The sequence below is a fragment of the Streptomyces sp. NPDC052114 genome (assembly GCF_040680155.1).
Taxonomy (GTDB): domain Bacteria; phylum Actinomycetota; class Actinomycetes; order Streptomycetales; family Streptomycetaceae; genus Streptomyces.
The window spans coordinates 1-114771 of the sequence record NZ_JBFAWC010000019.1 but is presented as its reverse complement, the minus strand read 5'-3'; the positions used below and the strand labels follow the sequence as shown (position 1 = coordinate 114771).

Sequence of the window (114771 nt, the reverse complement as noted above, 5' to 3'; positions counted from 1 at the left end):
ACGCGAGATCACCACAGAGACAAGAGGGCCCATGGGACAGCTCGAACCGGACGACGCGTTACTCACGGACACGGCCGGCGGCGACAGGAACTCGCGCGGCCGCGCGGCGACATCGGCCGTGCTCGCCCTCGCCTGCGCCGCGCAGTTCATGGTGGTGCTCGACGTCTCGGTCGTGAACGTCGCGCTGCCCTCGATCCAGCACGCCCTCGGCTTCGACCCGGCCGGACTGCAGTGGGTCGTCAACGCCTATGCGCTGGTCTTCGCCGGCTTCCTGCTCCTCGGCGGCCGACTGGCCGACCTCTACGGCCGCAAGCGGGTGTTCGTCCTCGGCCTCTTCCTGTTCACGGCGTCGAGCCTGGTGGGCGGCGTGGCCGACAGCCCGGCCCTGCTCGTCGCGGCCCGCGCGGTGCAGGGGCTCGGCGCGGCCGTCCTCGCCCCCGCCACACTGACCATCCTCACCACCACGTTCGCCGAGGGCGCCGCGCGCACGCGGGCGGTGGCGACCTGGACGGCGGTGAGCTCAGCGGGCGGCGCGGCGGGCAACCTCATCGGAGGCGTGCTCACCGAATCCCTGTCCTGGCGCTGGATCCTGCTGATCAACGTCCCCATCGGCGCCCTCGCCCTCGCCGCCGCGTTCCCCCTCCTGCCGGGCGACCGGGAGCGCGGACGGGGGCAGCGGCTCGACGTCCCGGGCGCCGTACTGGCGACCGTCGGGGTCGGCGCGCTGACCTACGGCATCTCGCAGATCGAGAGCCGCGGCTGGAGCGGCCCGGTGACCCCGACGGCGCTCGCGGCCGGACTCCTCGCACTGATCGCCTTCGTCGTGGTGGAGGCGCGCTACGCCCCCGCACCGCTCATCCCACCGCGCCTGTTCCGCGTGCGGGCCATCTCCGTCGGCAACACGGTGATGCTGCTGGCCGGGGCCTGCTTCATCCCCATGTGGTACTTCCTGTCGCTCTACATGCAGAACGTGCTGCACTACGGCGCGCTCAAGACCGGCCTCGGCTTCCTTCCCCACACGTTGGTGGGCATCGCGGGGGCCCGCTCGGCGCCGCGCGTCATGGAGTACGTCGGCGCGCGCAAGCTGATCGTGATCAGCGCGGCCCTCTCCGCGGCCGGTTTCCTCTGGCAGAGCCAGGCCACTCCCGACAGCGGGTATCTCGCCGGGCTGCTCGGCCCGGCCGTCGTCATGTCCGCGGGCATGGGCCTGCTGATCACCCCGGTCACGACCACGGTCACCTCCGGCATCGGCGACGCCGACGCGGGCGCCGCGTCCGGCCTGATGAACGCCACGCGCCAGATCGGCGGCTCCGTCGGGCTCGCCGCCCTGGTCGCCCTCGCCGCCGGTGGCGGACAGAGCGCGGCGGCGCTCTCCGACGCGTACGGCCACGCGTTCCTCGCCATGGCGGTGATGCTGGTCGCCGTCGCGGCGGGCGCACTGGCGCTGCCCAGGCCGACCGCCGGACCGTAACCGGACAGCAGCCGGAATTCACTCCTTCGAATATTCAATTCCCTTTGCCCGCAAGGGATTTATTGAGCCATGGCCGGTGATCGATCGGTTGTGGATCTTATGAACGTGCTGCTAGCGTCCCAGCGCAACTTCGGCAATGACCTGGCAGATTTCCTTTTCTCAAGGAGTGTCATCCATGTCCCCTGTCATCCAGGAACACGCTGAGGACCTTGCCCATGACGACGTCTTCGATCTCGACGTCGACATTCGGCTGAGCGAGTCCGGACCCGACTCGGCTTTCCCGACCACCAGTTGTACGTCGAGCTGTCAGACCGTCATCAATCCCCTCACCTGCGTCACCTGCTGAACCGCGTGCCGCCGGGGACTCCGACGCCGTCGGGAGCACTGCGGGACGGTCCGTTCCAGCCGGTCCACGCGGCCCTCCTGCGCGCGCCGCTGCGCGGCTCGGAGCCCCCGGCGTGGCTCGCCGCCCCGTCCCGCGCCGAACTGCTCCGCGCGGCGGCCGGGGACGCCGTGTTCATGGACGCGCTGCGCGTCGCCAGCCCTTCGCTCGCCGAGTCGGTCGTCCTCGCCGCCGACCCCGACCGGGCAAGGGCGGTGCCGGACGGCCGCCTGTCCAAGGCCGCCGTGTCGGTGGTGCGCTACGAGAGCCGCATCCGCACCAGATGCACGCCGTTCGGGCTGTTCGCGGGCGTCGCCCCCGTGCGGGCGGGCCGGTCGGCGAAGGTGCGGTGGCGCACGGCTCCCGCCAGCAGGACACAGGTCGACCTCGACTGGCTGGCCGGGCTCGTCCGGCAGTGGGAGGGCAACGGCGACCTGCTGGCGCATCTCGTGGTGCGCTCCCACGCGGGGCTCGTGACGCGCGGCCGACGGCTCGTGGCCGTCGCGCCGTCCGACACCGCCCAGGGCCGGGGCGAGCGGCGCAGGGACGAGGTCTCGATCCGTCACACGGCGGCGGTGCTCGCCGCGCTGGAGAAGGCGGCGGGCGGCGCGCTCGCGGGCGATGTGGTCCGTGAGCTGGAGGACCGTTTTCCCCGGGCTCCGGCGGGTGCGGCGCGACGGGTCGTCCAGGCCCTGGTCGGGCAGGAGTTCCTGCTCACGGAGCTGCGCCCGGCCCAGGACGGGTCCGACGCCCTGGACCAGGTCGTCGCCGTGCTCGACCGGGTGGCCGAGGACTGCCCCGCGGCCCGTGAGCCGCTGTCCGCGCTGCGGTCGATCGCGGATGCTCGTGCCCGCTACGACGCCACGCCGCTGGGGCGGCGTCGGGACGTACTGACGGAACTGACCACCCGTATGCGGGAGTTGCGCGCGACGGAACAGCCCCTGCACGTGGACCTCGCGCTCGGCGCGGACGTCCGCCTGCCCGTCGACGTCTTCGACGAGGCGGCGCGCGCGGCCGGTGTGCTGTGGCGCCTGTCGCCGCCCACACCCGGGGCACCCCAACTGCGCGCGTACCACGCGGCGTTCCTGGAACGCTACGGCGTCGACCGGACCGTGCCGCTGCCGGAGCTCCTCGACGACACGCGGGGGCTCGGCGCGCCCGCCGGATACACGTGGCCGCGGCACAGCGCGCGTTCCGCCGAGTCCGGGTCCGGGGCCCCGCCCGCCTCTTCGACGGACCGGGACCGTTTCCTGGCCGGGATCGCCGCACGGGCGCTGCGCGACGGCACGCGCGAGGTGGTCCTGGACGACGCGGACGTCGAGCGGCTCGTGCCGCGGCCGCTGGGCCCGGCGCAGGCGCCGGAGTCCTGCGAGTTCCACGTCCAGCTGGTCGCCGCGTCGCAGGAGGAGCTGTCGCGCGGGGCGTATCTGCTGGTGGCGGGCCCGTGGCCGGGGCCGCTCGAGGCGGGGGCGACCACGGGCCGGTTCGCGGGGCTCCTCGGCTCGCTCGTCGACGAGGTATCCGCCGCCGTGGCGCCGCCCGCGGAGGGCGGCGCGCTCCCGCCGGGGAGCCACGGATCCACCGCGGGCGACGGCCGCCCCGCCGGGGACGGCACCCACCGCATCGACCCCGTGCTGCCGCTCACCATCGCCTACCAGCCCCGCCTCGGCCGCGGCCGCAACGTCTCCAACTGCCCGCCCACCGCGGCCCACCGCCTCTCCCTCGGCGTCCCGCCGGGGCCCGCCGAGTTCGAGGTGGGCCTCGACGAGATCGGTGTCGGCGCCGGTCCCGAGCATCTGTACGCCGTGCATCTGCCCTCGGGCCGCAGGCTGCGGCCCCTCGCCCACCACGCGCTCGACGCCCAGGGGCAGGCGCCCAACGCGGCGCGGCTCCTGTTCGACATCGCACGGTTCGGGCAGCACCACCCGCGCCCGTGGAACTGGGGTCCGCTCGACGACCTGCCGTATCTGCCCCGTGTGCGCCACGGCAGGACGGTCCTCTCCCCCGCGCGCTGGCGCCTGGACGAGCTGCACGAACCGGCCGCGGCCGACCGTGACCGTCCCGACGGGACAGGCACCGCCGAGGGCGCTAGCGGTGCGTGGCGGGACGCGGTCGCGGCCTGGCGCCGCCGCTGGTCCGTGCCCCGGCACCTCGTGGTCGGCCGGTACGACCGCCGGCTCCGGCTCGACCTGGAGTGTCCCCACCATCTCGACGTCCTCCGCGACGCGGCCGCGAAACAGCCCGACCTGCTCGCCGAGGAGCTGCCCGGCGGGGAGCTGCCGAGCGGGGACGCACGGCCCGACGCGTGGCTGCGGGACGCGTCCGGCGCGCCTCATGTGACCGAGCTGGTCGTGCCGCTGCGCCGCTCGCCCGCCCTGGTCCCGCCCGCCCCGGTCACGTCGGCCGCGCGGGCCACCCCCGTTTCGCCCGTCGTTCAGGACACCCACCGGCGCCTGCGTCTGCCCGGCGAGGAGTGGCTGTACGCGAAGCTGTACCTGCCCGCGCGAACCGCCGACGCCTTCCTGTGCGAGCACCTCGCCCCGCTCCTCGACGGCCTGACACCCGACGAACGAGCGGCCGTGGACCGGTGGTTCTTCGTCCGCTACCGCGACGAGGCCGACCATCTGCGGCTCCGCTTCCACGGTCCGGCGGACGCCCTGTGGCACACCTTCTTCCCCCGGTTCCGGGACGCCGTGCGGCAGTGGACGGACGAGGGGGCCGTGGGCCGCTTCGTCCTCGACACGTACGACCCCGAGTGGGAGCGCTACGGCGGGCCGCCGGTCCAACGGGCCGTCGAGGACTACTTCTGCGCCGACAGCCGGGCGGCGCTCACCCTCCTGACGGTCGCGCGGCACGGCCTCCCGGGGCTCGACGGCACGGCACTCGCCGCCTGCGCCGTGGCCTCGCTGGCCCATGGACTGACGCGACCGCCGCCCGGCCGGGGTGCGTCGAGAAGGTACGACGACAGCACGACGAGGGGCGCGGCCTGGCTGTCCGGCCTCGCGAGCGCGCGGGACCTGCCGGAGGACTTCCGCGCCCGTCGCGCCGGGTGGCTACGCCTGATCGACCCGGCGGGCGGCTGGCCGGGCCTGCGGGAGAGCGCGGAGGGCCGCGCCGTCCTGACGGCGCTCGAAGCGTGCGCGACCGCACTGCGCACGTACGAAAGGGACCTGGCCGCCCACCGCGCGCAGGACCCCGCCGCCCCCTCGCTCGCCCGCGTCGTGCCGAGCCTCACGCACCTGGTCTGCAACCGCGTGCTCGGCCACGACCGGGAGCGTGAGCGCCGTGCCCACGCCCTGGCCCGTGCCTGCGTGCTGGCCCACGCCGACCGGCAGAGGCACGGACGATGACGGCCCGCCCCGCCGCTTCCCCCGGACCGGCGGCGCCCCGGCCCGCCCCGGAGGCGATCGAGGACGCCGTCGAGCGCGTGGCCGGGCAGCTCGCCGATCCGCGGCGAGTGACCCGGTACACCGGGCGTGCCGAGGAGTTCCCCGGCGCCACCCGCCCGGACTCCCTGGAGAACCACGCCGGAGTGGCACTGCTGCTGGCCGGGCTGGCCGGGCACGACCGCGCCTGGCTGCGCCCCGCCCACGCCCACATCACCACCGCGGCCGAGGCGCTCTCGCACGGCACGGTCTCCGGCGGACTGCACATGGGGCCCGCCGCCGTACTGGCGGCGGTCCAGGCGTGCGCCCCGTACGGCGGCCACTATCCGCGCCTGCGCCGCCGGCTGGTCGCCCATGTCGCGGACGAGCAGCGGCAACAGGTGGCGGTGGAACGGACGGCCGCGGTGCGCGAGGGCGGTGTGCGGTGGGCCATGTACGACGCCATCGCGGGCCTCTCCGGAACCGGCCGTCTGCTGCTGACCGCGCTCCTGGAGGGCGGCGACGAGGAGCGCGGGACGGCCGGGCCCGCCCTGCGGGAGACGCTCACCCTTCTCGTCGAGCTGTCGCGGCCGGTCACCGTGCGGGGGCGGGAGGTGCCCGGCTGGTGGGTGCCCTCGCGGCTGCTGGTGCTGGAGCGCGACCGCGAGCGGTGTCCGCTCGGCGAGTTCAACGTCGGTCTGGCGCACGGGATTTCGGGGCCGCTCGCGCTGCTCGCACTGTGTACGGAGCACGGCGTCACCGTCCCCGGCCAGGACGGGGCGCTGCACCGGATCGGCGACTGGCTCGTGCGGCGGGCCCGCACCGACGGCGCGGGCCCGTACTGGCCCGCCCGCATCGCCTTCGAGGAGGAGACGGCGGACACCCGCCCCGCCGAAGGGGCCGCGCCACCGCCCGAGGTCCCCCGGCCCAGTTGGTGTTACGGCGCCCCCGGCATCGCCTCCGCCCTGCACCGCGCGGGCCGGGTCACCGGCACTCCCGCGTGGCAGCACCTCGCCCTGGCCGCGCTCCACGCCCTCCCCCGCCGCGACCACGCCCCCGACCCCCTGCCGGACGCCCTCGTCTGCCACGGCCGGGCGGGACTTCTTCAGGTGGCATGGCGACTCGGCCGTACGACGGGGGACGTCCCCCTGCTCGACCAGGCGGGCGCGGCGGGTGCCAGGGTCCTCGAACTCGCCGACGCCGAGGCCCCGTTCGGCTTCCCGCCCGCGCAGCGCCCCGTCGCGGGAATCCTCCAGGGCGCCGCGGGAATCGCCGCCGCGCTGCTCTCGCTCGTGGCGGACGACCGGGACGACCGGCAGCCGTACTGGGACCGGGTCCTGCTGCTGTCCTGAGACCCCGGCCGCCCGCCCCCCTTACAACAGCCCCCTACAGCAGACGCCTACGACAGAGCCCTGCGCCTACGACAGGTCCTTCGCCTCGCCGTCCGGTTCGAGGTCGACGAGCTTGTCGTCGACGCCCTGGTCCTTGAACGCCTTCACCAGGGACGCCATGTCCTCGGAGTAGATGTTCCAGCTGTCGGTGTGCACCGCGACCACCTTGCGGGGGTCGAGGTCCTTCGCGACGCGGGCCGCGTTCTTGGACGTGAGCGTCAGGGGCGCGTTGTCGAGGATCGCGGGGGTGCGGGCCGCGCCCGCGAAGAGGACGGCCGTGTCGATGGGGCCGAACCTCTTCTTGATGCGGTCCCCGGCCTTCCTCGCCACCTCGACCGAGGCGTTGTCACCGGAGACGTACGTGGTGGGGACGCCCTTGCCGCTGATCAGGAAGCCGGTGACCTCGCCGTCCGCGCCGCGGTCCACCCCGTCGGGGCCGTGCAGCGCGGGCACCGCGGTGACCTTGACACTGCCGCGGGAGGTCTTCACGTTCTTGGACGACCAGCTCCTCATACCCGTGACGTGCTTGCCCAGCCGCTTGTGCGCGCCCGGCGTGGAGAGCACGACGGGGATGTCCTTGAGCAGCGCGCGGCCCTTGTCGTCGAGATTGTCGTCGTGCTGGTCGTGCGAGAGCAGCACGACGTCGATCCTGCCGAGCTTCTCGGGGCCGAAGGCCGGGCCCTGCTTCTTCTCCAAACCGCTCTTGTACTTCTTGGGCTCGTCGAAGGTCGGGTCGAGCAGGAGGCGCGCGCCGCCGATCTCCAGGACCGTGGTCGGCCCGCCGACGTGCGTGGCGGTGAAGGCGGTGGCCTCGGCACCCCGGTCGCCGGCCTTCGCCGCGTCCGCGGCCGGGGCCGCCTTGGCGGCGTCGTCGTCACCCCCGCCGCCGCAGGCCGCGAGGAGGGACATGCTCGCGGTGACGGCGACAGCGGCCGACGCGGCGCGGAGGAACGTCGAACGGTTCATCAGGAATACCTGCTCTCTCGGTACGGACGCCGGTACGGACCCGCGGACGGGCAGGTGTGCGCAAGGGCATCGGCACGAACGGAACGGTGGGACGCCTTGGGGCAGGCCCTGTTCGACCCCCCAGGCGTTTTGAACGCTAACATATTGCGTAAGCGTTGATAACAACGCTCCGCAAGTACCCCCTCCGCACACCCCGCTGCGCCGGATACCCCCAGGTCAGATCCGTTAGCGCTGCTATCGTGGGTCCATGTCGACGGCACGAGAGCGCATCCTGGACGCCACCGCGGAACTGCTCGCCACCAAGGACGCGCTGGCGATCTCGACCCGCGCCATCTGCGACCGGGCCAAGGTCGGCATGCCCGAGATCTACCGGCAGTTCGGCGACAAGCAGGGGCTGCTCACCGCGGTCGCCGACCTCGGCTTCGAGCGGTTCCTCGCCAACAAGCGGCGCAATCCGCTCACCGACGACCCGGTGGCGGACCTGCGCACGGCGTGGGACAGCCACGTCGCGTTCGCGCTCGGCAACCCCCACCTCTACCGGCTGATGTTCACGCCGACGGGAGACGCCAGACCGCAGGCCATCAAGGAGGCACAGGCCCTGCTCCTGTCGGCCGTCGAGCGCTGCGGCGCCGCCGGCCGGCTGCGTACGCCCGCCGGGCTGGCCGCTCAGTCGATACTCTCCGCCAATGTGGGCGTGTGCCTGATGGCGCTGTCCTTCCCCGAGCGGTTCGGGGGGCTCGACATCTCCCGGTCGGTGCGCGACGCCGTGATCGGGAAGGTCACCGGCGACGAGCGGGAGGACACCCGGATCGGCAGCGCGACCGTCCTCGCCCAGGCCCTGGTCGGCACCCTCACCGGGACGGCACCCGTGGACGACGCCGGCATCGACCGGCTCACGCGGGCGCTGCGGCCGACGGCGCAGCCGAAGGGGTCACCTCCACAGTGAGGTGCTTCATCAGCGGCTGGTCGCTCTGCGCGCTGAAGTCGCCCGCCGGGCACAGGACGTTGAGCTCCGGCATGTAGCCGACCGCGCAGCCCCGCGGCAGGTCGTGGGCGATCGCCCGGTAGCGCCGCACGGTACGGCGGGTGCCGTCCTTCGCGAGGGAGGTGATGTCCACCTCCGCCATGTCCGCGAGGCCGCGCTCACGCATGTCCCCGGCGTTCATGAACAGCAGCGTGCGCAGGTTCTTCACCCCGCGGTAGCGGTCGTCGTCGGAATAGATCGTGGTGTTCCACTGGTCGTGGGAGCGGACGGTGGCCAGGGTGAGCAGCCCGGCGGACGGCGTGGGGTCGTTGAGCGGAGCGAGCGAGAACTCCGCCTTGCCCGACGGCGTCAGGAAGATGATCAGAACCAGCCGTGGCCGGATCTCGCCGCCTGGCCGGGGTGCGCCGCCGAGGCGGCGCACCCCCTCATCGGCTAGCCGAAGAACACCGAGTGGGGAACCGTCGCTCCGCCGTACGCGCCGCCGCTGTTGGGCGGCAGCGTGTCCTGCGGGATGGTGCAGGCCTCGTCCCGGTAGAGCGTGGCCACGGTGTCCGTGAAGTTGTCGACGACGCCACCGCCGCCCGGCATCACCAGGCACTCGTCGTCCGGCGGGTTCTCCATGACCTGCCGGAAGCCCGTATCGGCACGGTTGTAGGCGAAGGTGCCCGACGCGGCCTGGGCGCCGGTCGCCAGTCCTGTCACCAACACGGCCGTCGAAGCGGCCACTACGGCCGTCCTGGCCAGTCGTTTCCACCTGTACATGGGAGACCTCCTGTGCTGAGAGCGGTCGGTGTCCGACATCAGCACAGCAGGACCGGGAGGAGGCCCGCCGCACTCCGGGCGGGACCGCACCCGAAGGTGGCAGCGGCGCCGCGTACACGCCGGGGGCACGCGACCCGCACACCCACCTGCGCGGTGGACTCAGGCCGGACGGGGCGCCGGCTGCGGGACGTCCTTGACGAACACGATCCCGTCGCTGTCCGCCAGGTGGGCCGGATCGAACGGGGCGTAGCCGAACCACGGGGACACGCGGAGCGCGGGCCGCTCGTCACCGAGGACGTCGGCCAGCCGCCGGGCGTCGATCACGCAGCGGTCCTCCGGGAGGGCGTAGAGGAGTCCTTCGACGGTGTCCGGCGGCGGAGTGTCCACCCCTTGGTGCCGGAGGGTGCCGAGGGCCGTGGCCACGAAGGCGTACTCCTCTTCGAGCCGTGCGCTCACCAGCGCCCCGGCGCTCCACCACTCCACCTGCCCCTGCCACATCCGCATCGAACTCTTCTGCCGCTGGAGGTGCCCGTTCTGCGCGTGAACGAGGACGGGCCCCCGTTCCGCGGCGGCGAGGAGGTTGTCCGCCATCATGAGGTCCCGCAGCGCGCACAGGCGCGTCATGCGGGCGGGCGAGGTGTCGGCCATCCAGTGGTGGTAGCGCAGCAGGCCGGTGGCGGTGCGCCCGTACAGGCACGCCCGGTCCCACTCCTCCTTCTCCTCCCGGGAGGCCGCATCGGGAAGGCGCGGTGCCCGGACCCCGCGCAGCTGCGGAGCCTGCGCGTCGAGAAGCGCCACCAGGTCGTCGGCGAGCAGCCTCAACCGACCGGCCTCGGGGGACTGTCCCGCCGACTGGGCCGGGTCCATCATCGCGGCGGGGTCGGTCCACCGGTCGTCGCTTCCGAGCAGGCGGTCCAGTACGTCGGCGGTGCAGGGCAGCAGGTCCGCGCCCACGCGGGCCGCGAGGTAGTCGTGGAGCGCGGTGAGCGCCTGCCGGGGGCTCTCGGCGCCGGTGATCTCCAACGGGCCGTCGAAACCGGCGAAGCGGAGCCACTCGGACGCGGGCCGGCCCTCGTTGTGGGCGCGCATCCAGCGCACGAGGTCGCGGTTGGCCGCGGACGCGCCCCATCCGTGGCTGAAGCCGTGCTCCATCACCTCGTCGAGGGTGCCTTTGCCCGAGGTGACGTAGTCGTCCACGACCAGGCCCCTCAGGCAGTCGCTCTCGATCGCGATCGTGCGGTACCCCTCCTGTTCGATCAGCTGCCGGAAGAGCTCGTTGCGCAGGTCGAGCAGGGTGTCCTCGCCGTGGGTGGGCTCACCCAGGGCGAGCATGCGTGGCCGGGCCGGAAGCAGCCTCATGACAGCGGCAGCCTCGACGGCATGGGCGGTGGTCCTGATGTCGGTCGCCATGCCTTCAACGCTATCGTTGAACATTCGGTGGAGACTTTTTCGCGCTACTGTCGCGCTGGTGGGACGAAACCTTCAAAGCGATGAGCGGCTCAGGCCGATCGATCTGGCGCGCGGGCACGGCCTGTCCACCCAGGCGGTCAGGAACTACGAGGAGGCCGGCATCCTTCCGGCCGCCGGTCGCACGCCGAGCGGCTACCGCACCTATACGCCGCTGCACGCGCGGGCGCTGCGCGCCTTCCTCGCCCTGCTGCCCGGCCACGGCCATCCGACGGCGACGGCGGTCATGCGGGCGGTGAACGAGGGCGCGGCCGACGAGGCGTTCCGTCTCATCGACGAGAGCCACGCCCAGCTCCTCGACGACCGCCGCACCCTCCGGGCGGTGGAGCACGCCCTGCGCGGCCTGCAGTCCGCGGCGCCGTCCCGTCCCGGCGCCGCCTCCGGGCCCGGGAGCGCGTTCATCGGCCCCCTGGCGAGGAAGCTCGGCATCCGCCCCGCGACGCTGCGCTCCTGGGAGCGGGCCGGACTGGTGAGCCCGCACCGCGACCCGCGGACCGGATACCGCGTCTACGACGAGGCAGCCGTACGCGACGCCCAGCTGACCCACCAACTCCGGCGCGGGGGCTACCTGTTGGAGCAGATCGCCCCGCTGATCGCCCAGGTGCGGACGGCAGGCGGCCTCGCGCCGCTGGGGACCGCCCTGGACGACTGGCGCGCCCGGCTGGCCGCCCGCGGGCGGGCGATGCTGACCGGCGCCGCCGAGTTGGAGGCGTACCTGCGCGCACGCGAAGCCGTGACTACGCGGACATCGCGGGCAGCTCCACAGTGACGCGGAGCCCGCCGGTGGGGCGCGGGGCGAGGGTGAGTGTTCCGACGTGCGCCTGGGTGATGGTCTTGACGATGGCCAGGCCGAGGCCGGCGCCGGCGTGATCGACGTGTACGCGTTCGGTGCCGCGCTGGAAGGGTTCGGCGAGCGTCGAGACCAGCTCCGGGACGAGGTCTTCGCCGGTGTTCTCGACAGTGAGCACCACGGTCTCGGGGCGCACGCCGGTGGTGACCCACACGGTGCCCTGTGCGGGCAGGTTGTGGATGATCGCGTTGTGCACGAGGTTCGTGGTCAGCTGCAGGAGGAGCGCCTGCGACCCGGCCGTGGGGGCGATGTCGCCGCTGGTCCGCACGGTGACGCCGTGCTTCTCGGCGAGGGGCAGGAGCGTCTCGGTGGCCTCCTCCGCCATGAGGGACAGGTCGACGCGTTCCGGGGTGAAGGACCGCTGCTCGGCGCGGCTGAGCAGGAGCAGGGCCTCCGTCAGGGCGATGGCCCGGGTGTTGACGGTGTGCAGGCGGTCGACGAGTTCGCCGGTGTCGTGGTGCGGATCGGTGCGGGCCACGTCGAGCAGCGCCTTCGAGATCGCCAGCGGGGTACGCAACTCGTGCGAGGCGTTGGCCGCGAATCTCCGTTGTTCGGCGACGTGCGCCTCGAGCCGGGCGAGCATCGTGTCGAAGGCGTCGGCGAGTTCGCGGAACTCGTCCTTGCGGCCCGGCAGCCGGATCCGGTGGGAGAGCGATCCGTTCGTGGCCATGCGGGTGGCGTCGGTGAGGTGGGTCAGGGGGGCGAGCATGCGGCCCGCGAGGAACCACCCGCCCACGAGACCGAACACCAGCAGGAACGCCAGGACCGCGGCCGCCCGCGGGACGAAGACCTCCAAAAGGGCGGACCGGATGGGGAAGACACCCCCACGGGGCCTGTCGTCGGGGTTGTAGAGCATCGCGCGGTTGGGGACGTATCTCAGGAGGAACACCCACACCGCCGCCATCAGCAGGGCGCCGGCCAGCATGAGGAACCCGGCGTAGCTGAGGGTGAGCTTGACGCGGACGCTCATACCGGGCCGCCTATCCACGGTCTCGCTCCCCACGTCCGGTGCCGGGTGCGGTGTCGATGCGATAGCCGACGCCCGGCACGGTGGCGATGATCCAGGGCTCGCCGAGGCGCTTGCGCAGAGCGGAGACGGTGATGCGCACGGCGTTGGTGAACGGATCGGCGTTCTCGTCCCACGCGCGTTCCAGGAGCTCCTCGGCGCTGACGACACCGCCTTCGGCCGCGACGAGGACGTCGAGCACGGCGAACTGCTTCCTGGTCAGCGCGACATAGCGGCCGTCGCGGTAGACCTCTCTGCGGAACGGGTCCACGCGCAGCCCCGCGATCTCCCGCACGGGCGGCCTGTTGTGGGCCCGTCTGCGGTCGAGCGCGCGCAGCCTGAGCGCGAGCTCCAGGAGCTCGAACGGCTTCGTGAGGTAGTCGTCGGCGCCGAGTTCGAACCCGGACGCCTTGTCGTCGAGGCGGTCGGCGGCGGTGAGCATGAGAACGGGCATGCCGCTGCCCGAGGCGACGATGCGCTGGGCGATCTCGTCGCCGGACGGCCCGGGGATGTCCCGGTCGAGGACGGCGATGTCGTAGCTGTTGACGCTCAGCAGCTCCAGAGCGGTGTCGCCGTCGCCGGCGATGTCGGCCGCGATCGCTTCCAGGCGCAGGCTGTCGCGAATGGCTTCGGCCAGAAAGAGTTCGTCCTCGACGATCAACACGCGCATGCTCTCGATGCTACGAGCCGACGCATATCGTCGGCGTATCAAGAACCGCATACGTGCCGACAACACCGCACTGCCTTGACTTGCGGCATGAATTGCACCCCGCCATCGGCACACACGACGACCCGCCGGATCCACCGACGCGTTGGTCTCGGTCTGACGGGCCTCGTGGTCCTGATGGCCGTCATCGCCGCGATCGCCGCGACTCTCGGCCATCTGGCCGGGAATCTGCCGTTCTCCTCGTCCTCCTCGACACACCTGTCTCCGCCGGGGGCGTCCAGCGCCGAAGGTGCCGTACCCGACGGCACGACGGTCTTCGACGCGGACGTGCCGGCCGTGGCCAAACTCAGTCCGGACTTACTCGCGGCCCTCCGCCGGGCCGCGAACGACGCCGCGAGCGACCAGGTCCCCTTCTACGTCAACAGCGGCTGGCGATCACCGGAATACCAGGGCCGGTTGCTGCGCGAGGCGGTCGCCGAGTACGGGTCCGCGGCCGAGGCCGCCCGGTGGGTGGCCACCGCGAAGACGTCCCCTCACGTATCGGGGGACGCGGTCGACGTCGGGCGCTCCAGCGCGACGGCGTGGCTGTCCGAGCACGGTGCCGCGTACGGGCTCTGCCAGATCTACCGGAACGAACCGTGGCACTACGAACTGCGCACCGGCGCGGTCGACCGCGGCTGCCCTCGGATGTACGCCGACCCCACGCAGGACCCGAGGATGCGGAAGTGAACGCGGTGCACACGGTGCACGGCGGCGAGGAACAGCGAACAGCGATGAACGAGGACGGACGATGACGCAGGTGGACACGGCGGCGACAGGTGCGCCCGCCACCGGTGCCGGTGCCCCGACGGCCGGGACCGACAGGACCGACGGGACCGGCGAGCCGGGTGGCCAGTGGCGCGCACGCCTTCGTCGGGCGGCCCTCGCCCTCTCCGGTCCGGGGCCGTGGAAGCGTGGCCCGCTGCTCGCGGCGCTGGCGCTCGTGCTCGGCCTGTTCCTGCTGCTGCACGCGCGGATCACCGACCGCGGCGGCCTCGGCAGTCTGGTGGAGACCTTCCTGCCGTGGTTCGGCCTGGGGGTCCCGGTGTTGCTCGCCGCCGCGCTGTGGCGCCGCTCCGCCTCCGCGGTGGTCGCGCTGCTGCTCCCGGCCGTGGTGTGGCTGAACCTCTTCGGAGGAACGCTCGGCGACAGGTCCCGGGCGGGCGGTGACCTCACCGTCGTCAGCCACAACGTCCGCGCCGAGAATGCCGACCCGGCCGGTACCGCCCGCGCCCTGGCCGCCTCCGGCGCGGACGTGCTGGCACTTGAGGAGATCAGTTCGCAGGCCAGGGGCACGTACGAGAAGGAGCTGGCGAAGGCGTACCCGAACCACACGGTGCTGGGCACGGTCGGGCTCTGGAGCAAGCTGCCGCTGTCCCGCACCCGGCCGGTCGACATCGAGCAGGACGTCGGGCCGCTGGGGGACACCAAGCCGGCCGAGGCCAAGCTGGCGGCGAACCGGGCGCTGCGCGCCACGGTGACCACCGATCAGGGACCCCTCGCCGTGTATGTCGCGCATCTGGGATCCGTACGGGTCGATCCCGGGTCGGGCTTCGGGACGGACACGCGGAACAGGAACGCCCGGGCCCTCGCGAAGGCCCTGGCCGCCGAGCGGAACGAGCGGGTCGTCCTGCTGGGCGACCTGAACGGCACCATGGACGACCGCTCGTTCGACGGCATCACGGCGCGGCTGCGTTCGGCCCAGGAGGCGGCCGGGGACGGGTTCGGCTTCAGCTGGCCCGCGGCGTTCCCGGTGGCGCGGATCGACCAGATCCTGGTCCGTGGCGTGACACCGAGGAGCTCGTGGCTGCTGCCGGAGACCGGCAGCGACCACCTACCGGTGGCCGTCTCGATCAGCTGGTGAGGACGTTTCCCCGCGCCTGCCCGTCAGCACCGCCCCCGCGCTCGCCGCGACCACCATCGCGATCGCGGCGCACTGCGGCAGGGAAAGGCCCTGGCCGAGCACCAGGTAGCCCGCCAGGGCCGCGACCGCGGGGGCCAGACTGGCCAGGACCGCGAACGTCGAAGCGGGGAGCCTGCGCAGGGCGAGCAGTTCCAGGGTGTAGGGCACGCCGGAGGACATCACGGCGATCGCGAGGCCCAGGGCGAGCACGCCCGGGTGGAGGAGGGCGGCGCCCGCCGACGCGATGCCCAGCGGCAGGCTGACCAGGGCCGCGACGGCCATCGCGATCGCCAGGCCGTCCAGGCGCGGGAACCGGGCACCGGCGCGGGCGCCCTGCACGATGTACGCCGCCCACATCGCCCCCGCCCCCAGCGCGAAGGCCACTCCGGCCGGATCGAGCGCGCCGAAGCCGCCGCGGCCCAGCAGACACACCCCGGCCAGCGCGAGGCCGGCCCACAGGAAGCTGGCGGCGCGGCGTGCGGTGACGACGGACAGGAGGAGCGGGCCGAGCACTTCGAGCGTGACCGCCGCCCCCAGCGGGATCCGGTCGATGGCCTGATAGAAGAGGATGTTCATGCCGCCGAGCGCCAGGCCGTAGCCGCCGGCCACGGCCCAGTCGGCGCGCGGGAGTCCGCGCAGCCGGGGCCGGGTGACGGCCAGGAGCAGCAGCGCGGCGAGCGTCACCCGCAGGGCGACCGTGCCGAGCGCCCCGGCCCGGGGGAACAGCAGCGCGGCGAACGCCGAGCCGAACTGCACGGACACCGCCCCGGCCAGCACCAGCCCGACGCCGGAGAGGCTGCCGCGCCCCGGGGCGTGCCGAAGGAGCACCGGCGCGGCCGTCGGCGCCGGTGTGTTCTGCGCTGTCGTTGTCATGCCTTCCACGCTAGGAACCCCGGCGGCGCGTGTGAAATGCCGATTTCCCTGCGGTTATGCTTCTGAAGCATGACGATCGAGCTGCGGCACCTGCGGGCGTTCCTCACCATCGCCGAGGAGGGCAACGTCAGCCGTGCCGCCGCCCGCCTCCATGTCGCCCAGCCCGCGCTCTCCCGCACCCTGCGCCAGCTGGAGGACCACCTGGGCGCCCGCCTCGCCGACCGCTCCACGCACCACTTCGAGCTGACCGCCGAGGGCCGCGCGTTCCGCGACAAGGCGGCCGCGGCCCTCGCCGCCGTCGAATCGGCCCTGGATCCCGGCGGGTTGAGCGGGCGGCCGCTGCGCCTGGGCCACACCTGGGCGGCGCTCGGCGTCCACACCGTGCCGCTGCTGCGCCGCTGGGACGAGACGCACCCCGGGACCCCGCTGGAACTCCTCCGCGTCGACGACCGCACGGCGGGCCTGACCCAGGGCAAGGTCGACGCGGCCCTGCTGCGCGGCGCCGTCACCACGCCCGGGCTGCGCACGGAACTGCTCGTGTCGGAGGAACGGGTGGTGGTCATGCCGACGGACAGCCCGCTCACGGAGCTCGCGCGCATCACGTTGGCCGACCTCGCCGCCCATACGATCGCCGTCAACACCGTCTCCGGCACGACGACGACGGAGCTGTGGCCGCCGACGGCCCGCCCGGTGGGGACCATCGAGGTGACGAACACCGACGAGTGGCTGATGGCGATCGCCGCGGGCCGTGCCGTCGGGATCTCCACGGCGGCCACTCCGAGCAATCACGCGCACCCTTCCCTGGTCTACCGTCCCCTCGCGGACGCGCCCACGGTCCCCGTCTTCCTGGCCTGGCGCGCCGCTTTCGTCCACCCGGCCGTCCCCGACCTGCTGACGCTGGCGCGGCAGCTCCTGGCGGGCTGAGCGCGGACCGCGTTCACCCCGCGCCTATCGGTCGCCGCTCACCACAGCCGGTCGCCGAAGCGCGTCACGATCAGCACCACGAGCACCCCGTACATCAGCACCGGGCCCACCCACGCGTACCGGCACAGCTCCTGCGTCAGGCGGCGCGGTGCGGGCAGCAGGCCGCGGCGCAGGGTGTGCAGGGTGACGTACCAGAACAGCGGCAGGACGACCGCCCACACGAGCACGCACCACGGGCACAGCGCCCCGATCACGTACAGGCACTGGACGATCAGCCAGACCACGAAGCCGAACGCCGCGGTGACCGCCCCCTGCACCGCCCACCACAGCCACACCGGGACCGTGGCGCCCGTCGCGAGGACGAGGCCGAGCATGGCCAGCGCGGCGAAGCCGACGGCGCCGAGCAGCACGCTGGGGAAGCCGAGCACGTCGCTCTGCCAGGTGTCCATGACGTCGCCGCAGCTGAGGACCGCGTTGATGTTGCAGCCGGGCGTGAACGCCGGGTCGGCGAGGGTCGCGATGCGGTCGTGGGTGAGCACGGCCGAGGCGAGGGTGCCGAGCAGCCCGGCGCTCAGCATCAGCAGGCTCAGGGCGCGGCCGACGAAGACGCGGCCCGTCGTGGAGGCATCGATCATGATCCACAAGGGTGCGCCCGCGCGACGAGGGCGTTCCAGGGACGTTGGTCCCTGGAGGGGAAGCACACCGTCCCGGCCGGGCGGGACGTACGTCCCGTCGGCGATCGGCCCGTCGGCCGTCATGGGCCGCCGACGAACCCCCTGCCCGCCGTGTCGCCCTGTGGGATGGTGTGCGGGTGACGAACCTGGAAGACCTCGTCCGGCTGCGCCGGGCACGCGATCTCATGGATCGCGCGTACGCCGAGCCGCTCGACGTACCCGCGCTGGCGAGCGCCGCCCTGATGTCGGCCGGGCACTTCTCCCGCAGCTTCCGCGCCGCGTTCGGGGAGACGCCGTACAGCTACCTGATGACGCGCCGGATCGAGCGGGCCAAGGCGTTGCTGCGGCGTGGGGACATGTCGGTCACGGACGTCTGCTTCGCCGTGGGCTGTACGTCGCTGGGGTCGTTCAGCTCGCGCTTCACCGAGCTGGTAGGCGAGACGCCGAGCGCCTACCGCGCACGCGGTCACGACGAGGGCGCGGCCGTCCCCGCCTGCATCGCCAAGATCCACACCCGACCGGTCAGGAACGGAGAAGCGAAAGCCGGCCCCCGCTCCTAGCGTGGAGGCCATGGACATCAAACTCTCTCAGTGCTTCATCGCCGTCGACGACCACGACAAGGCGCTCCCCTTCTACCGGGACGTCCTCGGTCTGGAGGTCCGCAACGACGTCGGGTTCGAGGGAATGCGCTGGGTGACCGTCGGGTCGCCCTCGCAGCCCGAGGTGAGCATCGTGCTCGAACCGCCGCTCGCCGACCCGAACGCCTCCCCCGCCGACCGGCAGGCCATGGCCGAACTGCTCGCCAAGGGCATGCTGCGCGCCGTCATCTTCGAGACCGAGGACTGCGACGCCGCCTTCGAACGCATCCGCGCCGCGGGCGGCGAGGTGCTCCAGGAGCCGGTCGACCAGCCGTACGGCGTCCGCGACTGTGCCTTCCGCGACCCCGCGGGCAACATGCTGCGCTTCACCCAGGCCCGCAAGTCGGCCTGAAACACCGGTAATCGGCTCGCGCGACCCGGTGGATCCGGCGGATGATGCGGGGAGGTCGGGGGCCGCAGCGGGCGGCCCTCACCACCGGTCCGAGGGGGCCGTCATGCCGCACACCGCCGCCGGTTCACCCGAGCCGCCCCACCCGCGCGAGCCCGCCGGTCCGTCCGGGCCCCCGCCCGAGGTCCTCATCGCCGCCGGGGTGGTGCGCGGCCGCCGCGAGGGCGGTACGGCCGTCTTCCGCGGCATCCCGTACGCCCTGCCCCCGGTCGGCGCCCTGCGGTTCGCCGCGCCCCGGCCGGTGCGCGGGTGGAACGGGGTGCGCGGCGCCGTCTCGTACGGCCCGCCGCCCCCGCAGGCCGGCGTCTTCGGCATGGCCGACCTGGCGCGGGGCACGCCCGGTGACGACTGGCTGACGGTCAACGTCTGGTCGCCCGCGCCCGATCCCGGCGCGGGCCTGCCGGTGATGGTGTGGATCCAGGGCGGGGCCTACGAGATCGGCATGTCCGGCCTGCCCGAGTACGACGGCGGCCGGCTCGCGCGCGACGGCGATGTCGTCGTGGTGACGTTCAACTACCGCGTGGGCATCGAGGGGTTCGCGCAGATCGAGGGGGCTCCCGCCAACCGGGGGCTGCTCGACCAGATCCTCGCCCTGCGGTGGGTGCGCGACAACATCGGGGCCTTCGGCGGCGACGCCGGCCGGGTCACGGTCTTCGGCCAGTCGGCGGGCGGGGGTTCGATCGCCGCCCTGCTGGCCGCGGAACGCGCGTCCGGGCTCTTTTCGCGTGCCGTCGTCCAGAGCGCCCCCTGCACCTTCTTCACGCCGGAGCTCGCCGCCGACATCGGCGCCGCCTGCGCCGCCGAGCTGGGGCTGCGGCCCACCGTGGCCGATCTGTCCGCCGTCGCGCCGCACGAACTGACGGCGGCCGGGGACGCGGTCGGCACCCGGTCGCGGGAGCGGGCGAGCCGCTGGGGCCTGCCGGCACACCGGCAGATCCTCTTCTCCCCCGTCGTCGACGGCGACCTCCTGCCCGTCACCCCGTGGCAGGCCCTGGCCGGCGGCGCCGCCCGCGACGTCGCCCTCCTCGTCGGGCACACCCGCGACGAACACCGCCTGTTCAGCGCCGTCGACGGTCTGCTGGGCGAGGTCACCGAGGAGCAGGCGGCCACCGCCCTCGACCGCTACGCCCCCGGCCCGGACGGTCCGCGCCGCTGTCGCGAGGCCCTCCCGAAGGCGAGCGAGGAGGAGCTCTACGAGCGGGTGCACGGCGACTGGCTGTTCCGCATGCCATCGCTCCACCTCGCCCTCGCGCAGATCGCGGCGGGCGGCCGTGCGTACGTCTACGAACTGACCTGGCCCGCACCGGGCATGGGCGGAGCGCTCGGCGCCTGCCACGGCCTGGACGTGCCGCTCGTCTTCGGCAACCTGGACCGCGGGCAGCCCGCCCTGCTGATCGGCGAGACGCCCTCGGCGGAGGCGGAGGCCGTGTCCGCCCGGATGCGCACCGCCTGGACGGCGTTCGCCGCGCACGGAGACCCCGGCTGGCCTCCGTACGACACCGACGGGCGCCTTGTGCGTCTCTTCGACGCGCGGCCGGACGTGGTCGCCGACCCGCAGGAGGCCTCCCGGGTGCTCTGGCAGCATCACGTCTTCCCCCCACTGCCGCTGCTCGACGGCTAGCGTCAGCCGGGCGCCACGGACGACGAGTGCGTCTCCTGGACCTCCTCGTTCCGGGTGACCGCGCCCTGTGTCGCCGCGCCGGTCAGGAGGACGGCGAGGAGTACGGCGGTGGCGGCGACGGCGCGGCGCAACCGGCGTGCGCGCAGGGGGTGTCGGGCATCTCGGGTCGCCTCGTCCCGCGCGTGCCGTCGCGGCTGCGGTGACTGCGTCCGCACCTCTTGTCGCAGGGCCCCGCAAGCGATCGCGTCGCGCGCGGCCACCCACGCCAGGACCTCCGCCTCCCCCGCTCCGCACGCCACGACGAAGGCGACGACGAGGTCCTTGCGGGGCAGCCGGTCCCGGCCCAGCAGGGACGCCGCGGTGGAGTACGGCATGACGTGCCCGGCCCGCCCGGCACGGCGTTCCAACTCGCGGTAGCTGAACCCCGACCACGCCTTGAGCCGGCGCAGCGCCGCCACGAAGGCGGCCGCGTCCGTGGCGGGCGGCGTCGGCGGCGCACAGGACGCGGGCGGCGCGGACGGCATGGGCGGCGGTGTGAGCGGTGTGGTGGTCATGGTGGTCTCCCCCCCGTTGAGCTGGACGTACACGGTCTCGCACAAGCTCGAACACCCTGACAGGTTGAGGAACGGCACCCGCGGCGGTCAACCTCGGCGCACGTTCCCGACGTTGGAGGTCCCATGGGGTGGTCCCGCCGCACTCAGCACCACCGGCACCGTCGCCGCACGGCCACGGCCCTCGCCACGCTCCTGACGCTGTCGCTGCTCGGCGGCTGCGCCGAGCAGCGCACCACCGAGTCCCCTCCCCCGGACAACGCGTCGGCCGGCGAGGCGGCGGCCGACGAAGCGGAAGACCAGGAGAAGAGCACGAGGAAGTCGATCGGCGCGTTCGTCCGGCGCACCCTTCCCGAGGGCGCGAGCGGCACCGTGATGGCGGCGCGCGGCGACCGCCTCGCGTACTGCGGCGGTTTCGGCGCCTCGGACCGCGCCGCCGGCACCCCCGCGAGCTGCCGCACCGTCTACGACGTCATGTCGGTCACGAAGCAGTTCACCGCGGCCGCCGTCCTGAAACTGGAGGTCATGGGACGGCTCAGGCTCAGCGACCGCATCGGCCGCTTCCTCGGTCCGGTGCCCGACGACAAGCGCGCCATCACCGTCAAGCAGCTGCTCACGCACACGTCGGGCCTGCCCGAGGGGCTCGGCGACGACTACGACCGCGTCTCGCGTGGGGAGCTGGTCCGCGACGCCCTCGCGGCGGAGCCGCGCTCGTCCCCGGGAACGGAGTTCCACTACTCCAACACCGGATACAGCCTGCTCGCCGCGATCATCGAGGAGGCATCGGGCGAGTCGTACGAACCCTTCCTCGCCCGGCACCTGTTCGCCCCGGCCGGAATGAAGGAGACCGGATACGTGCTGCCGCGGTGGCCGCGCCGCTCGATCGCGGTCGAGTACGACGACCGGGGACGCCCGCGGGGACGGCCCGTCGACCATTCCTGGGCCGCGGACGGACCGTACTGGAACCTGCGGGGCAACGGCGGAATGCTCTCCACCGCGCCCGACATGCTCCGTTGGCACCGCGCCCTGTCCGACGACACGGTCCTGCCCGCCCGCGCCCGCGATCAGCTGTTCGCGCCGCATGTGCGCGTCCCCGGGAGCGACGGCGAGTCGTATGGATACGGCTGGAGCGTCCGTGACACCGCCGAGGGGCGCCTGGCCTGGCACGACGGCGGCAACGGCTGGTCGCTCGCAGTCCTCGCCCGCCGGCTGTCCGACGGCGTGCTGGTGTTCTGGGTGAGCAACCACGCCTACCGGAAGGGGAAATGGAATCTGGAGGACCGGGCGCAGGACCTGACGCTGGGCATCGCCGAGCGGGCGGGCGCCGCGCGCCGCTGAACCGACAGGGGGCAGCCGGACCCGGCGCGCCTCACTCGTAGCAATCGTAGTTGCGCTGGGTGATGATCCTGCCGCCGCGGAACTCCAGGAAGGTCGCGATGTGGGCGTTCAGGACGTGCCCTGCGGGCAGGTCGCCCAGCGGCTGCGCCAAGGTGCCCGTCCAGGCCACTTCGAGGGCGACCTTCTCCCCCACCGCGACGGCGTTGAGCACTTCGAAGCTCTGGTGCCGCAGCGTGCGGCGCCCCTGCTCGGCCGCCGCGAGGATGGCGGGCAGATCACGGACCACCCCGTCCGGGAAGAACGCGTTGGGGTACTCGTAGTGCTTGGCGTGGTCGTGGAAGAAACGGGCGAGCTCCGCACCGACGGCGCCGGCGGCGACGGCCTCGTGATAGCGAACGGCCGTCTCGACATGGGGGTGCTGCTGCAGTTCCGCCATGCCCCTCAGCGTAGGGCGGTTCGGCGCCGCCGGTGAGTCCTCTCCGGTCACTCCTCGCCGGGCTCCCGGACAAGGTGGTCGAGGGGGCGGCACGATGGTCCTCGCGGGCCTGGTCGCGCATGTGGAGGCGTGCCCCTCCCGCGCCCGCCGCCGACGGCAGCCGTCACCCCCTCCCGGTCGGCCCTCGAAGCCCGCGAAAAATAATCTCCGCCCGGCGGTCACACTTCGGCGGGGCGCTCCGTCAGGACAGTGACGGGCCATCGAGGCCCGGCCGGGGCGGCCCCGCCCGCACCGGCGACCACTTGCCGAGGAGCTGCTCGATGTCCACCACCCACGTCGTCGTCACCGTCGTCGCCGCCGCCATGACCGGCTTCTCCGCCGCCTCCGTCTTCCTCCGCGCGAAGTGGGTCACCCAGCCCATGGCCGACTACGGCATCCCGGTCTCGTGGCTGCCCTGGCTCGGCACCGCCAAGGCGGCGGGCGCCGCGGGCCTGCTGGTCGGACTGCTCGTGCCCGCCATCGGCATCGCCGCGGGCGCCTGCCTGGTGCTCTACTTCGCCGGTGCCGTCGTCGCCGTCGTCCGCGCACGCTGGTACACGCACATCCCCTTCCCGCTCGTGTACGCCGCGCCGGTCGTCGGCGCCCTGGCCCTGGGCCTCGCCGCCTGAGCGGGTGGGACGGCGCCCCCTCGCACGGGCCCGGCGGAGCGGCGCTCCGCCGGGCCCGGCCGTCGCCGGGACCGTCAGCGGGACGCGTCGTCGATCAGCTTCAGGGCCAGCGCCTCCGTCCGCGCGTCCGCCTTCTCCGGGCTCCCCGTGTCGTACGGGGGGTCCGGGTCGTACTCGACCGCGAGCTGCATCGCCCGGGCCACCTCCACGTCGGACAGCCGGGCCGCCAGGTGAAGGCCCATGTCGATGCCCGCGGAGACCCCGGCGGCCGTGATGATCTTCCCGGTCTCGACGAACCGCCCCGGCGTGTAGGTCGCGCCGAACCTCGCGAGGTACGACCGCGACGCCCAGTACGTCGTGGCGGGCAGCCCCCGCAGCAGCCCGGCCGCCCCCAGGACCAGCGAGCCCGTGCACACCGACGTCGTCCACCGCGAGTGACGGTGGATGCGGCGGATCCATGCGTGGACCTCCGTGTCCTCGATCATCGCCGTCATCCCCCGCCCTCCGCCGCCGGGGACGAGCAGCACGTCGGCACGGCGCACGTCCCCCAGCGCCCGCTCCGCCACCAGGGACAGCTCCCCGGTGTCGGTGCGCACCGGTCCCGCCTCGTGGGCCACCGTCGTCACCCGCACCCCGGGCACCCGGCACAGCACTTCGTACGGTCCCACCGCGTCCAGCGCCGTGAACCCGTCGTAGAGCAGCACCGCCACCCGCAGCCGCGCGTCCCCGGACGCCGCCCGAGCGGTCCCGCCCCCCGCGCCGACCGCGGCCGCGACCCCCACTCCCAGAGCCCCCGACGCCGCGCCCCGCAGCACCCCGCGACGACTCGGCTCCGGCCGGTCACTCTTCGCCCTCATGGCCGCCAACACCTCTCGTTCGTACAGCAGTTGACGCTCCAGTAGTCGGGCGGGCGCGTACCCGGGTTCCCTCGGATGCAAGGAATCCGATCAAGAGCGATGATTTCTCGTGGGTCCGGCGGTCTGCCTTCCTGAGACCGCACTCACCGAGGAGACTTTGATGACCGAGACAGAGACCCGCACGCTGCCCGTGGCCGGCGCGACACTGAGCTACGACGTCCGCACCGGCACGGCCGACGGGGGCGCGGCACAGGACGACGTCCTGTTCCTGGTCGGCTCGCCCATGGACGCCGCCGGGTTCGTGACGCTGGCGTCGTACTTCACCGACCGGACCGTCGTCACGTACGACCCGCGGGGAGTGAGCCGGAGCCCGCGCACCGACGGCGCCGTGGACACGACGCCCGAGGAGCACGCCGACGATCTGCGGCAGGTGATCGAGGCGCTCGGCGCGGCGGGGCGCGTGGACGTGTTCGCCAGCAGCGGCGGCGCGGTCAACTCGCTGGCGCTGGTGGAGCGGCACGGCGATCTGGTGCGCACCCTCGTCGCCCACGAGCCGCCGACGGCGCAGGTCCTCCCGGACCGGGAGGCGGCGCTTGCGGCCTGCGCGGACGTCCACGCGACGTATCTGCGCGCGGGCATGGGGGCGGGGATGGCGAAGTTCATCGCGCTGACCACGCACAAGGGGCCGCTCACCGCCGACTGGACGGACCGGCCCGCCCCCTCCCCCGCCGACTTCGGGCTGCCCACGGAGGACGACGGCTCCCGGGACGACCCGCTGCTGGGGCAGAACATGCTCGGCTGCACCGGCTATCGCCCCGACTTCGACGCCCTGCGCGCCGCGTCCACCCATGTCGTGATCGCGGCGGGCCAGGAGTCGGAGCGCGAGTTCGCCGCCCGCGCCGCCGAGGCCGTCGCCGCGGGCCTCGGCACGGAGCCGACGATGTTCCCCAGCCACCACGCCGGGTTCCTCGGCGGGGAGTACGGCCAGCACGGCGCCCCGGAGCCGTTCGCGAAGCTCCTGCGGCACGTCCTGGACAGCCACCGCTGACGGACGTCTCCCGTCCGACGGCGCGGGCCCCGGGCCCGTTTCCGGTCGACGCCGGGCGACTCCCGCGCTAACGTACAACCACATGGTTGTACGTGAAGCGGACGACGAGGCCGTGGACCGCCTGTTCCACGCCCTGGCCGACACGACGCGACGCGACATCCTGCACCGGTGCGTCCGGGACGGGACGTCGGTGTCGCGGCTGGCCGAGGCGTACCCGATGAGCTTCGCGGCGGTGCAGAAGCACGTCGCGGTGCTGGAACGGGCCGGTCTCGTCACCAAGCGGCGCCGCGGCCGGGAGCAGCTCGTGCACACCGACCTCGACGCCCTGCGCCGGGCGCGCCAGGTACTCGACCGGCTCGAGGCCGTGTGGCGCGGGCGAGTGGACCGGATGTCCCGGCTCCTCGCCCAGGACCCCGCCGACGAGGACGACCCCGCGAGGAGGGCCGAATCATGAGTGTCACCAGCATCGACAAGGACTTCGACCAGCTCACGCTCACGCTGATCGCCGACTTCACCGCCCCGGTCGGGCAGGTGTGGCAGCTGTGGGCCGATCCGCGCCGCCTGGAGCGCTGGTGGGGACCGCCGACCTACCCCGCGACCTTCGAGGAGCACGATCTGACGCCGGGCGGCGACGTCACCTACTCCATGACGGGCCCGGAGGGCGAGAAGCACCGCGGCTGGTGGCGCGTCACCTCGGTCGACCCGCCCCACGGCCTGGAGTTCACCGACGGATTCGCCGATCCGGACGGCAGGCCGACGGCCGGGGCACCGGTCTCGACCGTACGGATGCGGCTCACGGAGCACGAGGGCGGGACGCGCATGGAACTGCGGTCGGCCTTCGACTCCCGCGAGCAGATGGAGCAGATGATCGAGATGGGCGTCGCCGAGGGCCTGGGCGCGGCCGTGGGGCAGATGGACGCGCTGCTCGACGGGTGACCGGCGCCCGCCCGGGCGGGGAGCGGTCCCCGCCCGGGTGCGCCCGGCCCGTCCGCCCGGCCCGGCGCATCCGGCACTCCCGCCCCGTCACCTAGACTCGGCCAATGGCCAAGTACTTCGACGTGCACCCCGACAACCCGCAGCGGCGCAGCATCAGCAGCGTGGTCGACGGCATCCGCACCGGCGCGCTCGTCGCGTATCCGACGGACTCCTGCTACGCGCTGGGCTGTCAGCTCGGCAGTCGCGACGGCATCAGCAGGATCAGGTCGATCCGGCAGCTCGACGACCGTCACCACTTCACCCTGATGTGCCAGAACTTCGCACAGATGGGCCAGTTCGTGCACCTCGACAACGACGTGTTCCGCGCCATCAAGGCCGCCACGCCCGGGAGTTACACCTTCATCCTCCCGGCCACCAAGGAGGTGCCGCGTCAGCTGCTGCACCCGAAGAAGAAGACCGTCGGCGTCCGGATCCCCGACCACACGGTCACCCAGGCCCTGCTCGCCGAGCTCGGCGAGCCGATGCTGTCCAGCACGCTGCTCCTGCCGGACCAGGACGAGCCGCTGACGCAGGGCTGGGACATCAAGGAGCGCCTCGACCACGTGGTGGACGCGGTCATCGACTCGGGCGACTGCGGCACCGAGCCCACCACGGTGATCGACTTCTCCGACGGCGAGGCCGAGATCGTGCGCCGGGGCGCGGGCGACACCTCACGCTTCGAATAGCTCCGGACGGCGGCCCCGGTCAGACCACCGGAGCGCAGCAGCCGTCGCGCCGCATCAGGTGACCGGCCGCCAGCCAGTGGTCCTCCTCCTTGCGCGACCCGGCACCGGAGCGGGGCAGCTTCTCGAACGCCGACGTCAGGTCCTTGGTCGTGTACGGGGTGCCGCCGCGCAGCACCGACACCGTCCGCACCATCGTGTCGAAGTCCGTGAACGGGTCCCCGTCGACCACGGTCACGTCGGCGACCTTGCCCGGCTCGACGGTGCCCAGCTCCCGGTCGAGCCCGAACACCCGGGCGGGCAGCACGGTCGCGGTGCGCAGCGCCGCCGCGGGTGAGAGTCCGCCCCGGTGCAGGGCCCGCAGCCCGAGGTGGAGCGAGAGGCCCACCGGGACGAGCGGCTGGTCGGTGCCGAGGGCCACCTGGCCGCCGGCCGCCAGGATGCGCCGGTAGATGTCGGTCTCCCGGCGGAGCACGGCCAGTTGGGCCTCGGTCGGGGGCACTCCCGCCGACTGTTTCACCGAGGCGGCGTCCCAGGGCGGCATCACGGCGGTGACCCGGGGGTCGTCGGCGAGCGCCGGGTCCGCGCCGAGCAGCGGCGAGGAGGTGAACGGCGTGGCGATGAGCGAGAAGGCCGCGCCGTGTGCGGTGTAGATCTCCACGACGTCGTCGTAGGCGCGGCCCGTCGCGGTGATCGCGTGTCCGAATTCGGCGCGCTGAGTGGCCTGGAGATGGGTCGTCAGGTCCTGGCCGAGCTGGATGCCGGGCGAGAGCAGATGGCTGCCGGAGCGCACGCCGAGCGTCTCGTGCGCGAACCGTGCCGCCTCCTCCATGACCCAGCCGGGCGCGCGCACGTAGGTCTTGACGAAGTCCCAGTCGAGATCGGCGCCGCGTTGCAGGGAGCGTCTGAGCGCCGCCCTGCTGCGGTGGGCGCGGCCCATGCTGTAGGCGACGCGGGCGCCGTCCATGAGTTCGCCCGTGGTGAGCAGGCGGGGTCCCGCCAGTTCACCGGAGAGCACCGCCTCGCGGATCCGGGCCTGTTCGTACGCGAATCCGCCCAGCGACACCGCCGTCGTGATGCCGTACGTCAGCTGCCCGACCGTCTGGCGCCCGCCGTAGGTCGTCTGCCAGGGGTGCGTGTGCGTGTCCCACAGGCCGGGGACGACGGTCTGCCGCGAGGCGTCGACGCGCCGGTCGGCGGGGGTGCGGTGGGCGGCGCGGTGGGGTCGGACGGCGGCGACGCGGCCCTTGCGGACGAGGATGTCGACGTCCTCGCGCACCGTCTCCCCTGTGCCGTCCCACAGCTGTCCGGCATGCACCACGAGCTCGGCGGGCTCGGGTCTGCGCTGGTCGAGCGGCACGCGTACCGTGCGCGGGCGGCCCCCGTCGACACCGATCAGGCGCAGCCTGGCGCCGGACAGATAGAGGAGGGACCGCGAGTCGCCCGACCAGGACGGGTGGTCGGCCGGTTCTTCGGAGAGCGTCCGCAGCTCGCCGCGCGGTGTCCCGTCGGCCTCCACCGGCAGCAGGCACAGCGCCGACTCGACGATCACGGCGAGCCGGCGCCCGTCGGGCGACCAGACGGGCCCGGAGTCGTAGCGGTCGGCGAGGGAGGCGTGCGGGGCGACGGCGTACAGACGGTCCGCGCCTGTGTCGGCGTCGACGATCCGGATGAGGTTGTAGCCCTCGCGGAAGCGGAAGTTGAGGCGGTTGCGGTCGCAGAGCGCGAGGTAGCGGCCGTCCGGCGACCAGCTCGGGCGGCCCGGCAGACCACCCCCGCCGAGCGGCGACACCAGCGCGCGTTCCTCGCCGGAGGCCAGGTCGCGGACCATGAGACGGCCGGTCATGTCGAGGGAGGCGAGCCGCTTCCCGTCGGGCGAGAGCGCCGGATGCACCCGGCCGCCGGTGACGAGGGCGGTCTCGGTGCCGGTGGCGAGGTCGTGCCGGTGGACGCCGAGCAGCCCGTCGCGGTCGTCGGCGTACACCAGGGACTTCCCGTCCCTGGCCCAGGTCGGGCCGAGCAGGTAGCCGGTGGCGGCGGCCCGGCGCAGCCGCCGCGGTGGCCGCCCGCCCGACGTGGGCGCGAGCCAGAGGGAGTTGAGGGCGGCGAAGGCGACCTGCCGGCCGTCGGGCGAGAGGGCGGGCAGGTGGATGCCACGGACCGGGCGGGCCCGCCCGAGGCCGAGGTCGTACTCCTTGACCCGGTAGCGCGGGCGCTCCACGGGCAGGGTCGCGTCGAACGGGATCGCCTCGGTGCGGCCGGGCGCGTCGGGGCGTACGAGGGTGAGACCGCCGTCGACGGTCAGCAGGAGCCGTCCGTCCGCCGTCCAGCGCGGCGGCACCGGCGCCAGGTCGCCCGTGAGCGCGACGGCCCTGCCGTCGACGACGAGGGTGCAGGAGGGGGCGGGGGCGGGAGTGGTGCGCAGATACGCGAGGCGCGTGCCGTCCGGGGCGAGGGCGGGGGTCATCACCTGTGCCGTCGCGGTCTCGGTGTGGACGACGGTGACGGGTCCTTCGCCGTCGGCGGCGACGGCCGCGACGGTCCGCGCGTCGAGCGAGGTGCCCTGCGGTGCGGTCACGGTCCTGCCGCGCACGAACAGGATCCGCTCTCCGTCGGGCGACCAGGTCGGGTCGAAGTCCTCCCAGAGGCCGTCCTGCAGCGGGCCGTCCTGGCCGGGCCGTCCGGTCACCCGCGTGATCTCGCCACTGGCGAGGTGCAGGACATGGACGCGGTACGAGCCGCCCTTGACCGGGTCGCCGCCGCGCTCGGAGGCGAAGGCGAGGCGTGTCCCGTCGGGCGACCAGGCAGGGCCGCGGTCGTCCCAGGGCCCCTCGGTGCGCTGCCGCAGCCGCGTCCCGTCGGCGCGCATCGTCCAGAGGTGGAAGCCGCCGCCCCGGTAGGCGCAGAAGGCGACCGACGTGCCGTCCGGGGCGTACACCGGACGGTTCGGTTCCAGGTCGGCCGGGGTCAGCGGCTCGGCCGCGCCGCCCTCGCGCGGCAGGGACCAGAGCGTGGACTGCGCCTCGACGACCAGGCGGTTCGCGGCGGGCGACAGGGTCGCCGCGCCGTTCGTGACGCGGGTGAAGGAGAGGGGCACGGTGGTGCGCGGCCGGGCCGGTGCCGGGGCGCTTCCCAGGGCGACGAGCGCCCCGGAGGCACCGGCGGCCACGAAGAGTTGACGACGAGACAGAGGCAACACGGTGTTGTTCCGGTCACATTCCATGACACAGCACACTCGCCCATCGGCGGGGGCGTGGACAACACCACACGGCGACAACGCGCCGGTGTCCTCCTACGTGGGGAACTCACCCGCCCAGGCGCGCTCCACCAGATGCCTGGGCAGGTACGGCGCCGACGTGTCGACGGGGAAGCCCGCGTCGTGCGCGATGCACGCGATGGCGAGCGGGCCGAGCGCCACGCGTCCCAGCGGCGGGAGGCCGCCCGTGCCGTCGGTCTTGTCGCTCCAGTAGCGCTCGTGGTGCGTCAGCGCTTCGGCGAGTGCCTGGGCGAAGGCGTCGCGGTCGCCGCGGATCAGCCGGTGGAAGACCTCGACGGGCTGGTAGTCGATGAGGTCGAGGAAGTCGCTCGGCGTGCGGGTCGCCACGTGCGGGTGTGAGGTCTCCATCGTGGCGATGAGGTGCTGGACGACGTCGTCCATGGGGCGCCTGAGCCAGTAGGCGCGCAGCGTCTCGATCCAGTGGAGGACGTAGTCGTCGACGGGCGCGGCGCCGCGCAGCTCGTCCAGGGGGACGTGGCACAGGCGCATCAGCCGCTCCTGTTCGCGGCAGACGACAGCGAGGTAGAAGGCGTCGAGCCAGGCGCGGGCGTGCGCGGCGGGTGCGGGCCCGGTGGCGGGCAGGGCCAGGACGCGGTCCGCGACGCGGCACTCGACGGTGCCCTGGCGGGCCGTCGCGGCGGCGAACAGCGCGGAGCCGGTCTGCATCGCCCACACCCACGCCTCCCAGGTCTCCAGGCGGGCGCCGTCGGGGTCGGCGGCGCAGCGCGCGTGGCTCTGCTCCTTCGTCACGTCGAAGGCGCGGCCGAGGCCGCCGGGGCCCTGCACCAGCCGGACGACGTCCTCGGCGGCGGGCGCGGGGTCCTCCCGGTCGGGCGCGCCGCCGGCGCGCAGCCGCTTCATCGTCTCCATCAGCTCGGGCGGCGGCACCACGGAGAAGGAGCGGGTGTCGTGGTCGATGACGGTGAGCGAGGTCAGCCTGCCCCGGTGCCACCAGTACAGGCGGGGCGAGAGCCCGCCCGGACCGTCCTCGTGGGCCCCCATCGCGTACGCGGCCAGGTCGTTGACCGCGTCCACGACCGTGCCGTCGACGATCGGGTGGAACGCCAGCAGGTTCCTCCGCGGCAGGGCGACGAGGGCGCCGGCCTCGGGCAGTTCGCGGCCGGTGGTCGCGCGGGCCAGTTCGGGCAGGACGAGCACCTTGCTCGCCACGAAGTGGGATTCCCCGTGCACGGACTGGAGCAGCGCGCCCTCCGGTCCCGTCACCTCCACGTGCTCGACCGGTTCACGCAGGAGGTTCTCCCGTGCCGCCGCCCACAGCTGTTCCTGGCCGGCGCGCGCCACGTCGTGGTCGTCGAGGATGCGGACGGACGTGGGCGTGTCCAGCGCGAGCACCAGGAGCAGGCCTTCGGCCACCGGGCGGGCGTAGCGGAAGCCGTTCGCCGTCTCGCCGGGGAAGGAGTCGTCGGCCACGAGGCGCAGGACGGTCCTGCCGAGGATTTCCGCCGCGCTCTCCCCGCCCTGTGACGCGCTCTCCAGCCGGGTGAAGTGCTGCTCGACGAGCTGGGGCCAGTACTCCTCGGCGGCGGCGCGGCACTGGTGCGCGAGGTTCAGGAGCGGGTGGCGGCGGCCGTCCCGCAGTACGGCGTCGCCCTCGACCCGCGGGCGTATCCCGTGCCGGGTGAGGAAGTGATCGGCCGTCAGGCTCCGCAGGCGCTCGGCCTGCGGGTACGTCAGCATCGGCAGGTGCGGGTCGGGTGCGTCGTGTTCGTTCACGCGGTGACTCTACGGAGCGGGCGCGGAACCGTGATCATCAGGCTCTCCTTCCCCGGCCGGAACAAGCCGGTGTGGCCGTAATCCGCCTCGTACCGTGAGCTGACGGTTTTCTACCTCTGCGGTCTGGTGGGCGTCAGACCGTGGAGCGACGCTTGGGCGTGTCCACGCACCTAGCGTGGTCCGACATGACCAGCACCCGAACCGCCGTGCGCCGACGCGCAGTTGTCACCGTTCTCGCCCTCGCCCTGACCCTGCCCGTCGCGGGCTCGGCGAGCGCCGCGACGGCGCCCCAGGACGCCACGTCCGCACGCGCCCACGCCTCCATCGACCTCCGACTCCCGCGCCCCACGGGGGCTTTCGCCGTGGGCCGCGACACCTTGCACCTCGTCGACAAGAGCCGCCGTGACCCCTGGGTGCCCTCGGCGGGTCACCGGGAGCTGATGGTGTCCGTGTACTACCCGGGGCGGCACGGCGGCGGACGCCCGACCGCCTACACGTCGCGGGAGGAGGCCCGGCTCCTGCTGGAGGCGGGGGAACTGGACGACCGGATCTCCGCCGCCGCGTACAGCGCGACGCGCACCTTCGCCCGCACGGGAGTGCGGCCCGCCACCGGTCGGTTCCCGCTCGTCGTGCTCTCCCCCGGTTTCACCGCGCCCCGCTCCACGCTGACGCACCTCGCCGAGGAGCTGGCGAGCCGCGGCTTCGTCGTGGCCACCGTCGACCACGCCTACGAGTCGTACGGCACGGCCTTCCCCGGCGGGCGTGTCCTCACCTGCGAGGCCTGCGAGCCCGCCTCGAAGCCCGGGATGGGCAAGGCCGTCACCGAGGGCCGCGCCAAGGACCTCTCCTATGTCCTCGACCACTTGACCGGCGAGCGGGCCACCTGGCGCCACACCCGCATGATCGACGCCGACCGGATCGGAGCGGGCGGGCACTCCATAGGCGGCGCCGCCGCGCTCGCGACGATGACCTCCGATCCGCGGGTCCGGGCGGGCATGAACATGGACGGCCACTTCCACACGGCGCCCACGGGACTGAAGGGCCGCCCCTTCCTGATGCTGGGCACCGAGGTCCAGCACACGCCGGGCGTCGAGGACGGCGTGAACTGGGACGAGACCTGGCGGGGGATGGACGGCTGGAAGCGCTGGCTGACGGTCAAGGGCTCGGGTCACTTCACCTTCACCGACCTGCCGGTCCTGACCGGGCAGGCCGGGGTCGTCGACCCGCAGGTCCCGCTGTCCGGCACGCGTTCCGAGCAGATCACGCGCGCGTACGTGGCGGCCTTCTTCGACCGGCACCTGCTCGGCAGGCCACAGCCGCTGCTCGACGGTCCGACGCCCCGGCATCCCGAGGTCACCTTCCAGCGGCGGTGAGGCCCACCGGCGCGGCCGGTCCCGCCGCACGGCAGACGCCCTAAGGACCCACGACCGCCTCCCGCAGCAGTTCCACCGGATGCCACGCCTCGCGCGCCGTGCCGTGGAAGATCTGCTGACGGCAGGAGACGCCCGTGGCGACCACGACGGTGTCGGCGGGTTCCTCCTTGATCGCGGGGAACAGGCGGTCCTCGCCGACCGTCATCGACGTCTCGTAGTGCTCGGACTCGAAGCCGAAGGAACCGGCCATCCCGCAGCAGCCGGCGTCGAGTTCGACGACGCTCGCCCCGGGGATGCGGTCCAGGAGCGCGACGGTCGCCGCCGTGCCCACCTCCGCCTTCTGGTGGCAGTGGCCGTGGTAGAGGAGCTTGCGCCCGGCGAGCCAGGAGTCCTCGCGCAGGCGCAGCCGTCCGGCGTCGACGGCCTCCACGAGGAGCTCCTCGACCTGGCGGACCCGCCCGGCGACGTCCCTGACGGCGGCGTCGTCGGGCAGCAGGGCCCGGTGCTCGTCGCGCAGGGTCATCAGGCAGGACGGCTCGCAGCCCACGATCGGTGAGCCGGGGTCGGTCGAGCCGTGCAAGGCGTGGGCGAGCGACCGCGCCTTGTCCTTGGCGTCGTCCACCAGGCCCTTGGACAGGCTGGAGCGCCCGCAGCAGCCGCCGCTCTCCAGCCGCACGCGCCAGCCCGCCCGTTCGAGGAGTTCGACGGCCGCGCGCCCGATGCCGGGCTCGGTGAACGTGGTGAAGGAGTCGGCGAGGAAGGTCACCGTCCCCTGGGTGGGCGGGTACGGCGAGGGCGCGCGGCGACGCGACCAGCGCAGCAGGTTCTGGCGGACGAAGACCGGCAGGGGGCGCCGCGCGGTGATGCCGAGCAGGCGTTCCATCAGGCGGCGCAGCGGGCCGATGCGGCCCGGCAGGTTGGACAGGGGCGCGGTCGCCGAGCCCAGCCGGTTGAGGGTGCGGATCGCGCCGAAGAGGCGGGTGCGCAGGGGTGTGCCGTGCAGGTCGTGGTGGTGGGAGAGGGCCTCGCTCTTGAGGGTGGCCATGTCGACGCCGAGGGGGCATTCGCTCTTGCAGGCCTTGCACATCAGGCACAGGTCGAGGATCTCGTGGAGGCGTTCGTCGCCGAGTGCCGCGCGCGGGTCGGGCTCGGAGAGCGCCTTGACGAGGGCGCCCGCGCGCCCGCGGGTGGAGTCCTCCTCTTTGCGGGTGGCCATGTACGAGGGGCACATGGCGCCGCTGCCGGTCTTGCGGCACAGGCCGATGTTCATGCACCGGTCGGCCGCCGCGCGCATCCCGCCGCCTCCCACCACCTCGAAGGACAGGCGGGTGCGCAGGGGTTCGGCGGGCGGCAGTGCGGCGTCGCGCAGGTTGTCCGTCATGGGCTGCGCGTCCACGATCTTGCCCGGGTTGAGCACGCCGTGCGGGTCGAAGAGCCGCTTGACCCGGCGCATCGCCTCGTACAGCTTCTCGCCGAAGATCTCCCGGTTGAACTCGCTGCGGGCCAGGCCGTCGCCGTGCTCGCTGGAGTTGACGCCGCCGTACTCGGCGACCAGGTCCTTGATCTCCTCGGCGACGGCGCGCATCCGGCCGATGTCGGCCGGGTCGGCGAGGTCGAGATAGGGGCGGATGTGCAGACAGCCGACCGAGCAGTGGCCGTAGAAGCCGGCGGTCATGCCGTGGCGGTCGAGGACGTCCTTGAACCGCCGTGTGTAGTCGGCGAGATGGACGGGGTCGACGGCGGTGTCCTCGACGAAGGCGAGTGGACGGCGGGTGCCCTCACTGGCGGCCATGAGCAGGCCGAGGCCCGCCTTGCGGACCTTCAGGAGCGAGGCCTGCTGGGCCGGGGTGACCGCCTGGAGGGTGTGGTAGCCGTGCCCGTGCCGCGACCAGAGGGCGGTCAACCGGCGCATGCGGTCGACGAGTTCGGCCTCTTCGTCGCCGGTGAAGGAGACGAAGAGGAGGGCTTCGGGACTGCCCGTCAGGAGGTCGCCGAGCGCCGCGTACTCGATCTTGCGACGGGACAGGTCGAGGATCGTGCGGTCCATCAGCTCGACGGCGGACGGGTCGCAGGCGAGGGCATCCTCGGTGGCCGCGATGGCGTGCGCCACGGACGTGAAGTGGCCGACGGCGATGACCGTGCGGCTCGGTTTGCGCACCAGGTCGACCAGCGCCGTGGTGGCCACGGCCAGGGTGCCCTCCGAGCCGACGACGAACTTGGCCAGGTCGAAGGCGGTGTCCTCGCGGGCGAGCCGGTCGAGGCGGTAGCCGCAGGCGCGCCGCCAGTGGGCGGGGAAGCCCTCGCCGATCGCCGCCGCGTTGGCGGTGACGATCTCGGGCAGTTCGCGGTAGAGGGCGCCCTCCAGGGTGGTCCGCCGTGCCCGGTGGGCCCGTTCGGTCTCGTCGACCGGGCCGAGGCGGGTGCGGGTGGCGTCGGAGAGGACCACGTCGAGTTCGCGGACGTGGTCGATGGTCATGCCGTAGCGCACCGAGCCGCTGCCGGCGGAGTTGTTGCCGATCATCCCGCCGATGGTCGCGCGGTTGCTGGTCGAGGTGTCGGGGCCGAACATCAGCCCCCAGGGGCCCGCCGCGCGGTTGAGCTGGTCCTGGACGACACCGGCCTCCACGAGGGCCGTGCCGCTGCTCGGGTCGAGTTCCACGACGCGGTTCATGTGGCGTGACAGGTCGAGGACCAGGCCGGGCCCGACGGTCTGGCCCGCGAGACTGGTGCCCGCGCCGCGCGGGACCACGGGCACCCGGTGGGCCGCGGCGGCCGCGACCGCGGCGGCGACGTCGTCGGCGTGCCGGGGGAAGACCACCCCCAGCGGGGTGATGGCGTACATGCTGGCGTCCCGGGCGAACAGGTGCCGGGTGTAGTCGTCGAACCGGACCTCGCCGTCGACGTCGTCGGTGAGTGCGCGCTCAAGCCCGCGGGAGATCTCTTCGCGGGCCTCGTCCCCCGTCGCCTCACCCATGGGGCTCTCGCAGGACGTCGAGCGCGGCGGTGAGGCCGCCCGGATCGATGCGCACGTCGGCCAGTTGGAGGCCCATCTGTACGCCGGCCAGGGTGCCCGCGAGCGCGAGGTCGTTGAAGTGGCCGAGGTGGCCGATGCGGAAGACCTTCCCCGCGAGCTTGCCGAGGCCCGCGCCCAGGGACATGTCGAAGCGCTCCAGGATGATCTCCCGGACCTTGCCGGCGTCGTGGCCGTCGGGCATGAGGACGGCGGTCAGGGACGAGGAGTGCTCGCGCTCGTCCGCGCAGAGCACGTCGAGTCCCCAGCCGCGTACGGCGGCCCGGGTCGCCTCGGCGTGCCGGTCGTGGCGGGCGAAGACCTCGGGGAGCCCTTCGTCCGCCAGCATCCGCAGCGCCTCGGCGAGGCCGTAGAGCAGGTTGGTGGCGGGCGTGTACGGGAAGAAGCCGCGCCGGTTGGCCTCGATGATGGGCCGCCAGTCCCAGTAGGACCTGCGCAGGCTCGGGGTGCGCGAGGCGGCGAGCGCCTTGTCGCTGACCGCGTTGAAGGAGAGCCCCGGCGGGAGCATCAGGCCCTTCTGCGATCCGGCGACCGTGACGTCGACGCCCCACTCGTCGTGGCGGTAGTCGATGGAGCCGAGCGAGGAGATGGTGTCGACGAGGAGCAGCGCGGGGTGCCCGGTCGCGTCGATCGCCCGCCGGATCTCGGCGATCCTGCTGGTGACGCCGGTGGACGTCTCGTTGTGCACCACGCAGACGGCCTTGATCGTACGGGCCGTGTCGGCGGCGAGCCGTTCGGCGATGGCCTCGGGCGAGGCACCGTGGCGCCAGTCGCCGGGGATGAAGTCGACGTACAGGCCGAGGTCGGCGGCCATGCGCTGCCAGAGCGTGGCGAAGTGGCCGGTCTCGACGCACAGCACCCGGTCGCCGGTGCCGAGCGTGTTGGCCAGAGCCGCCTCCCAGGCGCCCGTGCCGGAGCCGGGGAAGATCACGACGGGTCCCGTCGTGCCGAAGACGGGCCCCAGAGAGGCCAGCAGCTCATGGGTGAGCGCGGCGAATTCGGGGCCGCGGTGGTCGATGGTGGGCGCCGAGATGGCGCGGAGCACCTGGTCGGGAACGTTGGTGGGGCCGGGGATCTGTAAGAAGTGCCGCCCTGTGCGAGGGGTCACTGTGGCCAACTCCCTTGAGAAGCGTGCCGCATTGTGGCACGGTGTGCCATAAGGTGGCACGCGGAGCATAGGAGCCGAGCGCAGGGGGAGTCAACGGATGCAGAGCGTCCTCAACGCACTTCGTGTACTGGAAGAGGTCTCGGCGCGGCAGCCGATCGGCGTCGCGGACCTGGCCCGCACCCTGGATCTGCCGAAGAGTTCCGCCCAGCGCGCCCTGCGGACCCTGCACACGGCGGGCTGGATCCGGCCGGCCGGCGGCGAGGTCACCCGCTGGGTCCTGACCACCAAGGCATTGCAGGTCGGGCGGCGCGCGACGGGCGAGTTGGGGCTGCGCGACGTGGCCGTGCCACTGATGGAGGAGCTGCGGCGGCGCACCGACGAGACCGTCCACCTGACCGTCCCGAACGGCGACAAGGTGGTCCTCATCGAGCGCCTGGAGACGTCCAAACCGGTGCGGATCATCCTGGCCCTCGGCACACAGCTGCCCATCCACGCCTCCGCGAACGGCAAGGCCGTTCTGGCGTCCAGCCCGCCGGAGGTGATCGAGCGTCACCTGGCGGACGGTCTGGAGCAGTTCACGGACTCCACGATCACCGAGCGGGACCGGCTGCTCGCCGAGCTGGCCCTGATCCGGGAGCGGGGGTACGCGACGAACGGCGGCGAGTGGCGCACGGACGTGTCCGCGGTCGCGGCGCCCGTCCTCGACGGGGCGGGGCTGCCGATCGCCAGCATCAGCGTCAACATGCCGACGAGCCGGCTGACCCCGCAGGCGAGCGCCACGCACGGCGCGCTGGTGAGCGAGACGGCACGGCAGGTCAGCGCCGCGCTCGGGCATGCGCGACCGGGCGGGACGGGCGGCCCCGGCGGCCTCCCGGCCGGGCCCGTCGGCGACACGGACCGCTCCGACGGAATCCGTCGCACCTCTTGACGCCTTCGAAGAAGCGCTCCAATACTCCCCTTTGCGAAAGCCGCCTTCCGTCTTACGGAATAACTCCGTCACCCCTGGGCCCACCCGCCCCGGGGGCGGATGCCGTGCGCCGCCTCGCACCGCGCTCCCTCCGGTGCCGCGCGCACCCCCACGTCACGCGCCACGGCACACCGCGACATGGCCATCGGCCGACCGCAAGGGAGCCCTCGTGTCAGATCAAGTCATTTCCATCGCCGCTCTGTTACTGATCTTCACAGTCGCCACCTTCACCTCCGTCCACCTGGGCGCGCTGGCCATCGTCGCCGCCTTCGTCGTCGGCTCCACGGTCGCGGACGAATCCGCGGACGACATCTTCTCCGGCTTCCCCGGAGACCTGTTCGTCGTGCTGGTCGGCGTGACGATGCTGTTCGCCATGGCGAAGAACAACGGCACCGTCGACTGGCTCGTCGACGCGGCCGTCAAGGCCGTACGGGGCCGGATCGCCCTCATCCCCTGGGTGATGTTCCTCGTCACCGCGCTGCTCACCGCGGTCGGCGCGGTCACCCCCGCCGCGGTCGGGATCGTCGCCCCCATCGGCCTCGGGTTCGCCGTCGCGCACGGCATCAACCCCGTACTCATGGGCCTGTTCATCGCCAACGGCGCGAGCGCGGGCGGCTTCTCGCCGATCGGCGTGTTCGGGAGCATCACCAACGGCGTCGTGGAGCGCAACGACCTGCCGGGGAACCCGGCCCTGCTGTTCACCGCCTCGTTCCTCTTCAACGCCGCACTGTGCGCCCTCGCCTTCCTCGCCTTCGGCGGCCGACGGTTGCTCGGGCAACGCGCACCGACCCACGGCAGGGACGGCGGCGGCACGACCGGGCCTCGCGCCACGGAGGGTGCCGCGCCACCGGGCGGCCGGGGGGCGGACGGCACCGCGCCGACCCTCACCGCCACCGCACCCGCCCCCACCGCGCCGCCCGGCTCCCTCCGCCTCGACGGCCCCCGCGCCCTCACCCTGCTCGGCCTGGTCGGGCTGGTCGTCGGGGCGCTCTTCTTCGACCTCGACGTGGGCCTGATGGCGCTCACCGTCACCGTCGTGCTCTCGCTGGTCTCGCCGGCGTCGGCCAAGGGCGCGGTCGACCGGTGCGCGTGGTCGACCGTGCTGCTGGTCTGCGGCATCGTCACCTATGTGAGCCAGATGGAGCGGCTGGGCACCATCGACCACCTGGGCAAGCAGGTCGCGTCGCTCCAGGCACCGCTCCTCGGCGCGCTGCTGATCTGCCTCATCGGCGCCGTCGCGTCCGCCTTCGCCTCCACCACGGGCATGCTCGGCGCCCTGATCCCGCTGGCGGTGCCCTTCCTGCTCGACGGCCAGGTGGGCGCCGTGGGCATGATCACCGCGCTGGCCATCTCCTCGTCCGTGGTGGACGCCTCGCCGTTCTCCACCAGCGGTGCGCTGGTGACCGCGAACACCCCTGAGGAGAAACGGGACTACGTCTTCCGCCGCCTCATGGCGTGGGGCCTCGGGATCGCCGCGGCCGGGCCGCTCGTGACCTGGGCCCTGTTCGTCGTGCCCAGCTCACTCTGACCCGCCCCGCTCCCCCGGCTCCCCCGTCGGCCGCGTCAGTCGAACGCCACCACGAGCCGCACGCCGTCGTCGCCGAACCGGCCCGCCAGGGCCTTCATGACGGCGAACACGTGCGGCCAGTGGGTGCCGGGCCCCAGGATCGAACCGGCCGCCAGCGGCTCGTACCGGCACACCAAGTCCTCGACCTGCCACTCCAGATGATCGCGTGCGGTGTCGAGTCCGGGCGGCGGCGGGCCGACCGTCGCCACCACCTCGTCGGGCCACCGCGCGGGCAGCATCCGCCGGTGCCGCAGGTACGGGCTCGACACATGCTCCCAGGACAGTCGGCCCACATACCGGTCCGGTCCGGCGTCCGGGTCGAGCCCTGCGAGCTCCGCCCAGCTCACCCACGTGGCACCGTCCAGCTCCCCGTCCGCCACCCAGGACGCCAGTTCCTCGCGCAGTCGGCCGGACAGGTCGTCGGGCAGACCGCGGCCGGCCGCGAGGGGCCGGTAGCCCGCGTCGTTGCGTACGCCGAACAGGCAGCCGAAGGCCGCGTAGTCGACCTCGTCGTACAGCGGCCACAGGTCCATGGCCGTGACCCAGGGCTCGCCGTCGTAGAAGTCCGCGCCCGCCGAAGGATGACGGAACTCGATTCCGCCGTGAATGTCCGTGCCCACGGCGAGAACGCTACCGTCGTGCGCACGGGCGACCGAATCCCGCCTGGGGCCGGTCGCCCCGCGTCCGGCTCACACCGGGCTCAGCATCCCCGACGTGTCGACGACCTGGCGGATCGCCCGGCCCGAGGCCAGTTCCTCCATGGCCTCGTTGATCCCGGACAGGGCGACCGTGCCGGTGTGCATCTCCTCGACCGGCATGAGGCCCGCCCGCCACAGGCCGAGGAAGCGGGGGATGTCGCGGCGCGGCACCGCGTCGCCCATGTACGAGCCGATCAGGGACTTGCCCTCCCCCGCGAAGGCGAGCGCGGGCACGTCGAGGACCCGGCCGGGGCCGGGCAGGCCGACCGAGACGACCCGGCCGCCGCGCGCGACGGCCGCCAGACAGGCGGCCATGACCGCGGGACTGCCCACCGCCTCGACGGCCACCTCCGCGCCGCCGCCGGTGAGGTCGCGCACGGCGGTGAGCGCCTCGTCCGGCGCGTACGCGTGCGTGGCGCCCAGCCGCAGGGCCAGCGCGCGCTTGTCCGCCACCGGGTCGACGGCGACGATCGGATACGCGCCGGCGGCACGGGCCCCGAGCACGGCGGACAGGCCGACGCCGCCGAGCCCCTGCACGACCACGGACTGCCCCGGGCGCACCGCCGCGGTGTTGACGACCGCGCCCGCGCCGGTGAGCACCGCGCACCCGAACATCGAGGCGACCGTGAACGGCACGTCCTTCGGGATCGGCACCACCGACTCCTGGGCGACGACGGCGTGCGAGGAGAACGCAGAGACGCCCAGCTGGTGGTGGACCGTGTGCCCGGCGGAGTCCGTCAGGAGCGACGGGCCGTGCAGCAGCCCGCCGGAGCCGTTGGCCGCGGCGGCGCGGTCGCACAGGGCCGGGCGACCCTCGGCGCAGCGCGGGCAGAACCCGCAGCTGGGCACGAAGACCAGCGCGACGTGGTCGCCGGGCGCGACGCGGTGGACGCCGGGCCCGGTCTCCTCGACGACGCCGACGGCCTCGTGCCCGAGCGCCATGGGCAGCGGCCGGACCCGGTCGCCGTTGACGACGGAGAGGTCGGAGTGGCACAGGCTCGCGGCGGCGACGCGGACCAGGAGCTCGCCCTCGCGGGGCGCGCCGAGTTCGAGCTCCTCGACGGTCACGGGACGGCTGTCCCCGTAGGGGCGCTCCCCGACGACGTCGCGCAGGACGGCTGCGGTGGTCCTCATGCGCCCGCCTCCTCGCGGGGTGCGCAGCGCAGCACGTCCCGGCTCTCCAGAAGCGGGACGATCTTGCCGAGCACGATGTCCTGGAAGTGGGCGGAGGCGCAGTGCGCGGCGAAGTCCGCCTCGGTGTCGTACTCCTCGTAGAGCAGGACGGCGCGCGGGTCCTCGGTGCCCTGGTGGACGCGGTAGCGGCGGCAACCGGGCTCGGCGCGGGAGGCCTCGGCCATGGCGTCGAGCAGCGGGAGGACGGTCCTTTCCTGGTCGGGCAGGGTGCGGTAGCGGGCCACGACGACGTAACTCACGGTGGTTCTACTCCTGTTGGTCCGGGGCCTGTTCGGCCGGCGTCCCGGGGGTCGCCGGGCGCGGCAGCGCGTCGCGGCGCAGATGCCACAGGCGGTGGTCGGACGTGGCCGCCGCGACCGACCCGAGGGCCAGTGCGGCGGCCACGTCCGCGGGGGTCTCCACGAAGCCGGCGGCGACCGTCGGCGACATGGCGCGGCGCGCCTGGGGGGTCATGCGCGCCACGATGGGGGCGGGCATGACCTCGACCAGGTCGGGCATGCCGCGGGAGATGGCGTCCATGCTCCTGCGCAGATTGGAGCGGTCGGTGACGAAGACCTTCTGCGCGGTGAGCAGCCCGAGCGGCCGGCCCTTCTCGATGAGGGCGAGCCGGGTGCTCACCACTCCGCTCGCGCCCATGTCCTTGATGAAGTCGAGGGCGCCGCGGTCCTGCGCGAGGCCGGGGCTGGAGTCGACGTTCACGAACACGGTCTTGCCGGCCTTGCGCAGCGCCGGGACGACCTGGGGCAGCTGCCCGACGGCGAAGGACGCGAGGATGCACACCTTCGCGGGGGCGGTGAGGAACTGCCGCAGCGGCTGGGAGCCGACGATGGAGGCGACGACCGGCACCTCGGCGAAGGCCGTGGCGAGCCGGGCGTCGAGCGGCCGGGAGCGGAGGGAGGAGTTCATGGGCTGCCTAGGCTCGTGCGGTGGCCGCGCGGCTCAGCGGGGCGGTGCCGAAGCGGCTGGGGAGGCCCAGCTTGCCAGGGTTGAGGATGCCCGCCGGGTCCAGGGCGTTCTTCACCGCCACGAAGGTCGTGAAGCCCGCGCCGAGGGATTCCTCCAGGTAGGGGCCGCGGAGCAGGCCGCAGCCGTGGTGGTGGCTGAGCGCCGCGCGGTGCTTGATGAGGACGGCGTTGGCGGCGTCCCAGACCGCGCGGTACCAGTCGCGGCGCGCCTCGGGCGCGACGTCGCCGCGCAGGGAGAAGTAGACGCAGGCGCCGTCGGTGTAGGCGTGCGACTGGTGGGCGGAGGCGGCGAGGGTGCCGGGCACCGACTGGATGGCGGCGACCACCTCGTCGTAGATGACGGGCAGGTCGGCCCAGGCGGCGGCCATCTCCAGGGTGTCGGCGACGAAGCCGGGTCCCGGCGTGAAGCCGTCGGACGACTTGCCGACCAGCATTCGCTCGTCGAGCCAGCGCTCGAAGACGGCCTTGCCGTCGAGTCGGGTGCCGCGGGCGGCGCACACCTCGGCGGCGACCTTGATCGAGGCGTCGACGACGGCCGGGTCGCCCTCGTCGGCGATGAGCAGGAGGTGGGTGTCGGGGTGCCCGAAGTGGGTGCCCGACTCCAGGGCGTCGTACAGGCGCAGGACCGCCGGTGTGGCGCCGCGCTGCATGATCTCGCGGCAGACGTCGAGGCCCTCGGCGAAGGTCGCGAAGCCGTAGGCGACGGCGTCGGCGTGGGTGGGCAGCGGGTGGACGCGCAGCCGGGCGGAGACGATGACGCCGAGGGTGCCCTCGGAGCCGACGAAGAGCTGGCGCAGGTCGGGGCCGACGGCGGCGCGGGCGTAGTCGCCGTAGGTGGCGCGGGTGCCGTCGGCGTGGACGACGTCGATGCCGACGACCATGTCCTCGATCTTGCCGTAGCGGGTGGAGAGCTGTCCGGCGCCGCGGCAGGCGATCCAGCCGCCGACGGTGGAGACGGCGAAGGCGGAGGGCCAGTGGCCGGTGGTGACGCCGTACTCCTCCTGGAGCTGCTTCTCGAAGAGGTCGCCGAACATGCCGGCCTGCACGTCGACGATGTTCGACTCGGCGTCGAAGCCGGTGATCCGGTCGAGGCCGCAGACGTCGAGGACGACGCCGCCGAAGACGGGCAGGGCCGCGCCGGTGACATTGGAGCGTCCGGCGGAGGGTGTGACGGGTATGCCCGCGTCGTGGCAGATCCTCAGGACGGCGGCGACCTGGTCGGCGTCGGCCGCCTCGACGACGACGGCGTGCGGGGTGGCGGGGCGGCCCTCGGTCTCGCCGATCATCGAGCCGGCCCACCAGTCGCGGGTGCGGGTGACGACCTCGTCGCGCTCGACGTGCACGGCGCGGGCGGCGGCGCGCAGGGCGTCGACGACCTGCTCGGGGACGTCGACCGGGTCGGTCTGCAGGGCCGCCTCGCCGTCGCCGATGGGCGTGGTGCGGGCCCATTTCGCCTGGCTGGGGGCGCCGACGGTGTAGTTGCCGCGGTTGAAGGGGTGGGTGATGGTCTGACGGCTGATCATGCTGCGGCTCCTTCGAGGAGTACGGACTTTTCGTGGGCGACGGAGGTGAGGTAGTCGGCGACGGATCGGTCCGTCTCGGCCTGGGTGAGGTTCAGTTCGCGGGCGAGCAGCTCGCCGACGACGGGGGCGGCCTCGGCCGACGCGTCGCGGGCGAAGAGGCGGGCGCGGGTGCGGCGGGAGAGGACGTCGTCGACGGAGCGGGCCAGTTCGGCGCGGGCCGCGTAGACGACCTCGGCGCGGGTGTAGGGCAGCCCTTCGACGATCGGAGCGGCCAGGGAGGGGTCGTCGGCGATGAGGTCGCCGATGAACCGGGCCTCGGTGCCGAAGCGTTCGCCGAGGTGGGCGGCGAGTCCGCCGGACGCGGCGACCGCCTCGGAGTCGTACCCCGCGCCGCCGAGCAGCGGCAGCGCGGCGGTGCGGCTCCTGGCCTTGCGGCCGAGGACGGTCATGACCTTGTCGACGACGAGTTCGCCCATGTGGCGGCTGGTGGTGAGCTTGCCGCCGGTGACGGTGACCATGCCGCCCGCGCCGACGGTGATGTGGTGGTCGCGGCGCATGTCGAGGGTCGCGCCCTCCTTGCCGCCGACCAGGGGGCGCAGTCCGCCGATGGAGCCGACCACGTCGTCGGGGGTGAGCTTGCCCTCGAAGGCGGTGTTGGCGCCCTCCAGGAGGAAGTCCATCTCCTGCCGGGTGCAGTGCACGTCGTCGGCGGAGCCCTGGTAGTCCTCGTCGGTGGTGCCGAGGACGACGCTGTTGCCCCAGCGGGTGCAGGTGGCGCGGCGGGCCCGGCCGGGGATGGGCACGGTGACGGTGCAGTCGATGCGGACCTTGTCCCACGGCACGACGATGTGCACGCCCTTGGCGGGCCGCACCTGCGGCCGGTGTCCGTCGTCGGCCATGGCGTCGACCTGGTCGGTCCACACGCCGGTGGCGTTGACGACGGCGCGGGCGCGGATGTCGATGGTGTCGCCGTCGACCGTGGCGCGGGCGCCGCCGACCCGGCCGCCGTGGGTGAGCAGGCCCTCCACCTTCGCGCCGTTGAGGACGGTGGCGCCGAGGGCGGCGGCGGTGCGGACGATGGTGAGGACGAGCCGGGCGTCGTCGGTGCGGGCGTCGAAGTACATCAGGCCGCCCTTGAGGTGGTCGGCCCGCAGCGTCGGGGCGTGCGAGAGGACCTCGGGGACCGTCAGGCGCTGGTGCAGCTTGCCTATCCGCCAGCCGCCCACGAGGTCGTACGTCCACAGCAGTCCTTCGAACCCCTTGGCCAGGCGCGGGTCGAAGACGCCCTCCTTCTCCAGGATGGGGAAGAGGAACGGCAGCCGGTGCACGAGGTGGGGCGCGTTCTTGCGGAAGCGGTGGCGCTCCAGGAGCGAGTGGCGTACGAGGTTGACGTTGCCCTGCTCGATGTAGCGCAGGCCGCCGTGGACCATCTTCGAGGACTTGGACGAGGTGCCGGAGGCGAAGTCGTCCTTCTCGACGAGGGCGGCGCGCAGCCCGCGCGATGCGGCATCCAGGACGGCGTACGCCCCGGTGACGCCGCCGCCGATGACGAGCACGTCGTACGTGTCGTCGGCGAGGCGGCGCTTGATGCCCGTGCGGTCGAGCAGCAGGGGGGTGCGGCGGGTGGCCGCTGCGCTGCGTCCCGGTTTGCGGGCGGGCATGGTGATCACGATCAGCTCCTGGTGGTTCGGGGTGACGGCCCGGAGGCCGTCGGTGGGGGCTTCGGCGCGGCGGGCGCGTGCTCCGCGAGGTGGCCGCTCAGCAGGCGCCGCCAGCGGGCGCGCCGCGCGGCGCGTTCGTCGGGGTCGGTGGTGGGCGTGAAGATCCGGCCGCGGGGCTGGGCCTCGACGACCTCGTCGAGCGAGGACCACAGGCCCTGGGCGACGCCGGCGAGATAGGCGGTGCCGCGCAGGCTGGCGGTGGCGGAGTCGGTGACGCGTTCCAGGGGCAGGCCGGTGAGGTCGGCCTGGGTCTGCATGAGGGGGTCGCTGCCGGACACTCCCCCGCCGAGCCTGAGGCGGGCGAAGGGGGTGCCCATGGTGTCGGCGACCCCGTCGATCAGGTCGCAGACGGAGTGCGCGATGCCGTCGAGGACGGCGTGCGCCACGTCGGCGCGGGTGGTGGCGAGGGTGAGGCCGGTGAGCGCGGCGGTGGCCTCGGGGTGCCACACGGGGGTGCGTACGCCCGCGAGCGCGGGCACGAACCACGGGGTGCGGCCCGGCCGGTGGCCCACCTGCCCGGCCAGTTCGGTCAGTTCCTGCGGTGAGGCGAACAGGCCGAGGTCGTCGCAGAGCCAGCGCAGCGCGGAGCCCGCCGTGGAGGTGTAGGCCTCCAGGCTGTAGTGCGTGGTGCCGCCCTGCCGGAAGGCGGGCTGGGCGACGACTCCGGAGATGTCGGGGCGGGGCAGGGCGGCGCGCGGGCCGGTCGCGGCGTCCACGAAGGCGCCGGTCCCGTACATGCACATGCCCTGTCCCGCGTCGAGGCCGCCGAGCGCGAGGAGCGCCGCGTGCTGGTCGCCCATGGACGCGGCCAGCGGGACGGAGATGCCGAGGGCTGCGGGGTCGGTGCGGCCGAACCCGGCGTCGTCGGAGCGGAGTTCGGGCAGCAGCTCGACGGGGAAGCCGAGGCGGGCGATCCACTCCTCGTCCCAGGCGTGCGCGGTGAGGAGGTAACCGCCGGTGGACGCCGCGTTGGTGGGGGTGGTGGCGTGCACGGCGCCGCCGGTCAGGCGCCAGATCAGCCAGGTGTCGACGGTGCCGAAGAACAGCCTGCCCTCGCGGTGCGCGGCCGCCACGTCGGGGTGTTCGGCGATCTGCCGGGCCGCCCAGAGGAAGGGGGCGCGCGACCCGACCGGCCGGCCCTGGCGGGCGAGCAGCGGGGCGTCCCATTCCTCTTCGTACGCGATGAGGTCCTGCGCGTACCGGCGGTCCTGCCACACGACGGCGGGCAGCAGGGGGTGACCGGTGACGCGGTCCCAGAGCAGGGCGGTGGCCCGCTGGGTCGACAGGGCCACGGAGGTGATCTCGATGCCCTCCTCGCGGGCCCGTCCGACGGCGTGCCGGGCGACTTCGAGCGTGGCGGTCCAGATCTCCATCGGGTCCTGCTCGACGGAGAGTTCGTCGGGGTGGCTGACCTTGATCGGCCGGTAGAAGACCTGGTGGGCGGCGCCGGATTCGAGCACGACGCCGGCGCGGGTGCCGGTGGTTCCTTCGTCGACGGCGAGCACACCGCGCCGTCGTGCGGCGCCGGGGGACGTCTGCGTCATTGCAGGCCTTTCAGTGCGGGCTCGGGGAGGGAGCGGGACCATCGTGGGACGCTCGGGCGCGCCGGGCCGTCAGCGCGCGGCCGGAGTCCTCGCGGGTGTCGCGGCGGGGTCGGCCGGGCTCTCGTCGGGGGCGGCGGCCTGCGTCGGGTCCCACTTGATGACCAGGCAGGTGATCAGGCCGAACAGCGGTACGACGGACAGCGCGAGGAAGGTGTGGCCGAGGCCGAGCGCGTCCTTGATCTGCGGGAAGAGGTAGAGGCCCGCGACGCTGCCGAAGCTGCCGACCATGCCGGTGACGCCGGTGCCCAGGGCACGGACGTCGCTGCGGTACGAGAGCGCGGCGATGGACTTGCCGTTGGCGCCGGGCCCCGCCGAGTGGCAGAGGATGAACGCGGCGGGCAGCAGGAACGCCACCGCGAGGGGGATGCGGCCGAAGGTGAGGCCCATGGCGATCAGGGCGACGAAGACGCCCGCGAAACCGACGGCCGAGCTGAGCCGCAGGCCGAGCCTGCGGCCGAAGTAGGCGGAGGCGAGGCCGCCCGCGATGCCGAAGGCGTTGAACACCATCGAGCCGATGGTCGCCTTCTCGAAGCTCTCGCCGAAGATGGCGAGGCTGATGACGGGCAGGTACCAGCCGACGGCGAAGTACTGCATGGACTGGGCCAGGGAGATCACCGAGGACAGGACGGTGCGCGGCAGGTACTCGCCCTTGAAGAGCAGCCCGGCCTGGCGCATCCCGATGGCGGGCGCGGCGGCCGCGGCCCGGGTGTCCCCGTCGGGCTCGCCGACCCGCGCCACGATCCCGTAGATCCGCTCCAGGCCCCGCACCGCCTCGTCGAGGCGGCCCTTGCCGGCGAGCCAGGCGGGGCTCTCGACGAGGAAGCGCCACTGGAGGACGAGCAGGACACCGGCGACCACGGCGGCGGAGCCCACGGACCAGCGCCAGATGTCGTCGCCGACGTCGAAGTGGAAGAAGACCAGGGCGAGCACGAGGTTGCTGGTGGTGGCGGTGTACCAGACGGCCTGCCAGAGGTTGAGCCGGCCGCCGAACTTCGCGGGGGTGTACTCGGCGAGCAGCGCCATCGCCACGGCGAAGTCGATGCCGTACGCGACGCCCACCATGACCCGGCCGAGCCAGACCGTGGTGAAGTCACCGGCGAACGCGGCGAGGAGGGCGCCCGCCACGGCGAAGACCTTGGCGATGAGCAGCGGGGGCACCCGGCCGATGCGGGTGGCGAGCCAGCCGCCCACGGGGTTGAAGACGATGGCGAGCGCGGGCGCGGTGGCCGTGAGGATCGAGATCTGGGTGCTGCTGAGCGACATCTGCGTCGTCATGGGACCGAGGCCGGCGCTCAGCGCGGCGTTGGAGTAGGCGTCGAGGAAGAGCCCGCCGAACACCAGGAACCAGATCACGCGTGCCCGGCCGGTGATGCCGCCGAGTCCGTCGATGAGCGCAACGACGTCGGCGACGCCTCTGACGCTCGTGCGTTGTGCCATGAATCCGCCTTCGGGAAAGACCCGTCAGTGGCACGACGACAACAAAAAGCAGGCACGACGAAACCACCGACAGGTGGTCTATGTCTGTGCCTGCCCAAGCACCGCGATCAGGCCGCGGCAAGAAGTACACGGCGACAGTAAGAACCGGCCACGCGTGGCGTCAAGAGGTTGCCGGGAGATTTCCGTGGGGTGACGGAATGCGGGAGTCGTCGCCGGGGCGGCAGCGCTCCAAGGGGTTCACGAAGAACTGGACGGCGCCCGAGGCCACGACCTCTCCCATGGCGTGCCGCCACTGCGGGGAACACTCCTCCAGGGTCTCGGTCAGGCGGAAGTAGCACAGCCCGGCCTCATGCCGGTCCTCGACGGTTGCGCAGGGGTCCGTGGTGGGGGTCTGCGGGCCGGCGGCGGAGCCGCGCGGGCCGGGGGCGGCGGCAGCGGCGCCCGGGGCCAGGGCTGCGGCTGCCAGCAGGCCGGTCAGGGTGGCGGTGACGAGACGACGGGACATGTGCGGTGGCTCCTTGTTCCAGGGGGCGGGGGACGCCCGGGACCATCTTCTCGGTGCGGTGACCCGCCGCGTTCTTTCCCGAAGCCGGGCCGCGTGTCGCGGGCGGCGGACGGCTTCCGCCGGGGCGCCGTGATCCCTCTCACCTCCGGGAAGCACCGGCGCGACGGCACGGCATAGTGGACCGGCAACGCACGGCGGGAGGAGCTCTCGCGGAGGCGGCGGCAGACGGCCGCCCGGTTTCTGTTATCCGGGCCCGCGCCGCACGTCTCCTCATGTGTCGGAGGAGACAGCCCCCCCACAGAGGAAGTGGACACAGCGTGAGCAGCGAACGCCAAGTCGCGATGATCAGGGCAGCGCAGGACGGCAACCAGCAGGCGCAGGACGCGCTCGTGGCGGAGTACCTGCCGCTGGTCTACAACATCGTCGGGCGGGCCCTGAACGGCCATGCGGACGTCGACGACGTGGTGCAGGAGACCATGCTGCGCGTCCTGGGCGGCCTGGACGGGCTGCGCGACCCGGAGCACTTCCGCAGCTGGCTGGTGGCCATCACCATGAACCAGATACGCGGGCACTGGCGGGAGCGCGCCTCCGGTGCGATACCCGCCGGCGGCGGTCTGGCCGACGCGTACGACGTGGTGGACCCGGGCGCGGACTTCGTGGACCTGACCATCACCCGGCTCGGGCTCTCCGGGCAGCGCAGGGAGACCGCGGAGGCCACCCGGTGGCTGGACGAGGACGACCGGGCCCTGCTGTCGCTGTGGTGGCTGGAATCCGCCGGTGAGCTGACGCGGGCGGAGGTCGCCGACGCGATGGAGCTGTCCCCGCAGCACGCGGCGGTGCGGGTGCAGCGGATGAAGGCCCAGCTGGAGACGGCCCGCGTCGTCGTCCGCGCGCTGTCGGCCGCCCCGCCGTGCGCCGGGCTCCAGCAGATCACCGCGGGCTGGGACGGCGTGCCCTCGGCGCTGTGGCGCAAGCGCCTGGCCCGCCATGCCCGCGACTGCTCGGTCTGCGCGGGCCACTGGTCGAACCTCGTACCCGCCGAGGGGCTGCTCGTGGGGCTCGGGCTCGTCCCCGCGGGGGCCGCGCTGGCGGCCATGGTCACGAACGCGGCACCCGATCTCGTCAGCGTCGGTTCGGCCTCCGCCGCCGCTTCCTCCGCGCACGGTGGCGGGGCGCCGCTCTCCGCGCGGGCGCTGGCCCGCAAGGAGCGCGCCCACCGCAGGCGCCGCACGGCGGGGGCGGCCGCCGCGGTCGTCGCGCTGGTCGCCGGCGGCGCGGCGGTGCATCTGCTCACCGGGCCCGAGGAGGACGAGAGTTCACCGTCCACCGCCGCCGCCCCGGCCCCGCCCACCCGCTCCGAGGCGTCCGAGAGCGCCTCCCCCTCCCCTTCGAAGACCAAGGCGAAGCCGAAGCCGAAGCCCACGCCCAGCAAGACGAAGAAGAAGCCCAAGCCTTCCCCCACGCCTTCGAAGACCCAGAGCAAGCCGAAGCCGAAGCCCACGCCGCAGCGGCCCGACCCCACGCCCGAGAAGCCCAGCGGTGCCGCCGAACAGGTCGTCGCGCTGGTCAACGCCGAGCGCGCCAAGGCGGGTTGTGGCCCGGTCACCTCCAACAGCAAGCTGGCCACGGCGGCCACCAAGCACTCCGACGACATGGCCGCCCGGAACTACTTCGACCACACGAGCCCGGACGGCACGGACCCCGGCGACCGCATCACGGCCGCGGGCTACCCCTGGAGCACGTACGGCGAGAACATCGCCCGCGGACAGCAGACGCCGGCCGCGGTGATGGACTCGTGGATGAACAGCTCGGGCCACCGCGCCAACATCCTCAACTGCGACTTCAAGGAGCTGGGCGTGGGCATCCACAACGGCTCCGGCGGCCCGTGGTGGACCCAGGCCTTCGGGACCGCGCAGTGACCTGACGAGGGCGGCGCCGTCAGCCGACGTGCTGGGTGTGGAACTGCTCCAGGCGTCGCTGCGCCAGCAGCAGCGTGCCGCGCTGCCGGCCGGGCACCCGGCGGCGCAGCCCGATCAGGCCGGGGCCCAGCGCGCGGACGGCCTCGGGGTCGCGGACGCGGTCCCACAGGTGGTGGGCGCGGTCCACGGCGGCCTCCACGTCCGGGGAGTCGGGGGCCTGGCCCGCGGTGAGGCGGGCGGTGGCGACGGCGAGCCAGGTCTCGCAGCTGCGCGCCGCGTCACCGGCGAACTTCGCCAGGTCCGCCCGCACTTCCATCCAGTGGATGGCCTCCTTCGAGCCGGGACCGTGCGTGCGCAGCGCGTTCTGCTCCCAGGACGCCGCGAGGGCCGCGGCCTCGCCGTGCCGCCCCGCCTCGACGGCCGCCGTGATCGCCGCGTGCGGGTCCGTCTCCGGGACCGGCGGCTGCGGGTGGTACGGGGCGGGGATCGTGGGCGTCGCGCCGGAGCCCGGCGCGAACAGCAGGTCCTGCGCGTCGTCGCCCAACGCGTGGGCGGCGGCCTGCTGGTGGAGGTGGGACAGCGGGGGCCGGTGGCCGCTGCGCAGTATCGTCGCGAGCGCCTTCATGTACGCGGGTGCGGTCGGCGTGCGGCGCTTGGCGGGCGGGGCGACACGGCCGTACAGCTCGACGCCGGGTCCCGCGTCGAGGGGGTGCTCGGTGAGGTGCTGCCAGCTCTCGGCGTCGGTGTGCAGGTCGACGAGGACCGTGGTGGCACCCGCGGGGCGCAGCCGCAGCTCCTGGGTGATCCAGTGCCAGGGGAAGCCGGTGTAGCGCACCGTCGCCGTGGTGGTCCGGGCGAGGGCCACGTGCAACTGCCGCTGGCGGCGGTCGAGATGGACCTGTCCGATCAGGCAGACGGTCAGCGGTCCGGTCGCCATGGCGGCGGCCCGCAGGCGGGTCAGCACGGTCTGCGGATCCAGCGGGTCCGCGAGTTCCACGATGGTCGCGGTCGGTGTCCCGGCGAGCGTCTCCGGGGACACGGCCGCCAGGACGGGAAGCACGGAGGCCGCGTCCACCAGACGCCCCTTGCCCACCGGGGCCGCCGCGATGAGCAGCACGGTTCCAGCCATGGGCCCCTCCCTCTCGATCATCACGTCAGCACCGTATCCGCATCTCGCGCCGAGCGCGCCAAGTGGGCCGTACACACTGTCCCGGAACGGGTGATGTCGCCTGTCGACCACCGCTTTTCCGCCGGGCCGAGGCGTCGGGAAAGCGCGCGGCAGCGCACATCATTCCCTCCCGCGTCCGCCGGGGCACGACGTATCGCTCGTCCCGGGCGATCGCCACGTCCTGCCCCCTGCCGGTTTCCGCGGCGCCGTTCATACCTCCGCCGCTCCGCGGGGGGAGTCACGGCTCGGTGGCCGCGGAGCCGTAGTGGGCGGCGAGCGCGATGGCACGGCGGTGCAAGGAGGTGCGCAGCGACTGCGGGGCCAGGGCTTCCGCGTCCGTGCCGAGCTGCCACAGCGCCCACTCGGCGTGCCGGGAGTCCTGGAAGGTCACCTCCAGGCGCAGCAGCCCGTCCGCGTCGGTCTCCTCGGCCAGGACCATCAGCGCCGTGCCCACCAGTTCCTCCCGCCGTGCGGGGTTCATCCGTACGAGCACGGCGACTTGGTCGCCGCCGGTCCGAAACCGCGTGCCGCGTTCCTGCCAGGCCCGGTCGAGGTCGACGTGGTCCGGCCGCCGCGCGGGTTCGTCGAGTTCCTCGGCGGCCAGCACCCGGGCCAGCCGGTAGGTGCGGTCCTCGCCGGACCGCGCGGCCAGCAAGTAGCCCTGGCCGCGCACGGTCACCAGGCCGATCGGGTCCACGGTGCGCCACTTGGGGGTCTGGTCCACGGCCGCGTAGTGGAGGCGCAGCCTGTGCCCGGAGAGGACCGCGCGCCGGACCTCGGCCACCACCGCGTCGGGCACCTCCTCGACGGCCTGGCGGCGCGAGAGGAGGTCGGTCTCCGGTTCGACGAGCAGGCGCCGCGCCGCGCCGGCCGCGGTGTCCCGGTGGCCCTCGGGCAGCGCGTCCACCACCTTGAGCATGGCCGAGGCGAGGGCCGAGCCGAGGCCGAACACCTCTGCGCCGCGCCGTGCTCCGGCGACCAGCAGGGCGAGCGCCTCCTCGTGGTTCAGTCCGGTGAGCTCGGTCTGGAAACCGGGCAGCAGCGAGAACCCGCCGTGCCTGCCGCGTTCGGCGTAGACCGGGACGCCGGCCGCGGACAGCGCCTCGATGTCGCGCAGCACGGTGCGGGTGGACACCTCCAGCTCGCGGGCGAGCGTGTCCGCTGTCAGCCGACCCCGTTGGCGCAGCAGGAGCACCAGGGAGACCAGCCGGTCGGCGCGCATGCGCGAACCGTAACGGAATACGTGACCAAGGGTGTCATGAATGGTTGGGAGGCTCATTGCCGCGACGTCACCGCCGGCGACTGCCGGGCCCGTGGGCGTACGCACTCCCGATGGATCGAATGGAGCTGATGCGGCAGTGGAGCGAACGGCGGTCAACCCGGTCACCTGGTCAGTGGAGAAGGGATTCAACCAAGGGGAGCTCGTCTCCGGGCAGGCACGGACCCTGTACGTCTCGGGGCAGACGGCGATGGACGGTGACGGCAGGCGCCGGCACGACGGGGACATCGCGGCGCAGTTGGCGCTGAGCGTCGACAACGTGGAGGCGGTGCTCGGAGAGGCAGGCATGTCTCTCGCGAACCTCGTGCGGCTCAACGTCTACACGACCGACGTCGATCTGCTGTTCCGGCACTACGGCGTGCTGGCGTCACGGCTGGGCGCCGCCGGGGTGGCGCCGACCACGACGATGCTCGAAGTGACGCGGCTGGCGATCCCCGGCCAGCTGGTCGAACTCGAGGGCACCGCCGTCGCGTGACCCCGTCCCACCGTCTCCGCCGCTTCTACCGGGCCTCGAAGAGCTCGCCGAGCGGGTCGACCGCGATGAGCAGGAGGAGACACGCTCCCAGCAACGCGGCACGGCGTGCCCTGCCACGGGCGCCGGCGCCGAAGGCGCGTGGCTGGGGGCGGAAGGGGTGGGCGGGGTGGACGACGAGAGGGCGGCCGATGGACACGCACAGCACGGCTCCGCAGTAGAACAGCGTGGAGGTGAGCCGGGCGAGTCCGTCGGCGTGGGCGAGTTCGTCGAGGAGCAGGTGCATCAGCACGGTGACGGTCACCGTCAGGATCACGGCCTGCGTCCAGGTGCCGTTGGGCCCCGTCGGATGGGCCGGCCGCTTGAGGGCGCGAATCCGCCACCACCAGCCGGGGTGGGTGTGCCAGGGGCGGGTGCCGACGCGCAGCGGGCGGGCCTTCCGCGCCCAGGTGAAGAGGCTGAGCCACCCGTCATCGGGTTCGGTGTGCCAGTGCGCAGGTTCCCATCCGGGTCCCATGCGGCGGCCGGTCTGTTCCAAGGCCACCGCGCTCCACGCCTCCGGGTCGGCGCCCCAGTCGACCGCGTCCAGGTCGGCGCAGAGTTCGCGGTGCCTCAGGACGTCGGTGTAGGCCACGTACGCGATCACGACAAGAACGGCCACCACGCCCGCTTCCCACGGCGGCGACCACTGCCGTCCCAGCCAGGCCTGCCGGGCTCCGAAGAGCCCGCCCCAGGACAGCCAGGCGAGCAGCACCGTGTAGGGCAGGACCGTGGTGGCGAGGAAGCCCAGCCACAGGGACCGTACGAAGCTGACCAGTTCGACGTCGCGGCTGCGGAGGTGGGCCAGTTCGTGGAGCACCACCACCGCGAAGACCGCCCCGTCCCCGGGCTGTTGGAACCAGCGGCTGAAGTCGGCACGCATGTCGTGTCCGTCGTCGTGCGCCGGTTCGCGGTCGCCTCGGTCGCTGCTCCACCCGCCCTCTCGGTCATTGCTCCGACCGCTGTCCCGGTCATCGATCCAACCGCTGTCCCGGGCGCTGCTCCAGCCGCACAGGTCGAGGGCATCGTCGAACAGGGACTCCGGGCCGTCGGCGGGCTCGGGGGGCCGCAAGCGGTCGCCGAGGGTGAACCGCGGGCCTGGCACGCTCCTGTCGTTGAACAGGGCCACCAGGCCGTTGTCGAGGGCGATGCAGTAGCGGCCCGCTGAGCCGAAGGCGACGGCTCCTTTGCTGAGGCGGCGGGGATCGGCGGAGAAGGCCGGGATCCGGTCGACCCCGGCCCTGCGCGTCAGTTGCAGGAGCGCGTCGTGGAGCAGGACCTGGTCGGGCCCGATCCGGTCGAGACCGCGCCTGCGCAGGACGGGCCCGCACAGATGGAGCGCGGCGGTGGTCAGGAGCAGCAGCCCGGCCACGGTCACGGCGATCGGCTCGGCGTTGTCCAGGATCCCGGCCTCGTAGGTCCGGGCGAACTCCGGCTCGACCGCCCGGAGGACCGGCAGAGGCAGGAGCCCTCGGTCACGCTCGCCCAGGGTGTCCGGGGTGTCCAGCAGATCCGGGTCCTGTCCGGCGGCCACGAGGGTGCGGACCGCGCGCAGCGTCAGCGCGACGGCGAGCGTCACGACCAGGACCAGGAACAGCGCGCAGCGCCGGGTCGTGCCCTGCCCCAGCAGCCGCTGGTCCCGGCGGGGAGCGCCGCCGTCAGCCATCGCCGGGTGCGGTGGCGAGCCGGGCCACCACCGCGTCGGCCAGCGCTTCCGCCGCTCCCGTCTCCATGCCCGTCGCCCGCGCCCAATCGACGACCTTGCGGCGTACGTCCGCCAGCTGGCCGCTCGACAACGCCGGGACCTCCGTCGCCGGATCGGGGAGGCGCCGCACGCGGCGCAGCCAGGCGCTGCCCCAACGGCTCGCCCCGTCCACGGCCGTTGCCGCCGACCGTTGGGCCACTTCGTTGACCACCACCCACACCACGGGCGCGACCAGGGCGACCACCTCGGCGGCCCCGAACCCGAGGGGATCCCGCCGTGCGCGGGAGCGGCGGAGCACCCGGGTGATCTGCGCGTCGCTCAGCGACGCCATGCCGTCCAGCAGCCTCGCCTCCTGCGGAGCCCGCTCCACGAGGATGTCCCGCACCACTTCTCGTACGCACTGCCCAGGCACGTGCTGCCCTCCCCGTCGTCCGCCTGCCCTGCTGAACGAGACGACCCGGAGAAGGGGCACGGGGCGGTGGTCGGCCGCGTCGGCACCCGAAGGGCAGTCATGGATGCCCGAGTTGCCGCCCGGTCTGCCCAAACGGGCAGCAATCGGGGCACAGGTGACCGTTGACACAGCGAAGAGCCGTGGCCAATGATTGTGGATTACCGGGCCCTGACCCCCTGACCAGGCCTGATGACGGCCCGCGACCGACCCACGCCGCCCACCTTCGCGCAACAGAACCTGTCCCCCACGAGACACCCGTGACGCGTCGGCGTCCGGAGCCCCACCGAGTCGTCCACTCCGCCGCCCCGGCACGCTCCGCTCCGCCCGCCCCGCGGCGACCTCACCGCGACCGGACTCTCGTCGGCATCGATCGTTCACCTCCCGGCAGAAGGACCGCCCTTGACGGCGACACACACCCCCCGCAACGTCCCCTCCCCGGCGCCGGAATCCGGTGCGCCGCCGCTCTCCTCCTTCGGCCAGCAGCGCCTGTGGGCGCTGGAACAGGCGGAGGGTGTTCAAGCCGCGTACAACGAGCAGATGGCCTACCTCATCGAGGGAGACCTGGACCCGGCGCTGCTCGCGCGGGCCCTCGACGCCGTGGCCGCACGGCACGAGACGCTGCGCACCCGGTTCGTCGCGGTGGAGGGCGAGGCACGACAGGAGATCTCGCCGCCCGAGAGCGGCTTCGCGCTGCGCCAAGAGGATCTGTCGGGACGGCCGGACGCCGCCCAACTCCTCGTCGCCCGGCAGCGCGAGGAGTGCGAGACCCCGTTCGACCTCGGCGCCGGGCCCCTGGCCCGGGGACAGCTCCTCACCCTCGCGGCGGACCGCCACGCCCTGCTCCTGACGATGCATCACTCCGTCTTCGACGGCGGGTCGATGGAGATCATGCTGCCGGAGCTGAGCGCCGTCTACGCCGCCCTGCTGCGCGGTGAGCCGGACCCGCTGCCGCCGCTGCCCGCGCAGTTCGCCGACCACGCCGCGCGCCAGCACGCCTGGGTCGAGAGCGAAGAGGCCGACGCGCAATCGACTTACTGGCGAGAGCAGTTGACGGGCGCACCGGCACTGCTCGCCCTTCCTACCGACCGGCCTCGCCCGATGCGCCAGGACCACACGGGCGGCCGGGTGGCCGTGCGCCTCTCCCCCGCCGTCACCGACGCGCTGCGCGGCACCGCCCGCGCGGAGCGCGGCACGCTGTTCACCGCCGTCCTCACCGGCTGGCACATCCTCCTCGGCCTGCTCTCCGGGGAGACGGACACCGTCGTCGGGATTCCGGTCGCGGGCCGGCGCCGCCCGGAGGACGCCCGGCTGATCGGCTTCTTCGTCAACTCGCTCGCCCTGCGCGCCGATCTGTCCGGCGACCCGACAGGGGCCGAGGCCCTCGGCCGGGTCCGTACGGCGTTGCGCGGGGCGCTCGACCACCAGGACCTGCCCTTCGAGCGGGTGGTGAGCGCGGTGAACCCGCCCCGCGACCTCTCCCGCAGCCCGCTGTTCCAGACGATGCTCGCGTGGGGAACCACCCGCCGGGACCGGCTCCGGCTGCCCGGAGCCCGGGTCGAGCCCCTCGACATCCCTTATGCCCCCGCGAAGTTCGACCTCACGCTGTCGCTGCACGAGGAGGACGGCGGGGTCTCCGGGTACCTCGACTACGCCCGCGCACTGTTCGACCACGACACGGCCGAGCGGTTCGGCCGCTATCTCACGCGTGTCCTCGAACAGTTGGCCCTGCACCCCGAGCGCGAGATCACCGGGTACGCGCTGCTCGACGCGGACGAGCGCGCGGAGCTGCTGGCCGAGGGGCGGGGACCGGTCGCCCCTGGCCCGCTCACGGGCGCCGTCGAGCGCTTCGCCGAGCAGGTACGGCTGAGGCCCGACGAACCGGCCCTGGTCTGCGGCGGCACCCGGCTGAGCTACGCCGAACTGGACCGGCGGGCCAACCGCCTCGCGCACGCCCTGCGCGCCCGGGGCGTGCGGCCCGGCCAGGTCGTCGGCCTGCACTGCGGACGCACGGCGGAGCTGATGGTCGGCATCTGGGGCGTGCTGAAGTCCGGCGCAGCGTACCTGCCGCTCGACCCAGGGCAGCCGCACGGACGGCTCCGGGCCATCGTCGAGGAGGCCTCGCCCGCCCTGGTGCTCGGCGACGTGGCGGATCCGCCGGGGCCATGGACGAAGCTGACGGAGGTGGAGGCCGAGGGCGAGCGCGACGACGCGCCCGGGGAGCCGCCCGCGCCGTCACAACTCGCCTACGTCATCTACACCTCGGGCTCGACCGGACGCCCCAAGGGCGTGGCCGCGACCCACGGCAACCTCGCCAACCTGCTGGAGAACTGGCTCGCCGGCTACGGCGCGCTGCCCGGTGAGCCGTCCTCGGCCTGGGCCAGCATCGGCTTCGACGCGTCCGTGCACGAACTGTTCCTGCCGCTGACCACCGGTGGCGTGCTGCACCTCGTGCCCGACGAGCTGCGGGGTGACCCCGAGGCGCTGCTCGGCTGGATGCGGGAGCAGCGGATCGCGCACGCCTGGCTGCCCGCCTCGTACATCACCTGGATCGACGAGGACCCGGGCACCCGCCTGGCGGGCCTGTCACTGCGTCAACTGGCCACCGGCGCCGAGCCGTTGCCCGAACCGTCCCTGCGGCGGCTCCAGAAGGCCCTGCCGGGCCTGAGCGTCTGCTACGTCTACGGGCCGACCGAGACGACCGTCTACAGCATCACCTACAACGCGCCGCAGGACCTGGACCGACGCTGCCCGATCGGGCGGCCGGTCGCCAACACCCGTATCTATCTGCTCGACCGGCGGCGCGAGCCGGTGCCTCCCGGGGTCGTCGGCGAGGTGTACATCGGCGGGGCAGGCGTCACGCAGGGCTATCTCAACCGGCCCGACCTGACCCGGGAGCGCTTCCTTGCCGACCCGTTCGTGCCGGACGGGCGGGTCTACCGCACGGGCGACCTGGCACGCCGACTGCCGGACGGGAACTACGAGTTCGTCGGCCGCGCCGACGACCAGGTCAAGCTGCGCGGGTTCCGCATCGAGCCCGGCGAGGTGGCGGCGGCCCTGCGGGAGCTGCCCGGCGTCCAGGAGGCCGTGGTCCTCGCCGACCGGGACGAGGCCGGGGAGCTGCGCCTGGTCGCGGGCGTCGGCCGGGGCGAGACCCCGGAGTCCACACCCGAGCAGTGGCGGGCGGCCCTCGCCGAACGGCTGCCGGACTACATGATTCCGGCGCTCTTCGCCGAGTTCCCGCGGCTTCCGCTGAACCGCAACGGCAAGCTGGACCGCGCGGAGGTGCTGGAGCGCGCCCGCGCGTCGCGCTCCGACCGGGTCAACACCCTCGCGCCGCGCGACCGCGTCGAGATGGCGCTGTACCGGATCTGGCGGCAGGTGCTCGTCCACCCGGACATCGGCATCACCGACGACTTCTTCGCGGTCGGCGGCACCTCGCTGTCGGCCATCAAGGTGGCCCACCTGATCCAGGAGGAGTTCGGCCGGACGCTGCCGACCCGCGACGTCCTCCAGTACCCCACCGTGGAACTGCTCGCCGCCCGGCTGCGCGGGCAGACACCGGTGGCACCGGACAACGGTCTCGTCGAGTTCCGGGCGGGCCGAGCGGGACGGCGGGTGGTGTGCGTCCACCCGGCGGGCGGGACCGCCTTCTGCTATCTCCCGCTGGCCGGCGCCCTGCCGGACGGCATCCGCGTGCAGGGGATCCAGGCGCCGGGCATCGACCCGGACGAGGAGCCGCTGCCCTCGGTGGAGGCGATGGCCGAGCACTACCTGGCCCTGGTGCGGCCGGAGCCGGACGAGACCCTGGTGTTCTGCGGCCTCTCCTTCGGCGGGTTCGTCGCGCACGAGATGGGGCGGCGGCTCGCGCTGACCGGGCACCGCGGGGTGTCCGTGGTGCTGCTCGACACGCACGGGACGGACGACCCGGTGGAGCGGGCGAGGTTCGCGCCGGTCGACGCCGCCGAATTCCGCGACAAGCTGGTCCGCTTCAACGGCATGTACCCCGGGATCGACGACGCGCAGATCGAGCGGTACTTCCAGATCTACAACCACAACCGGACGGCCGCCCGCACGTACGTCCCGGAGTCCTCCGACGCCCCGCTCCTCCTCGTGCAGGCCGCCGAGGCCGAGGTCGTCGAGGGCGGCGACCCCGTGGCGGCGGGCGAGGCGCTGCGGGAGTTCTGGCGCGCCCGCGCCGGCGCCGGCCTGACCGTGGAGATGGTCGACGGCGGCCACTGGGACGTCCTGGAGGGCGAGCGCATACCCCTGATCGCCGGCCTGATCGCGGACCGGCTCGCCCGGCCGGACGTCCCGGCCGCCGCCGTCGCGACCGCCACGCCCGACGCCCCTGCCACCCCCGACGCCCCTGCCACGTCCCACGCCACCGCCACCACCGTCTCCACCAGCGAGACCGCACCGACCGAGGCCTGATGCGTACCTCATCCCCTGCCGTCGGCCTGGCCCGAGCGGTGCACGAACAGAGCCTGCGGACCCCGGACGCCCCGGCCGTCCGCGACGGCGACCTGACGTTGAGCCACGCCGTGGTCGACGCGTCGGCCGCCGCCGTCGCGGCGGGTCTGCGGGCGCGCGGGATCGGTCGCGGCGACGCGGTCGCCGTGGGCCTGCCCCGGTCCTGGCAGCTCGTCTGCGTCATGCTCGGCGCGCTCAGGATCGGCGCCCGGGTCGTCCCCGCCGACCGGCTGAGCCCCGCCGACCGCCTCGGGCACATCCTCGGCGACTCCGGCGCCCGGCTCCTGGTGCACGACGGCACGGTCCCGGCGGGCCTGCCCGACGGGGTCACCGCGCTGCCCGCCGACGCGCTGCTCGACGCGCCGGTCCGCACGGCGGACGGACCGGCCCCGGTCGCGCCCGCGCCGGTCTCCTTCGTCTTCTACACCTCGGGCACCACCGGCCGCCCCAAGGGCGTGGAAGTGCGCGACGCGGGGATCCTGCGCCTGGCCGACCCGGAGTTCCTCCCGGAGTCGCGGGGCGCCCGCTTCGCGTTCCTGTCGAACCCGGCCTTCGACGCGCTGAGCTTCGAGGTGTGGGTGCCGCTGCTGACCGGCGGATGCTGCGTCGTCCTCGCCGACGAGGACGTGCAGTCCCCCGAGCGCCTCGCCGCGGTGCTGCGGCGGGAGCGCGTCCACACCGCCTTCGTCACCACGGCGCTGTTCAACGCCGTGGTGGACACCGAGCCCGGCTGCTTCTCCGGCCTCACGGAGCTGCTGGTCGGCGGCGAGCAGCTCAACGCGGCTCTCGTACGGCGCTGGTACGGCCACAACGCGGACGGCCGCACGCGGATCCACAACGTCTACGGCCCCACCGAGTGCACGACGTTCGCCCTGCGCCATCCGATCCCACGGGACTTCGGCGCCCCCGTCGTCCCACTCGGGCTGCCGCTGCCCGAGACCGGCCTGGCCCTGGTCATACCGGGCACCACCCGCCGCGCCGCGCCCGGCGAGGAGGCCGAACTGCTCCTCTCCGGCACCGGGCTGGCGGCCGGGTACCGCAACCTGCCCGACGAGACCGCCCGCAGCTTCGTGACCCTGCCCGACGACGACGGCACCGCCACCGCGTACTACCGCACCGGTGACCTGGTACGGCGTGCGGCGGGCGGCGACCTCACCTACGTCGGCCGCGCCGACCGGCAGGTCAAGGTCCGCGGCTTCCGCATCGAGCCCGGCGAGGTGGAGCGGCACATCGCCGAGCACCCCGCCGTACGACAGGTGTACGTGTGCGCCCGCCGGGACGGAACGGGCGGACCGGCGGAGCTGCTGGCCTACCTGGTCGCCGAACCCGCCCTGTCCTGGGCCGGGTTCGAGGAGCACCTGGCCGACCGCTTGCCCGGCTACATGCGCCCGCACCACCTCTACCGCGTCCCCGCACTGCCGCGCACCGCCAACGGCAAGGTCGACGAGGCGGCGCTGCGCGCGAGCGACGCCGTGCCGTGGCGGCCCGGGACCGTGGGCCGCCCGACGGAGACCGCCCCGGAGCCGGCGGACGAACCGCTGCGTATGGTCCTCGACCTCGCGGGCGAGATCCTGGGCGTGCCGGGGCCGCGGCCCGAGGACCGGTGGATCGCGTGCGGCGGCGACTCGCTGAAGGCGCTGCGGCTGCGCCACGAAATCCGCCGCCGTCTGCACTGCGAGGTGCCCGCGCACCGCGTGCTGCACGGCGACCTGGCCGGCATCGCCGACGCGGTGCGCGCGGCCCGCCGCGCCGACGCCCCCGCCCTCCCGCGGGCCACCGCGACCGGGGAGCTTTCCGGCCCCGCGACCGGGGAGCAGGAGCGTCTGTGGTTCCTTCAGCAGCGGTCCCCCGACTCCCGGGCCTACGACGTCCGGCTGGCCTTCGCCGTGGCGGGCCCGGTGCGTCCCAAGGCCCTGCGGTCGGCCCTCGCCGCGCTGGTCGCGCGCCACCCGGCGCTGCGCACCGGCTTCGTGGCGACCGCCGACGGGCTGCGGCAGCAGGTGGGCGAGCCCTACGACCCGTGGACCGAAGCCGCGCCGACGGCCGGGACCGTGGAGGCCGGGGCTGAGCCGGGAGCGGCGGAGCAGGATCCGCACGACGCCTTCTTCGCCGTGCCGTTCGACCTGGCGCGCCCCCGGATGCTGCGCGCGTGCTGGCTGCCGTCGCGGGACGGCGGCACGCTGCTGCTGCACCTGCACCACGTCGCCGTGGACGGCTGGTCGGTCAACGTGCTGCTGCGCGACCTGTCGGACGGGTACTCCGCGGCCGTCACGGGCGAGGGGCCCGACGGACCGGTTCCGCACGGCACCGAGTCGGCCGCCGGGACGCCCACCCCGCTGGACTTCGCCGACTGGCAGCGCCGTTGGCACACGAGCCCCGCGTACGCGACGCAGCGCGACGAGCTGTCGGCCCTGTACGCCGCCGACACCGCGAGCGCCGCCGCGCCACCGCTCCCCCTGCCCCGGCCCGGCCGCACCAACGAGGGACGGCTGCGGTGCGCCGCGCTCGACGCGCGGGAGCGCGCCGCTCTGGACCGGCTCTGCGGCGCCCGAGATGTGACCCGCTTCGAGCTGCTGGCCGGCGTCTACGCCTGGGCGCTGTACGGCGTGACCGGCCTGACCCGGCTCCGTGTCGCGGCGCCGGTCGCGCACCGGCCCGTGCGGGAGTTCACGGACAGCGTCGGCATGTTCGCCAACACCGTGCTCCTTCCGCTGTCCGTGGACCCGCGGGCGGCTCTGCGGGACGAGGTGACGCGGACCGCCCTCTCCGTACGCGAGGTGATGGAGCGTCAGGACGTGGCGCTCGCCGACGTCCTGGCCGCGGGCCCGCACAGCGCCGCGGACGACGCGCCGTTCGACTTCCTCCTCGTGCTGGAGAACACCGACTACGACTCCCTCTCCCTGGCGGACTGCGCCGCCCGCCCCCTGTGGCCGGTGCCCGCGGAGGCCAAGTGCCCGGTGACCCTGACGGTGGTCGACCGCCCCGAGGGCCTGGAGTGCCTCTGGGAGTACGCCGACGACCGCTTCGACGCCGGACAGGCCGCCGCGCTCGCCGACCTCTTCCGGCAGGGGCTCACCGCACTCGCCGGTGCCCCGGACACCACACCGGCGGAGCTGGCCGCGCCCTACCGCGGGGAACTGCCCGAACCGGGCCGGGGCACGCCCGCCGAACCGCCGTGGACCACGGTCGCCGAAGGCTTCGCCCGTCAGGCGGCCCGCACCCCGACGGCACCCGCCCTGCGGACCGCCACCGGCACCGTCGCCTACGCGACCCTCGACGCGTACGCCGCCGCCCTCGCCACGGAACTGGCCGCGACGCCGCGCCTGCCGGGGGCGGACGAACCGAGCCACGTCGCGCTGTTCCTCGAACCGTCCGTCGAGCACGTGGTGGCGCTGCTCGCGCTGGCCCGGCTGAACCTGACGGCCGTACCGCTCGACCCGTCCTATCCGCCCGCGCTGCTGCGGCAGGTGCTGGAGCAGACCGACCCGCTGTGCGTGCTGCTGCCGCCGGGCGACGGGACGGCGTTCGACGCGGTGGATCCCGGCGGCGTACCCCGGCTGCGCGTCACGCTGTCCGACGCCGGTGCCGGGAACACCGACGGCCCACCCCTGCCCGCGCACCGGGGCGCCCGGCCGCTGTACACGCTCTTCACCTCCGGCTCGACGGGCCGCCCCAAGGGCGTCCGCGTCTTCGACCGCACGCTGTGCGACTTGCTGCACTGGCAGGCGGGCCCCGGCGGGCTGGGCGCGCCCGCGCTGACCCAGCAGTTCGCCATGCTCTCCTTCGATGTCTCGTTCCAGGAGATCTTCGGGACCCTGTGCACGGGCGGCTGTCTTCGCCTGATCGACCCCGCGCTGCGCCGGGACGTGCCCGCACTGCTGGACCGTCTCGACGCGGAGGGCGTCGAACGGCTCTTCCTGCCGTACGTGGCGTTGCAGTTGCTCGCCGAGCACGCCGTGCACCGGGGCCGCTTCCCCTCCCGGCTGCGCGAGGTGGTGACCGCCGGCGAGCAGCTGGTCTGCACCGACGCCGTCCGCCGGTGGTTCGCCGGCATGCCCGGCTCGCGGCTGTTCAACCACTACGGCCCGACCGAGACACACGTCGTCAGCGCCCTGTGCCTGGAGGGCGATCCCGGCGACTGGCCGGACCGCCCGGCGATCGGGCGTCCGGTGGCCGGTGCGGTGCTGCGCGTCGTCGACGAGGCCGACCTCCCGCTGCCGCCCGGCTCCGCCGGTGAACTCCTCATCGGCGGCGTGCTGACCGAGCCCTGCTACCTGGGCGAGACCCCGCTGAACCAGGAACGGTTCGTCCGGCTCCCCGACGAGGGGCTCTTCTACCGCAGCGGCGACCGGGCGCGCTTCGACCACGACGGTCTGCTGCACTGCCTGGGCCGCACGGACGACCAAATCAAACTGAGCGGCCACCGCCTCGAACCGGGCCAGGTCGAGGCCGCGCTGCTGCGGCACGCCGACGTCCTCGGGGCCGTCGTCGCCGTCGACGGGTCCTCACTGGTGGCCTGCCTACAGTGCCGCGGCGACGCGCCGACGCCCACGGCATTGCGGGAGCACCTGGCCGGGCTGCTCCCCGGGCACGTCCGTGTCGAGCGCTTCCGGCTGCTCGAACGACTGCCGCGTACGCCCAGCGGCAAGCTCGACCGGGACGCCGCGCTGCGCGCACCCGGACGCGACCTCGCCGCCGCCCCCGACCGGGGCACCGCGCCGCCGCCCTCCGCGCGTGAGGCCCGACTCGCCGCCGTCTTCGAGGAGGTGACCGGCGCGCCCATCGCGCCGGACCAGACCTACTTCGCGGCGGGCGCCTCCAGTCTCGGCCTGATGCGCTTCCACCTGCGCTGCACCGCCGGACTCGGGCTCCGCTTCACCGTGGCCGACCTCTTCGAGCACGTCACCCCACGGGAGTTGGCGCGCTTCCTCGACCGTACGGAGTCTGCGCGGGACGCGACTCCGGGCGGCCCGGCCACCGCGCGTGCGCCCCACGCGACCGCATCGGCGGCGGACGACGCCATAGCGATCGTCGGGATGGCCGTCCGCGCGCCCGGCGCACCGGACCTCGCGGCCTTCTGGGACCTGGTGGTCTCCGGGCGCAGCGGCATCGAGTACTTCGACGCGGCGGACGGACTGGTCGGCGCGCGCAGCCAGCTCGACGGTCTCCTCGACTTCGACCCAGAACGGTTCGGCATCAGCCGGCAGGAAGCCCGGCTGATGGACCCGCAGCAGCGCCATCTCCTGATGACCTGCGTCGAGGCGCTCGCCCACGCGGGCATCGCCGATCCGGGGGTGCCGCGGACCGGCCTGGTGGCGGGCGCGGGCGAGAACACCTACTTCCGGGCGATGCTCCGGGAGAGCGATCCCGACGCCCTGCCCGACGACTTCCAGCTGGCCCTCCACCACGAGAAGGACTTCCTCGCCACCAAGGCCGCCTTCCACCTCGGGCTCACCGGGCCGGTGCTCTCCAGCCAGACGGCGTGCTCCAGTTCGCTCGTCGCCGTGCACCTGGCGGCGTCCCTGCTGCGGCAGGGCGACGCCGACGTGATGCTCGCGGGCGGCGTCCTCGTCGACCCGGAGCTGACCGACGGATACCGGTACCGTCCGCAGCACATCTTCTCGCCCGACGGCCACTGCCGGCCCTTCAGCGACGACGCGGGCGGCACCGTCGGGGGCAGCGGCGCCGGCGTGGTCGTGCTCAAGCCGCTCGCCCGCGCCCGCCGTGACGGCGACACCGTCTATGCGGTGCTCAGCGGCTCGGCGGTGAACAACGACGGCGCGGCCAAGCTCAGTTACAGCGCCCCGTCGCTGGCGGGGCAGCGCGCGGTGATCCGCGGCGCGCTGGCCCGCAGCGGCCGCACGGGCGCCGACGTGGCGTACGTCGAGGGGCACGGCACCGGTACCCGGCTCGGCGACCCGGTGGAGGCCGGCGCGCTGCGCCAGGCCCTCGGGGTGGACGCGCGGGACCACTGCGCCCTCGGCTCGGTGAAGAGCCAGATCGGCCACCTGGGCGCGGCCGCCGGTGTCGTGGGTCTGATCAGGGCCGCGCTCGCGGTCCACCACGGCACGATCCCGCCCACCCGTGACTTCCGCGCGCTCAACCCGGAGATCGGTCCCGATCCGGCGCCCTTCTACGTACCGACGCAGGCCCTTCCCTGGCCGGAGGGCCGGGACCGGGTCGCCGCGGTGAGCAGCTTCGGCATCGGCGGCACCAACGCGCACGTGATCCTGGAAGCGGCCGATCCGAGAACGGCCCCGAAGGCGGCGACCGGCTCGGAGACCGTGCCGCTCGTCGTGCTCTCCGGCGTCAGTGCGGCCCGGCTCGCCGCGGACGCGGCGCGCGTCGCCGACCACCTCACGCGTCGTCCCGACAGCTACGCCCGCACGCTGCGCCACCTTCAGGCGGGCCGTCCGCAGGGCCCGCTGCGCACGGCCGCCGTCTGCCCGGACGCGGCGAGCGCGGTCGCCTGGCTGCGCACGGCGGCCACGGTCGCGTCGCGGCCTGATCCCGTCGACGGGCCCGCCCTGGAGACCGGGGGCCGCCCCGCGGAGGAGCTGGCGGCCGCCTGGCTTGCGGGCCGTCGGCTCGCCTGGCCGGACGGCCCCGCCCAGCCGCCGTGGGACTTCCCCGCCCCGGCGTTCGACCTCGCCCCCTACGGACTCCCCCGCGCGGCCGTCCGGCCCACGGCATCGGAACCGACCGGCGCGGAGGCCACCCCCGGCGCCGCGGCGTCGGCCGCGCAGCCGGTCGTGCCGGTGCCGGAGCGGCTGCCGGAGACGGACTGGCTGCACCAGCCGCAGTGGACCCGGCTGCGGCGGGCCGCGACGGGCGCCGCGGCAGCGTGCGCGCGGACGTTGGTCGTCGTCGCCGACGGCCCGGAGGGCGGCGCGACACCTGCCGTGCTCGCCGCGGGCCACCGCCGCGTGGTGTGGATCAGGGCGGCGGAGCGATTCGCCCGCCCGGAGCACGACCGTTTCGAGGCCGATCCGGCCGACCCCGAGCAGTTGGGGCGCGTGCTGCGCGCGCTCGCCGAGGAGGGCTGCGCGGAGGTCGACTGGCTGCACGCGCTGCCGCTCGGCATCGACGGGCCGGTCGGCGACAAGGCGCTCGACCGGGCGGTCTGGGCGTGCCTGGACACCCCCGCCGCCGTGGTCCGCGCCCTCCAGGAGGCGCCCCGGGAGCTGACCGTACGGCCGTGGTGGCTGTCGTGCGGGGCCCGGCCGGTGCTCGGCGCGGTCACCCGCCCCGAGGCCGCGCTGCTCGCCGGTGTCACCGAGGTCGCGCCGCAGGAGGGCGCCCCGGACGGGCACTGGGTGGACGTCGAGGACCCGGACGACTGGGCCCCGCAGCTGTCCGCGCTCCTCGCCGCGCCGGCCGCCGCACCGCCGCCGCGCCATCTGGCGCTGCGCGCGGGGTACTGGTGGGAGCAGGTCACGCTGCCCGTGAGCGCGGCGGCTCCGTCGGCCGCGCCGCTTCCGGCGGGCGGCGACCACCTGATCCTCGGCGGTACCGGCGGGCTCGGCACCGGCATCGCGGCCTGGCTCCTCGAACACACCGAGGGGCGGGTGCTGCTGCTGGCCCGACGGCCCGCGCTGCCCGCGGAGTTGACCCGTTGGGCGGACCGCGTCGACCTCGTCGAGGCGGATCTCGCCGCCGCGCCGCCTAAGGAGGTGGCGGGCCGGATCGCCGCCCGCACGACAACGCTGTCTTCCGTGGTGCACGCAGCCGGGATGCCCGCGGGCGGTCTGCTGTCCCGCCGCGAGGCGGGCGCCGCGCACGTGCCCCACGCCGCCAAGGTGCGCGGCGCCCTGCTGGTGGAGCTCCTCGTCGAGCAGTTCCGGCCGGACGTCGCGGTCTACTGCTCCTCCATGTCGGCGCAGCTCGGCGGCGTCGGCCAGTACGACTACGCGGCGGCCAACGCCCTGCTCGACGCCTTCGCGCGGTGCGGCGGCGACGGGCCGGGCCGGACCGCGCGCGTCGGCATCGGCTGGGACGTGTGGCGGGAGACCGGCATGGCGCTGCGCGCACCGCACGGCGACGGCCGGCACCAGGCGCACCTCGGGGTCGGCCTGACCGTGGCCGAGGGCCTGCGCACCTTCGCGCGGGCGCTCGCACTCCGGCTGCCGCACCTGCTCGTGTCCACCACCGACCTGGTCGGGTCGCGGGCCTTCTACGCCGGGCCGGTGCCCGGCACGCCCCGGCAGGACGCCTCCTCCGTGGAGCGGCCCGCCGAGGCGCCCGACGAGCTGTTGGCCGAGTGGGCGGGCGCCGCGCTGGACGTCGTCGACCTGGATCCCGACGCGTCGCTGTACGACCTGGGGGCCGACTCGCTGACCCTCCTGGACCTCATCGAGAAGATCGACCGGCACTACGGCGTCGAGCTGGACCTGGCCTCCTTCGGCCACCGGGCCACGCTCACCGAGATCCTGGACCGGCTGGCCGAGCGGCGGGGCGCATCAGCGGGTGCGCGGCACGGCACGGACACGAGTACCGGTACCGGTACCGGCGAGGTCGCTCTGGAGGTCTGGCAGGAGGGCACCGGCACCGAAGTGGTGTGCCTGGTGCATCCGGTCGGCGGGGACGTCCAGGCCTACCGTGCCCTGGTCGCCGCGCTCGACCCGCGGCTGACCGTCGCACTGGTCGCCGACCCGGGCCTGCGCCAGGACGCTCCTCCCGGGTGGACGCTGCGCGAACGCGCCCTGCGGTACGCGTCGGCCCTGCGGGCCCGCTTCCCGCAGTCGGCGTGGCACTGGCACCTGGCGGGCTGGTCCTTCGGAGCGTGGGTGGCCGCCGACATGGCGGCCGAGGCCGAGGCGGCCGGGTCCCCGGTCCGCTCGCTGCACCTGGTCGATCCGCCGCCGCCAGGCAGCGGCACGGTCTTCGAGGGGTACGACGACACCCAGCTCGGCACGGTGTTCGCCGCCGAGCTCGGTCTCGCCGGGGACGGCTCGGCAGGCCGGCACGCCCGTGCGTACGCCGACCGGCTCGCCCGCTGCTGCCGGGCCAATCTGCGCAGCATGGCCGCCCATCAGGTGCCCCGGATCGGCACGACCACGACCCGGCTGTGGCTGGCCGAGCGGTCGTTCGCGGGGCTGCCGACGCTCGGCAGCCCCGCGGAGCAGCACGCCCGCTGGCGTGCCCACCTGCCCGCCGGGCTGGAGTGGGGCCTGCTGGCCACGGACCACTACGGCGTCGTCCGGCCGCCGTACGCCGGGACGGTGGCGGAGGCGATCAACGCCGCGAGCGCCCCCGTACCGCGCCACCCCTGACACCCGACCACGGAGCCGGGCCACGGCCTCCGGCACCCGCACACCCCACCCGGACAACACCCCGACCCACCGCACTCCTGGAGGACTCTGTGGAGCAGTACGAGCTGGACGCCCTCGACGCCATCACCACCCGGCCGCCGAGGGACTACCGGGAGATCTCCGTGGCTCCCCTGACCCCCGTCATCGGTGCCGAGGTCCACGGTGTGGACCTCGGCCGGTTGTCGGACGCGCAGTTGGCCGAGGTCAGGACCGCCTTCCTCGACCACCACGTCCTGGTCTTCCGCGACCAGGAGATCGACGACGAGCAGCACAAGCGCCTCGCCGGGCACTTCGGCGAGCTGCGCCCGGTCAACCCGCCGCCGCCGGAGGGAGACCCGTACGTGCTGGAGATCAAGACCAGCGCGGCGGCGGCGAACGTCGCCGGGAACGCGTGGCACGCGGACGGCACCGCCGACGCCGAGCCGTCGCTCGGTTCGATGCTCTACATCACCGAGACCCCGGAGGGCGGCAGCGGTGGCGACACCCTGTTCGCCAACATGCACCTCGCCTACGAGATGCTCTCCCCCACCTGGCGCGGGCTCCTGGACGGCCTGACCGCCGTGCACGACGGCGCGCAGAGCTTCCGTGGCTACACGGTGCCGCCGAACTACGAGATCCCGGTCAACGAGCACCCCCTCGTGGTCCGTCACCCGGAGACCGACCGCCCGATCCTGTACGTGAACCAGGCGTACACCTCGCGCATCCCGCAGCTGTCGGAGGACGAGAGCCGGGCGGTGCTCGACATGCTCTTCGCCCTCGTCACCCAGCGCCCGCTGCTCAGCTGCCGGGTCCGCTGGACCCCCAACACCCTGGTCTTCTGGGACAACCGCTGCGTCCAGCACCACGCGACGTACGACTACTACCCGCAGACCCGCTACGGCCGACGCGTCGCGATCAACGGCGGTCCCCTGAAGGGCTGACGCCCCCACGGCCCCGGCCGGCGGTCGCCTCTAGGCGGGCGCCTGGTCCGGGGCCGGCCGGCCGCCCGCGCCGCCCATCGGGTACTTCTCCTTGATCAGCTCTTTGAGCTGATCCCTGACGGCCGTAAGCGCGGCGGTGGTGGCCTCGGTCTCTTCGCCGAGCCGGAGGAAGTCCGCCCGACGGACGCCGTCGTCGTTCGCGGACGCGCGGTGTACGAACTCCCGGTACCTGCCGATCCATTCGGCCCGGGCCTCCACCGCCTCCTCGAAATCCTCCAGCAGTTCCTCGCAGTAGACGGCCATCAGGTTACGGAGGGACCGCCTGGCCGTCTGCCGGCGCTTGGCACCGCTCCAGCGCTGCGTCAGGGGTGTCGAGGGCCGCATGATCTCGTCGATCTCGCGCAGGGCCGTCTCCACATACCCCTGTCTCAACTTGACGCGGAAGACGACGACTTCGGGCCCCGCCCCGTTGCCCAGCATCAGCAGTTCCTTGCGCCGTCGGACCTCGGCGTCCGTTCCGGCCCGCCTGAGTGCGTCGTTCGTCCGGTCCGCCGCATCGCACCAGTCGTCGATGATCTCGTGGAGCTCCATGAGTGCTTCGTGCAGGTTCGGCCAGGCCGGCGAGCCGCCGGCGCGTTCCGACACTCCCCGTAGAACGGTTCCGGCCGCCCTGGTCAGGACGGTCACTTCTGGTCCAACCGGCATGCGTCCACCTCGTTTCCCACGCACCGACCAGTGGGCCAGCCTAGGTCGCCCCCGACTCCCTTCGGCGCACTTGAGGTAAATCTGCGCTTCACCGCCCCCGTGTACACCAGATGGCGCACTGGACATGCGATCCCCGGCATCGGGCTGTGTGCTGGCTGAGATGGGCTACCACATAGACAGCCCGCGTGAAGCGGGCACCACACGACGTGACGCACTGGGCATGGCCGCGGTGCTGTTCGCGGGCGGCGCGCTCTCCCTGGGGACAGCCGCCCCGGCCGCGGCCGGGGAGTCCGAGGACTCCTGCACGGCCACCTACGACGCCGAGTTCGAGGCGGCGCTCGCCGACGCCGACGCGGAGTTCCCCGCCGACGAGGACCGCGGGCTCGCGCCGGTCGGGCCCCCCGGACGGTGTGCGCTGCCGCTGCGGCGGCACTACCGGATCACCACCCACTACGGCGTGCGCGGCGACTGGCTCGCCGGGTACCACACCGGCATCGACCTCGCGGTCCCCCAGGGCACCGCCGTGTACGCGGTGGGCGGCGGGACCGTGGTGCTGGCCAGTTGGTCGGGCGCGTACGGCAACGCCGTCACCGTCCGGATGCCCGACGGGCACTTCGCGGTGTACGCGCATCTGTCGCGCATCGGCGTGCGCAGGGGCGCCCGCGTCGGCACCGGCGCGCGGCTCGGGAGCAGCGGCGCGACGGGGCGTGCCACCGGGCCCCATCTCCATCTGGAGATACGGGCCCGGCGGTACTACGGCTCCGACGTCAGTCCCTTCAAGTACCTGGCCCGGCGGGGCGCCCGTCTCTGGTGAGAAGCCGGACGGCCGCGTTCCTGAGGCTCAGGACCCCAGGGCCTTGAACGCGCGCGTCTGATCGACGATGGCCCGCTCCGTGGGCAGCCGTTCGATCGACGAGGCGCCGAAGAAGCCGACGACGCCGGTGGTGTGTTCGAGGACGTACCGCGCGTCCTCGGGTTCGGCGATGGGGCCGCCGTGGCAGAGCACCAGCACGTCCGGGTTCACGCGCCTGGCGGCGTCGTGCATCTCCTGGACGGCGGCGGCCGCCTGGTCGAGGGTGAGCGCGGTGCCCGCGCCGATGGCGCCCTTCGTGGTGAGGCCGACGTGCGGGACGAGCACGTCGGCGCCCGCCCGCGTCATGTCGGCGGCCTGCTCCGGGTCGAACACGTAGGGCGCGGTGAGCAGGTCGCGCTCGTGGGCGACGCGGACCATGTCGACCTCGAGGCCGAATCCCATGCCGGTCTCCTCCAGGTTGACGCGGAACGTGCCGTCGTACAGCCCGACCGTGGGGAAGTTCTGCACGCCCGCGAAGCCCATGGCCTTGAGCTGGTCGAGGAAGAGGTCCATGCGCCGGAACGGGTCGGTGCCGCAGACACCCGCGAGGACCGGGGTGTCCCGGACGACGGGCAGGACCTCGCGCGCCATGTCGAGGACGATCTCGTTCGCGTCCCCGTACGGCAGGAGTCCGGCCAGGGAGCCGCGGCCCGCCATCCGGTAGCGGCCGGAGTTGTAGATGATCAGCAGGTCGACGCCGCCCTCCTCCGCGCACTTGGCGGACAGTCCGGTGCCCGCGCCCGCGCCGATCACGGGCTTGCCCGCGGCGACCTGGGCGTACAGCCGGGCGAGTGCTTGCTTGCGGTCCATGGGTTCTCCTCAGGCGGGCGGGGCGGGGCGTTGCGTGGCCGGTGCGGCGGACCGTTCGGTGATCAGGTGGTGGAGGCGGTCCGCCATGGCGACGGCGAAGGACGCGTCGTTGATGTGCGCGTCGACCTCGTGCAGCCGGACCGCGCTGTCGCGGACCGTCTCGCGCAGGGCGTCGAGGCCCGCGTGGTCGGCCGCCGGGTCGGCGAAGGGCCCGCCCGGCGCGTCGACGGCCGAGACTCCGCGCAGCGGCCAGAACAGTTCGGCGGGGCCGCGCGCCGCGGCGAGCTTGCGGCCGAGCGCGGCGCCCAGGGCGGCCATCTCCGCGGCGGTCGTCCGCATCAGCGTGACCGTCGGATTGTGCGCCAGGAGCCGCCGTCCGGCGAAGCGTTCCGGGACGCTCGTCTCGGGGCCGAAGTTGACCATGTCGAGGGCGCCGGGCGCGACGACCTGCGGGACGGCGGCGGCGCCCGCCGCGGTGAGCCGGGTGGGGCCCGCGCTGAGGACTCCCCCGACGAGTTCGTCGGCGAGTTCGGTGGTGGTCAGGTCGAGCACGCCGTCCAGCAGGCCGTCGGCGGCGAGCTTCTCCACGGCGCGTCCGCCGGCGCCGGTGGCGTGGAAGACGAGGACCTCGTAGCCCAGATCCGCGAGCCGGGCGCGGGCCGCGTCGACGGCCGGGGTGGTCACGCCGAACATGGTGGCGGCGACGACCTTGCGGCGCGGGCCCGCGAGCTCCTCCCCGCCGCGCTCCCGACGGTGGGCCATGCCGGCCGCCGCGGCCGCCGCGTTGGCGAGGACCTGCCGCGAGACGGAGTTGATGCCGGACACGTCGACGACGCTGTACATCATCGTGAGGTCGCTGCTGTCGACGTACGGGGCGACGTCACCGCCCGCCATGGTGCTGACGAGGACCTTCGGTACGCCGATGGGCAGCGCCCGCATCGCCTGCGCCGCGATGGCCGAGCCGCCGCTGCCTGCCGCGGCGAGCACCGCGTGCAGCCTGCCCTCGCGGTACAGGTCGAGAACCACGCGGGCCGCTCCCTCGGCCATGGCGGCGACCGCGGCCCCGCGGTCGCCCGCGGCCCGCAGGTCCGCCAGGTCGTGCCCGGCGGCGCGGGCCACCTCGTCGGCCGGCACGTCGGCCGCGGGCGCCCGGTCGGGCGGCGGCCGGACACCGGCGTCGACGAGCAGGACGTCGCCGCCGTACTCGCGGAGCCGTTCCCGCAGCCAGGCGTACTCCTCGCCCTTGGTGTCCAGCGTTCCGACCAGGACCACGGTCGCCATGCCCTTCACACTCCTTCATGTGCGCGGTCCTGCCGATCATGCGACCGGTCCCCGCCCGCGGCTACCCCTCGGGATAGAAGAGGAACAGCGTGCAGCCCGTCGTCGTCTGCGGAACGTGCGAGGAACCGGCGGGGGCGTGGATGAACGAGCCCGCCGGGTAGTCCCGGTCGCCGTCGTTGAAGACTCCGGAGATCACATAGACCTCTTCGGGACCGGGCTCGTGCACGTCGATGCCCTCCCAACCGGAGTGCGGATCCATTTCGAGTACGTGGGCGTGCGCGCCGTCGGCGCCCTTCCACAGGGAGCGCAGCCGGATGCCGGGGAAGAGTTCGCGGGTGGGGGCGTCCCGCACCGCCGACCAGACGTAGCCGGACGCGGTGTTCTGTTCTGTCGTCATGGCACCAGCCTGTCCGGCCGCGGCCGCCCCGCCGAGTGTCAGAAAAGTCGTCCCACGGTACTTTCCTGCCATGAGTCCCGCCGCCCCGCACCGCGTCGTCGCCCTGGTCCACGCGCCCCAGTCCACCTTCGAACTCGCCTGCGCTGCCGAGGTGTTCGGGATCACCCGGCGCGGCATCGCCACACGGTACGCGTTCGGCGTGTGCGCGGAGCGGCCCGGCCCCGTGGCGACGCGCGCCGGGTACGACATGGCCGTGACCGAGGGCCTCGACGCGCTCGACCGCGCCGACACCGTGGTCGTCCCGGGCTGGACGCCGACGGACGAGGCCCCCTCCCCTGCCGTGACGGACGCCTTGCGGCGCGCGCACGACCGCGGCGCCCGCCTCCTCAGCATCTGCTCAGGCGCCTTCGCGCTCGCGCACGCGGGGCTGCTCGACGAGCGGAGCGCGACCACGCACTGGGCCCTCGCCGACGAACTGGCCGCGCGCTTCCCGGCGGTCCGGGTCGATCCCGACGTGCTGTACGTCGACCACGGCGACGTGGCCACCAGCGCGGGGGCGGGCGCGGGCGTCGACCTGTGCCTGCACCTGGTCCGCGCCGACCAGGGCGCCGCGTACGCCGCGCACGTCGCGCGGAACATGGTGATGCCGCCGCACCGCGAAGGCGGCCAGCTCCAGTACGCGGCGCCCGCCCACCCCGCTCAGTTCGACGGCTCTCTCGCGCCGCTGCTCGCCTGGGCGGCGGAGCGCCTCGGCGAGCCGATCGGCGTGGACGACCTCGCGGCGCGCGCGGGCGTCTCGGCGCGCACGCTGGCGCGGCGCTTCACCGATCAGCTCGGCATCAGCCCCGGTCAGTGGCTGCTCGGCCAACGGATCGGCGCGGCACGGGAGTTGCTGGAGTCCACCGACCTGCCCCTGGACGCGGTGGCCAGGCGGTCGGGGCTGTCCTCGGCGACGAATCTCCGCAGGCGTTTCCTGCGCGCAGTGGGGACGACACCCGGCGGCTACCGCCGAGCCTTCCGCACCACCGCCGAGGACCCGCATCACGCCCACAACTACTCTGCGTAGTCAGCAAGTTGACCTACCATCAGCCCCACATCCGCTCCAATCTCCCCGCCGAACGAGGGTACGAACGGCGCTGAGCGGGAACGATGGACGTATGACCTCGGTGCCGCCCAGGACCCCGGTGGCGTCCGGCGCCGGTCTTCGTACGCCGCGCCACCTCCCGTTTGACTACTCTCTGTTAAGGAGACAGGACACTGCTGGACTGGGAAACGGGCACCGCCGACTTCACCTTCGGCCTACGCCACCGCGTGGTGAACGGCACTGATGTCCTTGCGTTCTGGGGCGAACTCGACGCCTGGGCCGACCAGGAGCTCACCCCCCGCGTGACGGCACTCCTCGACCGCGCCGGCCCTCGGGTCGTCGTGGATCTGCGCGACGTGTCGTTCATGGACGCCGGCGGCCTGCGGCTGCTGGTCCGGATCCGACGGCAGGTCACCGGGAACGACGGCACTGTGTGGCTCGTCCCCGGCAGCGCCCGCAACTGGCGCCTGCTGCGGATCACCTCCCTCGACCAGGCCTTCACGGTCCCGGCCTGCGCGCCGGTCCCCTGTGGGCGGACGGGCGCGAGAAGCGGGTTCCGCTGACCGCCCCGGATCCGGGGAGCACCGGACGGGAGGCTCTTGGCACGTGCGGCACAGGAAGCCCCGGCGCATGAAGCGACGCGCCCGGGGCACTTGGCATCCATGAGTCTCCCTGCGGTGACAACGGACGGAAAGCGCCTGGCCCGGCGCGCGGCGAAGGGCCGCGGCGTCGCCGCGGTCGCGCGTGCCGGGTTCGTCGGGCGCGGAGTGCTGTACCTCCTCATCGGCGCGCTGGCGCTGCGGATCGCCTTCTTCGACGACGACGGCCGCCAGGCGGACCGCGGCGGCGCCCTGGCCGAGCTGGCGGAGAAGCCGCTCGGAGCCGTGATGCTGTGGCTGCTCGGCGGGGCCCTGGCGGGGATGGCGCTGTGGCGGCTCTCGGAGGCCTGCTTCGGGCAGGCGGGCCCCGACGGCGGCAAGGCGAGCAAGCGGGCGATGTCGGGCGGACGTTTCTTGTTCTACGGCTTCGTGGCGTACTCCGTCCTGGCGTTCGCGGCGGGCGACGAAGGCAGCGGCAGCGGGTCGAGCGACCGCCAGACCAAGGACGTGACGGCCAAGGCCCTCGACTGGCCCGGCGGTCAGTGGATCGTGGCCGCCGCGGGCGCGGGGGTGCTCGGCGCGGGACTCTGGATCGCCGGGCGCGCGCTGCTGCGGAAGTTCCGCGAGCGGCTGCGGACGTCCGAGATGTCGCGGCGGGTGCGCCGGGGTGTCGACGTCCTCGGGATCGTCGGCGGCACGGCCAGGGGCGCGGTCTTCGCCGCCGCCGGCGGCTTCGCCGTCGTCGCCGCACTGCGGCACGAGCCCGGCGAGGCCAAGGGGTTCGACGACACCCTGCGCTCCTTCGCCGACACCGGCGGCGGGCCCTGGCTGCTCGCCCTGATCGCCGTCGGCCTCGCCGCCTTCGGTCTCTTCTCGTGGGTGAACGCGCGCTGGCGCAAGCTCTGACGCACACCGGAACGAGCGTGGCCGCGAGCGGGAACGAGCAGGACCGCGGGCCGGACAGGACCCGGCCGGATCAGACCGGCGTCGGGAACACGAACCGCACGCCGGTCCGCTCCTCGGACACCTCCCACAGCCGACGGCCCGTCTCCTCGTCGGCCGCGCCGGGGGCCAGTTCCACCCGCTTCGGTCCGCCGCGCAGCTCGCCCATGCCGTCGGGGCCGATGAACTCGCCGCCCCGCACGCCGAGGTCGGTCGCCGCGTAGAGCTGCGACCGCGCACCGGCGGCCGGGCTCTGGGCGAGGAGCGGATTGCCGATGCGGCCGAGCAGCACGCTCCACAGGCCGGTCGGACCGTCGTGCTGCAGATTGGTCGCGGTGTAGCCGGGGTGGGCGAGGACGCTGCGCACGGGGCTGCCGACGCCGGTCAGGCGCCGGTGGAGCTCGTGGCCGAAGACGGCGTTGGCGAGCTTGGACTGGTTGTAGTACGCCATGGGCCTGTAGCCGCGCTCGCCGTCGAGGTCGTCGAAGAAGAGGCGCGCACGCCGGTGGTTCACCGAACTCACCGTCACCACACGGGAGTCGGGCCCCGGGCTCAGCGCGTCGAGCAGCAGGCCGGTGAGCGCGAAGTGACCCAGATGGTTGGCGGCGAACTGCAGCTCGTGGCCCTGCGCGCTCAAGGAGCGCGGCGGCGCCATCACCCCGGCGTTGTTGACGAGGACGTCCAGGCGGGGATGGTCGGCACGGAGCCGGTCGGCGAAGGCGCGGACGGATGCGAGGTCGGCGAGGTCGAGGCGGCGCACCTCCAGACGGGCGTCCGGCCACTGCCCGGCGATGCCCTTCACCGCTCTGCGGCCCTTCTCCTCGTCGCGTACCGCGAGGATCACGCGCCCGCCCCTGCGGGCGAGTTCACGGGTGGTGGCCAGGCCGAGACCGCTGTTGGCGCCGGTCACGACGAACACCCGGCCGGTCTGGTCCGGGATCTGATCGGTGGTCCACTGCTGCGTCATGCGGCACATGCTGCCTTCGTTGGCACTGAGTGTCAATGCGATCCCAAGTGCCATCAAGAGCATGAAGTGCAAGGCGACGTGTACGATGGCCGGATGAGTTCCCGACCTCAAATGACCCTGGCCGAGCGCAAGCGCCGCCTCGTCTCGGACGAACTGACCGAGTCGGCGCTGCAGTTGCTGGCGCTCAAGGGGTACGACGCGGTCACCATCGACGAGATCGTGGCCACCGCCGGCGTCTCGCGGCGCACGTTCTTCCGGTACTTCGCGTCCAAGGAGGACGTGGTCGTCCAGTTCCTGGCCGACATGGGCGCCGGCATGCGCGCGGAGCTGGCGGACCGGCCCGGCGGGGAGCGGCCGTCGGCGGCGCTGCTGCACGCGGTCCGGGTCCCGCTCGCCGCCTGCTCCGACCACTCCGACCGGGCGCTGCGCGTGGTGCAGCTGATCCTCGGCACGCCCGCCCTGCTCGCCCGCTTCCTGGAGCGCCAGGCGCAGTGGCGGGACGAGCTCGCCGCGGAGCTGGGCGACCGCACCGGCCTCGACCCCGGCACGGAGCTGTACCCGCGCCTGGCCGCCGGGATGGCGCTCAACGCCTTCGACGCCGTACTCCAGCGGTGGAGCGCGAGCGACGGCACCGAGGACCCGGCCGACCTCCTCGACCGGGCCTTCGAAGTCATCTCCCCCGCGCTGGACCCCGTCGAGACGCGGTAGCCCCGGCCGGCCGACGGCGGCTGGGCAGCCGGGCTCCGCCGGGGAGAAGTGACCGAGCAGTGCGGGGACCCGGTGGTGTTCGGGTGGATCTACTGGCCGATGGTGGCGGGCGACCACACCGACGCGCAGGCCTGGATGTAGTCCTCGGTGAAGCGCAGGTGGAAGACGTACTCCTGCAAACTGAGGGTTCGCCCCTGCCTCATTCCGCGCACACCGCGCGTGCGCGGGCCCGTCGCGTGACGGACCCGCGCACGCGGGACTCGCTCAGGACGTGCCGAGCGGTCTCAGACGACCGCGCCCGTCCCTCGCTCCTTGCGCCTGCGCGCCTCCAACGGGCTGTATCCGTCCGGCACTTCCCTCGTGCGGCGGCCCCGCGCGGGCGGCGGCGCCGGGTTGCGGTGCTCCAGGGCTACGGCGATCGGGACCGCCGTGAAGACGGTCGACGCCATGCCGACCACGACCCCGGCGATCAGCGCCAGCGAGAAGTCCACGAGCGAGTCGCCGCCGAGCACGGCCAGCGCAGCGAGGATGAACAGCGCGCCCATGCCCGTGTTCACGGTGCGCGGCAGCGTCTGTACGACGGCCCGGTTCGCGGTGGCCGCCAGGGCGCGGCGCGGATCGCGGCGGCGCACCTCGCGTACGCGGTCGAAGACGACCACCGTGTCGTTGACCGAGTAGCCGATCACGGTGAGCAGCGCGGCGAGGAAGACGCTGTCGACGGGCTTGCCGAGCCAGGCGAAGAGACCCACCACCAGCAGGACGTCGTGGACCATCGCGGAGACGGCCGCCGCCGCGAGCGTCCAGCGGAAGCGCACGCTCAGATAGATCAGCTGGGCGGCGACCGCGATGCCGAGGGCGATCAGCGCCTTCTGCCGCAGTTCGTTGCCGAGGCTCGGGCCGATCTGTTCGTCGCGCTCGACGGTGACGGTGCCGCCGGGCTTCGCCAGGGCGTCCTTGACGCGCTGCTGTTCGTCGTCGGTGAGCCGCTCCGTGCGCACGGTGATGTCGCCGTCCCCGGACTCCTGCACCACGGCGCGCGGGAAGCCCGCGTCCGCGACCGCGCCCCGGGCCGTGTCGGCGTCGACGGGCCTGCTGGTGCTGTACTCGACGAGCCGTCCGCCGGTGAACTCGACGCCGAAGTCGAGACCCCGCACCACGATGCCCGCGACGGCCACGGCGACCAGCAGCGCGCTCGCGCCGAGCCAGCGGCGCCGGTGGCGCACCAGGTCCGGGTCGCGGCGGGCCAGCCAACTGCGGACGCGCCCCGTGGCGGCGATGCCGGTCAGGCCCGGACGCCTGCGGACGAAGGGGCGCCGGACGGCGAAGTCGGCGAGGACCCGCGTGATGACCAGCGCGGTGAGCATCGACGCGAGAACGCCGATGCTCAGGGTGATGCCGAAGCCCTTGACCGGCCCGGTGGCGAAGAAGAACAGCAGTCCGGCGGCGAGCAGCGTCGTCACGTTCGAGTCGACGACCGCGCTCCACGCCTTGGCGAAGCCGGTCCGCACCGGCTTCGCCAGGTCCTTGGACCGTACGCCGAGGTACTCCTCCCTGGCGCGTTCGAAGACGAGGACGTTGGCGTCGACGGCCATGCCGATCGCCAGCACGAACCCGGCGAGTCCGGGCAGGGTGAGCGTCGCGCCGAGCGCCACCAGGGCCGCGTACGAGATGAGGCCGTACAGCGCGAGGGCGAGGGCGGCCAGCGCGCCCATGAGGCGGTAGACGACGGTGATGAACAGCGCGGTCAGGGCGATGCCGATGACGGCGGCCCAGGTGCTCGCCTCGATGGCGTCGGCGCCGAGCGTCGGGCCGACGGTGCGCTGTTCGACGACGTCGACGGGCACGGGCAGCGCGCCGCCCTTGACGAGCGCGGCCAGGTCACGGGCCTCGGCCTGGTCGAAGTTGCCGCTGATCTGGGTGGATCCGCCGGTGATGCCGACGTCGCACGGCACGTCCGGGTTGACGCCGGGAGCCGAGATGACCTTGTTGTCGAGGGTGATGGCGACCCGCCGCTCGGGTGCGCCCTGGGGCGCGCAGGCCGCGTCGCCGGTGATCTTCGCCCAGGTGTCGCCCGCGCCCTTGCGGAAGTCCAGGGAGACCATCCAGCCGTTGAGGGACTGCTGGTCGAGGACCGCCTCGGCGTCCTTGACGCCCTCGCCGGTGAGGGCGGTGGGGCCGAGGGTGAGGAAGGTGCCGGGCCGGTCGGGGTCGGGCAGGGTGCGCGATCCGTCGGCCGCGGGCTTCGCCGTGCCCTTGTCGGGCGTCTCCCCCGTGACCGGGTGGACCGTGAGCTGGGCGGTGCGGCCGATGACCTCGGCGGCCTTGCGCGGATCCTGCACGCCGGGCAGTTCGACGATGATGCGCTTCTCGCCGGAGCGGGCGATGCCGGGCTCGGAGACGCCGAGCGCGTCGACGCGGTGCCGGAGGACCTCCAGGGCGCGGTCGGTGGACGCGGCGTCGGCCTTGACGTCGCGGGTGTCCCGGGTCTCCAGGACGATCTGGGTGCCGCCTCGCAGATCGAGGCCGAGGCGGGCGGATTGGGTGAGCGCGATGTACAGGGACAGGGCGACGGCGGCGAGCGCGACGATCGCCCGCCACACGGGTGCGCGGGACATGTGTTCTCCACGATGAGGGCAGGACTGGGGGACGCGTGACCGGGCGGCGCGGGAGGCGCCGGGTCAGGCGTCGTGAAGGGTCTGCGTGCTCATCGGTGGGGAGGGCCGCGCGGGGCGGCGGACGCGACCGCCCACAGCGGTGGCGCGGGCGCGGCCGAGGGGCGGGGGTCGGGCCCGCCCAGGGTGCGGTGCGGCGCCGTGTCGACGGCCGTGCGCGGCGGGCCCGGCTGCGGTCCCGGGATGTGGGCGTCGGGCCGGTGCGTGACGACGACGTGGAGTGCGGGAATGTCGTGCGGTCCCGGCGCCTTCTCGGCGTGCGCCGTCACCGCGGACGGGGCGAGCGGTCCCTCGCCCGGCGTGCCGTACGCCTGGGCGGACGGGACGAACAGGGCGAGGACCGTGACGACGAACGACAGCGCGGACACGGCCAGGCGCGCGGAGCGGCTCTGTTGCGGCACGCGTACCCCCGTCCCCTCGGTGCTCGTCGGGTGCGCACGGCGTGGCCCCGCCCTGCTCAACGTACCGGGCACCCCGGACCGTTCCGCGTTTCGCGGAAACATCAGATTCCGTGGTCCACCAGGCTGGTGGGCACCACGATCCGGCGCGGCGGGCGGGGCGGGGCGTCGGGCCCGGACCTCCGCTCCGCGAGGCGCGAGGCGAGGAGCCGGCCCGCCGCGCGGCCGAGTTCGTCGCTGTCGTACGCGACGAGGGTCAGGGCGAGTCCGAGCGCGTCGGCGAGTTCGAAGTCGTCGAAGCCGGCGAGGGCGACGTCCGGGCCGCCGGCGGCGCCCAGCGCCCGGATCGCGCGGAACGCGCCGATCGTGTTGCGGTTGTTGGAGCAGAACAGCGCGGTGGGCGGGTCGGGCAGGTCGAGGAGTGCGGCCGCCGCGCGCGTCGCCTCGGCCGGTTCGGTCTGGCCCTGGCGTACGAGACGGGTGTCGACGGCGAGGCCCGCCCCGGTGAGGGCGGCCGCGTAGCCGCGCAGCCGCTCCGTGCCGGTGTGGACGGCGGGCGGTGACCCGATGAAGCCGATGCGCCGGTGGCCCCGGTCCAGGAGGCGGGCCGTCGCGGCGCGGGCGCCGCCGAAGTCGTCGACCAGGACGCAGTCCGCGGCGAAGCCCTCGGGCGGGCGGCTGGCGAGCACCACCGGCACGCCGTCGGACACCGCCGCGGCGAGGTGGCGCTGGTCGGCGCCCGCGGGCACGGCGATGATGCCGTCGACACGGCGGGCCACGAGGTCGGCGACGAGTTCCCGCTCGGCGTCCGGGTCCTGCCCGGTGTTGCCGATGACGGTCTTGAGGCCGTGCTCGGCGACCACGGAGTCCACGCCGAGGGCGAGGCGCGAGTAGAAGGGGTTGGCGAGGTTGGTGACGACGAGTCCGACCAGACCGCTGCCGCGGCCGAGCCGCAGACTGCGGGCGACCTCGTTCGGACGGTAGCCGAGGGCGGCGGCAGCGGCGCGGACCCGCTCGCGGGTCGCGGGCAGCACCTGCGGGTCGTCACGCAGCACGCGGGAGGCCGTCATCGCGCTGACGCCGGCGCGCTCGGCGACGTCCCGCAGGGTGGGCTGACCGCTCTTGGGGTCGCGCCGCGGCCGGCCGCCGTGCGGATCCTGCGGTCCGGGCATGGTGCGGGTGTCCTTCCGTTCCGTACGGCATGGGGGCGCACCGCGTCGGCTCAGGGCACGGCGGCGGCGTGCGCCGCGGCACCCACGAGCGCCGCGTCCGCGCCGAGCGCCGCGACGCGCAGCGTGACCGGAGTATCCCCCAGCCCGGCGCGCAGCGCGGGACGGAGCAGGTCCCAGGAGGCCGCCATGGCGCCGCCGACGACGAGCGACGTCGCGTCGAACTCCCGCAGGAAGGGGGCGAGCACGGCGCCGAGCGTCGTGAACGCGTCGTCGAGGACGTCCCGCGCCCGCCGCTCCCCGGAACGGGCGCGGTCCGCGACGTCGCTCACGTCCAGGGCGCGGTCCGCCACAACGCCGTAGCGCGCGAGGATCGCCCGCCGCGACACCGATTCCTCCAGGGGCCTGCCGCCCGCCGTGATCAGGTCGACGCGGCCCTGCGGGGGCACGCCGGGGCCCTCGCGGCGGACGGCGCCGCCGACGGCGAAGGCCGAACCGACGCCCGTTCCCAGGGTGATGCCCACGCACCGGTGGTGGCCGCGCACCGCGCCCGAACGCCACTCCCCGAGCAGGAAGGCGTGCGCGTCGTTGAGGAACACCGCGTGCCCGGGGCGCGGCCGGATGCCGTCGAGAAGGACCTTCCGTACGTCGATGCCGTAGAGGTCGTCGAACTTGCCGACGCCCCGGAAGCGGGCGATGCCCCGGTCGTAGTCGAAGGGGCCGGGCAGGGCGACGCCCCACGCCAGGCCCGCCGGGGCGGCCAGTTCGCCGGCGCAGCGGACGACGGCGCCGAGGATCTGTTCGGCGCTGCCCCGCGCGTCGAGCGGGCGGCGCACCCGCCGGGCCACCTCGGCCGTCGCGGGGTCGGCGAGGGCCGCGGTCACATGGGTGCCGCCGATCTCCAGGACGGGTCTCATGCGTGCTCGCGGGGCGGTTCGAGCCGCACCAGCGCCTTGACGACCCGGACCGGCCCCTCGCCGATCGCCGCCAGCCGGTAGGGGCCGACCGCCGCGGGCACCGTCAGCGTCTCCGCGTACGACAGCGGGTGCCGCTCCCCCGTCGCCGTGGTCAGCATGACGCCCTCCCCCTCGACCACGTTGAGCACGTGGAAGCGGCCCGCGGTGTCGTCGTGGGCCACGGCGTCCGTCTCCAGGGTGCGGCGCCGCACCTCGTAGAACATCTCCGGGAGCGCGCCCAGGAGTTCCTCGCGCCAGCCCGCGCCCTCGCGCAGCGTGCGCGGTTCCTGCACGAGGTCGCGCGCGACGGCGTCGCCGCGGCGGCCGGTCTCCAGGTTGGCGAGGCCGTGCTCGTACGGGAGCGGGCGGGGCCTGCCGTCGGCGTCGGGGCGCAGCCAGTCGTAGAAGCGCAGGGAGTAGAGGTAGGGGGTGGCGCTGATCTCCAGGACGAGGTTGCCCGCGCCGCTGGCGTGCGGGGTGCCCGCCGGGATCATGAAGAGGCGGCCCCGCTCGGCGGGAAAGGTCATGACGTGGTCCTCGGGGTCCATGGGAACCCCGTCGTGCGCGGCCTTCTCGATCTCCTTGCGGAAGCGGTCCGGGTCGGCGTCCTCGCGCAGGCCGAGGAAGACACGGGTGTCCGGGCCGACGCGCGTCATGTAGTACGTCTCGTGCTGCGTGTAGGACCAGCCGAACCGCTCCTTCATGTACGGCTCCTTGGGGTGGCAGTGCACCGAGAGGTTGCCGCCGCCCATGGTGTCGAGGTAGTCGAAGCGGATCGGGAAGGAGGTGCCGAAGCGTGCGCTGACCCGCGGCCCGAGCATGTCCTCGGGGTGCAGGACGCACAGCAGCTGGAAGGGGATCTCGGCCTGCTGGTGCGCGTGGGTGCCGATGACGACGCCCGCTTCGGGGGCGATGAGTTCGTAGCCGAGGGCGGTGTTGCGCGCGCCGGGGGCGAAGCCGAGCCGCCGCTGGGCCCAGTGTCCGCCCCAGGGCGTGGAGTTGAAGTAGGGGCGGGTGCGCACCGGACGGCGGGCGAGTGCGGCGAGACTGGCGCGCAGGCCGTGGCCGTCGACGTAGGTGGGCCGGTCGCCGTCCTGGACGTCGAGCCAGGCGTCGAGGCGGGGCGCGAGTGCGTCGCGGTGGCGGTCGAGGACGGGCCAGTCGACGTAGAAGAGGCGCCGCAACTCCCCCTTCTCGCGGGGCAGTCCGAGGTTGTGTCCGGTACCGGCGGCGACGGCGGCCTCCGCGTACCGCTTGGGCAGGTCGGCGTACCAGAGCAGGTCGTGCGGCAGGAGCGCGGCGCCGGGGCCGTGGACGAGCAGCAGTTCGTGGGCCGTCGGCGGGGCGGGGCGGGGCAGGTCGTCGAAGAGGTCGCGCAGCGGGGTGTCGGCGAGCCGGCAGTAGTACGGGTCCCGGGCGTCCTCGTCGGATTCGGTGCGGCGGCGCACCTCGGCGGGCGGGGCGTGGTGGGCGCGCAGGTCGAGAGTGCGCACGGTGGTGCCGAGCGCGGCCAGTTCCTCGGTGAGCCGGGCGGCGAGGGCGTCCCAGTCCACCGTCGGGGGCCCGTCGACGGCCACGGTCGTGCGGCCGTGCGGCAGTCGGGCGGCGACGGCCCGCCAGCCGGTGGCGAGGACGGTCCCCGGCGCGGGGGCATAGCGGGGGTCGAGCCGGTACACACGTTCTCCTTCGTGCGGCGTACGGGAACAGTGTTCGGGGCGGTCTTCAGGGACGTACGAAGTGAGCCGAGGAGCGCGCGGAATCCGCGGCGCCGGGGCGGGTGAGGAGGACCGCCGCGGTGCCGAGCGCGGGCACGTCGAGTGTCACCTCGCCGTCCGTGCGGGCGAGCGGGCCGCCGGGCGTGCCGAGGTAGTCGGCACGGTGTGCGGCGGTGACCGGGAAGTGCGCGCGCACGGGGCAGGCCACTGGTTCCCCGGCGAAGGACTGGAGCCGCAGCAGGACCTGGCCGGGCCGGGGCACGGTGGCGCCGACGAGCCGGATCCGCGGGTCGCCGACGTCGGCGAAGCGGTGCCCGTCGCGCGCGCCGCCCGGGAGCCCCCTGGCCCGGACGGCGCGCAGGGGGCGGCTCCAGGCCGCGGCCGTCTGCGGACCGAGGCCGTCGGCGGTGGAGCCGCTGGCCAGGCTGTAGCGGTAGGTGAATTCGAAGCCCTGCTCGCTCGGGAAGTTGGTGTCCCAGAGGTTGTTGTGGATCCAGGAGAAGACGGTGGCGGGTTCGTCGTGGGCCATCGTCCGGGGGAACGGCGCGTAGGGCAGGGCGATGTTGCCGAACTGGACGAGGGGCGCGTCCTGGGTGGACCAGGCCACCGCGAGGCCGTCCTCCTGGAGCGTCACCCAGCGCCGCACGGCCCGCATGTGCAGCGCGGAGCCCGGCACGACGGGCAGGCCGCTGCCGGTGACACCGCCGGAGGCCTCCATGCGGACGGCCGGGTCGTCGAAGGCGAAGGGGAACGCGAAGTAGGCGCTCTCCTTGCCGAGCCGGGCGTCCTTGTCGAGCCGGTTCTCGATGTCGAGGCGGGCCACGCCGTGCGGCAGGGTGAGCGTGGTGCGCAGCCGGTTGGCGCCGGCCGGGCGCGTCTCGTACGTGAGGGACTCGGCGGTGGCCGTGGAGCGCCGCGCGATGAGCGCGGCGGGCGGGGCGACGGCGCGGGCGCCGAGGTGTTCGAGACGGTCGGAGGCCGTGGTGCGGCTGGAGTTGTGGTTGAAGGCGCCCGCGGTGGTGTAGCTGTCGTGGACGTAGCCGTTGAAGCCGACCATCGCGTCCGCGCGGACGAGTTCGCGGCCGGTCCGCTTGTCGACGACGGAGGCGACGCAGGCGCGCGCGAGGTCGACGCGGACGGCGAAGTGCTCGTTCTCCAGGAGGGTGGGGTCGGGGTGCGCGAGCGCCTCGGCGGCGGACTCGGCGGGGTCCTCCCGTTCGGTGCCGCCGGTCGGGTTCCAGCCGGTGGCGGCCTTGACGCCGGTGGTCCGCGTGTCCTCGCAGGCGTCGTCGGCCGCGGTGACGACGTCCAGGCGGACCGTACCGGCAGCCGGTACGTCGTCGACGCGGACCAGCAGGAAGCGTCCGGCGTCGCGGTGGTCGTCGTTGGTCTGCTGCTGTTCCTCGTGGGTCAGCGGGCGCCCGTCGCGGGCGTCGAGGACGGTCACCCGCCGCGCCAGGGGCACGGTGCTCTCCGGCAGGAAGACACGGACGACGTCGGTGCGCGGCCAGGAGCAGGTGTTGACGACGTGGTACGTGGCCGCCGCGTCCGGCGAGGCCGCGAGCCGCTGCCCCAGGCGGGCGCTCGCGCGGGCCAGCAGCGCCTCGCCGTCGTCGTGGGCGCGCATCGCCTGGCCGTACTTCCAGTGCCACTGGTGCTCGCCGGAGTGGCCGCCCTCGTCGCCGTGGGTCCACGGGTCGCCGGCGCCCCAGGTGTGCTCGTCGAAGAGCGACACCGCCTCGTAGACCCCGGCGGCGTCCGCGCTGTCGTCCTCGGCCCCCGTGGCGCCGAGGAGGGCGGCGAACGTGCCGATGGTCTGGGCGTCGGCGACCACGGACTGGGCGGTCCTGGCCAGGGACAGCGGGCGCGCCCCCGACCCGACCCCGTCGACCCACCAGTCGGTCCAGTCGCCCTCGAAGGTGCGGATCTCGCCGCCGAGCCGGGTCTCGGCGTCGGTGAAGAAGTCCTCGTTGCGGGAGAGCCGCAGCTGCGGATAGGCCCAGGTCTCGTTCCAGCGGCGCACGGTGTCGGCGATGATGCGGCGCGGCGGCGCGTTGTCGCCGAACTTGCCCTGGACGCGCAGGTGGAGCACGTCCCAGGGGTAGGGCTCGCGCTTGACCTCGGTCTGGTCCATGGCCCAGCCGAAGATGCCGCCCCGGTAGGGGTAGGGGTTGGTCGCCAGGGAGGTCAGGTAGGCGGGCAGCAGGTCGTCGACGTCGGCGTAGGCGGTGTCGAAGCCGAGCAGGGGGCCTTCCATGTAGGCGAGGCCGTGCGGGGTGTCGGTGACCCACACCAGGACGCTGTTGCCGCTGGGGGCACGCCACCGGAAGAGGCGGGGCAGCTTCTCGCCGCCCACGAGGTGGGGCACGGAGCGTCCGGCCCAGTTGTGCGCCACGGAGAGGTACTTGACGCCCGCTGCCGCGAGCGCGTCGACGAGTCCGACGACGGCGCCGGGCACGTCGGTCTGCATGGCGGAGGTGAACTCGACGCCGTGTTCGTCGCGCACCTCGCGGGCCAGGCGCAGGAGTTCGTGCAGTTCGTCGGTGGAGCAGGTCTCGGTGTGCAGGTTGAACGGCAGCGCGGTCAGCTCGATGCGGCCCTCGCGGACCCGGCGCACGAACTCCTCGACCTGCTCGGCGGGGCGGGCCCGCGCCCACTGCCGGAAGGACCACAGCGACTCGACGCACCAGCGGAACCGTGACTCGGCGGGCCAGTCGTCGGTGGCGCGGGTCAGCTCCAGGCAGGAGTCGAGGAACGACAGGTGCTCGGCGAGGACGCGGCCCTGCGGATCGGTGTAGCCGATGTCCAGGTGGGAGTGGTGGACCAGGTGCAGGGTCCACTGGCGCTGCGGGGTCAGCGGTACGTCGATGCCGTCGCGCGCACCCGGGAGGCCGACGGTGACGCGGGTGGCGGACTCGACGGCGGGCAGCAGGAGCCGCACCGAGCGGCCGGGCCCGGCGACACGCTCGCAGCGCAGGGCGGCGCCGGACTCCGTACGTACGCTCAACTCCGCCGGAATCACCGCGCCGTTGACGGGCTCGACGCACAAGGACTGCAGGAGCGTGCCGTCGTCGGCGCGGCGCAGGAGGGGCTCTTCGGTCAGCCGCAGCGTGGTGCCGTCCGTCAGGCCGCCCTCCGCACTCACCACACTGGAGCGCAGACTGTCGCGTATCCGGTCGTTGTCCCAGTCGGTGGTGCGGACCAGTGCCCGTGTCGTCATGCGGATCGCTCCCGGGGAAGGCGGTGTGGTCGGGTCAGCGGGCGGATGCGGTGTGCTCGGTCAGCGGGCGGACGCGGTGATGCCGCGCAGGAACAGGCCGCGGAACACCAGGAAGAGAAGGAGGGTCGGCACGGACACGATCAGCGCGCCAGCCAGGATGACGGGCGGTCCGGAGGAGGAGTAGGCGTTGTTGAGGGTGGTCAGGGCAGCCATGACCGGCTGGACGTCGGGACTGCGGCTGAGGGTGATGCCGAGCAGCAGGTCGTTCCACACGGCCGTGAACTGGAAGAGGAAGGCCGCGCCGAGGCCCGCCCTCATCAGCGGCACGTGGATGCGCCAGAAGATCCGCCGGAAGGAGGCGCCGTCGATCAGCGCGGCCTCCGTCAGCTCCGGGGACATCTGCGTCATCTGATTGCGGATCAGGAAGAAGGCGAAGGGCACCGCCCACGCGGTGTAGACGAGCATCAGGCCGAGCCTGGTGTCGTACAGGTCCGCGTCCGCGTACAGGCCGAAGAGCGGCGCGAGGAACATCTGGAGCGGGAAGAGCGTGCCGGAGTAGATGAGCCAGAACCAGAACGCGGGCCTCGGGATGGGCAGGACGACGACCGCGAACGCCGCCATCGCCGCGACCAGGACGGCGACCAGGCCGCAGACGACGGCGTAGAGCAGCGAGGCCTGGAAGCTCTCGCCGATGCCCGCCACGTCCCAGGCGGTCTCGACGTTCTCCCACAGGGCGAAGCCCTGGACGGTCCACTCGGGCCTGCCCGCGTACTCGGTCGCCGGAGTCAGGGCGTTGACGATCAGGAGATACAGCGGGACCAGCCAGAGCACCACGCACCCGGCGACGAAGACGTTGCGTACCGCGCGGCCCATGCGACTCCCCTCCTCAGCTCTTCGCCGTGCCGGTGTCGGGCATCTGGCGGCGCAGATACATCCAGGACGAGGCGACGACGATCACCGAGAGCACGAGCGCGATCGCCGAGCCGTAGCCCACGTGGAACAGCCGGAACGTCTCGCGGTACATGCTCAGGGCGAGGGTCTCCGAGGAGCGGGACGGGCCGCCCTTGGTGAGGATCCAGATCATGTCGAAGGCCTTGAGGCTGTTCACGATGGCCATGCCGACCACCACGACGGTCACGGCCCGCAGTTGGGGCAGGGTGATGTACCGGAACATGCGCCAGCCGCTCGCGCCGTCCAGTTCGGCGGCCTCGACGGTCTCGCGCGGGATGGCGCGCAGCCCGATCGCGAAGAGGACCACGTTCAGTCCCGTCGCCTGCCACGTGCTCGCGACGATCATCGCGAGGGTGTTCTGCGGCCACTCAAGAAGCCAGGTCTGCGCCCATCCGTCCAGGCCGATGCCGCGCAGCACCTGGTTGACCGCGCCGTCGGAGGTCAGCATGAAGTTCCACAGGACGGCGGTGGCGGCGCCCGAGACGGCGAACGGCAGCACGATCACGAGCTGGGCGATGCCGCCGAACCGCATCCGGTGCGTGGCCACGGCGATGAGGAGTCCGGCGAGCACCGGCAGCAGCAGCGTGCCGGCCACCCACATCAGGGTGTTGAGCACGGACCGGCCGAAGACGGGGTCGTCGGCGAGCCGCGCGTAGTTGTCGAACCCGGTGAAGCTGCTGGTGAAGCCGTTGTCCTCGAAGAAGCTGCCGTAGACACCGCGGAAGAAGGGATAGACGAGGAGGACACCGACGAACACGAAGGCGGGCAGCGCCCAGGGCAGGGCGGCGAGGGGGCCGCCGAGCCTGCCGCCGCCCGCCTTCGCGGCCTGGTGCGGGGTACGGACCGGCACCCGGCGGCGCACGGGCTTCGCGGTGCCGTGCGCGGAGGTCACGGTCTCGGTCATGTCTCCTCCGCCTCCCGCCACACCTGCCACGCCTCGTCGGCGCGGTCCTGCATGGTGCGCAGCGTCGTGCGGTACGAGGACGGGTTCAGCAGGAACCCGGCGAGGTCGTCGACGGTCGCCTCGACCAGTTCGGGCGGGCCCTGTTCCCAGAACCGGTTGAGCAGCCACAGCTTGTCGCCGCGCACTTGTTCCGCGAGTCCTTCGATCACGGGGTTCGCGGGCTCGACCTCGGGGTTGGGACAGCCGTCCTGGAGGGTGTGCGAGAACGCGGTCATGACCTCGGGGTGCAGCCACGTCCCGGTCGCCTTCAACGCCTCGGTACGGTCGGGGCCCTTGACGGTGGCGACGAGGGCGCTGGACTCGAAGATGACGCTGGGGCGGGCCCTCGGGTCGGCCATGGGCAGCACGAACGCGCCGACGTTCTTGCCCGGCTTGCCTCCGGCGGCCGCCAGGGTGGAGCCGAGCCAGGTGCCGCAGGGCACCATGCCGACCCTGCCGTGCAGCATCGCGGCGGCCGCGTCGTTGTGGTTCATGTCCATGGGCGTGAACCAGTCCTTGTCGAAGAAGGACGCGATGGTGCGCAGGGCGCGTTCGGCGCGCGGGTCGGTGTAGCGCTCGCGGCCGTTCATCAGCTCCTGGTAGAACCGGGGGTCCTGGCGGCTGAGGATCTCCTGGAACCAGATGAAGGAGGGCCAGCGCCCGTCGGCCGTGCCGTGCAGCGGGGTGACGCCGGCCTTCTTCAGACGCGCGCAGGCGGTGAGGAAGTCGTCCCAGGTCCGGGGTGCCTTCAGGTGGTTCTCGCGGAAGACCTCGGGGTTGTAGTAGAGCACCCAGTAGGCGAGGTTCATCGGCAGGCCGTAGACACGCCGGCGGTAGGTGAACGCGTCGCGGAGCGAGGGGTCGACCCAGCCCTTGGCGACGGCGCGGTCCCACTGGCGGGTCAGGTCGACGATGCCGCCGGTGCGGGCGAGGTCCTGCAGGCGGTAGCCGGACCAATACTTGAGCATGTCCGGCGTCTTGCTGGTCCGCAGCGACGACTTGACGATCTGCTCGAACGACTCCAGGGAGGGGTTGACCTCGGGCACCAGACGGAGCGCCGCCACCGACTTCATCGCCGCGCCCGCGGCGGCCATCGGCTTCTCCCACGCCGCGCTGTCGCCGAGGACGGCGACCCGGCCCGGGGGCTGCCCCTCGGCGGTGCCGCAGGCGGTGGCGAGGGGAGCGGCCGCGGCGGCCAGGAGCAGGGTGCGGCGGGCCACCGGGTTCTTCGGGCCGCGTGGCCAGGGCGCCGGACCGACCGGCGAGGGGTGACGACTACCTGACATGGATGACTCCCTCAGGCGTGCCTCAGCCCGTTGTTATCGTTAACACGGGCGTCATGGAGCATCACCGCGGGTGCGCCGGATGTCAATGGTTCGCGTCGAGGGGCCGCACGGAGGGGCGGGGGACGGTACGCCCTTCCAACTCCCTTGCCCCGTAGGCCTCTTCAGTCGCGCACCCCGTACGCCCCTTCAGTCGCGCGGAGTCAGGCGCTCGATCTCCCCCACGACGTACTGGGCATGCGGCTTCACCTGCGCCAGCAGGTCCTCCCAGCGCTCCTGCTCGTCCCCGAGGTAGACGGCGCGGGCGCGGGCGAGCACCGGCCGGTGCTCGGCGGGCAGGCGGGCGAGGGCCCAATCGGCCGCGCCGTCCTTGGACTTGATGTCCCCCGTCGCCAGCGTCGTCCAGATGCGGGCGAGCGTGAGCAGGACGTTGCGGGTGTCGGTGTCGAGTTCGGCGAGCAGTTCGGGGACGCCCGCGGCCATCGCGCGGGTGACGTCGCGGGGCGGGACCGGGTCGAGCACCCGGCCCGGCTCCGGTCCCACCAGGGCCGCCCGGCCCCGCAGCACCATCGTGACGAGGAGTGCGAGGTCGGGGCTCGGCCCGGGCTCGGGCGTCTCGCCCCGCAGGTACGCGTCCCGCAGCCATTCGCCGTACTGGAACTCGCAGCGGGGCGGATACGTCCAGGGGCGGATGTCGTCCTGGACGGCGACGGTCAGCTCGACGGGCCGCAGCGGCTCGCCGGGCGCACCGCTGCCGGAGATCGCGAGCAGCCCGTCGGTCAGGGCCTGCCGCTGTCCGGCCGTGGTGCGCCGCCGCGCGACGACGAAGACGTCCAGGTCGCTGTGGGGGCGCAGGCCACCGAGGACGGCCGAACCGTGCGGGTACACGCCGACGACGCCCTCCGCGTCGAAGACCTCGCGGACCAGGCGGACGACGTCATCGGTCTGCGTCACTGTCACTCCATCCGTAGCTGCCGCCCGCATCGTAGACATACGCCCCCGGGCCCGGCCGCCGGTCGGGTCAGAACGGCTTGGTGGGCAGGTACTTGCCGTCCAGCGTGATGACCGCGCGCTCGCCGCCCTCGGGGTCGGCGACCTTCTTCACGTCGAGCCGGAAGTTGATGGCGCTGATGATGCCGTCGCCGAACTGCTCGTGGACCAGGGCCTTGAGCGTGGTGCCGTAGACCTGGAGCATCTCGTAGAAGCGGTAGATCGTCGGGTCGGTCGGGATGCCGCCGGGGATCGAGCCGCGGGTCGGGATCGTCTGGAGCAGCGTCACCGCGTCGTCGTCCAGGCCCAGCAGGTCGGCCACGGAGCGGGCGGCGGGCGCGGGCAGGGCGTGCTGGCCGAGGACCGCGGCGGTGACGAAGGCGACGGACAGACCGGCGGCGTCGGCGATCTGCTCCCACGACAGGTCCTTGCGCACCTTGGCCTCGACGGCGACGACGGCGAGGTTCTGGCGGGCGGTGGGGTCGAACTGGGCCTGGGTCATGACAGGGGTTCCTTTCGGGGGTTCGGCCACGGGTCGGGCGACGCGGGCCACGGGTGAGGGGGGCGTGCCGCGGGGGCGGCAGCGGGCCCCGGGAGGCGAGGGGCGGTTCAGGCCGCGAGCGCGGCGGCCGGGGTGAGTTCTTCGACGGCGCCGGTGGCGATGTCGTAGACCCAGCCGTGCAGCGTGAGCGTGCCTCGCGCCAGGGCGCGGGCCACGGACGGATGCGTGGCCAGGTTGGCCGACTGGGCCAGGACGTTCTCGCGGACGAGGGCGGCCACGCGCTCCGGCCCTGTCGCCGCGTCGGGCATGCGGGCCACGGCGGCGTCCGCGTGGCGCAGCCAGCCCGCGACGGCCGGTGCGCCGCTCAGGTCCTTGCGCTCGGCGAGCGCGGTCATCGCGCCGCAGGCCGAGTGGCCGCACACCACGACGTCCCGGACGCCGAGGACGGCCACCGCGTACTCGACGCTCGCGGCGATGCCGTCCGCGTCCGGCGCGTGGGCCGGGACGAGATTGCCGGCGGTGCGGACGACGAACAGCTCGCCCGGCTCGCGCTGGGTGATCAGCTCGGGCACGACGCGGGCGTCGGAGCAGCCGATGAACAGCGTGTCCGGCGCGTGGCGGTCGGCCAGGCCCGCGAACAGCTGCGCCTTGGCCGGGAAGACGTCTTGCTGGAAACGCCGCACTCCCGCCGCGAGGTCTCGCATGGTCCTCACTCCCTTCGATGGGGCCGCCCCACGGGCTCGGGGGTCACGTCCGTGGGGTCGGCGAGATCCACCCTGCATGACCTGCACCTATAGAGTCCAAGACGCACTGACCATGACTTCTATCGATGACATCTATAGTGGGCGGCATGGCCCCTGAACTGCGTCACCTGCGGTACCTCCTCGCCGTCGCCGAGCACGGCAGCTTCACGCGGGCGGCGGAGGAGCTGCACATCTCGCAGCCGACGCTGTCCCAGCAGATCCGGCAGCTGGAGCGCGCCGTCGGCGTCCCGCTCCTGGACCGGAGCGGGCGGGCGGTGCGGCTCACCGACGCCGGCGCCGCCTACCTCCCCCATGCCCGGCGGGCACTCCAGGACCTGGCCGCCGCCGAGCGCGCCGTGCACGACGTGAGGGACCTGTCCCGCGGCACCCTGCGCCTGGCGGTCACGCCGACGTTCACCACGTATCTCGTCGGACCGCTCACCGCGCGGCTCTACGACCGCCACCCAGGAATCGCCCTGCTCCTGCGGGAGTTGCCGCAGGACCGCATCGAGCCCGCCCTGCTCGCCGACGAGCTCGACCTCGGCATCGCCTTCCACGGGGCGCACCTGCCGGGCCTGTCCGCGGCGGACCTGTTCACCGAGACGCTCAGCCTCGTGGTGGGCGACCTCCATCCGGCGGCGGGCCGCACCGCTCCCCTGCCCCTGACCGAGCTGGCCGCCACCCGACTCGCCCTGCTCTCGGGCGACTTCGCCACCCGCGTGCACATCGACGCGCATTTCGCCCGGCACGAGGTGCGGCCGGACGTCGCCGTGGAGGCCACCTCGATCAACGCGCTCACGGAAATCGTGCGGCACACACCGCTCGCCACGGTCCTGCCCGACGCCCTCACCCGCGACCGCCCCGGACTGCGCACCATCCCGCTCGACCCGCCCCTGCCGGCCCGGACGGTCACCCTGCTGAGCAGGGAGAACGGCTATCGGACCGCCGCCGCGCGCGCCTTCACGGAGCTGACGCGCGACTGGTCGCGCACGCAGCACCGCGCAGACCCTCCCGAACAACTCCCGCCCCACGAACATCACTTGAAGGGTTGACGGAATCCTGACAACAACTAAGGTCTAGGCCAATGAGTCGACCGAGGCGCCCGGTTGCCCCTTCCCCCTCATCCCCCCACCCAGAGGGAGCAGAGATGTATTCGAAAAGGAAACTGGCCGCCGCCGTCGGCGCGGGATTCGCGCCCGTCCTCGTCCTGGCCTCGGTCTCCCCGGCCAGTGCCCACGGCTATGTCAACGCGCCCCCGAGCCGCCAGGCACAGTGTGCGGCCGGGACCGTGTCGTGCGGCGAGATCACCCATGAGCCGCAGAGCGTCGAGGGCCCCAAGGGCCAGACGACCTGCAGCGGCGGCAACTCGCGCTTCTCCGAGCTCGACGACGACAGCAAGGGCTGGCGGGTCACCGACGTCGGCGGCTCCCAGGACTTCAGCTGGAAGCTGACGGCACGTCACAGCACCAGCACCTGGCAGTACTTCGTCGGCGGCAACAAGATCGCGGAGTTCGACGACGGCGGAGCGCAGCCGGGCGAGACGGTCACCCACAACGTCGACTTCGGCGGCCTCTCCGGCAAGCAGAAGGTGCTCGCGGTGTGGAACATCGCGGACACCGCGAACGCCTTCTACGCCTGCATCGACGTCAACATCAAGGGCTGACACCGACAGGCACAACGGTCACGGAGGACGTCACCCCGGCCCGTCCGGGGTGACGTCCTCGCCGTCGTCGAGGAGCACCGTCGAGGCCAGCTCGCTCAGCGCCGCGCGGCTCTGCCTGCCGGTCTTGAGGATGAGGCTGGCCACGTGCTTCTCGACGGTGCGCGGGGAGATGTAGAGCCGGTCGGCGATGTCACGGTTGGCGGGCCGGGGTGCCATCAGCCGGAACACCTCGTACTCGCGGACCGTCACCCCCAGCCGGCGCAGCAGCCGCGGCACCGCGTCGGCGCCCCTGCGGCGCTGCTGCACCGGAGCACCGGTCCTGCGCAGCAGCCCCCGGCAGGCCCCGGCCACGACCGGCAGCCCCGCCCGGTGGAAGTGCTCCTCGGCCCGGTGCAGCCACGCCGTCGGCTCGCCCCAGTGGTCGCGGTGGGCGGCCTCCGCCACCAGACGCAGCCCCAGGTGGTGGGCCAGCGGGAACGGCGCCGCCGCGTGGCGGGCCGCGCCGACCGCCGCCTCCGCCTCGTCGCGGCGCCCCGCCCTGCCGAGGAGGACGGCACGGGCGAGCAGCGTGAAGTGACGGTTCCAGCGCAGGCGGGCCAACGACGCGTCGGGGTCGGGGAGTTCGAGGGCGTCCGTCGGCGTGGCTCCCTCGCCTCCCGAGCCCAGCGCGTCGAGCAGCTGACGCAGACCGTGCCGACCGTCCAACGGGTGCCCGACGGCGGGGAGTTCCGCGCGGGTCAGCTCCTCCAGGGCCCGTGGCCGGTCCTCTTCCAGGAGTGCGCAGAACGACCTGGCGAGGCCCGCGGTGAGCGTCGCCAGCGGGGTGCGGTCGCCGTCCCTGCGGTGGAACTCCGCGACGGCCTGGTCCATCTTGGCCCGCTTGCCGCGGTGCGCGGCGAGCACGGCCTCGGCGGCGAGGAGCTGGCGGGCACGGTCGGCGTCGCGCGGTCCGCCGGTCCGCGTCCAGCAGGTGTCGATCAGCTGGGCCGCGGTCTCGAACCGGCCGCTGAGCACCAGCCACAGCGCGAGGTCGGCCTCCGCCGCGGCGCCGATGTCGCCCGCGCCGAGCCGGGCCGCCTCGCGTCGCGCGTGTTCGAGGCGGGCGACGTCCCCTTCGGTGAGCCAGTCGTCCCCACCGAGCCGGAAGAGGGCGCGCAGCCGCCAGAACGGCAGCCCGTGCCGCTCGGCGACCCGGCGGACCCGGTCGAAGCAGACCGTGGACTCGCGCACGTCACGAGCCCTGGCCCGCACACCGAGCACGTCCCAGGCCTGGCAGGCCGCCTCCCACGCCCCGGTCCGCTCGGCGGTCTCGGCGGCCCTGCGCAGGCGCTCCTCCTCGTGCTCAGGGCCCGCCGCCGCGCCGGGGTCCCCCGAGTCGCGGCCTCCCGCCCGGCCGTCTCCCGCCTGCCGGTGCAGTACGGCACCGGCCGCGTCGAGCACGGCGTACGCGTCCGGGTCGGCGTCCAACAGTCGGCTCGCCTCGCTCAGTTGGGCCCGCCCCTCCTCCACGTGTCCGCAGACCGCGGCGGCCCTGGCCAGCCGCAGGTGCAGTGCGGCCGCGCGCTCCGCGCCGACCGCGGCGGGACACACGCCGTCCACCGCGTCGGCCAGCCGCCAGGCCCGCTCGCTCTCGCCCGCCTCGGTGAGCGCGTTCAGGAGCTGGTCGAGGACGTGCGCGTACGCGACCGCTTGCTGGGGGTCGGCCGGGCCGACGCCCGCCGGGTCCGCACTGGTCAGCAGCGCGCGGGCCCGGTCCAGGGCGTCGGCCGCCGCCACCGGCGCGCCCTGCGCCAGGGCCCGTGACCCGGCCCGCGCGTACAGTCCGGCGGCTGTGGTCCGCTCCCCCGCGGCGGACCACAGCCGCGCAGCCATCAGGCACCATTCGGCGGGCAGTTGGGGGTGCAGGTCCGCGACCGCGCTCGCGCACTGACGGGCCAGGCGCGCCTGCTGCTTCGGGGTGAGCGTGCGCAACAGAGCGCGCGCGGTCAGCGGGTGGCGGAACGTGAACCAGTCGGGTGCGGGCTCGTCGGTGCCGATGAGCCCGCCGGCGAGGGCGGCGTGCAGATGGCCGAGCGTCTCGTCGTCGGCCATGCCGGTCGCCGCCTGGATCACGGGCGCGGGGAAGCGGGTGCCGATGACCGCCGCCGCGCACAGCAGCTCCCTGCCGCGTACGCCGATCCGGTCGGCACGTCGTCGCACGCCGGTGACCAGGGCGTCGGGGATCTCCGCCGCGCCGAGCAGCGCGGACAGGCGCAGGCCTTCGGCGTCGTACGAGAGGAGCCCCCTGTCGGCGGCGTGGGTGAGCAGTTCCTCGGCGAGCCAGGGGTTCCCGTCGCTGCGCGCCCAGATGTGTTCGGTGAGCGCCTCGGGCAGTTCCTCCGGGCGGGCCGCGAGCCGTCCGGCGATCAGGCGGCGCAGGTCGGAGCGGCCGAGCCGGTCCAGCGTGAGCAGCGTGGCACCGCCCCGGCGGGTGATCGCGCGGGCCAGCTCCAGGGCGGGGCACGGTTCGCCGCGCAGCGTCACGAGGAGCGCGACGGGCTCGTCCGCGAGGTGGTCGGCGAGAAACTCCACGATGGCCGGGGTGAGTTGGTCCGCGTCGTGCAGGTCCTCCAGGACGAGCAGACAGCCGCCGGGCCGGCCGGCCGCCGCGACCGCGCGCAGCACGGCCTCCCCGAGCACGACGAGCGAGCCCGCGCCCGGCGGGTCCCCGGCGCCGGGTCCGGGCGCGTGACCGGCGGTCAGCCCGGCGAGCGCGGTGCGGCACAGGGCCGCCGCGTCCGCGCCGAGCCGCCCGTCGCGGGAGAGTCCGAGGAGGGCCTCGGTGAGCGGGCGGTACGCCGCACGCCGCCCCAGCGTGCCGGCGCGTCCCCGCAGGACCCGCAGCCCGCGGGCGGACGCCCGCTCGGCGGCCTCCGCCGCCAGCCTCGACTTGCCCACCCCGTCCTCTCCCGTCAGGAAGACGGCACCTCCCGCCCCGGACCGGGCGGCGCCCACCACCCGGTCCAGGAGCCCGAGCTCCCGCTCCCGTCCGACGAAGGCCGACGCGCCGACGGTCCGTACCGCGACCGCCGCGACCGCCGGGTCCGCCGCGTTCCTTGCGTCCGCCGCATCCGCCGCGCCTGTCGTGTTCCTTGCGCGCGCCGCGTCCGTCGCGTCCACCGAATCCGCCGCGCCCGATGGCCCGGCCGCTCCCGTGGCGTCCGCCGCGTCCTCCGCGTGCTCCGCCGCCGCTTCCTCCGCGTGTTCTGTTGTACGTAATGCCTGGTCGTGTCCGTTCATGGCGTCCTGTCCCCCGTGCTCTTCTGCCAGTACGACCCTCGTCCGAGCCGCATCCGCGCCCGGACGCCTTTCGGGGAATACGTCGCCGGGCCGCCAGGTGTTCAGCCCGCCGGGAAATCTCCGCCGGAAATCACGCGCCGCGGTCACCCGGAGGTCGGCGGTCCGGACGGGGCGGGGAATGCGGGGGTCGGACCCCCATGCCGCGCGGCGCGGCGTCGCCCCATGGTGGCGGCGTGCGGTCGGCGGACGGAGCCGCCGCACGGTGGCCCCCTCGCCGGGCGAGGGACGCAACTCCAGTCACAGACAAGGGATTCACGTCATGAAGCTCATCGCTCCGCGCCGTCCGGGCACCATCCGGATCGCCTCATCCGCGGCCTACGTCCTCCCGACGGCCCCCTGAAAGGAACAGCGAACGCCAAGGTGACAGGAACAGCGTGATGAGCACACATCTGTGGCTGACCGGTCCGCACACCGACCACCGGGCGACACCGGAGACGGAACCGGACGTCGCCGTCGACTGCCACCGGCGCCTCAGGGGCCCCTACACGGGCGCCGGGAGCCTGCTGCGCGCCCTGGTCCCCCGTGTCCACGCGGTCCGGCCCGAACTGCTCGACCGGCACAAGGTGGAGATCCTCGCGCTCGCACCCGAGCTGCGCGGCCTCGTCCCCGCCCCGCCGGACACCCTCAGCACACGGGCCGCGCCCGCCGAGCGGACCCGCCTGCATCCGCCCACCCGCACCCGGCGCCTCGCCCACGGCGCGGTGGCACTGCTCCGGTCCTTCGCGGCGCTCGACGGACGGCGCCCGCTGGTCCTGGACTTCGCGCACGCCGACGCGGCGGACCCTACCGACCAGGAGTTCCTCGCGCTGCTGCTGCGCCGCGCGGACCCCGGCCGCCTCAGCGTCGTCGTACGTACCGAGTCGGACTCGGTCGCGCCCCGAGCGGCGGACGGGACAGCGGTGGCGACTCGCACGGCAGGAGCGGCGGGGTCGGCCGATGCCGCAGAGCAACTGGACCACGCTCTGCGGGAGTTCGCGCTGCGCGCCGATGCGCCCCGGGCCGGGCAGGGTCCCGTCCCCGGCCCGGCCGCGCTCGCCGGTGCCTTCGTCGCGGGCGACGGCATCGGCGACGATCCGCGCGAGCGGGCCGCCTACGACGTGTCCGCCCCGGAAGTGCGGGCCCGCCTGCACGACGCCCGCGCCAAGGGGCTGCAACGACGTGTGCGGCAGGGCGAGTTCAGCCTCACGCTCGGCGCGCTGCCCTACCATCTCGAACACGGCAGCGACCCGGCCGCGGCCCTTCCCGTGCTGCTCACGGCCGCCGAGCACGCGCTCGCGTTCGGCTACTACCACGCCCTCCTCGACCTGGCGCGGCGCGCACAGGCCGTGGCCGGGGACGACGCGCCGCTGCCTCAGCGTCTCGGTCTGCACACCAAGGTCGCCACGGCCCTGACCCTGCTGGGCGACACGGAACGGGCCGAACGGCTGCAACGGGCCATGCGGGAGCGGTCCGCGGACCCGCTCGTCCAACTCGCCTGCGGCTATGCCCTGGCCATGCTGTACACCCGCTTCCATCCACCGGAGCGCCTCGACCACCCGGCCGCCAAGGCCCTCCTCCAGAACACGATCGCCCTCGCCTCCCTGTGGCCCGACCCGGAACAGCGGGCCTTCCACACCACGTTCCAGGAGAACGGCCTCGCGCTCGCCGAGACCCACCTGGGCCGTCCGGCCGAGGCCCTGCGTCTGGTCGAGGGCGGTCTGGAGCGGCTGCGGCGCGAACTGCCCGACGGCAGCCATCTGTTGCACCGCTCGGTGCTCGTGCACAACCGCGCCAAGGTGTACGCGGCCCTGGGGCGGACCCGCGACGCGCTGGCCGACTTCGACACGGTGGTCGCGATGGACCCGCACCACCCCGAGCACTACATGGACCGGGCCGACGTCCGGCGCCGCCTCGGCGACACGGCCGGCTCCGTCGCCGACTACGACCGCGCCGTGGACCTCGCCCCGCCCTACTGGGAGGTGCACGTCAACCGCGCCGACGCGCGTCTGGAGCTCGGCGACACGGCGGGCGCCCTCGCCGATCTGCGCCGGGCCGCCGAGCTGGAGCCCGACCAGCCGGACGTGCGGGCCGGGCTCGCGGGCCTGCTGCTCGACCAGGGCGACCTGGCGGGGGCGCGGGCCCACATCGCCGAAGGGCTGCGGCACCACCCGGACGACACGCGCCTGGTCTGTGCGCACGGTCTGCTCGCCCTGCACGGCGGCGACGAGACGCGGGCCAGGGCGGACTTCGACCGGGCACTGGCCGCCGACCCCGCGCTGGTGAGCGCTCTGGCGGGCCGCGCCGCGCTCGCGCACGCGGCCGGGGACGACCGTGCCGCCCTGGACGATCTGACGCGCGCCATCGCCCTGGACGGCGACGACCCCGACCTGCTGTTCAACCGCGGGTACGTCCATCAGCGGGCCGGGCGGACGGCCGAGGCCCGCGCCGACTACACCGCGGCACTGGCGCTGCCCGGCGCCGACGCGGACGAGCTGCGGCGCAGGATCGCCGAGTGCGACGCCCCGCACGGGGCCGCCGCGCCCTGACAGCGCCTCGGGCCCGGCCGCCGGGCGGTTCAGCGGCCGGGCAGCAGGCCGACCTCGCGCGCGTGCAGCACGGTGGCGAGACGGTCGGCCGTGCCGAGCTTGCGGTACACGTTCTCCAGGTGCTTGTGCGCGGTGCGCGGTGAGATGCCGAGCCTGCGCCCGATGGTGTCCGCGGTCAGCGACTGGGCGAGCAGGGTCAGGACGACGGTCTCGCGCGGCGTGAGGCCGTACTCGGCCGCCCGGTCCAGCGTGTCCTCGGGCCCCTCGCCCCAGGCCGCCGCGGGCAGCCTGCGGGCATGGGTCATGTGCTCCACCACGGCCGCGAGCAGGGGCTGGATGCGGCCCGCGAACTCCACCTCCCGCTCGCCGTAGAACTCGCCTGGCCTGCCCAGCATGATCAGGTGTCCGGCGCCGTCGGGTGCGGGGAGCGGCAGCGCCAGCTGGTGGTCGGCGGCGAAGACCCGCTCGAAGGCGCTCTGCGCGGCCGGGTCCGGCCACGGTCCGCCGCCGCCCACCTGCCGCGCGGTCAGCGGCGACCGGTCCCCCGTGCGCCGGTAGTGGTCCACGAGCGGGTGCTTGTGGAGCGTCTCGTCGAGGGTCCGCATGCGCGGGTCGACGGCGGCCGTCGGCGGCGGACAGGGCACGGGCGTGTCCGGTTCCGGCCAGTCCCTGGTGGCGAAGAGGACCTTCGCGGGGCTGTCGAGGATGTCGCCGAGCTCCTCCCGTACCAGCGGCCAGGGCAGCGTGGCCTGGCGGCTGTTCAGGACGGCGACGGTCAGGTCGAGTACGCGCTGGTAGTCGCGCGCGGACATGCAGGACACGGAAAGCCCCCTCCCTCCGCACCTCCACCGGATTAGAGGAGGCGCGCCGCGCCTGTCAAGGGTGGGGACCGGCCGCCCGCTACGCAAAGGTACGCATACCCCCGCCGCCCGGCGCGCGGCAGTCTGGCAACGCGGCCGGACGTGAGCCGCGTTCCTTCTCACGGGGGTGAGGAACATGGACGAGCGTGGCTGTCTGCGCGCGCCGGACATCGTGGCACCGGACATCGTGACACCGGTCGCGCGGCGGCATCCGGGCCCGTGGCTGCACTTCGGCGTGGCGCCCGCCCGGGACCGCCGTCCGGAGTTCTCCGCCGAACTGCACGACACCGCGAGCGAGTTGCTGGCCGACGGCCGGGCGGAGGAGTTCTTCTTCCTGCACAAGCACCCCGGGATGCGCGTGCGCTTCCAGGCACCGGCGCACCGGGCGGAGGTCGACGCCGTGCTGCGGCAGCGGCTCACGTACTGGCAGCAGGAGGGCCTGGTCGACGACTGGCACGCGGGGGTGTACGAGCCGGAGGAATTCCTGTTCGGCGGTCCGGTGTCGATGCGCAGCGTCCACCGGGTCTTCACCGCCGACTCGCTGGCGTGGCTCGGCTTCCACGCCACCTCGGGGGACGGCCCCGCCGGGCGGGAGGGTGCGGGAGCCCGCCCGGCGTGGGCCATGTCGCTGCTGATGGTGCGGGCGCTGCTCGACGCGCTGGAGATCGTCGGCTGGGAGGACCTGGACGTGTGGGACCGGCTGCGCCGGCAGACGGGCCGCAGGTTCGCCGACCACCCGCGGACGGCGGACGCCGAGGGGCTGCCGGCCGACGTGGGCCGGATCGAGGCGGCGCTGCGGGCCGGCTGGACCGACCAGCGGGCGCTGGCCGCCCGGCTGCCCGAGGGGGCGGTGCGCCGGGCCGAGGAGTTCCGCGCGGCCGTCGCGGAGGCCGGGGAGCGGTGGCGCCGCACGTACTTCACGTCCGGGAACGCGCTGATCGGGCCCCGCGAGGCGGCGGCGTTCGTCATCGTCTTCCACTGGAACCGGGCCGGTCTCTCGGTGCTGCGCCAGACCCTCATCGCGGAGGCGCTGACGGCGCGTCCGGGCGGAGGGCCGCGGTGAGCGGCGGGGGCGCGCGCCCGTACCGGGACGCGGTGCTGCTGCGGACCGCGGGGCTGCCGATGCGGCTGTGGTGCGCGGGCGGCTCGCCGGAGCTGTTCCGTCTGATCCGTGAACTGGAGCGCACCGAGGCGGACTTCGCCCGGACGAGCGCGCGGCTCGCGGACGTGATCGGCACGGTCGTCGTACCCCATCCGTCGCTGACCGTGGACGAGCGCCGTCATGTGCTGTCCGCGCGGCGGCGGCTGCACCGGGGCCGTCCGCTCACCGAGGCGGACCACCGGCGGATCGTGTCCGTCGCCCGTCTCGTGGCGCCCGAGGGGGCCCTGGCCCGGATCCTGGTCGGCACGCACGAGGCGGCCGGCGCGCTGGAGCGGCTCCGCAGGGAGGTCGCGCACCGCTTCGACGCGGAGAAGCAGCGGCTCGCCCCGGCGGGCCACGCGCTGCTGCGGGGGTCACCGATGGGGCGGCAGGCCCTGGTCGACGGCACGCTTCCGGTGGGCGCCGAGGTCGCCGAACGACTCGCCGCGGGACGTCCCTGGACGGACCGTCAGATGCGCAAGCGCGCGGACTACCTGTGGCGGATGATCGCCCGTGGCGCGGTGAAGGTGACCCCGCGCGGCTGGCTGGGCCATGTGGCCGTGGTGGGCGTGGCGGACGGACCTGCCGGACCGGCGCGTCCGCTCACGCTCACCGCCGAGGTGGCCACCGACTGGACCGAGAACCTCCAGGAGCAGTCCGGGGCGGGCACGGACGCCGCCACGTGGGTGTCGTTCAACCCGTTCCTGCGCGTGAGCCCCGGCCATCTGGAGGCGTTCGCCCTCGAACCCGGCGACGACACGCTCCTCACTCCCGTACGCATCCGGCGCACCCCCGCGGTGAACCGCCTGTACCAGGCGCTGCGGCGCGGCGCGCTCCCGCTCGGTGAGCTGGAGTCCGCGCTGGTGGCGCCGTCGGCCGACGAGGCTCAGCGGTCCGTCCTGCGCCAGTTCCTGCTGCGGCTGCACGAGATCGGCGTGCTTCAGCTGCGCCCGCCGGTGCGCGGGCGGCGGCGCTCCTGGCACGCGGCGGCGGAGCGCGCGGACGGCACCCGGGGCGAGCGCGTCGAGCGCGTCGACGGGGGCTACCTGGACGTGTACCGCCGTACCCCCAATGCCCTGCCCGCCGCCGATCTGGCGGCCCTGCGCGCGGCGATCGGGCAGGCGCTGCGGCTGCACGCCCTCATCGACGAGGACGCCGGACCGCGCCGTGTCCTGGCCCCCGTCGGCGTGACGCGCCGGGACCGGCCGGTCCTGGACATCCTGCGCGAGCAGCTCGCCGCCACCGGGGACACGCCGGTGAGCGCGCACGCCCCGGCCGCGGAGTGGCCCGAGCCACGGACGCCGGGGTCGGGGTACGCCCGGCTGCTCGACTGGCTCGACGGCCGCGTGGACGCGGTGCCCGACGGCGGGGCCATCGACATCGGTCGGGACGTCCTCGACCGCTTCGGCGCCCCCGAGGTGCGCCCCGACTGGCCGCTGGACTGCGTGGTGCGCCCGCTGCCGGGACGCCACTGGGCCCTGGACGTCACCGCGCCCGCCGGTGTGTACGACGCCCGCTTCATCGGCGCGCTGGAGCGGCTGCACGGACGGCTGCCGCAGGTGGAGGCGTACCGCGCGTTCCTGCGGCAGCTCGACCGGGAAAGCGGGGTGCCGTCGGTCGAACTGCTCTTCCCCGCCCTGTCGCGGCTCGCCGCCAACGCCGTGCGCAGGCCCCTGTACACGGGCGCCTGGACCGGCGACCCGGATCTGCCCGGGTACTGCGAGGTGCCGCCGGGCACGCGGGCGCGCTTCGTGCCGCTGGACGAGCTGACCGCCCGGTGGACGGGGGCGCGGGTCGTCGTCAGCGACCGTTCGGGTCCGGTGCGCCCGCTCTACCACTCGGCGCGCAACGCGCCCCGGCCCTGGGACCAGATGGCGTCGCTGCTGCTGCACGGCTCGCCCCAGTACGCGGCCAGGCGGCGCAGGCTGCGGCACTCCCTGGGCGCCCTGCCCAAGCGGGAGTACGTGCCCCGGATCACGGTCGCCGGTTCGCTGGTGCTGTCCGCCGCGCAGTGGCGGCTGCCCGTCGCCGCGCTGCCGCCGGCCGCCGCGCGCGAACTGGAGCGCACCCGCCATCTCGCCCGGATGCGCGACCGTCTCGGCCTGCCGCGCTGGGTCTTCCTGTCGGCGGCGACCGGCGCGGACTCGCCGCTGCCGTGCGACCTGGAGAGCCTGCAGGCGCTGCCCGTCCTGGAGCGGACCGGCGATCAGGCCTTCGCCTCGGGCGGCACCGCCGTCGCCGAGGAGATGCTGCCGTCCCCCGACCAGCTGCTCGTCGCGGATCTCGCCGATCCCGCCGGGGCACCGGTCACCGCGGAGCTCCTGGTCCGCGTTCCCCGGTCCACATGACCGGCCGGTCCGCGCGGTCCTCCGGTCGCGCGGACCGGCCTCCTGAACGCTGCGCCGCCCCACGGCCCTGCCGTGGCCCGACGGCGACAGCACCCGGAACCCCGCGTACCTGGAAGGGAGGTGAAGGCGATGGACGGTGAGGTGACCGCGGCCGAGGCACTGGTGCTCGACGACGTGGACGCGCTCATCGAGCAGTTGGAGACCCAGTTCGACGAGGCGCAGCTGCTCAGGGCCGGAACGATGGGCGCCACCGAAGGATGCACCAAGGTCGGTGGCTGCACGGGCAGTTGCCCGTGCACCGCGTAAGGGCACGACACTCCGCCGCACGGCGGACGACACCCGCGGACGTGGAAAGGAGGTGACAGCGATGGACACCACCGAGAACGAGGTCGAGGGCTTCGTCCTGGACGACGTCGACGCCCTCATCGACCAGCTGGAGACCCAGTTCGACGAGGCGCAGCTGCTGAAGGTCGGCACCATGGGGACCACCCAGGGATGCACCGCGGCCACGAAGTGCACCGGCTCCTGCCCGTGCACGGCCTGACGGCCGGCTGACCCGTCGATGCGTGCGGGGTTGCCGAACCGTCACACCGGAGCGGCCGATCGGCACTCCCCACCCCGCACACGGGCCGCCGGAGCCAGCCATGTCCCAGGGCTCCGGCGGCCCCTTCCGGCCCGCGCCCGCCGCCCTCGCCGCGGCACTTGTCCACCACCTTGGTCCACCACCTTCGTCCCGCACTTTCGTCCCTCACGTTCGTCCACCTCACGACACACATCGGAGGACGCCGACATGACCACCACCCACCGGGTCCCGAACTCCCTGTCCCCCGCGCTCTCCGCCGCCGTCCGCGAGCCCGCGCTCGTGGTGTCCGCGCGCGTCCTCACCTCCTTCGCCGACCGTGCGCCGCGCCACGACCAGGGCGAGGAGTACAGCATCGACTTCGGGCCCGCCGTCCTCGCCGCCCTGACCGCGTCGGCCTCCTCGTCGGGCACCCCGCCGCCGCGCGACGCGCCCGCGTCCCGGGCCGTCGCGGCGTGGCTGCGCCAGCTGCGGCACGGCTGCACGCACCCCGGCCTGTTCGGCTGGGGGCTCGGCGGGTATCTGCTGGGCCTGCGCACGGCGGCGTCCGTCTGGCCCGCACTCGGCGGCCTCGCCGGCACCGCCTTCCGCGAGCTCGCGGGGGTGGCGGGCCGCTGGCACACCCGCGATCTCGCCTGGTACGACTACGACGTGGTGACCGGCGCCGCGGGCACGGTCCTGGCGCTGGCCGCCGACCCCTCCTGCACGCAGGACGACCTGACGCACGCCGTCGGCCATCTCACCGCCCTGTGCGACGGCGGCGAGCTCTCGGGCCTGCGGGTCGGCCGGTACAAGGGCGAGGAGATGCGCGGCTGGAACCACGGCCGGGTCAACTCCGGTGCCGCGCACGGCGCGGCCGGCGTCGCCCTGGCGCTGTGCCGGGCCGCCGACACGGCCGGCCTCACCCCGCAACTGACGCTTTCCCTGGACCACTTGGCCTCGTGGTATCTCTCGCGGTACGAGTCCGGGGTGCGCGGCATCGTCGTCTGGCCGCCCGCCGGGAACCTCGCGCATCTGCCGAGCCGCCCGCTGACCTGGTGCTACGGAACGCCCGGGATCGCCTGGGCGCTGTGGGAGACCGGGCGGATCCTGGACGACGCGCCGCTGCGGGAGTTCGCGCTGCACGTCGCCGCGTCCTTCCTGCGCGGCTACGACGACGAGGCGGACCGGCCCGATCTGAGCCTGTGCCACGGGCTGCCGGGCCTGGCCCTGGTGTGCGACGCCTTCGACCGGCACGCCCGCCTGCCCGGGGCGGCTGCGCTGCGCGACCGGCTCGTGGGCCGCGTCCTGGAGCGGCTCGAAGAGGTCGTGGAGCTCGGGGAGCGGGACTGCACGCTGCTGACCGGTGCCACCGGCGCCTGCGCCGCGCTGCTGACCCTGGAGACCGGCGACCGCACCTGGCTGCCCGCCTTCGGACTGCGGTGACCGTGATGCGGACACCGCACGGTCCGGCCCCCGGCCGCGCTCGCGCCCTCCTGCGGCGCGTGCCCCGTCGGCACGGTCACGCGGACGGGCTCACCGCGGCGCCGGTGCGCTCCCTGGTCCGGCTGCTGCCGCGCGCCTCGCTGCCCCTGACGGCGGCGCTCCTCGCGCTGGTGCTCCTCGACGCGGCCCTTGCGCCCGCGCTGATGCTGGGCATCGGGGTCCTCGTGGGCCGCCTGCCCGGTCTGACGGCCGGGCTCGGATCGCCCGAAGGACACGGCGTGCTCCTGGCCTTCGCCGTCGTGGGCGGTGTGTACGTGGCGAGCCTCCTGGTGGAGCCCGCGGTCGAGACGACCGCCGCCCGGCTGGGCAGGCGGGTCACCGGCGGCACCGCGCGGCTCGTCCTGCGCGGCACGCTGCGCCCGGCGGGCATCGCGCCCCTGGAGGACCCGAAGGTGGCCGACCGGCTGCTGCTCGCCCAGGGCCAGGGCACCGGCATGCTTCCCGTGGCGCAGGCGGTGACGGCACTGCCCGCGCTCGTCTCCGCGCGGCTCGCCGGGGCGACCTCGGCCGTGCTCCTCCTGGGTTTCCACTGGTGGGCGCCGCTGCCGCTGATCGCCGCGTGGCGGCTGACCGGGACCTGGCGCGACCGCGAGATCCGGCGCGCGGTGGACGTGCAGGCGGGTTCGACGACGGAGCTGCGGCACGCCGAGTACGTGCGGGGCGTCGCGCTGGACGGCGCGGCGGCCAAGGAGATCCGGGTGTTCGGGATGACGCCGTGGCTGGTGGAGCGGTTCACCTGCGCGTGGCGGTCCGGCGCGGCCCGGCTCGGTGCGGGCCGGGGCAGGGCCGCGAGGCGTGACGTGCTCGCCTTCCTGCTCCTGTCCGGGGCGCACGCGGCGGTCCTCGTGCCGCTGGCCGTGGAGTCCGCGCACGGCCAGGTCGGGGTGGGGCGCACGACCGTGTACCTCCAGGCCGTCGTCGCGATCGCCGCGCTGGGCTGGCTCGGGGATCTGCAGTGGACGCTGACCCGGGCGAGCGCCGCGGTGCCGCCGGCGCTGGAGGTGGCCGCGCTGCCCGAGCGGGACCCGCTGGTCAGCGGCGCGCGTCCGGCGGCGGGTCTGCCGCGGGCGGGGATCCGGTTCGAGGGCACGGTGTTCGCGTACCCGGGGACGGTCCGTACCGTCCTGAACGGGCTCGACCTGTGGCTGCCCGCGGGTGGTTCGCTGGCCGTCGTCGGCGGCAACGGCGCGGGGAAGACCACCCTGGTCAAGCTGCTGGCGCGGCTGCACGACCCGGTGGCCGGGCTCGTCACGGTGGACGGCGCCGATCTGCGCACCCTCGACGTCGACGCCTGGCGCCGCCAACTCGCGGTGGTCTTCCAGGACTTCACGCGCTACGAACTGCCGGCCCGGGACAACGTCGGGTTCGGCGCGGTCGACCGGCCCCGGGACGACGCCGCCCTCGCGCGGGCCGCCGGGCTCGCCGGGCTCGACCCGGCGCTCGCCGGGCTCCCGCTCGGCTGGGACACGCCCCTGTCCCGCCGCTTCTCCGAGGGCACCGACCTGTCGGGCGGCCAGTGGCAGCGGCTCGCGCTGGCGCGGGCCCTGTACGCGGTGGAGCACGGCGCCCGCGTCCTGGTCCTGGACGAGCCCACCGCGCATCTGGACGTGCGCGCCGAGGCCGATCTGTACGAACGCTTCCTCGACCTCACCCGCGGGCTCACGACCGTCCTGATCTCCCATCGCTTCGCGACCGTCCGGCTGGCCGACCGCATCTGCTATCTGGACGGCGGGCGCATCGTCGAGCAGGGCAGCCACGAGGAGCTGGTGGCCCGGGACGGCCCGTACGCGCGGGCGTTCGCCCTGCAGAGCGCCGCGTACGCCGGAGGATCCCGTGCCTGAGACACCGTCCCGCCACCGCTCGCAGTTCCGCGACCAGGCGCGCGCCGCCGCCCTGCTCGTCGGCACCGCGTTCCGCGCCGACGCCCGCAGGGCGGTGGTCGTCCTGGCGCTCGCCCCGCTCGTCGGCGCCTGCGGTGTCGTCAGCGGGCTCGCCGTCCGCGCGGCCACCGACGCCGCGCTCCGGCACGAGCTGCGGCCCGCGCTGACGGCTGCCGCGCTGCTCGTCGCCGCGATCGTCACCACGTACACGGCCGGAGCGTTCGTCTCCGTCCAGCGCATCCATCTCCAGCAGCAGGTGGGGCTGTTCCTCGACCGGCGGCTGATCCAGCTGACCGGCGGCATTCCCTCGCTCGCCCACCACGAACACCCCGCCTATCTCGACCGCATGGATCTGCTGCGCGCCCACCGCGGGCAGCTCGGCGGGGCCTTCGGCGCGCTCGTGGAGAACCTCCGGGCGCTGTTCGGCCTGGGCACCACCCTGGCCCTGCTCGTCACGGTCCACCCCGCGCTGCTCCTGCTGCCGCTGTTCGCCCTGCCCACGGTGGCCGCCGCGCAGCGGGGCGCCCTGCTCGTCGGGCGCGCGGAACAGGAGACGGCCGAGGCGGAGCGGATGCGCCGCACCCTGCTCGAACTCTCCTGCTCCCCCGGCGCCGCACGGGAGATACGGATCTACGGCCTCGCCGACGAGCTCGCCCGTCGGCACGACACCCTGCACGCTCGTGTGACCGATCACCGCGACAGGGCCGAGATCAGGGCCGCGCTGTGGTCCGGCGGCGGCTGGCTGGTCTTCGCCGTCGGCTATCTCGGCGGGGTGCTGCTCTCCGTCGTCGCGGTGGCGCGCGGCACCGGCACGCCCGGGGACGTGGTGCTCACCCTGGTGCTCGGCGCACAGCTGCTGGGCTCCGTGTCGGGGATGGTCACGCTCGGCTCCTGGCTCCAGCACGCGCTGCGCGCCGCGGGCCACTTCCTCTGGCTCGCCGACCACGCGGCGCTCCCCGAGCACGCCGCCGCCCGCCCCGGCGCCGTGCGCGCCGCCCCGCGGCCCGGCGGCGAACTGGTCCTGGACCACGTGTCGTTCACGTATCCCGGCGCCGCACGGCCCGTCCTGAGCGACGTGTGCCTGCGCGTCCCCGCGGGGGCGACGCTCGCCGTGGTCGGTGAGAACGGCGCGGGCAAGACGACCCTCGCCAAGCTGCTGTGCCGGTTGTACGAGCCGACGGCGGGGACCATCACGTACGACGGCACGGACATCGCGGCGTTCGACGTGCACGCCTGGCGCCGGGCGCTGACGGTCTGCTTCCAGGACTTCCAGCGCTTCGAGTTCAGCCTGCGCAGCGCCGTCGGCGTCGGTGACCTGCCGCGCGCCGAGGTGCCGGGCGCCGTCGAGGGGGCGCTGGCCCGGGGCGGCGGCGCGGTGCTGCCCGGGCTGCTGCCGCAGGGCCTGGACACCCCGCTCGGCGCGGCCTTTCCCGGGGGCGTGGATCTGTCGACCGGTCAGTGGCAGAAGGTCGCCATGAGCCGCGCGACGATGCGGGAGCGGCCCGCGCTGCAGATCCTCGACGAGCCGGCGGCGAGTCTCGACGCGGCCTCCGAGCACGACCTGTTCGCACGCTGCGCGGCGGCGGCCCGTGCCTCCGGAGCCCCGCCCGTCACGGTCCTGGTCTCCCACCGCTTCGCGACGGTGCGCATGGCCGACCTCATCGTGGTCCTCGACGGCGGCACCGTCCGCGAGGCGGGCACCCACGACCGGCTCCTGGCCGACGGCGGCATGTACGCGGAGCTGTACCGGCTGGGCAGGCGCGGCAGCGAGTGAACTCTCCTGGTGCGGGGCGACCCGGCCGACGCGGACCCTGTACGGGGACCGCGTCGGCCGGGTCGTGTGCGGGGCCGCCTTCCGGTCGGCCCCGCCGGACTCACCCGCGCAGGAGCACCGGCAGCCGGGACATCCGGATCATCAACGGGCCCGGGAGCCACTGGGGTTCACCGTCGAGCGCCAGGTCCGGGAACCGCCTGAACAGTGCGGAGAGGGCCACCTCCGCCTCCTGGCGGGCCAGCGCGGCCCCCAGGCAGTAGTGGATGCCGTGGCCGAAGCCGACGTGCCCCTCGCCGCGCACGCCCTCGCGGCGGCGGACGTCGAAGGTGTCGGGGGCGGAGTGCTCGGCGGGGTCGGTGTTGGCGGAGACCAGCACCGGCTGCACCGCCTCACCCGCGCGGATCGTCACACCGCCGATCTCCACGTCCTCGGTGGGGTACCGCAGGGCGGTGACGCGCACCGGGGTCCACATCCGCATCATCTCGTGCACCGCGACGGGCCAGCGCTCCGGCTCCCGGCGCAGCAGGTCCAGCTGGTCGGGGTGGGCGAACAGACCGGCCACGGCGTTGCCGAGCAGATGGGCGGTGGTCTCGTGCCCGGTGTTCACCAACGTGATGATCATCTTGACCAGGTCGCGGTCGGTCAGATAGTCACGGTCCGCCGCCTGGGCCTCCAGCATGGCGCTGATGAGGTCGTCGGCCGGCTCGGCACGGCGCCGCTCCAGCAGCTCCTTCACCTGGTCGACCATCGCCTGGAGCGCCCCGGCGAAGCGCTCCGGGTCCAGGGTCAGCAGCGCGTCGCCCCATTCCCGCCACGCCGGGCGGTCGCTCTCGGGCACCCCGACCAGCTCGCAGATCACGGTGATCGGCAAGGGGTAGGCGAACGCGTTGATGAGGTCGACCGGGCCAGGGCCCGACGCCTCCAGCTCGTCCAGGAGCCAGTCGGTTATCTCCGTCACCCTGGGACGGAGGTTGGCTATGCGGCGCCCGCCGAAGGCCGGCGCCACGACGCGGCGCAGCCGGGTGTGGTCGGCGCCGTCCCGGTCGGGGAGCAGATCCGCGATGTAGGTGGCGAGTTCCTCCGAGACGCCCAGGTTGGCGACGAGCTGGATCTTCGGATCCTTGGCGTCCGGTGCCGCATTGATGTTGGTCACCACGAAGCGCGGGTCGTTGAGTACCGCGCGCACGTCGGCGGCGCGGGTCACGAACCAGGCCGGGTCCCCTCCCATGGTCCGCCCGAGGCAGACCGGCGCGTCCTCGCGCAGCCGCTTGAAGCCGCCGTGGGGGTCGGCCATCAGCTCGGGGTCCAGCAGGTTGGGCTCGTGGGTGGTGGTCATCGTCAACTCCTCCTCGGGCGCACGCCCCGTCCAGTGGGGGGACGGACACGGCGGCGCCGCTAGTGGTCGAGTGGTCGATCCGGCGCGGGGCGTCTCCCGCCCGCGCCTCGGTGCCGCCTGGTCGCCCTGGTGGGCGGAGGCCTTAGGGGCGGGGGTGGGCGGGGAGTTGGGCGAGGCGGACCATGAGGGGGTGGGGGGCCCATTGGGGCGGGGTCTGGAGGGTGAGGCCGGGGAAGCGGGTGAACAGGGCGGACAGGGCGATCTCGGTCTCCATGCGGGCCAGCGGGGCGCCCAGGCAGTAGTGGATGCCGTGGCCGAAGCCCATGTTCGCGCCGCCGCGTTCGCCGTCGCGGCGCAGCACGTCGAAGCGGTCGGGGTCGGTGTGGACCTGGGGGTCGGTGTTGGCGGAGATCAGCACCGGCTGGACCGCCTCGCCCGCGGCGATGGTGTGGCCGCCCAGCTCGACCTCCTCCAGCGTGTAGCGCAGCGGGCTGATCGGGAACGGGGTCCACAGGCGGATCAGTTCGTGCACCGCGCCGGGCCAGCGGTCCGGCTGCTCGCGCAG

General features: G+C 74.0%; 89 protein-coding genes and 1 pseudogene. 41 read left to right on the top strand and 49 right to left on the bottom strand.

The features are described 5' to 3' along the window. Window positions 1-31 precede the first annotated feature (31 nt). The 4 genes from AB0L89_RS33290 (at window position 32) to AB0L89_RS33275 (ending at window position 6570) form a co-directional block, all read left to right on the top strand. A complete protein-coding gene (locus tag AB0L89_RS33290) occupies window positions 32-1471 on the top strand; it encodes an MFS transporter (protein WP_365149498.1) in 1440 nt (479 codons plus the stop codon). 175 nt (window positions 1472-1646) lie between these two features. Then, window positions 1647-1817, top strand: coding sequence for a hypothetical protein (locus AB0L89_RS33285; protein WP_365149495.1), 171 nt, complete (start codon window positions 1647-1649; stop codon window positions 1815-1817). 5 nt (window positions 1818-1822) lie between these two features. Then, window positions 1823-5203: a lantibiotic dehydratase gene (locus AB0L89_RS33280; protein WP_365149492.1), complete on the top strand. Its 3381-nt coding sequence runs from the start codon at window positions 1823-1825 to the stop codon at window positions 5201-5203. Then, window positions 5200-6570 carry a lanthionine synthetase C family protein gene (locus AB0L89_RS33275; RefSeq protein ID WP_365149489.1) on the top strand — a complete coding sequence of 457 codons (1371 nt, stop codon included), beginning with the start codon at window positions 5200-5202 and terminating at the stop codon, window positions 6568-6570. Before AB0L89_RS33280 ends, AB0L89_RS33275 begins: the two co-directional genes overlap by 4 nt. A 66-nt stretch (window positions 6571-6636) precedes the next feature. Here the strand turns inward: AB0L89_RS33275 and AB0L89_RS33270 are convergent, their stop codons facing one another. Continuing rightward, window positions 6637-7575, bottom strand: coding sequence for an MBL fold metallo-hydrolase (locus tag AB0L89_RS33270; RefSeq protein WP_365149486.1), 939 nt, complete (start codon window positions 7573-7575; stop codon window positions 6637-6639). Window positions 7576-7822: 247 nt separating this feature from the next. Between AB0L89_RS33270 and AB0L89_RS33265 the strand changes: the two genes are divergently transcribed. Beyond that, window positions 7823-8521, top strand: coding sequence for a TetR/AcrR family transcriptional regulator (locus tag AB0L89_RS33265; RefSeq protein WP_365149483.1), 699 nt, complete (start codon window positions 7823-7825; stop codon window positions 8519-8521). On the opposite strand, the pseudogene AB0L89_RS33260 reads toward AB0L89_RS33265, so the two are convergent. From AB0L89_RS33260 to AB0L89_RS33250, 3 genes and pseudogenes are all read right to left on the bottom strand, one after another. Further along, window positions 8469-8921 (bottom strand): annotated as a pseudogene (locus AB0L89_RS33260) (molybdopterin dinucleotide binding domain-containing protein); the annotation flags it as partial. The gene AB0L89_RS33265 and the pseudogene AB0L89_RS33260 sit on opposite strands and share 53 nt — an antisense overlap. A gap of 71 nt (window positions 8922-8992) precedes the next feature. Next, complete coding sequence (locus AB0L89_RS33255; RefSeq protein ID WP_365149480.1) at window positions 8993-9322, bottom strand: hypothetical protein; 330 nt, start codon at window positions 9320-9322, stop codon at window positions 8993-8995. Between the two features lie 159 nt (window positions 9323-9481). Next, window positions 9482-10732 carry an erythromycin esterase family protein gene (locus tag AB0L89_RS33250; RefSeq protein WP_365149477.1) on the bottom strand — a complete coding sequence of 417 codons (1251 nt, stop codon included), beginning with the start codon at window positions 10730-10732 and terminating at the stop codon, window positions 9482-9484. Window positions 10733-10790: 58 nt separating this feature from the next. Between AB0L89_RS33250 and AB0L89_RS33245 the strand changes: the two genes are divergently transcribed. Then, a complete protein-coding gene (locus AB0L89_RS33245) occupies window positions 10791-11558 on the top strand; it encodes a MerR family transcriptional regulator (RefSeq protein WP_365149474.1) in 768 nt (255 codons plus the stop codon). Here the strand turns inward: AB0L89_RS33245 and AB0L89_RS33240 are convergent. Together AB0L89_RS33240 and AB0L89_RS33235 are read right to left on the bottom strand one after the other, a co-directional pair. Then, window positions 11527-12609: a HAMP domain-containing sensor histidine kinase gene (locus tag AB0L89_RS33240; protein ID WP_365149471.1), complete on the bottom strand. Its 1083-nt coding sequence runs from the start codon at window positions 12607-12609 to the stop codon at window positions 11527-11529. The genes AB0L89_RS33245 and AB0L89_RS33240 overlap by 32 nt on opposite strands. 10 nt (window positions 12610-12619) lie before the next feature. Then, window positions 12620-13315, bottom strand: coding sequence for a response regulator transcription factor (locus AB0L89_RS33235; RefSeq protein ID WP_365149468.1), 696 nt, complete (start codon window positions 13313-13315; stop codon window positions 12620-12622). Between the two features lie 87 nt (window positions 13316-13402). Between AB0L89_RS33235 and AB0L89_RS33230 the strand changes: the two genes are divergently transcribed. After that, window positions 13403-14041 (top strand): M15 family metallopeptidase, encoded by a 639-nt coding sequence (locus tag AB0L89_RS33230; protein ID WP_365149465.1) that lies wholly within the window; start codon window positions 13403-13405, stop codon window positions 14039-14041. A gap of 61 nt (window positions 14042-14102) precedes the next feature. After that, on the top strand, window positions 14103-15215 hold the full coding sequence (locus AB0L89_RS33225) for an endonuclease/exonuclease/phosphatase family protein (protein WP_365149462.1): 1113 nt from the start codon (window positions 14103-14105) through the stop codon (window positions 15213-15215). On the opposite strand, the gene AB0L89_RS33220 is transcribed toward AB0L89_RS33225, so the two are convergent. Further along, the gene (locus AB0L89_RS33220) at window positions 15186-16127 is read right to left on the bottom strand and encodes an EamA family transporter (RefSeq protein ID WP_365149459.1); all 942 of its coding nucleotides are present in this window, start codon (window positions 16125-16127) and stop codon (window positions 15186-15188) included. The two genes, AB0L89_RS33225 and AB0L89_RS33220, sit on opposite strands and share 30 nt — an antisense overlap. A 69-nt stretch (window positions 16128-16196) precedes the next feature. On the opposite strand from AB0L89_RS33220, the gene AB0L89_RS33215 reads away from it, so the two are divergent. Next, complete coding sequence (locus AB0L89_RS33215; RefSeq protein WP_365149456.1) at window positions 16197-17051, top strand: LysR substrate-binding domain-containing protein; 855 nt, start codon at window positions 16197-16199, stop codon at window positions 17049-17051. 38 nt (window positions 17052-17089) lie between these two features. On the opposite strand, the gene AB0L89_RS33210 is transcribed toward AB0L89_RS33215, so the two are convergent. After that, the gene (locus AB0L89_RS33210; protein WP_365149453.1) at window positions 17090-17686 is read right to left on the bottom strand and encodes a vitamin K epoxide reductase family protein; all 597 of its coding nucleotides are present in this window, start codon (window positions 17684-17686) and stop codon (window positions 17090-17092) included. Window positions 17687-17910: 224 nt separating this feature from the next. Between AB0L89_RS33210 and AB0L89_RS33205 the strand changes: the two genes are divergently transcribed. From AB0L89_RS33205 to AB0L89_RS33195, 3 genes are all read left to right on the top strand, one after another. Further along, window positions 17911-18285, top strand: a complete 375-nt coding sequence (locus AB0L89_RS33205; protein WP_365149638.1) for a helix-turn-helix transcriptional regulator — start codon at window positions 17911-17913, stop codon at window positions 18283-18285. A 10-nt stretch (window positions 18286-18295) separates the two neighbouring features. Further along, window positions 18296-18715 carry a VOC family protein gene (locus tag AB0L89_RS33200; RefSeq protein ID WP_365149450.1) on the top strand — a complete coding sequence of 140 codons (420 nt, stop codon included), beginning with the start codon at window positions 18296-18298 and terminating at the stop codon, window positions 18713-18715. Window positions 18716-18818: 103 nt separating this feature from the next. Beyond that, the gene (locus AB0L89_RS33195; RefSeq protein ID WP_365149448.1) at window positions 18819-20393 is read left to right on the top strand and encodes a carboxylesterase family protein; all 1575 of its coding nucleotides are present in this window, start codon (window positions 18819-18821) and stop codon (window positions 20391-20393) included. A 2-nt stretch (window positions 20394-20395) separates the two neighbouring features. Here the strand turns inward: AB0L89_RS33195 and AB0L89_RS33190 are convergent, their stop codons facing one another. Then, window positions 20396-20947: a hypothetical protein gene (locus AB0L89_RS33190; RefSeq protein ID WP_365149445.1), complete on the bottom strand. Its 552-nt coding sequence runs from the start codon at window positions 20945-20947 to the stop codon at window positions 20396-20398. A gap of 123 nt (window positions 20948-21070) precedes the next feature. Between AB0L89_RS33190 and AB0L89_RS33185 the strand changes: the two genes are divergently transcribed. Further along, window positions 21071-22282 carry a serine hydrolase domain-containing protein gene (locus AB0L89_RS33185; protein WP_365149442.1) on the top strand — a complete coding sequence of 404 codons (1212 nt, stop codon included), beginning with the start codon at window positions 21071-21073 and terminating at the stop codon, window positions 22280-22282. 31 nt (window positions 22283-22313) lie between these two features. On the opposite strand, the gene AB0L89_RS33180 is transcribed toward AB0L89_RS33185, so the two are convergent. Next, window positions 22314-22718, bottom strand: coding sequence for a nuclear transport factor 2 family protein (locus tag AB0L89_RS33180; protein WP_365149439.1), 405 nt, complete (start codon window positions 22716-22718; stop codon window positions 22314-22316). Window positions 22719-23038: 320 nt separating this feature from the next. Here AB0L89_RS33180 and AB0L89_RS33175 point away from each other — a divergent pair, with 320 nt between their 5' ends. After that, window positions 23039-23386: a DoxX family protein gene (locus tag AB0L89_RS33175; protein WP_365149436.1), complete on the top strand. Its 348-nt coding sequence runs from the start codon at window positions 23039-23041 to the stop codon at window positions 23384-23386. 74 nt (window positions 23387-23460) lie between these two features. Here AB0L89_RS33175 and AB0L89_RS33170 read toward each other — a convergent pair whose 3' ends face one another. Next, window positions 23461-24243 carry a DJ-1/PfpI family protein gene (locus tag AB0L89_RS33170; protein WP_365149433.1) on the bottom strand — a complete coding sequence of 261 codons (783 nt, stop codon included), beginning with the start codon at window positions 24241-24243 and terminating at the stop codon, window positions 23461-23463. Window positions 24244-24403: 160 nt separating this feature from the next. Between AB0L89_RS33170 and AB0L89_RS33165 the strand changes: the two genes are divergently transcribed. From AB0L89_RS33165 to AB0L89_RS33150, 4 genes are all read left to right on the top strand, one after another. Beyond that, entirely contained in the window at window positions 24404-25291 is an 888-nt protein-coding gene (locus AB0L89_RS33165; RefSeq protein WP_365149430.1) for an alpha/beta hydrolase, read from the top strand. Between the two features lie 82 nt (window positions 25292-25373). Next, window positions 25374-25745, top strand: a complete 372-nt coding sequence (locus AB0L89_RS33160; RefSeq protein WP_365149427.1) for a metalloregulator ArsR/SmtB family transcription factor — start codon at window positions 25374-25376, stop codon at window positions 25743-25745. Then, a complete protein-coding gene (locus AB0L89_RS33155; protein ID WP_365149424.1) occupies window positions 25742-26227 on the top strand; it encodes an SRPBCC domain-containing protein in 486 nt (161 codons plus the stop codon). Before AB0L89_RS33160 ends, AB0L89_RS33155 begins: the two co-directional genes overlap by 4 nt. 104 nt (window positions 26228-26331) lie before the next feature. Then, window positions 26332-26952 carry an L-threonylcarbamoyladenylate synthase gene (locus AB0L89_RS33150; RefSeq protein WP_365149421.1) on the top strand — a complete coding sequence of 207 codons (621 nt, stop codon included), beginning with the start codon at window positions 26332-26334 and terminating at the stop codon, window positions 26950-26952. A 19-nt stretch (window positions 26953-26971) separates the two neighbouring features. Here the strand turns inward: AB0L89_RS33150 and AB0L89_RS33145 are convergent, their stop codons facing one another. Then, a complete protein-coding gene (locus tag AB0L89_RS33145; RefSeq protein WP_365149418.1) occupies window positions 26972-30172 on the bottom strand; it encodes an amidohydrolase family protein in 3201 nt (1066 codons plus the stop codon). 69 nt (window positions 30173-30241) lie between these two features. Next, on the bottom strand, window positions 30242-31960 hold the full coding sequence (locus AB0L89_RS33140; RefSeq protein WP_365149415.1) for an Imm49 family immunity protein: 1719 nt from the start codon (window positions 31958-31960) through the stop codon (window positions 30242-30244). Window positions 31961-32145: 185 nt separating this feature from the next. On the opposite strand from AB0L89_RS33140, the gene AB0L89_RS33135 reads away from it, so the two are divergent. After that, on the top strand, window positions 32146-33333 hold the full coding sequence (locus tag AB0L89_RS33135; RefSeq protein ID WP_365149412.1) for an alpha/beta hydrolase: 1188 nt from the start codon (window positions 32146-32148) through the stop codon (window positions 33331-33333). A gap of 40 nt (window positions 33334-33373) precedes the next feature. Here the strand turns inward: AB0L89_RS33135 and AB0L89_RS33130 are convergent, their stop codons facing one another. Continuing rightward, window positions 33374-36307 carry an FAD-linked oxidase C-terminal domain-containing protein gene (locus AB0L89_RS33130; RefSeq protein WP_365149409.1) on the bottom strand — a complete coding sequence of 978 codons (2934 nt, stop codon included), beginning with the start codon at window positions 36305-36307 and terminating at the stop codon, window positions 33374-33376. Continuing rightward, on the bottom strand, window positions 36300-37472 hold the full coding sequence (locus tag AB0L89_RS33125; RefSeq protein WP_365149406.1) for an aminotransferase class V-fold PLP-dependent enzyme: 1173 nt from the start codon (window positions 37470-37472) through the stop codon (window positions 36300-36302). The genes AB0L89_RS33130 and AB0L89_RS33125 overlap by 8 nt, the downstream gene beginning before the upstream one ends. A 97-nt stretch (window positions 37473-37569) precedes the next feature. Between AB0L89_RS33125 and AB0L89_RS33120 the strand changes: the two genes are divergently transcribed. Together AB0L89_RS33120 and AB0L89_RS33115 are read left to right on the top strand one after the other, a co-directional pair. Beyond that, window positions 37570-38400, top strand: a complete 831-nt coding sequence (locus AB0L89_RS33120) for an IclR family transcriptional regulator (protein ID WP_365149403.1) — start codon at window positions 37570-37572, stop codon at window positions 38398-38400. A gap of 208 nt (window positions 38401-38608) precedes the next feature. Further along, on the top strand, window positions 38609-39967 hold the full coding sequence (locus AB0L89_RS33115; protein WP_365149400.1) for an SLC13 family permease: 1359 nt from the start codon (window positions 38609-38611) through the stop codon (window positions 39965-39967). Between the two features lie 35 nt (window positions 39968-40002). Here the strand turns inward: AB0L89_RS33115 and AB0L89_RS33110 are convergent, their stop codons facing one another. The 9 genes from AB0L89_RS33110 to AB0L89_RS33070 all read right to left on the bottom strand — a co-directional run bounded on the left by AB0L89_RS33110 (window position 40003) and on the right by AB0L89_RS33070 (window position 49653). Continuing rightward, on the bottom strand, window positions 40003-40626 hold the full coding sequence (locus tag AB0L89_RS33110) for a hypothetical protein (RefSeq protein WP_365149397.1): 624 nt from the start codon (window positions 40624-40626) through the stop codon (window positions 40003-40005). Window positions 40627-40695: 69 nt separating this feature from the next. Beyond that, window positions 40696-41838, bottom strand: a complete 1143-nt coding sequence (locus tag AB0L89_RS33105) for a zinc-binding dehydrogenase (protein ID WP_365149394.1) — start codon at window positions 41836-41838, stop codon at window positions 40696-40698. Next, on the bottom strand, window positions 41835-42137 hold the full coding sequence (locus AB0L89_RS33100; protein ID WP_365149391.1) for an antibiotic biosynthesis monooxygenase family protein: 303 nt from the start codon (window positions 42135-42137) through the stop codon (window positions 41835-41837). The genes AB0L89_RS33105 and AB0L89_RS33100 overlap by 4 nt, the downstream gene beginning before the upstream one ends. Window positions 42138-42144: 7 nt before the next feature. Further along, the gene (locus tag AB0L89_RS33095; protein ID WP_365149388.1) at window positions 42145-42804 is read right to left on the bottom strand and encodes a glycerol-3-phosphate responsive antiterminator; all 660 of its coding nucleotides are present in this window, start codon (window positions 42802-42804) and stop codon (window positions 42145-42147) included. A 7-nt stretch (window positions 42805-42811) separates the two neighbouring features. Continuing rightward, window positions 42812-44386 carry an FAD-binding oxidoreductase gene (locus AB0L89_RS33090; protein WP_365149385.1) on the bottom strand — a complete coding sequence of 525 codons (1575 nt, stop codon included), beginning with the start codon at window positions 44384-44386 and terminating at the stop codon, window positions 42812-42814. Continuing rightward, a complete protein-coding gene (locus tag AB0L89_RS33085; protein ID WP_365149382.1) occupies window positions 44383-46056 on the bottom strand; it encodes a glycerol-3-phosphate dehydrogenase/oxidase in 1674 nt (557 codons plus the stop codon). The genes AB0L89_RS33090 and AB0L89_RS33085 overlap by 4 nt, the downstream gene beginning before the upstream one ends. Window positions 46057-46058: 2 nt before the next feature. Next, window positions 46059-47651 carry an FGGY family carbohydrate kinase gene (locus AB0L89_RS33080; protein ID WP_365149379.1) on the bottom strand — a complete coding sequence of 531 codons (1593 nt, stop codon included), beginning with the start codon at window positions 47649-47651 and terminating at the stop codon, window positions 46059-46061. A 69-nt stretch (window positions 47652-47720) separates the two neighbouring features. Next, window positions 47721-49148, bottom strand: coding sequence for an MFS transporter (locus AB0L89_RS33075; RefSeq protein WP_365149376.1), 1428 nt, complete (start codon window positions 49146-49148; stop codon window positions 47721-47723). Window positions 49149-49308: 160 nt separating this feature from the next. Then, a complete protein-coding gene (locus AB0L89_RS33070; protein WP_365149373.1) occupies window positions 49309-49653 on the bottom strand; it encodes a hypothetical protein in 345 nt (114 codons plus the stop codon). A gap of 317 nt (window positions 49654-49970) precedes the next feature. Here AB0L89_RS33070 and AB0L89_RS33065 point away from each other — a divergent pair, with 317 nt between their 5' ends. Further along, window positions 49971-51572 (top strand): sigma-70 family RNA polymerase sigma factor, encoded by a 1602-nt coding sequence (locus AB0L89_RS33065; protein WP_365149370.1) that lies wholly within the window; start codon window positions 49971-49973, stop codon window positions 51570-51572. 19 nt (window positions 51573-51591) lie between these two features. Here the strand turns inward: AB0L89_RS33065 and AB0L89_RS33060 are convergent, their stop codons facing one another. Next, on the bottom strand, window positions 51592-52701 hold the full coding sequence (locus tag AB0L89_RS33060; RefSeq protein ID WP_365149367.1) for a hypothetical protein: 1110 nt from the start codon (window positions 52699-52701) through the stop codon (window positions 51592-51594). A gap of 277 nt (window positions 52702-52978) precedes the next feature. Continuing rightward, a complete protein-coding gene (locus tag AB0L89_RS33055) occupies window positions 52979-53962 on the bottom strand; it encodes a WYL domain-containing protein (RefSeq protein WP_365149364.1) in 984 nt (327 codons plus the stop codon). A gap of 136 nt (window positions 53963-54098) precedes the next feature. Here AB0L89_RS33055 and AB0L89_RS33050 point away from each other — a divergent pair, with 136 nt between their 5' ends. Continuing rightward, window positions 54099-54494 carry a RidA family protein gene (locus tag AB0L89_RS33050; protein WP_365149361.1) on the top strand — a complete coding sequence of 132 codons (396 nt, stop codon included), beginning with the start codon at window positions 54099-54101 and terminating at the stop codon, window positions 54492-54494. Window positions 54495-54519: 25 nt separating this feature from the next. Here the strand turns inward: AB0L89_RS33050 and AB0L89_RS33045 are convergent, their stop codons facing one another. Both AB0L89_RS33045 and AB0L89_RS33040 read right to left on the bottom strand, forming a co-directional pair. Next, complete coding sequence (locus AB0L89_RS33045; protein WP_365149358.1) at window positions 54520-56196, bottom strand: hypothetical protein; 1677 nt, start codon at window positions 56194-56196, stop codon at window positions 54520-54522. Beyond that, window positions 56189-56647, bottom strand: a complete 459-nt coding sequence (locus AB0L89_RS33040; protein WP_365149355.1) for a hypothetical protein — start codon at window positions 56645-56647, stop codon at window positions 56189-56191. Before AB0L89_RS33040 ends, AB0L89_RS33045 begins: the two co-directional genes overlap by 8 nt. A gap of 438 nt (window positions 56648-57085) precedes the next feature. On the opposite strand from AB0L89_RS33040, the gene AB0L89_RS33035 reads away from it, so the two are divergent. From AB0L89_RS33035 to AB0L89_RS33025, 3 genes are all read left to right on the top strand, one after another. Then, window positions 57086-61117: an amino acid adenylation domain-containing protein gene (locus AB0L89_RS33035; protein ID WP_365149352.1), complete on the top strand. Its 4032-nt coding sequence runs from the start codon at window positions 57086-57088 to the stop codon at window positions 61115-61117. Further along, the gene (locus tag AB0L89_RS33030) at window positions 61117-70428 is read left to right on the top strand and encodes an AMP-binding protein (protein WP_365149349.1); all 9312 of its coding nucleotides are present in this window, start codon (window positions 61117-61119) and stop codon (window positions 70426-70428) included. The genes AB0L89_RS33035 and AB0L89_RS33030 overlap by 1 nt, the downstream gene beginning before the upstream one ends. An 89-nt stretch (window positions 70429-70517) precedes the next feature. Next, entirely contained in the window at window positions 70518-71387 is an 870-nt protein-coding gene (locus AB0L89_RS33025; RefSeq protein WP_365149346.1) for a TauD/TfdA family dioxygenase, read from the top strand. A gap of 30 nt (window positions 71388-71417) precedes the next feature. Here AB0L89_RS33025 and AB0L89_RS33020 read toward each other — a convergent pair whose 3' ends face one another. Next, the gene (locus AB0L89_RS33020) at window positions 71418-71978 is read right to left on the bottom strand and encodes a hypothetical protein (RefSeq protein ID WP_365149343.1); all 561 of its coding nucleotides are present in this window, start codon (window positions 71976-71978) and stop codon (window positions 71418-71420) included. Window positions 71979-72252: 274 nt separating this feature from the next. On the opposite strand from AB0L89_RS33020, the gene AB0L89_RS33015 reads away from it, so the two are divergent. Further along, window positions 72253-72906, top strand: a complete 654-nt coding sequence (locus AB0L89_RS33015) for a M23 family metallopeptidase (protein WP_365149340.1) — start codon at window positions 72253-72255, stop codon at window positions 72904-72906. 27 nt (window positions 72907-72933) lie between these two features. On the opposite strand, the gene AB0L89_RS33010 is transcribed toward AB0L89_RS33015, so the two are convergent. From AB0L89_RS33010 to AB0L89_RS33000, 3 genes are all read right to left on the bottom strand, one after another. Then, window positions 72934-73755, bottom strand: a complete 822-nt coding sequence (locus tag AB0L89_RS33010) for a phosphoenolpyruvate hydrolase family protein (RefSeq protein ID WP_365149337.1) — start codon at window positions 73753-73755, stop codon at window positions 72934-72936. Between the two features lie 9 nt (window positions 73756-73764). After that, window positions 73765-75036 carry a Tm-1-like ATP-binding domain-containing protein gene (locus AB0L89_RS33005; RefSeq protein ID WP_365149334.1) on the bottom strand — a complete coding sequence of 424 codons (1272 nt, stop codon included), beginning with the start codon at window positions 75034-75036 and terminating at the stop codon, window positions 73765-73767. A gap of 61 nt (window positions 75037-75097) precedes the next feature. Further along, window positions 75098-75433, bottom strand: a complete 336-nt coding sequence (locus tag AB0L89_RS33000; protein ID WP_365149331.1) for a cupin domain-containing protein — start codon at window positions 75431-75433, stop codon at window positions 75098-75100. A 70-nt stretch (window positions 75434-75503) separates the two neighbouring features. Here AB0L89_RS33000 and AB0L89_RS32995 point away from each other — a divergent pair, with 70 nt between their 5' ends. The 3 genes from AB0L89_RS32995 (at window position 75504) to AB0L89_RS32985 (ending at window position 78022) form a co-directional block, all read left to right on the top strand. Beyond that, entirely contained in the window at window positions 75504-76499 is a 996-nt protein-coding gene (locus AB0L89_RS32995; RefSeq protein WP_365149328.1) for a helix-turn-helix domain-containing protein, read from the top strand. A 245-nt stretch (window positions 76500-76744) separates the two neighbouring features. Further along, the gene (locus AB0L89_RS32990; protein WP_365149325.1) at window positions 76745-77080 is read left to right on the top strand and encodes an STAS domain-containing protein; all 336 of its coding nucleotides are present in this window, start codon (window positions 76745-76747) and stop codon (window positions 77078-77080) included. Window positions 77081-77179: 99 nt separating this feature from the next. Beyond that, window positions 77180-78022, top strand: a complete 843-nt coding sequence (locus AB0L89_RS32985) for a DUF1206 domain-containing protein (RefSeq protein WP_365149322.1) — start codon at window positions 77180-77182, stop codon at window positions 78020-78022. Window positions 78023-78092: 70 nt separating this feature from the next. Here AB0L89_RS32985 and AB0L89_RS32980 read toward each other — a convergent pair whose 3' ends face one another. Further along, on the bottom strand, window positions 78093-79025 hold the full coding sequence (locus tag AB0L89_RS32980) for an oxidoreductase (RefSeq protein WP_365149319.1): 933 nt from the start codon (window positions 79023-79025) through the stop codon (window positions 78093-78095). Between the two features lie 93 nt (window positions 79026-79118). On the opposite strand from AB0L89_RS32980, the gene AB0L89_RS32975 reads away from it, so the two are divergent. Beyond that, on the top strand, window positions 79119-79733 hold the full coding sequence (locus AB0L89_RS32975; protein WP_365149316.1) for a TetR family transcriptional regulator: 615 nt from the start codon (window positions 79119-79121) through the stop codon (window positions 79731-79733). A gap of 284 nt (window positions 79734-80017) precedes the next feature. Here AB0L89_RS32975 and secD read toward each other — a convergent pair whose 3' ends face one another. The 12 genes from secD to AB0L89_RS32915 form a co-directional block, all read right to left on the bottom strand. Beyond that, entirely contained in the window at window positions 80018-82348 is a 2331-nt protein-coding gene (gene secD / locus AB0L89_RS32970) for a protein translocase subunit SecD (protein ID WP_365149313.1), read from the bottom strand. An 89-nt stretch (window positions 82349-82437) separates the two neighbouring features. Continuing rightward, on the bottom strand, window positions 82438-82806 hold the full coding sequence (locus tag AB0L89_RS32965) for a hypothetical protein (protein WP_365149310.1): 369 nt from the start codon (window positions 82804-82806) through the stop codon (window positions 82438-82440). Window positions 82807-82907: 101 nt separating this feature from the next. After that, complete coding sequence (locus tag AB0L89_RS32960) at window positions 82908-83975, bottom strand: LacI family DNA-binding transcriptional regulator (protein WP_365149307.1); 1068 nt, start codon at window positions 83973-83975, stop codon at window positions 82908-82910. 50 nt (window positions 83976-84025) lie between these two features. Further along, on the bottom strand, window positions 84026-84889 hold the full coding sequence (locus AB0L89_RS32955) for an ROK family protein (RefSeq protein ID WP_365149304.1): 864 nt from the start codon (window positions 84887-84889) through the stop codon (window positions 84026-84028). Next, complete coding sequence (locus AB0L89_RS32950) at window positions 84886-86604, bottom strand: hypothetical protein (RefSeq protein ID WP_365149301.1); 1719 nt, start codon at window positions 86602-86604, stop codon at window positions 84886-84888. The genes AB0L89_RS32955 and AB0L89_RS32950 overlap by 4 nt, the downstream gene beginning before the upstream one ends. Before the next feature lie 46 nt (window positions 86605-86650). Continuing rightward, window positions 86651-89863 carry an alpha-mannosidase gene (locus AB0L89_RS32945; RefSeq protein ID WP_365149298.1) on the bottom strand — a complete coding sequence of 1071 codons (3213 nt, stop codon included), beginning with the start codon at window positions 89861-89863 and terminating at the stop codon, window positions 86651-86653. A 60-nt stretch (window positions 89864-89923) separates the two neighbouring features. Continuing rightward, entirely contained in the window at window positions 89924-90736 is an 813-nt protein-coding gene (locus AB0L89_RS32940; protein WP_365149295.1) for a carbohydrate ABC transporter permease, read from the bottom strand. Window positions 90737-90749: 13 nt separating this feature from the next. Then, the gene (locus AB0L89_RS32935; RefSeq protein WP_365149292.1) at window positions 90750-91718 is read right to left on the bottom strand and encodes a sugar ABC transporter permease; all 969 of its coding nucleotides are present in this window, start codon (window positions 91716-91718) and stop codon (window positions 90750-90752) included. Continuing rightward, window positions 91715-93043 (bottom strand): extracellular solute-binding protein, encoded by a 1329-nt coding sequence (locus AB0L89_RS32930; RefSeq protein ID WP_365149289.1) that lies wholly within the window; start codon window positions 93041-93043, stop codon window positions 91715-91717. The genes AB0L89_RS32935 and AB0L89_RS32930 overlap by 4 nt, the downstream gene beginning before the upstream one ends. A gap of 186 nt (window positions 93044-93229) precedes the next feature. Continuing rightward, a complete protein-coding gene (locus AB0L89_RS32925; protein WP_365149286.1) occupies window positions 93230-93994 on the bottom strand; it encodes an aminoglycoside adenylyltransferase family protein in 765 nt (254 codons plus the stop codon). Between the two features lie 67 nt (window positions 93995-94061). Continuing rightward, the gene (cynS, locus tag AB0L89_RS32920) at window positions 94062-94532 is read right to left on the bottom strand and encodes a cyanase (protein ID WP_365149283.1); all 471 of its coding nucleotides are present in this window, start codon (window positions 94530-94532) and stop codon (window positions 94062-94064) included. A gap of 107 nt (window positions 94533-94639) precedes the next feature. Beyond that, window positions 94640-95236: a carbonic anhydrase gene (locus tag AB0L89_RS32915; protein WP_365149280.1), complete on the bottom strand. Its 597-nt coding sequence runs from the start codon at window positions 95234-95236 to the stop codon at window positions 94640-94642. A gap of 146 nt (window positions 95237-95382) precedes the next feature. On the opposite strand from AB0L89_RS32915, the gene cynR reads away from it, so the two are divergent. Both cynR and AB0L89_RS32905 read left to right on the top strand, forming a co-directional pair. Further along, window positions 95383-96327, top strand: coding sequence for a transcriptional regulator CynR (gene cynR / locus AB0L89_RS32910; RefSeq protein ID WP_365149277.1), 945 nt, complete (start codon window positions 95383-95385; stop codon window positions 96325-96327). Between the two features lie 95 nt (window positions 96328-96422). Beyond that, window positions 96423-96938 (top strand): lytic polysaccharide monooxygenase auxiliary activity family 9 protein, encoded by a 516-nt coding sequence (locus AB0L89_RS32905; protein WP_365149274.1) that lies wholly within the window; start codon window positions 96423-96425, stop codon window positions 96936-96938. Window positions 96939-96968: 30 nt separating this feature from the next. Here AB0L89_RS32905 and AB0L89_RS32900 read toward each other — a convergent pair whose 3' ends face one another. After that, window positions 96969-100217 (bottom strand): AAA family ATPase, encoded by a 3249-nt coding sequence (locus AB0L89_RS32900; protein WP_365149271.1) that lies wholly within the window; start codon window positions 100215-100217, stop codon window positions 96969-96971. Window positions 100218-100654: 437 nt separating this feature from the next. On the opposite strand from AB0L89_RS32900, the gene AB0L89_RS32895 reads away from it, so the two are divergent. After that, window positions 100655-102802, top strand: a complete 2148-nt coding sequence (locus tag AB0L89_RS32895) for a tetratricopeptide repeat protein (RefSeq protein WP_365149268.1) — start codon at window positions 100655-100657, stop codon at window positions 102800-102802. A gap of 29 nt (window positions 102803-102831) precedes the next feature. On the opposite strand, the gene AB0L89_RS32890 is transcribed toward AB0L89_RS32895, so the two are convergent. Next, the gene (locus AB0L89_RS32890) at window positions 102832-103614 is read right to left on the bottom strand and encodes a helix-turn-helix transcriptional regulator (protein WP_365149265.1); all 783 of its coding nucleotides are present in this window, start codon (window positions 103612-103614) and stop codon (window positions 102832-102834) included. Between the two features lie 184 nt (window positions 103615-103798). On the opposite strand from AB0L89_RS32890, the gene AB0L89_RS32885 reads away from it, so the two are divergent. From AB0L89_RS32885 to AB0L89_RS32855, 7 genes are all read left to right on the top strand, one after another. After that, complete coding sequence (locus AB0L89_RS32885) at window positions 103799-104725, top strand: thiopeptide-type bacteriocin biosynthesis protein (protein ID WP_365149262.1); 927 nt, start codon at window positions 103799-103801, stop codon at window positions 104723-104725. Beyond that, a complete protein-coding gene (locus tag AB0L89_RS32880) occupies window positions 104722-107151 on the top strand; it encodes a lantibiotic dehydratase (RefSeq protein WP_365149259.1) in 2430 nt (809 codons plus the stop codon). The genes AB0L89_RS32885 and AB0L89_RS32880 overlap by 4 nt, the downstream gene beginning before the upstream one ends. 129 nt (window positions 107152-107280) lie before the next feature. After that, complete coding sequence (locus AB0L89_RS32875; RefSeq protein WP_365149257.1) at window positions 107281-107457, top strand: hypothetical protein; 177 nt, start codon at window positions 107281-107283, stop codon at window positions 107455-107457. Window positions 107458-107518: 61 nt separating this feature from the next. Then, the gene (locus AB0L89_RS32870) at window positions 107519-107695 is read left to right on the top strand and encodes a hypothetical protein (protein ID WP_365149254.1); all 177 of its coding nucleotides are present in this window, start codon (window positions 107519-107521) and stop codon (window positions 107693-107695) included. 246 nt (window positions 107696-107941) lie between these two features. Continuing rightward, the gene (locus AB0L89_RS32865) at window positions 107942-109156 is read left to right on the top strand and encodes a lanthionine synthetase LanC family protein (protein WP_365149251.1); all 1215 of its coding nucleotides are present in this window, start codon (window positions 107942-107944) and stop codon (window positions 109154-109156) included. A 59-nt stretch (window positions 109157-109215) separates the two neighbouring features. Beyond that, a complete protein-coding gene (locus AB0L89_RS32860; RefSeq protein WP_365149248.1) occupies window positions 109216-111057 on the top strand; it encodes an ABC transporter ATP-binding protein in 1842 nt (613 codons plus the stop codon). Beyond that, complete coding sequence (locus AB0L89_RS32855; protein WP_365149245.1) at window positions 111050-112870, top strand: ABC transporter ATP-binding protein; 1821 nt, start codon at window positions 111050-111052, stop codon at window positions 112868-112870. The genes AB0L89_RS32860 and AB0L89_RS32855 overlap by 8 nt, the downstream gene beginning before the upstream one ends. Before the next feature lie 100 nt (window positions 112871-112970). On the opposite strand, the gene AB0L89_RS32850 is transcribed toward AB0L89_RS32855, so the two are convergent. Both AB0L89_RS32850 and AB0L89_RS32845 read right to left on the bottom strand, forming a co-directional pair. Further along, a complete protein-coding gene (locus AB0L89_RS32850; RefSeq protein ID WP_365149242.1) occupies window positions 112971-114206 on the bottom strand; it encodes a cytochrome P450 in 1236 nt (411 codons plus the stop codon). A 142-nt stretch (window positions 114207-114348) separates the two neighbouring features. Beyond that, window positions 114349-114771 (bottom strand): cytochrome P450 (locus tag AB0L89_RS32845; RefSeq protein ID WP_365149239.1); only part of this gene is annotated, 423 nt, incomplete at its 5' end.

Bases quoted from the DNA above. Each gene is read 5' to 3' on its own strand.
- AB0L89_RS33290 (WP_365149498.1), top strand. From the start codon at position 32: ATGGGACAGCTCGAACCGGACGACGCGTTACTCACGGACACGGCCGGC.
- AB0L89_RS33285 (WP_365149495.1), top strand. From the start codon at position 1,647: ATGTCCCCTGTCATCCAGGAACACGCTGAGGACCTTGCCCATGACGAC.
- AB0L89_RS33275 (WP_365149489.1), top strand. From the start codon at position 5,200: ATGACGGCCCGCCCCGCCGCTTCCCCCGGACCGGCGGCGCCCCGGCCC.
- AB0L89_RS33270 (WP_365149486.1), bottom strand. From the start codon at position 7,575: ATGAACCGTTCGACGTTCCTCCGCGCCGCGTCGGCCGCTGTCGCCGTC.
- AB0L89_RS33265 (WP_365149483.1), top strand. From the start codon at position 7,823: ATGTCGACGGCACGAGAGCGCATCCTGGACGCCACCGCGGAACTGCTC.
- AB0L89_RS33255 (WP_365149480.1), bottom strand. From the start codon at position 9,322: ATGTACAGGTGGAAACGACTGGCCAGGACGGCCGTAGTGGCCGCTTCG.
- AB0L89_RS33250 (WP_365149477.1), bottom strand. From the start codon at position 10,732: ATGGCGACCGACATCAGGACCACCGCCCATGCCGTCGAGGCTGCCGCT.
- AB0L89_RS33240 (WP_365149471.1), bottom strand. From the start codon at position 12,609: ATGAGCGTCCGCGTCAAGCTCACCCTCAGCTACGCCGGGTTCCTCATG.
- AB0L89_RS33235 (WP_365149468.1), bottom strand. From the start codon at position 13,315: ATGCGCGTGTTGATCGTCGAGGACGAACTCTTTCTGGCCGAAGCCATT.
- AB0L89_RS33230 (WP_365149465.1), top strand. From the start codon at position 13,403: ATGAATTGCACCCCGCCATCGGCACACACGACGACCCGCCGGATCCAC.
- AB0L89_RS33225 (WP_365149462.1), top strand. From the start codon at position 14,103: ATGACGCAGGTGGACACGGCGGCGACAGGTGCGCCCGCCACCGGTGCC.
- AB0L89_RS33220 (WP_365149459.1), bottom strand. From the start codon at position 16,127: ATGACAACGACAGCGCAGAACACACCGGCGCCGACGGCCGCGCCGGTG.
- AB0L89_RS33215 (WP_365149456.1), top strand. From the start codon at position 16,197: ATGACGATCGAGCTGCGGCACCTGCGGGCGTTCCTCACCATCGCCGAG.
- AB0L89_RS33210 (WP_365149453.1), bottom strand. From the start codon at position 17,686: ATGATCGATGCCTCCACGACGGGCCGCGTCTTCGTCGGCCGCGCCCTG.
- AB0L89_RS33205 (WP_365149638.1), top strand. From the start codon at position 17,911: ATGGATCGCGCGTACGCCGAGCCGCTCGACGTACCCGCGCTGGCGAGC.
- AB0L89_RS33200 (WP_365149450.1), top strand. From the start codon at position 18,296: ATGGACATCAAACTCTCTCAGTGCTTCATCGCCGTCGACGACCACGAC.
- AB0L89_RS33195 (WP_365149448.1), top strand. From the start codon at position 18,819: ATGCCGCACACCGCCGCCGGTTCACCCGAGCCGCCCCACCCGCGCGAG.
- AB0L89_RS33190 (WP_365149445.1), bottom strand. From the start codon at position 20,947: ATGACCACCACACCGCTCACACCGCCGCCCATGCCGTCCGCGCCGCCC.
- AB0L89_RS33185 (WP_365149442.1), top strand. From the start codon at position 21,071: ATGGGGTGGTCCCGCCGCACTCAGCACCACCGGCACCGTCGCCGCACG.
- AB0L89_RS33180 (WP_365149439.1), bottom strand. From the start codon at position 22,718: ATGGCGGAACTGCAGCAGCACCCCCATGTCGAGACGGCCGTTCGCTAT.
- AB0L89_RS33175 (WP_365149436.1), top strand. From the start codon at position 23,039: ATGTCCACCACCCACGTCGTCGTCACCGTCGTCGCCGCCGCCATGACC.
- AB0L89_RS33170 (WP_365149433.1), bottom strand. From the start codon at position 24,243: ATGAGGGCGAAGAGTGACCGGCCGGAGCCGAGTCGTCGCGGGGTGCTG.
- AB0L89_RS33165 (WP_365149430.1), top strand. From the start codon at position 24,404: ATGACCGAGACAGAGACCCGCACGCTGCCCGTGGCCGGCGCGACACTG.
- AB0L89_RS33160 (WP_365149427.1), top strand. From the start codon at position 25,374: ATGGTTGTACGTGAAGCGGACGACGAGGCCGTGGACCGCCTGTTCCAC.
- AB0L89_RS33155 (WP_365149424.1), top strand. From the start codon at position 25,742: ATGAGTGTCACCAGCATCGACAAGGACTTCGACCAGCTCACGCTCACG.
- AB0L89_RS33150 (WP_365149421.1), top strand. From the start codon at position 26,332: ATGGCCAAGTACTTCGACGTGCACCCCGACAACCCGCAGCGGCGCAGC.
- AB0L89_RS33145 (WP_365149418.1), bottom strand. From the start codon at position 30,172: ATGGAATGTGACCGGAACAACACCGTGTTGCCTCTGTCTCGTCGTCAA.
- AB0L89_RS33135 (WP_365149412.1), top strand. From the start codon at position 32,146: ATGACCAGCACCCGAACCGCCGTGCGCCGACGCGCAGTTGTCACCGTT.
- AB0L89_RS33130 (WP_365149409.1), bottom strand. From the start codon at position 36,307: ATGGGTGAGGCGACGGGGGACGAGGCCCGCGAAGAGATCTCCCGCGGG.
- AB0L89_RS33120 (WP_365149403.1), top strand. From the start codon at position 37,570: ATGCAGAGCGTCCTCAACGCACTTCGTGTACTGGAAGAGGTCTCGGCG.
- AB0L89_RS33105 (WP_365149394.1), bottom strand. From the start codon at position 41,838: ATGAGGACCACCGCAGCCGTCCTGCGCGACGTCGTCGGGGAGCGCCCC.
- AB0L89_RS33095 (WP_365149388.1), bottom strand. From the start codon at position 42,804: ATGAACTCCTCCCTCCGCTCCCGGCCGCTCGACGCCCGGCTCGCCACG.
- AB0L89_RS33090 (WP_365149385.1), bottom strand. From the start codon at position 44,386: ATGATCAGCCGTCAGACCATCACCCACCCCTTCAACCGCGGCAACTAC.
- AB0L89_RS33080 (WP_365149379.1), bottom strand. From the start codon at position 47,651: ATGACGCAGACGTCCCCCGGCGCCGCACGACGGCGCGGTGTGCTCGCC.
- AB0L89_RS33075 (WP_365149376.1), bottom strand. From the start codon at position 49,148: ATGGCACAACGCACGAGCGTCAGAGGCGTCGCCGACGTCGTTGCGCTC.
- AB0L89_RS33070 (WP_365149373.1), bottom strand. From the start codon at position 49,653: ATGTCCCGTCGTCTCGTCACCGCCACCCTGACCGGCCTGCTGGCAGCC.
- AB0L89_RS33060 (WP_365149367.1), bottom strand. From the start codon at position 52,701: ATGGCTGGAACCGTGCTGCTCATCGCGGCGGCCCCGGTGGGCAAGGGG.
- AB0L89_RS33055 (WP_365149364.1), bottom strand. From the start codon at position 53,962: ATGCGCGCCGACCGGCTGGTCTCCCTGGTGCTCCTGCTGCGCCAACGG.
- AB0L89_RS33045 (WP_365149358.1), bottom strand. From the start codon at position 56,196: ATGGCTGACGGCGGCGCTCCCCGCCGGGACCAGCGGCTGCTGGGGCAG.
- AB0L89_RS33030 (WP_365149349.1), top strand. From the start codon at position 61,117: ATGCGTACCTCATCCCCTGCCGTCGGCCTGGCCCGAGCGGTGCACGAA.
- AB0L89_RS33020 (WP_365149343.1), bottom strand. From the start codon at position 71,978: ATGGAGCTCCACGAGATCATCGACGACTGGTGCGATGCGGCGGACCGG.
- AB0L89_RS33015 (WP_365149340.1), top strand. From the start codon at position 72,253: ATGGGCTACCACATAGACAGCCCGCGTGAAGCGGGCACCACACGACGT.
- AB0L89_RS33010 (WP_365149337.1), bottom strand. From the start codon at position 73,755: ATGGACCGCAAGCAAGCACTCGCCCGGCTGTACGCCCAGGTCGCCGCG.
- AB0L89_RS33005 (WP_365149334.1), bottom strand. From the start codon at position 75,036: ATGGCGACCGTGGTCCTGGTCGGAACGCTGGACACCAAGGGCGAGGAG.
- AB0L89_RS33000 (WP_365149331.1), bottom strand. From the start codon at position 75,433: ATGACGACAGAACAGAACACCGCGTCCGGCTACGTCTGGTCGGCGGTG.
- AB0L89_RS32995 (WP_365149328.1), top strand. From the start codon at position 75,504: ATGAGTCCCGCCGCCCCGCACCGCGTCGTCGCCCTGGTCCACGCGCCC.
- AB0L89_RS32985 (WP_365149322.1), top strand. From the start codon at position 77,180: ATGAGTCTCCCTGCGGTGACAACGGACGGAAAGCGCCTGGCCCGGCGC.
- AB0L89_RS32980 (WP_365149319.1), bottom strand. From the start codon at position 79,025: ATGACGCAGCAGTGGACCACCGATCAGATCCCGGACCAGACCGGCCGG.
- AB0L89_RS32975 (WP_365149316.1), top strand. From the start codon at position 79,119: ATGAGTTCCCGACCTCAAATGACCCTGGCCGAGCGCAAGCGCCGCCTC.
- secD (WP_365149313.1), bottom strand. From the start codon at position 82,348: ATGTCCCGCGCACCCGTGTGGCGGGCGATCGTCGCGCTCGCCGCCGTC.
- AB0L89_RS32960 (WP_365149307.1), bottom strand. From the start codon at position 83,975: ATGCCCGGACCGCAGGATCCGCACGGCGGCCGGCCGCGGCGCGACCCC.
- AB0L89_RS32955 (WP_365149304.1), bottom strand. From the start codon at position 84,889: ATGAGACCCGTCCTGGAGATCGGCGGCACCCATGTGACCGCGGCCCTC.
- AB0L89_RS32945 (WP_365149298.1), bottom strand. From the start codon at position 89,863: ATGACGACACGGGCACTGGTCCGCACCACCGACTGGGACAACGACCGG.
- AB0L89_RS32940 (WP_365149295.1), bottom strand. From the start codon at position 90,736: ATGGGCCGCGCGGTACGCAACGTCTTCGTCGCCGGGTGCGTGGTGCTC.
- AB0L89_RS32935 (WP_365149292.1), bottom strand. From the start codon at position 91,718: ATGACCGAGACCGTGACCTCCGCGCACGGCACCGCGAAGCCCGTGCGC.
- AB0L89_RS32930 (WP_365149289.1), bottom strand. From the start codon at position 93,043: ATGTCAGGTAGTCGTCACCCCTCGCCGGTCGGTCCGGCGCCCTGGCCA.
- cynS (WP_365149283.1), bottom strand. From the start codon at position 94,532: ATGACCCAGGCCCAGTTCGACCCCACCGCCCGCCAGAACCTCGCCGTC.
- AB0L89_RS32915 (WP_365149280.1), bottom strand. From the start codon at position 95,236: ATGCGAGACCTCGCGGCGGGAGTGCGGCGTTTCCAGCAAGACGTCTTC.
- cynR (WP_365149277.1), top strand. From the start codon at position 95,383: ATGGCCCCTGAACTGCGTCACCTGCGGTACCTCCTCGCCGTCGCCGAG.
- AB0L89_RS32905 (WP_365149274.1), top strand. From the start codon at position 96,423: ATGTATTCGAAAAGGAAACTGGCCGCCGCCGTCGGCGCGGGATTCGCG.
- AB0L89_RS32900 (WP_365149271.1), bottom strand. From the start codon at position 100,217: ATGAACGGACACGACCAGGCATTACGTACAACAGAACACGCGGAGGAA.
- AB0L89_RS32895 (WP_365149268.1), top strand. From the start codon at position 100,655: ATGAGCACACATCTGTGGCTGACCGGTCCGCACACCGACCACCGGGCG.
- AB0L89_RS32890 (WP_365149265.1), bottom strand. From the start codon at position 103,614: ATGTCCGCGCGCGACTACCAGCGCGTACTCGACCTGACCGTCGCCGTC.
- AB0L89_RS32885 (WP_365149262.1), top strand. From the start codon at position 103,799: ATGGACGAGCGTGGCTGTCTGCGCGCGCCGGACATCGTGGCACCGGAC.
- AB0L89_RS32875 (WP_365149257.1), top strand. From the start codon at position 107,281: ATGGACGGTGAGGTGACCGCGGCCGAGGCACTGGTGCTCGACGACGTG.
- AB0L89_RS32870 (WP_365149254.1), top strand. From the start codon at position 107,519: ATGGACACCACCGAGAACGAGGTCGAGGGCTTCGTCCTGGACGACGTC.
- AB0L89_RS32865 (WP_365149251.1), top strand. From the start codon at position 107,942: ATGACCACCACCCACCGGGTCCCGAACTCCCTGTCCCCCGCGCTCTCC.
- AB0L89_RS32850 (WP_365149242.1), bottom strand. From the start codon at position 114,206: ATGACCACCACCCACGAGCCCAACCTGCTGGACCCCGAGCTGATGGCC.